The organism is Pseudenhygromyxa sp. WMMC2535 (assembly GCF_011083025.2).
The window spans coordinates 3502873-3616712 of the sequence record NZ_JABJWV010000001.1 but is presented as its reverse complement, the minus strand read 5'-3'; the positions used below and the strand labels follow the sequence as shown (position 1 = coordinate 3616712).

Annotated in this window: 99 protein-coding genes and 1 pseudogene (2 of these 100 only partly in view); 53 read left to right on the top strand and 47 right to left on the bottom strand. The window is 70.6% G+C overall.

Going from position 1 to position 113840, the window contains the following annotated elements:
• Both G6O69_RS14150 and G6O69_RS14145 read right to left on the bottom strand, forming a co-directional pair.
• A protein-coding gene (locus tag G6O69_RS14150; protein ID WP_172304028.1) for a M28 family peptidase crosses the window boundary here: on the bottom strand, positions 1-1124 show its 5' portion. Its footprint begins 610 nt before the window's first position; 1124 of the gene's 1734 nt are visible here — the first part of the coding sequence; its start codon is at positions 1122-1124; its stop codon lies beyond the left edge, outside the window.
• 69 nt (positions 1125-1193) lie between these two features.
• Positions 1194-3044, bottom strand: coding sequence for a DUF692 family multinuclear iron-containing protein (locus G6O69_RS14145; RefSeq protein ID WP_176396823.1), 1851 nt, complete (start codon positions 3042-3044; stop codon positions 1194-1196).
• Positions 3045-3293: 249 nt separating this feature from the next.
• Here G6O69_RS14145 and G6O69_RS14140 point away from each other — a divergent pair, with 249 nt between their 5' ends.
• A complete protein-coding gene (locus tag G6O69_RS14140; RefSeq protein WP_172304026.1) occupies positions 3294-3590 on the top strand; it encodes a hypothetical protein in 297 nt (98 codons plus the stop codon).
• 3 nt (positions 3591-3593) lie between these two features.
• On the opposite strand, the gene G6O69_RS14135 is transcribed toward G6O69_RS14140, so the two are convergent.
• Both G6O69_RS14135 and G6O69_RS42120 read right to left on the bottom strand, forming a co-directional pair.
• A complete protein-coding gene (locus tag G6O69_RS14135; RefSeq protein ID WP_176396822.1) occupies positions 3594-4853 on the bottom strand; it encodes a glutathione S-transferase family protein in 1260 nt (419 codons plus the stop codon).
• Positions 4854-4879: 26 nt separating this feature from the next.
• Positions 4880-6976 (bottom strand): pentapeptide repeat-containing protein, encoded by a 2097-nt coding sequence (locus G6O69_RS42120; RefSeq protein WP_346017042.1) that lies wholly within the window; start codon positions 6974-6976, stop codon positions 4880-4882.
• Positions 6977-7234: 258 nt separating this feature from the next.
• Here G6O69_RS42120 and G6O69_RS14125 point away from each other — a divergent pair, with 258 nt between their 5' ends.
• Both G6O69_RS14125 and G6O69_RS14120 read left to right on the top strand, forming a co-directional pair.
• Positions 7235-7864, top strand: coding sequence for an adenylate kinase (locus tag G6O69_RS14125; protein ID WP_172304024.1), 630 nt, complete (start codon positions 7235-7237; stop codon positions 7862-7864).
• Between the two features lie 2 nt (positions 7865-7866).
• The gene (locus tag G6O69_RS14120; RefSeq protein ID WP_172304023.1) at positions 7867-9042 is read left to right on the top strand and encodes an aspartate kinase; all 1176 of its coding nucleotides are present in this window, start codon (positions 7867-7869) and stop codon (positions 9040-9042) included.
• A gap of 113 nt (positions 9043-9155) precedes the next feature.
• Here the strand turns inward: G6O69_RS14120 and G6O69_RS14115 are convergent, their stop codons facing one another.
• Both G6O69_RS14115 and G6O69_RS14110 read right to left on the bottom strand, forming a co-directional pair.
• Positions 9156-9512, bottom strand: a complete 357-nt coding sequence (locus tag G6O69_RS14115; RefSeq protein WP_172304022.1) for a hypothetical protein — start codon at positions 9510-9512, stop codon at positions 9156-9158.
• An 8-nt stretch (positions 9513-9520) separates the two neighbouring features.
• Positions 9521-10084 carry an OmpA family protein gene (locus G6O69_RS14110; RefSeq protein ID WP_172304021.1) on the bottom strand — a complete coding sequence of 188 codons (564 nt, stop codon included), beginning with the start codon at positions 10082-10084 and terminating at the stop codon, positions 9521-9523.
• A gap of 322 nt (positions 10085-10406) precedes the next feature.
• Here G6O69_RS14110 and G6O69_RS14105 point away from each other — a divergent pair, with 322 nt between their 5' ends.
• Positions 10407-11462, top strand: a complete 1056-nt coding sequence (locus G6O69_RS14105) for a MoxR family ATPase (RefSeq protein ID WP_172304020.1) — start codon at positions 10407-10409, stop codon at positions 11460-11462.
• A 60-nt stretch (positions 11463-11522) separates the two neighbouring features.
• On the opposite strand, the gene G6O69_RS14100 is transcribed toward G6O69_RS14105, so the two are convergent.
• From G6O69_RS14100 to G6O69_RS14085, 4 genes are all read right to left on the bottom strand, one after another.
• On the bottom strand, positions 11523-11885 hold the full coding sequence (locus tag G6O69_RS14100; protein ID WP_172304019.1) for a cation transporter: 363 nt from the start codon (positions 11883-11885) through the stop codon (positions 11523-11525).
• Between the two features lie 15 nt (positions 11886-11900).
• Positions 11901-12854 (bottom strand): hypothetical protein, encoded by a 954-nt coding sequence (locus tag G6O69_RS14095; RefSeq protein ID WP_172304018.1) that lies wholly within the window; start codon positions 12852-12854, stop codon positions 11901-11903.
• 120 nt (positions 12855-12974) lie between these two features.
• Entirely contained in the window at positions 12975-13295 is a 321-nt protein-coding gene (locus tag G6O69_RS14090) for a phosphopantetheine-binding protein (protein ID WP_172304017.1), read from the bottom strand.
• Between the two features lie 158 nt (positions 13296-13453).
• On the bottom strand, positions 13454-14377 hold the full coding sequence (locus tag G6O69_RS14085) for a hydrogen peroxide-inducible genes activator (protein WP_172304016.1): 924 nt from the start codon (positions 14375-14377) through the stop codon (positions 13454-13456).
• A 164-nt stretch (positions 14378-14541) separates the two neighbouring features.
• Here G6O69_RS14085 and ahpC point away from each other — a divergent pair, with 164 nt between their 5' ends.
• Both ahpC and ahpF read left to right on the top strand, forming a co-directional pair.
• A complete protein-coding gene (gene ahpC / locus G6O69_RS14080; protein ID WP_172304015.1) occupies positions 14542-15105 on the top strand; it encodes an alkyl hydroperoxide reductase subunit C in 564 nt (187 codons plus the stop codon).
• A gap of 134 nt (positions 15106-15239) precedes the next feature.
• Complete coding sequence (gene ahpF, locus G6O69_RS14075; RefSeq protein ID WP_172304014.1) at positions 15240-16811, top strand: alkyl hydroperoxide reductase subunit F; 1572 nt, start codon at positions 15240-15242, stop codon at positions 16809-16811.
• 189 nt (positions 16812-17000) lie between these two features.
• Here the strand turns inward: ahpF and G6O69_RS14070 are convergent, their stop codons facing one another.
• The 6 genes from G6O69_RS14070 to G6O69_RS14045 form a co-directional block, all read right to left on the bottom strand.
• Positions 17001-19505 (bottom strand): serine/threonine-protein kinase, encoded by a 2505-nt coding sequence (locus tag G6O69_RS14070; RefSeq protein WP_172304013.1) that lies wholly within the window; start codon positions 19503-19505, stop codon positions 17001-17003.
• 12 nt (positions 19506-19517) lie between these two features.
• On the bottom strand, positions 19518-20006 hold the full coding sequence (locus G6O69_RS14065) for a hypothetical protein (RefSeq protein WP_172304012.1): 489 nt from the start codon (positions 20004-20006) through the stop codon (positions 19518-19520).
• Between the two features lie 170 nt (positions 20007-20176).
• On the bottom strand, positions 20177-21904 hold the full coding sequence (locus tag G6O69_RS14060; protein ID WP_172304011.1) for a sigma-54-dependent Fis family transcriptional regulator: 1728 nt from the start codon (positions 21902-21904) through the stop codon (positions 20177-20179).
• Positions 21905-22005: 101 nt separating this feature from the next.
• On the bottom strand, positions 22006-23637 hold the full coding sequence (locus G6O69_RS14055) for a YiiX/YebB-like N1pC/P60 family cysteine hydrolase (RefSeq protein ID WP_172304010.1): 1632 nt from the start codon (positions 23635-23637) through the stop codon (positions 22006-22008).
• 63 nt (positions 23638-23700) lie between these two features.
• Positions 23701-24711, bottom strand: coding sequence for a tetratricopeptide repeat protein (locus G6O69_RS14050; RefSeq protein WP_172304009.1), 1011 nt, complete (start codon positions 24709-24711; stop codon positions 23701-23703).
• 35 nt (positions 24712-24746) lie between these two features.
• On the bottom strand, positions 24747-26591 hold the full coding sequence (locus G6O69_RS14045) for a hypothetical protein (protein WP_172304008.1): 1845 nt from the start codon (positions 26589-26591) through the stop codon (positions 24747-24749).
• 67 nt (positions 26592-26658) lie between these two features.
• Between G6O69_RS14045 and G6O69_RS14040 the strand changes: the two genes are divergently transcribed.
• Both G6O69_RS14040 and G6O69_RS14035 read left to right on the top strand, forming a co-directional pair.
• Positions 26659-28248: a DUF262 domain-containing protein gene (locus G6O69_RS14040; RefSeq protein ID WP_172304007.1), complete on the top strand. Its 1590-nt coding sequence runs from the start codon at positions 26659-26661 to the stop codon at positions 28246-28248.
• A gap of 2 nt (positions 28249-28250) precedes the next feature.
• On the top strand, positions 28251-29456 hold the full coding sequence (locus tag G6O69_RS14035) for a type II toxin-antitoxin system HipA family toxin (protein ID WP_172304006.1): 1206 nt from the start codon (positions 28251-28253) through the stop codon (positions 29454-29456).
• A gap of 53 nt (positions 29457-29509) precedes the next feature.
• Here the strand turns inward: G6O69_RS14035 and G6O69_RS14030 are convergent, their stop codons facing one another.
• Entirely contained in the window at positions 29510-31027 is a 1518-nt protein-coding gene (locus G6O69_RS14030) for an NAD(P)/FAD-dependent oxidoreductase (RefSeq protein WP_346017041.1), read from the bottom strand.
• A 78-nt stretch (positions 31028-31105) separates the two neighbouring features.
• On the bottom strand, positions 31106-32146 hold the full coding sequence (locus tag G6O69_RS14025) for a sigma 54-interacting transcriptional regulator (protein WP_172308230.1): 1041 nt from the start codon (positions 32144-32146) through the stop codon (positions 31106-31108).
• Positions 32147-32515: 369 nt separating this feature from the next.
• On the opposite strand from G6O69_RS14025, the gene G6O69_RS14020 reads away from it, so the two are divergent.
• Positions 32516-34285 carry a solute carrier family 26 protein gene (locus tag G6O69_RS14020; protein ID WP_172304005.1) on the top strand — a complete coding sequence of 590 codons (1770 nt, stop codon included), beginning with the start codon at positions 32516-32518 and terminating at the stop codon, positions 34283-34285.
• 105 nt (positions 34286-34390) lie between these two features.
• On the opposite strand, the gene G6O69_RS14015 is transcribed toward G6O69_RS14020, so the two are convergent.
• Positions 34391-35104 (bottom strand): SDR family oxidoreductase, encoded by a 714-nt coding sequence (locus G6O69_RS14015; protein ID WP_172304004.1) that lies wholly within the window; start codon positions 35102-35104, stop codon positions 34391-34393.
• 33 nt (positions 35105-35137) lie between these two features.
• On the bottom strand, positions 35138-35638 hold the full coding sequence (locus G6O69_RS14010; RefSeq protein WP_172304003.1) for a 6-carboxytetrahydropterin synthase: 501 nt from the start codon (positions 35636-35638) through the stop codon (positions 35138-35140).
• Positions 35639-35936: 298 nt separating this feature from the next.
• On the opposite strand from G6O69_RS14010, the gene G6O69_RS14005 reads away from it, so the two are divergent.
• The gene (locus G6O69_RS14005) at positions 35937-37652 is read left to right on the top strand and encodes an IgGFc-binding protein (RefSeq protein ID WP_346017040.1); all 1716 of its coding nucleotides are present in this window, start codon (positions 35937-35939) and stop codon (positions 37650-37652) included.
• 130 nt (positions 37653-37782) lie between these two features.
• Here the strand turns inward: G6O69_RS14005 and G6O69_RS14000 are convergent, their stop codons facing one another.
• Positions 37783-38328: a universal stress protein gene (locus G6O69_RS14000; RefSeq protein WP_172304001.1), complete on the bottom strand. Its 546-nt coding sequence runs from the start codon at positions 38326-38328 to the stop codon at positions 37783-37785.
• 168 nt (positions 38329-38496) lie between these two features.
• Here G6O69_RS14000 and G6O69_RS13995 point away from each other — a divergent pair, with 168 nt between their 5' ends.
• Both G6O69_RS13995 and G6O69_RS13990 read left to right on the top strand, forming a co-directional pair.
• On the top strand, positions 38497-39720 hold the full coding sequence (locus G6O69_RS13995) for an SGNH/GDSL hydrolase family protein (protein WP_172304000.1): 1224 nt from the start codon (positions 38497-38499) through the stop codon (positions 39718-39720).
• A 1-nt stretch (position 39721) separates the two neighbouring features.
• Positions 39722-40879, top strand: a complete 1158-nt coding sequence (locus G6O69_RS13990; RefSeq protein WP_172303999.1) for a serine hydrolase domain-containing protein — start codon at positions 39722-39724, stop codon at positions 40877-40879.
• A 6-nt stretch (positions 40880-40885) separates the two neighbouring features.
• Here the strand turns inward: G6O69_RS13990 and G6O69_RS13985 are convergent, their stop codons facing one another.
• Complete coding sequence (locus tag G6O69_RS13985; protein ID WP_172303998.1) at positions 40886-41983, bottom strand: hypothetical protein; 1098 nt, start codon at positions 41981-41983, stop codon at positions 40886-40888.
• A 182-nt stretch (positions 41984-42165) separates the two neighbouring features.
• Here G6O69_RS13985 and G6O69_RS13980 point away from each other — a divergent pair, with 182 nt between their 5' ends.
• Positions 42166-43953 carry a HAMP domain-containing sensor histidine kinase gene (locus G6O69_RS13980; RefSeq protein ID WP_172303997.1) on the top strand — a complete coding sequence of 596 codons (1788 nt, stop codon included), beginning with the start codon at positions 42166-42168 and terminating at the stop codon, positions 43951-43953.
• 34 nt (positions 43954-43987) lie between these two features.
• A complete protein-coding gene (locus G6O69_RS13975) occupies positions 43988-44710 on the top strand; it encodes a hypothetical protein (protein WP_172303996.1) in 723 nt (240 codons plus the stop codon).
• Between the two features lie 143 nt (positions 44711-44853).
• Here the strand turns inward: G6O69_RS13975 and G6O69_RS13970 are convergent, their stop codons facing one another.
• A complete protein-coding gene (locus G6O69_RS13970) occupies positions 44854-45441 on the bottom strand; it encodes a hypothetical protein (protein ID WP_172303995.1) in 588 nt (195 codons plus the stop codon).
• Positions 45442-45704: 263 nt separating this feature from the next.
• Here G6O69_RS13970 and G6O69_RS13965 point away from each other — a divergent pair, with 263 nt between their 5' ends.
• The 4 genes from G6O69_RS13965 to G6O69_RS13950 all read left to right on the top strand — a co-directional run bounded on the left by G6O69_RS13965 (position 45705) and on the right by G6O69_RS13950 (position 50154).
• Positions 45705-46319: a 50S ribosomal protein L25 gene (locus tag G6O69_RS13965; protein ID WP_172303994.1), complete on the top strand. Its 615-nt coding sequence runs from the start codon at positions 45705-45707 to the stop codon at positions 46317-46319.
• A gap of 54 nt (positions 46320-46373) precedes the next feature.
• Complete coding sequence (gene pth / locus G6O69_RS13960; RefSeq protein WP_172303993.1) at positions 46374-47009, top strand: aminoacyl-tRNA hydrolase; 636 nt, start codon at positions 46374-46376, stop codon at positions 47007-47009.
• A 31-nt stretch (positions 47010-47040) separates the two neighbouring features.
• Positions 47041-49323 (top strand): sodium-translocating pyrophosphatase, encoded by a 2283-nt coding sequence (locus G6O69_RS13955; protein ID WP_172303992.1) that lies wholly within the window; start codon positions 47041-47043, stop codon positions 49321-49323.
• 204 nt (positions 49324-49527) lie between these two features.
• A complete protein-coding gene (locus G6O69_RS13950; RefSeq protein ID WP_346017142.1) occupies positions 49528-50154 on the top strand; it encodes a TetR family transcriptional regulator in 627 nt (208 codons plus the stop codon).
• A gap of 220 nt (positions 50155-50374) precedes the next feature.
• On the opposite strand, the gene G6O69_RS13945 is transcribed toward G6O69_RS13950, so the two are convergent.
• The 3 genes from G6O69_RS13945 to clpS all read right to left on the bottom strand — a co-directional run bounded on the left by G6O69_RS13945 (position 50375) and on the right by clpS (position 54880).
• Complete coding sequence (locus G6O69_RS13945) at positions 50375-51847, bottom strand: aspartate aminotransferase family protein (RefSeq protein WP_172303990.1); 1473 nt, start codon at positions 51845-51847, stop codon at positions 50375-50377.
• Positions 51848-51954: 107 nt separating this feature from the next.
• Positions 51955-54549: an AAA family ATPase gene (locus G6O69_RS13940; protein WP_172303989.1), complete on the bottom strand. Its 2595-nt coding sequence runs from the start codon at positions 54547-54549 to the stop codon at positions 51955-51957.
• The gene (clpS, locus tag G6O69_RS13935) at positions 54536-54880 is read right to left on the bottom strand and encodes an ATP-dependent Clp protease adapter ClpS (protein WP_172303988.1); all 345 of its coding nucleotides are present in this window, start codon (positions 54878-54880) and stop codon (positions 54536-54538) included. Before clpS ends, G6O69_RS13940 begins: the two co-directional genes overlap by 14 nt.
• Before the next feature lie 110 nt (positions 54881-54990).
• Between clpS and G6O69_RS13930 the strand changes: the two genes are divergently transcribed.
• Together G6O69_RS13930 and G6O69_RS13925 are read left to right on the top strand one after the other, a co-directional pair.
• Entirely contained in the window at positions 54991-56301 is a 1311-nt protein-coding gene (locus G6O69_RS13930) for a GNAT family N-acetyltransferase (protein WP_172308229.1), read from the top strand.
• A complete protein-coding gene (locus tag G6O69_RS13925; protein ID WP_176396821.1) occupies positions 56274-57374 on the top strand; it encodes a hypothetical protein in 1101 nt (366 codons plus the stop codon). The genes G6O69_RS13930 and G6O69_RS13925 overlap by 28 nt, the downstream gene beginning before the upstream one ends.
• Before the next feature lie 159 nt (positions 57375-57533).
• Here G6O69_RS13925 and G6O69_RS13920 read toward each other — a convergent pair whose 3' ends face one another.
• Together G6O69_RS13920 and G6O69_RS13915 are read right to left on the bottom strand one after the other, a co-directional pair.
• Positions 57534-57950 (bottom strand): CBS domain-containing protein, encoded by a 417-nt coding sequence (locus tag G6O69_RS13920; RefSeq protein ID WP_172303986.1) that lies wholly within the window; start codon positions 57948-57950, stop codon positions 57534-57536.
• A gap of 121 nt (positions 57951-58071) precedes the next feature.
• A complete protein-coding gene (locus G6O69_RS13915) occupies positions 58072-59394 on the bottom strand; it encodes a DUF5690 family protein (RefSeq protein ID WP_346017039.1) in 1323 nt (440 codons plus the stop codon).
• 154 nt (positions 59395-59548) lie between these two features.
• Between G6O69_RS13915 and G6O69_RS13910 the strand changes: the two genes are divergently transcribed.
• From G6O69_RS13910 to G6O69_RS13900, 3 genes are all read left to right on the top strand, one after another.
• A complete protein-coding gene (locus G6O69_RS13910) occupies positions 59549-60538 on the top strand; it encodes a TRAP transporter TatT component family protein (RefSeq protein WP_172303985.1) in 990 nt (329 codons plus the stop codon).
• Positions 60539-60589: 51 nt separating this feature from the next.
• Positions 60590-61654, top strand: coding sequence for a TRAP transporter substrate-binding protein (locus tag G6O69_RS13905; protein ID WP_172303984.1), 1065 nt, complete (start codon positions 60590-60592; stop codon positions 61652-61654).
• Between the two features lie 145 nt (positions 61655-61799).
• Entirely contained in the window at positions 61800-62135 is a 336-nt protein-coding gene (locus G6O69_RS13900; protein ID WP_172303983.1) for a hypothetical protein, read from the top strand.
• A gap of 96 nt (positions 62136-62231) precedes the next feature.
• Here G6O69_RS13900 and G6O69_RS13895 read toward each other — a convergent pair whose 3' ends face one another.
• The 4 genes from G6O69_RS13895 to hemH all read right to left on the bottom strand — a co-directional run bounded on the left by G6O69_RS13895 (position 62232) and on the right by hemH (position 66386).
• The gene (locus tag G6O69_RS13895) at positions 62232-63026 is read right to left on the bottom strand and encodes an arginyltransferase (RefSeq protein ID WP_172303982.1); all 795 of its coding nucleotides are present in this window, start codon (positions 63024-63026) and stop codon (positions 62232-62234) included.
• Positions 63027-63146: 120 nt separating this feature from the next.
• Positions 63147-64334, bottom strand: a complete 1188-nt coding sequence (locus G6O69_RS13890) for an FAD/NAD(P)-binding oxidoreductase (protein ID WP_172303981.1) — start codon at positions 64332-64334, stop codon at positions 63147-63149.
• Between the two features lie 56 nt (positions 64335-64390).
• Entirely contained in the window at positions 64391-65071 is a 681-nt protein-coding gene (locus tag G6O69_RS13885) for a DUF1641 domain-containing protein (RefSeq protein ID WP_172303980.1), read from the bottom strand.
• A 235-nt stretch (positions 65072-65306) separates the two neighbouring features.
• The gene (hemH, locus tag G6O69_RS13880; RefSeq protein WP_172303979.1) at positions 65307-66386 is read right to left on the bottom strand and encodes a ferrochelatase; all 1080 of its coding nucleotides are present in this window, start codon (positions 66384-66386) and stop codon (positions 65307-65309) included.
• A gap of 174 nt (positions 66387-66560) precedes the next feature.
• Between hemH and G6O69_RS13875 the strand changes: the two genes are divergently transcribed.
• From G6O69_RS13875 to lon (G6O69_RS13865), 3 genes are all read left to right on the top strand, one after another.
• Positions 66561-67382 carry an NAD(P)-dependent oxidoreductase gene (locus G6O69_RS13875; RefSeq protein ID WP_172303978.1) on the top strand — a complete coding sequence of 274 codons (822 nt, stop codon included), beginning with the start codon at positions 66561-66563 and terminating at the stop codon, positions 67380-67382.
• 241 nt (positions 67383-67623) lie between these two features.
• Positions 67624-68238, top strand: coding sequence for a hypothetical protein (locus G6O69_RS13870; RefSeq protein WP_172303977.1), 615 nt, complete (start codon positions 67624-67626; stop codon positions 68236-68238).
• A 235-nt stretch (positions 68239-68473) separates the two neighbouring features.
• Positions 68474-70861: an endopeptidase La gene (lon, locus tag G6O69_RS13865; RefSeq protein ID WP_172303976.1), complete on the top strand. Its 2388-nt coding sequence runs from the start codon at positions 68474-68476 to the stop codon at positions 70859-70861.
• A 104-nt stretch (positions 70862-70965) separates the two neighbouring features.
• On the opposite strand, the gene G6O69_RS13860 is transcribed toward lon (G6O69_RS13865), so the two are convergent.
• The 3 genes and pseudogenes from G6O69_RS13860 to G6O69_RS42115 form a co-directional block, all read right to left on the bottom strand.
• Complete coding sequence (locus G6O69_RS13860; RefSeq protein WP_172303975.1) at positions 70966-71451, bottom strand: hypothetical protein; 486 nt, start codon at positions 71449-71451, stop codon at positions 70966-70968.
• A gap of 32 nt (positions 71452-71483) precedes the next feature.
• Complete coding sequence (locus tag G6O69_RS39385) at positions 71484-71771, bottom strand: hypothetical protein (RefSeq protein WP_217909831.1); 288 nt, start codon at positions 71769-71771, stop codon at positions 71484-71486.
• A gap of 51 nt (positions 71772-71822) precedes the next feature.
• Positions 71823-72079: pseudogene (locus G6O69_RS42115) on the bottom strand (NAD-dependent epimerase/dehydratase family protein); the annotation flags it as partial.
• Between the two features lie 193 nt (positions 72080-72272).
• Here G6O69_RS42115 and G6O69_RS13850 point away from each other — a divergent pair.
• Entirely contained in the window at positions 72273-73592 is a 1320-nt protein-coding gene (locus tag G6O69_RS13850) for an Hsp70 family protein (RefSeq protein ID WP_172303974.1), read from the top strand.
• 39 nt (positions 73593-73631) lie between these two features.
• Here G6O69_RS13850 and G6O69_RS13845 read toward each other — a convergent pair whose 3' ends face one another.
• The gene (locus G6O69_RS13845; RefSeq protein WP_217909829.1) at positions 73632-74915 is read right to left on the bottom strand and encodes a hypothetical protein; all 1284 of its coding nucleotides are present in this window, start codon (positions 74913-74915) and stop codon (positions 73632-73634) included.
• Between the two features lie 237 nt (positions 74916-75152).
• On the opposite strand from G6O69_RS13845, the gene G6O69_RS13840 reads away from it, so the two are divergent.
• Positions 75153-75764 carry a hypothetical protein gene (locus G6O69_RS13840; protein WP_172303973.1) on the top strand — a complete coding sequence of 204 codons (612 nt, stop codon included), beginning with the start codon at positions 75153-75155 and terminating at the stop codon, positions 75762-75764.
• 9 nt (positions 75765-75773) lie between these two features.
• On the opposite strand, the gene G6O69_RS42110 is transcribed toward G6O69_RS13840, so the two are convergent.
• On the bottom strand, positions 75774-77309 hold the full coding sequence (locus G6O69_RS42110; RefSeq protein ID WP_172303972.1) for a hypothetical protein: 1536 nt from the start codon (positions 77307-77309) through the stop codon (positions 75774-75776).
• Between the two features lie 211 nt (positions 77310-77520).
• Here G6O69_RS42110 and G6O69_RS13830 point away from each other — a divergent pair, with 211 nt between their 5' ends.
• The 4 genes from G6O69_RS13830 (at position 77521) to G6O69_RS13815 (ending at position 80928) form a co-directional block, all read left to right on the top strand.
• Entirely contained in the window at positions 77521-78636 is a 1116-nt protein-coding gene (locus tag G6O69_RS13830) for a hypothetical protein (protein ID WP_172301252.1), read from the top strand.
• A gap of 80 nt (positions 78637-78716) precedes the next feature.
• Positions 78717-79265: a sigma-70 family RNA polymerase sigma factor gene (locus G6O69_RS13825; RefSeq protein WP_172303971.1), complete on the top strand. Its 549-nt coding sequence runs from the start codon at positions 78717-78719 to the stop codon at positions 79263-79265.
• The gene (locus G6O69_RS13820; RefSeq protein WP_172303970.1) at positions 79262-80110 is read left to right on the top strand and encodes a hypothetical protein; all 849 of its coding nucleotides are present in this window, start codon (positions 79262-79264) and stop codon (positions 80108-80110) included. The genes G6O69_RS13825 and G6O69_RS13820 overlap by 4 nt, the downstream gene beginning before the upstream one ends.
• 59 nt (positions 80111-80169) lie before the next feature.
• Positions 80170-80928, top strand: a complete 759-nt coding sequence (locus tag G6O69_RS13815; RefSeq protein WP_172303969.1) for a Dickkopf N-terminal cysteine-rich domain-containing protein — start codon at positions 80170-80172, stop codon at positions 80926-80928.
• 67 nt (positions 80929-80995) lie between these two features.
• Here G6O69_RS13815 and G6O69_RS13810 read toward each other — a convergent pair whose 3' ends face one another.
• The 3 genes from G6O69_RS13810 to G6O69_RS13800 form a co-directional block, all read right to left on the bottom strand.
• On the bottom strand, positions 80996-81481 hold the full coding sequence (locus G6O69_RS13810) for a hypothetical protein (RefSeq protein ID WP_172303968.1): 486 nt from the start codon (positions 81479-81481) through the stop codon (positions 80996-80998).
• A gap of 8 nt (positions 81482-81489) precedes the next feature.
• Positions 81490-82449: a dienelactone hydrolase family protein gene (locus G6O69_RS13805; protein ID WP_172303967.1), complete on the bottom strand. Its 960-nt coding sequence runs from the start codon at positions 82447-82449 to the stop codon at positions 81490-81492.
• A gap of 282 nt (positions 82450-82731) precedes the next feature.
• On the bottom strand, positions 82732-83109 hold the full coding sequence (locus G6O69_RS13800; protein ID WP_172303966.1) for an STAS/SEC14 domain-containing protein: 378 nt from the start codon (positions 83107-83109) through the stop codon (positions 82732-82734).
• A 107-nt stretch (positions 83110-83216) separates the two neighbouring features.
• Here G6O69_RS13800 and G6O69_RS13795 point away from each other — a divergent pair, with 107 nt between their 5' ends.
• A complete protein-coding gene (locus tag G6O69_RS13795; RefSeq protein WP_172303965.1) occupies positions 83217-83789 on the top strand; it encodes a SpoIIE family protein phosphatase in 573 nt (190 codons plus the stop codon).
• Positions 83790-83957: 168 nt separating this feature from the next.
• Here G6O69_RS13795 and G6O69_RS13790 read toward each other — a convergent pair whose 3' ends face one another.
• Together G6O69_RS13790 and G6O69_RS13785 are read right to left on the bottom strand one after the other, a co-directional pair.
• Positions 83958-84611: a 4Fe-4S single cluster domain-containing protein gene (locus G6O69_RS13790; protein ID WP_172303964.1), complete on the bottom strand. Its 654-nt coding sequence runs from the start codon at positions 84609-84611 to the stop codon at positions 83958-83960.
• A complete protein-coding gene (locus tag G6O69_RS13785) occupies positions 84608-85393 on the bottom strand; it encodes a pseudouridine synthase (protein WP_172303963.1) in 786 nt (261 codons plus the stop codon). The genes G6O69_RS13790 and G6O69_RS13785 overlap by 4 nt, the downstream gene beginning before the upstream one ends.
• A 31-nt stretch (positions 85394-85424) precedes the next feature.
• Here G6O69_RS13785 and G6O69_RS13780 point away from each other — a divergent pair, with 31 nt between their 5' ends.
• The 11 genes from G6O69_RS13780 to nspC all read left to right on the top strand — a co-directional run bounded on the left by G6O69_RS13780 (position 85425) and on the right by nspC (position 97413).
• Positions 85425-86033 (top strand): RNA polymerase sigma factor, encoded by a 609-nt coding sequence (locus G6O69_RS13780; protein ID WP_172303962.1) that lies wholly within the window; start codon positions 85425-85427, stop codon positions 86031-86033.
• Positions 86034-86184: 151 nt separating this feature from the next.
• Positions 86185-86874, top strand: a complete 690-nt coding sequence (locus G6O69_RS13775) for a hypothetical protein (RefSeq protein ID WP_172303961.1) — start codon at positions 86185-86187, stop codon at positions 86872-86874.
• On the top strand, positions 86871-87437 hold the full coding sequence (locus G6O69_RS13770) for a tetratricopeptide repeat protein (RefSeq protein ID WP_172303960.1): 567 nt from the start codon (positions 86871-86873) through the stop codon (positions 87435-87437). The genes G6O69_RS13775 and G6O69_RS13770 overlap by 4 nt, the downstream gene beginning before the upstream one ends.
• A complete protein-coding gene (locus G6O69_RS13765; RefSeq protein WP_172303959.1) occupies positions 87434-88186 on the top strand; it encodes a hypothetical protein in 753 nt (250 codons plus the stop codon). Before G6O69_RS13770 ends, G6O69_RS13765 begins: the two co-directional genes overlap by 4 nt.
• Entirely contained in the window at positions 88170-88910 is a 741-nt protein-coding gene (locus G6O69_RS13760; protein WP_172303958.1) for a hypothetical protein, read from the top strand. The genes G6O69_RS13765 and G6O69_RS13760 overlap by 17 nt, the downstream gene beginning before the upstream one ends.
• A 24-nt stretch (positions 88911-88934) precedes the next feature.
• Positions 88935-89639, top strand: coding sequence for an HAD family phosphatase (locus tag G6O69_RS13755; protein ID WP_172303957.1), 705 nt, complete (start codon positions 88935-88937; stop codon positions 89637-89639).
• Positions 89636-90907, top strand: a complete 1272-nt coding sequence (locus tag G6O69_RS13750) for a hypothetical protein (RefSeq protein WP_172303956.1) — start codon at positions 89636-89638, stop codon at positions 90905-90907. Before G6O69_RS13755 ends, G6O69_RS13750 begins: the two co-directional genes overlap by 4 nt.
• A gap of 176 nt (positions 90908-91083) precedes the next feature.
• Complete coding sequence (gene lon / locus G6O69_RS13745; RefSeq protein ID WP_172303955.1) at positions 91084-93555, top strand: endopeptidase La; 2472 nt, start codon at positions 91084-91086, stop codon at positions 93553-93555.
• Positions 93556-94086: 531 nt separating this feature from the next.
• Complete coding sequence (locus G6O69_RS13740; protein ID WP_176396818.1) at positions 94087-94935, top strand: hypothetical protein; 849 nt, start codon at positions 94087-94089, stop codon at positions 94933-94935.
• 95 nt (positions 94936-95030) lie between these two features.
• A complete protein-coding gene (locus tag G6O69_RS13735) occupies positions 95031-96248 on the top strand; it encodes a saccharopine dehydrogenase family protein (protein ID WP_172303954.1) in 1218 nt (405 codons plus the stop codon).
• Entirely contained in the window at positions 96235-97413 is a 1179-nt protein-coding gene (nspC, locus tag G6O69_RS13730; protein WP_172303953.1) for a carboxynorspermidine decarboxylase, read from the top strand. Before G6O69_RS13735 ends, nspC begins: the two co-directional genes overlap by 14 nt.
• 185 nt (positions 97414-97598) lie before the next feature.
• Here the strand turns inward: nspC and G6O69_RS39375 are convergent, their stop codons facing one another.
• Positions 97599-98075 carry a hypothetical protein gene (locus G6O69_RS39375; RefSeq protein ID WP_217909828.1) on the bottom strand — a complete coding sequence of 159 codons (477 nt, stop codon included), beginning with the start codon at positions 98073-98075 and terminating at the stop codon, positions 97599-97601.
• A 29-nt stretch (positions 98076-98104) separates the two neighbouring features.
• Between G6O69_RS39375 and G6O69_RS13720 the strand changes: the two genes are divergently transcribed.
• The 5 genes from G6O69_RS13720 (at position 98105) to G6O69_RS13700 (ending at position 103824) form a co-directional block, all read left to right on the top strand.
• Positions 98105-99862 carry a protein kinase gene (locus tag G6O69_RS13720; RefSeq protein WP_172303952.1) on the top strand — a complete coding sequence of 586 codons (1758 nt, stop codon included), beginning with the start codon at positions 98105-98107 and terminating at the stop codon, positions 99860-99862.
• Between the two features lie 92 nt (positions 99863-99954).
• Complete coding sequence (locus G6O69_RS13715; protein ID WP_172303951.1) at positions 99955-100968, top strand: DUF2169 domain-containing protein; 1014 nt, start codon at positions 99955-99957, stop codon at positions 100966-100968.
• A gap of 123 nt (positions 100969-101091) precedes the next feature.
• Positions 101092-102021, top strand: a complete 930-nt coding sequence (locus tag G6O69_RS13710) for a hypothetical protein (RefSeq protein WP_172303950.1) — start codon at positions 101092-101094, stop codon at positions 102019-102021.
• On the top strand, positions 102018-102602 hold the full coding sequence (locus tag G6O69_RS42105) for a PAAR-like domain-containing protein (protein ID WP_172303949.1): 585 nt from the start codon (positions 102018-102020) through the stop codon (positions 102600-102602). Before G6O69_RS13710 ends, G6O69_RS42105 begins: the two co-directional genes overlap by 4 nt.
• A 451-nt stretch (positions 102603-103053) precedes the next feature.
• Entirely contained in the window at positions 103054-103824 is a 771-nt protein-coding gene (locus tag G6O69_RS13700; protein ID WP_172303948.1) for an SMI1/KNR4 family protein, read from the top strand.
• Between the two features lie 7 nt (positions 103825-103831).
• Here G6O69_RS13700 and G6O69_RS13695 read toward each other — a convergent pair whose 3' ends face one another.
• Together G6O69_RS13695 and G6O69_RS13690 are read right to left on the bottom strand one after the other, a co-directional pair.
• Positions 103832-106633 (bottom strand): serine/threonine-protein kinase, encoded by a 2802-nt coding sequence (locus G6O69_RS13695; protein WP_172303947.1) that lies wholly within the window; start codon positions 106631-106633, stop codon positions 103832-103834.
• A 158-nt stretch (positions 106634-106791) separates the two neighbouring features.
• The gene (locus G6O69_RS13690) at positions 106792-107925 is read right to left on the bottom strand and encodes a UDP-N-acetylglucosamine pyrophosphorylase (RefSeq protein WP_172303946.1); all 1134 of its coding nucleotides are present in this window, start codon (positions 107923-107925) and stop codon (positions 106792-106794) included.
• A 39-nt stretch (positions 107926-107964) separates the two neighbouring features.
• On the opposite strand from G6O69_RS13690, the gene G6O69_RS13685 reads away from it, so the two are divergent.
• The 3 genes from G6O69_RS13685 to G6O69_RS13675 all read left to right on the top strand — a co-directional run bounded on the left by G6O69_RS13685 (position 107965) and on the right by G6O69_RS13675 (position 110589).
• Positions 107965-108615, top strand: a complete 651-nt coding sequence (locus tag G6O69_RS13685; RefSeq protein WP_172303945.1) for a hypothetical protein — start codon at positions 107965-107967, stop codon at positions 108613-108615.
• Positions 108616-108775: 160 nt separating this feature from the next.
• Entirely contained in the window at positions 108776-109351 is a 576-nt protein-coding gene (locus G6O69_RS13680) for a hypothetical protein (protein WP_172303944.1), read from the top strand.
• Between the two features lie 44 nt (positions 109352-109395).
• A complete protein-coding gene (locus G6O69_RS13675) occupies positions 109396-110589 on the top strand; it encodes an aminotransferase class V-fold PLP-dependent enzyme (protein WP_172303943.1) in 1194 nt (397 codons plus the stop codon).
• Here the strand turns inward: G6O69_RS13675 and G6O69_RS13670 are convergent.
• Together G6O69_RS13670 and G6O69_RS13665 are read right to left on the bottom strand one after the other, a co-directional pair.
• On the bottom strand, positions 110541-112142 hold the full coding sequence (locus G6O69_RS13670) for a hypothetical protein (RefSeq protein WP_172303942.1): 1602 nt from the start codon (positions 112140-112142) through the stop codon (positions 110541-110543). The two genes, G6O69_RS13675 and G6O69_RS13670, sit on opposite strands and share 49 nt — an antisense overlap.
• A gap of 96 nt (positions 112143-112238) precedes the next feature.
• Positions 112239-112694: a hypothetical protein gene (locus G6O69_RS13665; RefSeq protein WP_172303941.1), complete on the bottom strand. Its 456-nt coding sequence runs from the start codon at positions 112692-112694 to the stop codon at positions 112239-112241.
• Positions 112695-113094: 400 nt separating this feature from the next.
• Here G6O69_RS13665 and G6O69_RS13660 point away from each other — a divergent pair, with 400 nt between their 5' ends.
• Positions 113095-113840, top strand: partial view of a hypothetical protein gene (locus G6O69_RS13660; protein WP_172303940.1) — the 5' portion only. The gene runs 403 nt beyond the window's last position; 746 of the gene's 1149 nt are visible here — the first part of the coding sequence; the start codon lies at positions 113095-113097; the stop codon falls past the right edge of the window.

The following is a 113840-nucleotide window of genomic DNA, read 5'->3' as shown; positions in this document are numbered from 1 at the left end:
CTCGCGTTGTCCACGGCCCCGTTATAGATGCCGTCCTCGCCGGCGGCGATCTTCTCGGGGTCGCTGCCGAGGTGGTCCCAGTGCGCCGCCAGGAACACCGCGCGCTCGGGCTGCGTGGTCCCGGGCAGGCGGCCGAGGACGTTGACGTCGGCGACGCTGCGCTCGCTGGTGATCAGCGCCCCGCTGAGCTTGGCGCCGACCTGGACCGGCTGAAAGACGTTGCGCATGGCCATCTCGTGCCACTGGGCCAGGCTCTTGCCGCCGCGCTGCGCCAGGGCGTCGGCGGCCTCGGCCGAGATCCACCCGCGCAGGTTCATGGCCGCGGGCGGCTGCCCCTGGCCGTCGAGCACGTGGAAGCGCTCGCTCGAGTAGCTGGTCTGCGGCACGTTCCAGCCGTAGGAGGCCGGCTCGTCCTCGTGGATCACCAGGCAGCCCGCGGCCCCGGCCGCCAGCGCGCGCTCGTACTTGTAGGTCCAGCGCCCGTAGTAGGTCATCGCCGGCCCGCCAAAGCTCCCGTCCTCGGTCGGCGGGTCGCCCACGAAGACCACCGCGATCTTGCCCTTCACGTCGGCCCCCGCGTAGTCGTCCCACTGGTACTCCGGCGCGGTCACGCCGTAGCCCAAGAACACGAGCTCCGCGTCGACGAGGTGCTCGCCGCCCGCGGCGAAGCTGGTCCCGACCCAGTCCTCGCCGAACACGAAGCCCTCGGCCTCGCCCTTGCTCGGGCCCTTTGTCGGCACGAGCTCGAGCTTGCTCGCCTCGCGGTCGAGGGTCACCCCGCGCATGGTCACGCGCTGCGTCCAGCCGCCGTCCTCACCGGCGGGCTCGAGGCCGATGGCCGCCATCGTCGAGATCAGCTGGGCCACCGCCAGCTCGCCGCCCTCGCTGCCGGGCAGCCGACCGGCGAGCTCGTCGGCCGAGAAGGCCGCGGTGAAGTCGCGCAAGAAGGCCACGTCGAGCTTGGGCGCGTCGCTGGCCGAGGCGCGCGACTCGGGCGCGTCGTCGGCCGCGGGGGCGCGCGACTCGGCGCGGTGGCAGGCGCCCAACCCCAGGCAAGCCAGGGGGATCAGCGAGACCAGCGGGGCGATGAAGGGCGAGCGTCCAAGTGTGCGCGCGGGTGACATGGCGCCGACCAAAGCGCAAAGCGCTGGGCTGCGCAAGCCCCGACGCCCCGCGCGGACCTTCACAGACGCTCAGCAAAGACCGACGATCAGCCCGTCGTCTACCCAGCGCCGCAGCCACCCGGCGACCTGCGCCGGGCTGGCCGGCGGCTGCTCCTCGTCCGCGGGCCTCGCGACCTCGGCGCAGATCCCCTCGAAGCTCGCCCCGCCCACGAGCGCGCCCAGTGCCCGGGCCTCGAGCGCGTCCAGGTCGCGCTGGGCCACGCGATCCCCCCGGCGCCAGACCATGGTGTGGCTCGGCGTCGGCGGGTTGCGGCGGCGGGCCTCGACCAGCGCCGTGCCCTCGCGGCACATGGCGTACATCGGCTCGAAGGGCCGCGTGGTCCGGCGCAGGTGCAAGGTGGCCGTGGCCTCGAAGCGCAGCCGCGGCCACGCGTCGAGGGCGACGGTCGCGAGCGCGGCGGCGTCCACCGGCCGCTCGTCGGCCATGGTCAGCACGCGCACGCGGTCGACCTCGATGGCCGCGACCTCGACGAGCTCGGGCTGCTCCCGGCCCTCCTCGTGGTCGCGCAAGAAGGGCGTGAAGGCCTCGGAGTAGCCGCGCAGGTCCGGCTCGCGCGAGGGGCAGACGAGCACGTAGTCGGTGATCAGGTTGTGGAAGCGGACGTGTCCGAGCATCCACGCGACCATGGGCAGCTGCTCCTCGAGCACGCCGGCCAGGCGCCAGTAGTAGTCGTTGGCGTAGACCTCGAGGCGCGCGCTACGAGGGAAGCTCGGGGTCTCGGCGAAGACCTCGGCGACGCGCTCGCGGGTGTCGTCGTCCGCCGCGTCGAGGGCGTCGGCGACCCCGGTGGGGAAGGTCATCAGCCGCCAAAAGAGATCCTGGACCTCGCCCAGCTCGCCGCGCGCGGCCTCGCGCAGGGCCGCCTCGGCGAGGGCGTCGAGATCCGCGGGCGCGGGGCGCTGCGCCTCTGAGCTGGGGTTTGGATCCGGCTCGCGCTCACCGAGGAGCTCGTCGGCGAGCTGCGCCGCCTTGCGCTGCTCGTCGCGCAGCGGCTCCCACTCGGGCACGTCCTCGTCCCACTCGACCAGCGAGGACACGTGGCCGAAGCGGGCGAGGGCCTGGCGGTAGAGCGCCCAGACCTGCTCGGGCACGGCCCCGAGGTGCGAGTCGAATTTGTAGCCGTGGGGCTCGCGCTGGCTGTGGTTGGCGAGGTGGAATTGCCACACCCGCTCGGCCGGGACGCCCTCGAGGTAGGTCTGCGGATCCCAGCCGTGGTTGGCGCAGCTGACCACGATGTTGTTGAGGTCGAGGAGCAGCAGGCAGTCGGCGCGCTCGCACAGCGCGGCCATGAACTCCCACTCGGGCATGCTGCTGGCGGCGTAGCTGACGTAGCTCGACACGTTCTCGAGCAGCAGCCGGCGGCCGAGGGCGTCCTGGGCCCGGGCGACGCGCTCGGCGACCATCGCCAGGCTCTCCTCGGTGTAGGGCAGCGGCAGCAGGGCGTGGCTGCGCAGGCCGTGGTGCGTGGACCAGCACAGGTGGTCGGAGACCCAGGCCGGCTCGACGCGCTCGACCAGCGCCCGGAGCCGGCGCAGGTAGTCCGCGTCAGGGGCGTCGAGGGAGCCCACGCCCAGACCGACGCCGTGCAGGACCACCGGCAGCTGCGCCCGCGCGGCCTCGAGCACGCGCTGCGGTCGGCCGCCCGGGGCGAAAAAATTCTCGCTGACGACCTCGACCCAGTCGACATCCAGCTGCCCGGCGAGGGCGAGCTCGTAGTGACGCGTCCGCAGACCGACGCCGTGTCCGATGTAGGGTCGCTCGACCATGTCCTTGGCGCGTGACCGCGAGGTCCAGCTTACGCGAAGCGCCGACGCGCACACACTGGCCCGAGGTTGGGGCTCGACGAAGGGCGAGGCCACGACGCGCTCACCACGTCCGCTTTTCGGCGCGGCGCGAGGTGTACCGTCCCCACCGCGCACCGTGGCGACATCTCCCCAGCTGCGCCGACGGGGACCAAAGTGGCGATGCCCGCTCGGCGTGAGCGCGCTCGCTCGGGGTAAGCTCGACCCTGCCTGCGACGATCACCTCGCGCCCTCCGCGAGGTCCAATCCAGGCCGCGAGCGCGAGCCCCAAAGCGAACCACGATGTCTCCAAACTCCAAGCAAGTCATGTCCGCCTTCGCCCTGTCCGCCGCCGCCTTGTTCCTGGGCGCCTGCGACAAGACCAAGTCCGGCGAGGGCAGCCAAGCCCCCGCGGAGCAGCCCCCCGCCGCGAGCTCGCAGGCCAAGGACGCCAAGGTAAAGTGCTTCGGCGTCAACGAGTGCGCCGGCCAGAGCGTGTGCGCGGTCAACAAGCCCGAGCTCGGCATCGAGCACGCCTGCGCCGGCGAGAACGAGTGCAAGGGCAAGGGCTGGATCAAGCTGAGCAGCGCCGAGTGTGACGACCTCGGCGGCGAGATCCTCTGAGCCTCAGGACCCGCTGCAATTGAGCAGCGCGGTCAGCCCGTAGATCAGCGGGGTCAGCACGGCCCACTTGATCACCCACGCGATCAGGAAGGTCTTGAGCACCGCCGGGCCGTAGATCCGCGCGACCTCGAGGGGAGAGAGCCTGCGAATGCCCTCGCCCCAGCTCGGCCGCTCGCGCAGGCGCTGATACCAGTCGGCGACCCGCGGGTGGCGGCGCTCCGAGAGCGAGCGCGAGAAGCCGATGTGATCGAGGCGCGCGAGCACGGCCGTCCACAGCAGGTCGGCGAGGCTGTACTCGTCGCCCGCGAGCCACTCGCGCTCCTCGAGCGCCTCCTCGATCTCGTCGAGCATGTCCTCGACCTCGACGACGAGCTGATCCATCAGCGCCCGGTCGCCGATCGTCCCGCGCAGGACCTCGAGGTGCTCGAGCTTGGCGAGGTAGATCTCGCGCAGCTCGGGGTGCTTCTTCATCAGCTTGCGCAGCCGCTTGCGGCGCTGCTTGAGCGTCCAGCGCTGAAACCAGCGCGTGAGGCCCTTGCTGCGCCCATAGGTGAGCTCGGAGATCGGGAAGCTGTCCTGGCGCTCGATCCAGCGCAGCGCCTCCTCGCGGGCCTCGGGGTCCGAGGGCATGAGCTCGGGGCCGCCGAAGCTGCGGTCGACGAAGTTGACGATGTCGACGACCTCGGTGACGACGGTCCCGTCGACCTCGAGGGTGGGGACGACGAGCTTGGGGTTGAGCTTGGCGTACTCGGGCTCGAAGTGCTCGTGGGCGGGGCCGGTGTTGACGGTGACGTCTTCCCAGGCGACGCCCTTCTCGGCCAGGGCCAGGCGGACCTGCTGCGAGCACAGCGAGCTCGGGAAGTGGTGCAGGCGGATCTGCCGGTGGTCCGCGTCGAGCTCGAGCTCGGCCACCTCTTCGGCCGCGGCATCGAGCGCGGCCTCCTCGACCGTGTCGCGCTCCGCGATGTCGCGCTCGCGCTCCGCGATGTCGCGCTCGCGCTCCGCGATGTCGCGCTCGCGCTCGGCGGGGGCCTCCCCTTCGTTGACCTCGACCATCGTCCCTTCGGCCTCCCCCTCGCCCGAGCCGTCCTTCGCGTGAAGCGGCGGCGTCGAGCCGCCGGTCTCTGGCTCGGGGTCGGGCTGGAGCTGAAGGTGTACCAAGCGCCTGAACTGTAGCGCCATCGCGGCCGGCGCTGACAGGCCCTCGCGCAGGAAATCCATGCCGGCGCCGACAGCGAGGGACCAAGGCGCGAGCGCGGCCACGGGATCGACAGCAGCTGAGCCCCTGCTCAGTCGTCCTCGACCTCGACCCGCGCGAGCGTGGCCGCGGGCACACCAAGCCGCGCCAGCGCCTCGCGTTGGCGCGACCCGACCCGGGCGCCCTCGACCACCAGCGCGGCGGGCTCCCCCAGCCGCGCGCCTTCCAGACAGGCCCCGCGCAGGTCGGCGCAGCGCAGGTCGACCTGCTGCGCGCGCGCGAACTCGGCCGCCCGCAGGTCCGCGCCTCGCAGGTCCGCGCCTCGCAGATCCACCCCCTCCAGGAGCGCACCTCGCAGATCCACGCCACGCAGGTCCGCGCCCTCGAACGCGGCCGAGCGCAGCCTCGCCCCGCGAAAGCTGGCCCCCGGGAGCGAGGCCCCAGCCAGCGCGAGGCCACGCATGGTCCAGCCGTCGAAGCGCCGCCCGCCGAGGTCCGGGGTCATGGGCGAGCCCAACAAGCTCACCCTGCGCGCGCTGAGGTAGCGGGCGCAAGGCGAGGCCAGGAGCGCGGCGACGGCTCGGTAGGCCGCGTCGATCTCCACGTGGCGGGCCCAGAGATCTCCCTGGGCCGGCTTGGCGTCGAAGCGAGTCAGCCAGGCGGAGCGCAGCGTGAGCCGCGTCAGCCACGGCCCGCGCCAGCTCAGCCACAGCTGCGGCCACCATGGAGACCAGCGCTCGAGGCGGGCGCGCCCCTCGGCGCCCTCGCCCGTGAGCGCCAGGCCGCGCGCCGCCTCTCGACCGAGGCGATCGAGCTCGAAGCCGAGGCCGCCCCAGGCTTCACCCCAGATCTCTGCCCGCAGCGTCGCCGCCCGCCTCGCCAGCGCGTCGTCCTCGAGCTCGCCCTCGCCCTCGAACTCGCCCTCCCCCTCTTTGGCTCGGGCCCGAGCGAGCGCCGCGGCGAGCAGCTCGGCCTGCGCCCCCTCGCCGCGCTCGGCCAGCCAGTCCACGAGCACCGCGAAGGCCTCGGTGTCGAAGGGGTCGCGGTCGAGGCTCGCGACGAGAGCCGCCTCGACCCCCGAGAGCGGGCCGCCTGCACGCCGCGCCTCGAGCGTGCGATCGATCCAGCAGGCGGGCGGGTCGAAGCTCGCCGCGGCCGGACCGAGGGCGGCCGAGTGCTTGGCGGCGTAGAGCTCGGCGTCGACGACGGCCAGGGTCGGCGCCCGAGCGCCGGCCCAGCGCCGGGCGAGGGCGCGCTCGAAGCTGCGGGCGAGCGCCGCCGCCGAGCCCGGCCGCAGCTGGGGGATCACGACGCACAGCCCCTCGGGTCCGTCTTCTTCGCTGCGCGGCCCGAGCTCGCCAAGGGCCGCCTCCACGAAGGCCTCGCGCGCCTCGGCGCCCGCGCCTGGAGCCGGCGGGGCCTCGGCCACGCACAGCGTCCAGCTGCGATCGACCGCGCCGCCGCGGGCGAAGACCAGGGGGTGATCCGGGGCCGGGCCGACCAGCGGCAGGTCTCCTCCCGCGACGCCGCTGGTCGCACACACCAAGGTCCGCAGGCGCCTGGGCTCCCCCGCGGTCGCGGCGAGCTCTCCCGCGCGCAGCGGGCCGGGGGCCGCCGGGGGCCAGCGCGGGGGCTCGTCGCCTGGCGCCTGCCCGACCAGGGCCGCGCGCTCGTCGGCCTCGAAGCCCTCGAGGGACTCGGCGAGCTCGCGCAGCGACACCGTGGCCGCGAACAGCCGCGGGTCGGTCCCGCTGCCGAAGTAGCCGCGCTCGAAGGCCGCGAAGTAGCCGTCCCCGCCCAGGCCGACCGCCGCCAGCAGCGCGCCGAGATCCCGGCCCGAGAGCACCACCTCCCCGCCCCGAAACACCTGGCCGTCGCTCTCACAGTGGCCGCCGAAGCAGTCGGTGTGGACCCAGGCCAGGGCGATCTCCGGGAACTCGGCCGAGAAGGCCGGGAGCCCGGCGAGGACGCCCTCGTCGAGCATCTCCGCCAGCAGCCCGGCCGCCTCGGTGCGCAGCGAGGCCCCGCTCCGCTCGACGCCGCCGAGGACCGCTCGCTCGGGGTGCTGGTCGCGCTCGGCCACGGCCAGGCGCAGCTGTGGCCAGCGCCGCCGGGCCGCGCGGATCAACCCCTGCCTGCGCCGGGGATCGAGCGCGCTGCTGACTAGCGCCGAGAGCTCGAAGCCCACGCGCCATGGTACCCGAGCCGCGCGTGTCCGATCTCCACTTCGCGCGCACCCCCGCGTTCACGCCCCGATCACGCCAATTCACCCGGATACCGGTAAAAGTGCCGTTTTTGCAGGCAGCCGCCCTCGCCCCCCGCGCTTGCGGGTAGCGCCACCTACATGCGACCCTCACCGGCCGATTGACCCCGTCGGCACTCTCCGCGCGGGGCGTCCGCGCCGGCCAACGAGCCGGCTTTTCCCGAGCCAAAGCGAGCACACGACATGCGAATGATCTTGGTGGGCCCCCCCGGGGCTGGCAAGGGCACTCAGGCGGCAAGGCTGGTCGGCAGCTACCGCATCCCCCACATCTCCACCGGCGACATGCTGCGCGCCGCGGTCAAGGCCGGCACCGAGCTGGGCAAGCAGGCCGACGGCTTCATGAAGCGCGGCGCCCTCGTCCCCGACGAGCTGGTGATCGCCATGGTCCTCGAGCGCATCCAGCAAGACGACGCCAAGGGCGGCTTCATGCTCGACGGCTTCCCGCGGACCACGCCCCAGGCCCAGGCCCTCGACGTGGCCATGACCAAGGCGGGCATCACCCTCGACTCGGTCGTGCTCATCGAGGTCCCCGACGAGCTGATCGAGGAGCGCATCATCCACCGGCGCTCGGACCCCGAGACCGGGGCCATCTACCACCTCGAGTTCAACCCGCCGACCGACGAGGCCGTGGCCGCGCGCCTCGTCCAGCGCAAGGACGACACCGCCGAGGCCTGCCGGGCCCGGCTGAGCAAGTACCACGCCGAGACCGCGCCGATCGTGCCCTTCTACGAGCAAAAGGGCCTGCTGCGCCGCGTCGACGGCCAGGGGACCCCCGACGAGGTCGAGGTCCGCATCAAGGCCGCGCTGGCCTGACCATGCCCACGCCCATCGTCGTTCACAAGTACGGCGGCTCCTCGGTCGCCACCGTCGACAAGATCCGCGCCGTCGCCCGGCGGGTGATCGCCGCGCGGGAGCAAGGCCTGCGCGTGGTCGTGGTCGTCTCGGCCATGGGCAAGACCACCGACGAGCTGCTCGCCAAGGCCAAGGAGCTGTCGGGCTCGCCCTCGCGGCGCGAGCTCGACATGCTCTTGTCCTGCGGCGAGCGGGCGTCCATGGCCCTGCTCTCGATTGCGATCCAGGAGCTCGGCCACGACGCCGTCTCGCTGACCGGCTCGCAGTCGGGGATCATGACCAACAGCCGCCACTCGGGGGCGCGGATCATCGACGTCCGCCCCTACCGCGTCCAAGACGAGCTCGAGGACGGCAAGATCGTCGTCGTCGCCGGCTTCCAGGGCGTGTCCTACAAGCGCGAGGTCACCACCTTGGGCCGCGGCGGCTCCGACACCACCGCCGTCGCCCTGGCCGGGGCCCTGGGCGCCGAGTACTGCGAGATCTGCTCCGACGTCGACGGGGTCTACACCGCGGATCCGCGGGTCGTCGACGCCGCGACCTTGCTGCAGGCCATCTCCCACGACGAGCTGCTCGAGCTGACCTCCCACGGGGCCAAGGTCCTCCACGCCGAGTCCGTCGAGTTCGCCCGGCGCTCCGGCGTCGCGCTGTGGGCCCGAGCCACCGCCGGCGAGGCCGAGGGCACCCGCATCGATCGCCCCGAGCAGGTCGACAACGCCCACCCGATCACCGGCGTCAGCGGCGTGCGCGACCTCGTCCGCCTGCGCGCGCGCGTCAACAAATCCATGGACCACATGCTGTCCGTGGCCGCCGACGCGTCCTTGCCGGTGCTCCACCTCGACGCCGACCACGAGATCGCGGATCTGTGGTTCAGCCCGGCCGACGTCCCCGACTGGACCGCCGTGCGCGAGAAGCTGATCGGCCAGGTCGAGATCGAGGAGCGCTGCGGGGCCGTGTCCATCGTCGGCGACTTCTTCGGGCGCAACGCGGCCAAGCTCGCCCGGGCGCGCTCCGTGGCCGCCGGCGCCGGGATCGCGATCAAGGCCATGGCCACCTCGCCCCTGCGCGCGACATTGTTTTGCGCCCAGGACGACGTCGACGCCCTGACCCGGGCGCTGCACCGAGCCTTCCGCGAGGTCTGAGCGCCGAGCCTCGCCCGCCCAGCCCAGACTCGACGCGAGCACGAGCAGGAGCACGAAGCAAAGCCCGCCACCGGCACACCGGGGCGGGCTTTCGCGTCGCGCTCGGGCGGCGCTCAGTTGGTGAATTGCCAGGTGAAGGTCGCGTCGCCGTCGCGCATGTCGGGCTGCTCGAGGGTCAGCCCGTCGATCTTCTCGGCCACGCACGCGCCGACCTCGGCGCTCGCGCTGCTCTTGGCCGTGTCGACCTCGGGGTCGGTGATCGCCCCGGTCTTCTTGGCCACGGTGAAGTTGACGACGACCTTGCCGGACGCGTCCCCAAAGCAGGCCTCGATCTCCGACTTCTTGGTGTCGACGAGGCTGCGGGTGACCTTGCGGTAGTCCTCGGGTCCGCGCGCGATGCAGGCGCAGGTCAGCGCGGCCAGGCTCACGCAGGCGAGGGTACGAAGGACGGTGATGTTGCGCGTGTTCATGGTCGACCTCAGCTCCCACCGCCGGGGCGGCCGCGGGCAGAGCTCTCGGAGCCCTCGCCCTGCTTGATGATCTTGATCTCGACGCGGCGGTTCTTCTCCTTGTCCGCGTCGCTGCTCTCCTCGACGAGGGGCTCGCTCTCGCCCTTGCCCTCCGAGGTGATCCGCGAGGGGTCGATGCCCTGATCCGCGACGTACTTGGCCACGGCCGCGGCGCGCTCCGTGGACAGCTGCTTGTTGTGCTTGGTCGAGCCCTCGGTGCTCGTGTGCCCGATGATGTTGATCTGCTCGATGTCGGGGTTGTCCTGGAGGACCTTGACGAGGTCGTCGAGCAGCGTGAGCGACTGCGACTGGATCTCGGCGGAGTCGTAGCCGAACTGGATCTTGTCATCGAGGACGATGCTGTCACCGGTGACCTTGGCGTGGACACGCGGTGGCGGCTCGGGCTCGGGCTCGGGCTGGGCGCCGACGAAGTTGACCGTATCGTTGAACGCGATCGGCCCGCAGGCGGTCAGCAGCATGCCCACGCCGAGCGTCGCGCCGATGAGCAACGCGGGAGAGTGCTTGGCTCGCATGCCGGTATTCGCGCATAGCCAAGGGCGCTTGGCAACCGCCCCCCACGCGGGTCGCGTGAGAGACAGCTCGTGATCCAGACATCGAATCTTCTGCGCCCCTGCCAGTCGGCGGAGCAGCCGGCCTCACGGCCCGAATTTCCGCAGGAACGCGATATCGAGCGCTTCCGGGGGGCTCGGGAATTGCCACAAAAGGGCGAGAACTTTTACGTCTCGAAAACACGGACTCCAGGGTCCAAGGGGGGTTCGCTGACGAATTGCGACAGGTGAGGGTGAAGGGGTCATACTCTGTGCGCCCCGGGCCGAACGCCCCGCACCCGCGACCGTGTCTTCTCCCAGCTCCTCCCCTTCACCGGCGTCCCCCACCCCAACCTCCCCCGCGACGGACAGGGGCAGGGATCCCGGCTCCGACCTCGCCGAGCTCGAGGCCCTCGCCCGCACCCACGAGCGCCTGCTCGAGCAGATCGAGCAGCGGGTGATCGGCCAGCGCGAGGTCATCGAGCTGCTCCTCGTCGCGCTCTTCGCCGGCGGCCACGCGCTCTTCGTGGGCGTGCCCGGCCTGGCCAAGACCCTGCTGGTCTCGAGCCTGGCCGAGGCCATGGACCTCGAGTTCTCGCGCATCCAGTTCACCCCCGACCTGATGCCCAGCGACATCACCGGCTCCGAGGTGCTCGAGGAGGTCGGCGACGGCCGCCGCAGCTTCCGCTTCGTGCCCGGGCCGGTGTTCTGCAACCTGCTGCTCGCCGACGAGATCAACCGGACGCCGCCCAAGACCCAGGCCGCGCTGCTCCAGGCCATGCAGGAGTCCAAGGTCAGCGCCGGCGGCCGCACGCACCCGCTGCCCCTGCCCTTCCACGTGTTCGCCACGCAAAACCCGATCGAGCAGGAGGGCACCTACCCCCTGCCCGAGGCCCAGCTCGACCGCTTCATGCTCGAGATCCTCGTCGACTACCCCGACGAGGCCGCCGAGCGACAGATCGTGGCCATGGGCGCGAGCGAGCGCGCCCCCACGAGCCCGGTGCTCAGCCCGGCCGAGCTCACCCGCCAGCAGGACCTCGTCCGCCGCCTGCCCGTGCCGCCCTCGGTGATCGAGCACGTCGTCGCCCTGCTGCGGGCGACCCGGCCCGGCGAAGACCGCTGCCCGCCGGCCCTGCGCGAGCTCCTGCGCTGGGGCGCCGGGCCGCGCGCCGGTCAGCAGCTCGTGCTCGCGGCCCAGGCCCGGGCGGCCCTCGCCGGGCGCGAGGCCGTGACCAAGCAAGACGTCCGCGCCCTCGCCCCCGCGGTGCTCCGCCACCGCCTGGTCCCGAGCTTCGCCGCCGAGAGCCGCGGGGTCTCCCCCGACGAGCTCGTCGCGCAGGTCCTCGCCGCGGTCCCGGCCTGAGCGCCCTGGCCGAGCCGCCGAGCTCGCCGAGACCCGAACCTTGGCGGGCCGCCGCCGCGCTCAGGTCTCTGGTTCGGGCGCGGGCTCGGCCGCGCCTGGCTCGGCCTGGTAGCCGATGCCCTCGATCGCCTCTTCGAGGGCCGCGACCTCGACGGCGCCCTCTTCGTAGGTCACCACCGCGGAGCCGCGGTCGTAACTCACGTCGGCCGCGCGCACGCCCTCGAGGCGCTCGAGCTCGTGGGTGATGGCCTCGGCGCAGGAGTCACAGACCATGCCCTCGACGGCGATCTCGACCTGCATGGTCCGCGGCTCGCCCTTGCACGCGCCGACCACGAGGAGCGCGCACACGGCCAGGCACATCAGCAGCGAGCGGGCGATCTGGTCCAGGCTCTGGCGCAGGCGATTCGTCGAGGGTCGAGGCATGGCGTCGGGCCGCTGCTAGAAGCGGCCCGAGACCGATAGCCCAACTTGGTCGCGGCTGCCATGGGGTGCGACAGTCAGGTCGAAGTTGCCCTGAAAGCGCGCCTGGGCGTGGCCCGAGAGCGCCAGGCCGGCGCCGGCCGCTCCCACGAGGGCCGAGACGTCACTGACCGCGGCCGAGACCCCGGGCGAGCAGGTGTAGCGAAAGCCCGAGATCTGGGTGTAGGGCCCGGACGCGCCGTCGTAGCAGACGCTGTAGAGCGTGACGTTGGTGATCAGCCCCGCGACGCCCACGGCGAAGAGCGTCCAGCCTGCGGCGATGCGGCCGACGGGGCGAAGCTGCGGCTGACCGGCGGCCTGGCGACGCCACGCCTGGCGGCGCCCCTCGAGCCAGCCGCCGCTTCCGGCGAGGCCGATCACGCCGCCCAGAAAAAAGTGATCCGCCGCCCCCCGGTTGCCGCAGTAGAGGTCGTCGCAGATGCTCGCCGAGATCACCTGGCGTATGACCACCACGCCGAAGAGCCCTGCCGCCGGCCCGAAGAGCACCACCCCCGACACCGGCGGGCGCGGGGGCGCGGGCGGCTGCGGCTCGACCGGGGTCTCCCAGTAGCCCGGCGGCTGGCCGGCCTCGAGCTCACCCGCCGGCTGCGGCTGCTGGCCCGGCTGCGGCTGCTGGCCCGGCTGCGGCTGCTGGCCCGGCTGCGGCGCCTCCCAGCTCGGCAGCTCCCCGCTCTCGACCGGCGCCTGCTCGACCGGCGCCTGCTCGACCGGCGCCTGCTCGACCGGCGGCTCGGCGATCTCCGCGGGCTGCTGCACGGGCGCGGTGGCCCGCTCGTTGTCGACGTGCGCCGGCGCGATCGCGGGCTCCCCCGGCTGCGGCTGCGTGGGCGTGACGACCTCCTCGGGCGCCTCGCCGAGCCTCAGCGCGAGCACCAGCAAGGACGCGAGGGTCGAGGGCGGGGCCAACACCATGACCCCACTTTATCAGCCCAGCCCCACGGGCGAGCATCTTTCGCGCGCCATCAGCACCCGCGCGGCCCTGCCTCTGCGGCCCACCTGGCTCGGCGAGCCGGCTCGCTCGGGCCGGCTCGCTCAGGCCGTCTCGCTCGGGGCCAGCGTGGCGCCGCTGGCCTGCTCGCGCTCGAGGAAGTCGGTGAGGCTGCGGACGCTGGCGTAGATCTGCTGGTTGGCCTCGTCGTCGCCCTGGCTGGTCACGCCAAAGCGCCGGTGGACAGCCATGGCGAGCTCGAGCACGTCGATGGAGTCGAGGCCGATCCCCGCCGAGGCCAGCGGGGCCTCGCTGTCGATGTCCTCGGGGGTGGTCTCGTCGAGCTTCAAGGCCTCGATGATGAGCACCTTGAGCTCGCGCTCGATCTCCTCCCGGGTCAACTTGCGTGCTGCCTCGCCGGGCATGGGCGGGGACTATCCTATTCTCGCTGCGCCGTCGAGTCCAGGCGGGCCCATCCCCGCGGCCGAGGGCGCCCCCTGGGCGCTGGCGCACGTCTCTCGCCAGCGCGCTCCCATCGCCCACGCGCCGTCACCCCCGGCGCCGCCCAGCGACCCCGAAGCGCTCAGATCGGCTCGAGGACCACGGCCCGCCGCGGCCGGGCGCCCAGGGGCTGCTCGAGGCTCCCACGCACGACCTCGACGAGGGCCGCGTTGACCTGGCGGCGGTAGTCCGTGCGCGCCGTGACCAGGCCGATCTCGCGCACCGGGGTCGGGGCCACCAGCGGCCGGACCTGCGCCGCGTATTTTTGTGGCGGGAGCTCGCGCAGGGCCAGCGCCGGGACCACCGTCGCCCCGAGGCCGCCGTCGACCAGGCGCATCAAGGTCTCGAAGCTCCCGCTCTCGAAGCGGATCCGCGCGGCCTCCGGCGCCGAGCTGGCGTCGCAATAAGACAGCACCTGGCTGCGAAAGCAGTGCCCCTCGGGCATGACCCACAGCTCGCGCTCGCGCAGGTCGGCCTGGGCGACCCGCTTCTTGCGCAGCAGCGGATCCTCGGCCTGCAGGTAGGCGAAGAGCGCCTCGTAACCCAGGGCCTCCTCGTGGAGTTCGGGCAGGCCCAGGGGCGTCGCCGCGATCCCGGCGTCGAGGGTGTCCTCGCGCAGCCGGGCGATGATCTCCTCGGTCTTGAGCTCCTCGATGATCAGCTCGACTTGCGGGTAGCGCTCGATGAAGGTCTTCAAGAACAGCGGGAGCACGCTCGCCGCCAGCGTCGGGATCACCCCGAGACGGTGGGGCCCCGAAGGCTCGCCCTGCGCCGCCGCGATCTGCCCGAGGCGCTCGGTCTCGCGAAGCACCGTTCGCATCTGGCCGAGGACGACCTCGCCCTCCGGTGTCACGAGCACGGGTTTTTTGCCCCGGTCGAAGAGCGCAACCTCGAGCAATTCTTCGAGCTTGCGGATCTGCATGCTGAGCCCGGACTGGGAGATGTGACAACGCTCCGCTGCGGTCCGAAAGCTCCGCGCGTCGCCGACCGCAACGGCGTAACGCATCTGTGTGAGGGTGACCTGTGCGAGATCCATGGCGCGTGCTCAGAAGTTCACTTTTTCTGAACTCACATGAAGCATGTTCTATTTGAAAGATGTTATCAAATGGCCATGCTCTCATCGAGCGCGGCGCCACGACGCGCGCCGTCCAAACCCAAACGAGGAATTCCATGTCCCTGATCAACACCGACATCAAGCCCTTCTCCGCGACCGCCTTCCACAAGGGTGAGTTCATCCCCGTGTCCAACGAGACCATCAGCGGCAAGTGGTCCGTGTTCTTCTTCTACCCCGCCGACTTCACCTTCGTGTGCCCCACGGAGCTCGAGGACCTGGCCAACAACTACGAGGCCTTCCAGAAGCTCGGCGTGGAGATCTACGGCGTGTCGACCGACACCCACTTCACCCACAAGGCCTGGCACGACACCTCCGAGGCCGTCGGCAAGGTCAACTACCCGATGATCGGCGACCCCACGGCGACCTTGGCCCGCAACTTCGAGGTCCTGATCGAGGAAGAGGGCCTGGCCCTGCGCGGCACCTTCCTGGTCAACCCCGAGGGCAAGATCAAGCTCTACGAGATCCACGACAACGGCATCGGCCGCAACGCCCTCGAGCTGCTGCGCAAGGTCAAGGCCGCGCAGTACGTCGCCAACCACCCCGGCGAGGTCTGCCCCGCCAAGTGGGAAGAGGGCCAAAAGACCCTCAAGCCCTCGCTCGACCTCGTCGGCAAGATCTGAGCCGTGCAGCCGTGGGCGGCGGCGCGAGCGGGGCAGACATTGCCCCCCCGCGCCCCGGTCGGCGCCGCCGCCCCTTTATCCCTTCTCTCTCACCTCGGCCCGACCCCCGTCCGCGATGCGCTTTGGAGGACACCATGTTGGAAGATGATCTCAAGCAGCAGCTGAAGGCCTACCTCGGCCACCTTCGCCACCCGATCCGGCTCAGCGCCGCGCTCGACGACAGCGAGGTCGCCACCCAGATGCGCGAGCTCCTCGGCGAGCTGGCCGCGGCCTCGGAGCTCGTCGACTTCGTCGAGCTCGGCCCCGACGACACCAGCCAAGGCGAGGTCCGCAGGCCGTCATTTGCGATTCACCGCCCCGACGAGGCCCCGCGCGTGCGCTTCGCCGGCCTGCCCCTGGGCCACGAGTTCACCTCCTTGGTGCTCGCCCTGCTCCACGTCGGCGGCCACCCGCCCAAGCAGGACGCGGCGGTCCTCGACCAGGTCCGCGCCCTCGACAGCGCGCTCGAGTTCGAGACCTACTTCTCGCAGTCGTGCCAGAACTGCCCCGACGTGGTCCAGGCCCTCGACCTGCTCGCCACCTCGAACCCCAAGATCCGCCACACGGCCATCGACGGCGCGGCCTTCCCCGCCGAGGTCGAAGACCGGCAGATCATGGCGGTGCCGACGATCTTCCTCAACGGCGAGCCCTTCGGCCAGGGCCGCATGGACCTCGGCGAGATCCTCGCCAAGGTCGACACCGGCGCGGCCGCCCGCGAGGCCGAGGCGATCGCCGCCCGCGAGCCCTACGACGTGCTGATCGTCGGCGGCGGGCCGGCCGGGGCCGCGGCGGCGATCTACGCCGCGCGCAAGGGCATCCGCACCGGCATCGTCACCGAGCGCTTCGGCGGCCAGGTCCTCGACACCCTGGCGATCGAGAACTTCATCTCGGTCACCGAGACCGAGGGCCCCAAGTTCGCCGCCGCGCTCGAGGCCCACGTCGGCGCCTACGACGTCGACGTGATCAAAAACCAGCGCGCCCGCGCGCTCGTGCCGGCCACCGCCGACGCGCTCGCCCAAGTCGAGCTCGAGAGCGGCGCCACACTCAGCGCCCGGGCGATCATCTTGGCGACCGGCGCCCGCTGGCGCGACATGAACGTGCCCGGCGAGCAGGAGTACCGGACCCGCGGGGTGACCTACTGCCCCCACTGCGACGGCCCGCTGTTCAAGGGCAAGCGCGTCGCGGTGATCGGCGGCGGCAACTCGGGCATCGAGGCCGCCATCGACCTCGCCGGCGTCGTCGCCCACGTGACCGTGCTCGAGTTCCTCGACTCGCTCAAGGCCGACGAGGTCCTCCAGCGCAAGCTCGCCAGCCTCGCCAACGTCGAGGTCATCACGATGGCCAAGACCACCGAGGTGCTCGGCGACGGCAACAAGGTCACGGGCCTGCGCTATGAGGACCGCAACACCGGCGAGTCGCGCGAGCTCGAGCTCGAGGGCGTGTTCGTGCAGATCGGCCTGCTGCCCAACACCAAGTGGCTCGAGGGCAGCGTCGAGCTCAACCGCTTCGGCGAGATCGTCATCGATGACCGCGGCGCGACCTCGGTCCCTGGGGTGTTCGCCGCCGGCGACGCGACGACCGTGCCCTACAAGCAGATCATCATCGCCACCGGCGACGGCGCGAAGGCTGCCCTGGGCGCCTTCGACCACCTGATCCGCGCGGCCTGAGCCCCCCCAGCCAGCCCCTGCCCCCCTGCAAGGCCCCGCGGCGTCTCGCCCCGGGGCCTTCGTCTTGGTCGACGCTCGCCCCGACACAAAAAGAACCCCCGCGCCTACACGCAGGCGCGGGGGTCATGCCGATCGATTGACTCAGACGAAGGTGGAGGACAATCAGGAAGTCGTGGGTGAGTTGGGGGCTCAAAGCGTGCGCAGCCGCCACTTGGCCTTGTGGCTGCCGAGGCGCTCGGCCGCCTCGTAGGCCGTCCGCGCCTCGCTCTCGCGCCCGCTCTCGGCGCTCGCGTCCCCGAGCAAGAGCTGGATGTCGGCGCTCTTGGGCGAGTTCGACGCGGCCTTGCGCGCGTTTCGGTACGCGGCCTCGGTGTTGCCGGTCGCGAGGTCGACGCGAGCCATGCCCGCGAGCGCGGGGGCATGGCTGCGGTCGAGGTCGAGGGCCTGATCGAAGAGGTTGCGCGCGCGGCCGTGGCGGCCCCAGTTGAGCGCGCGCTCGCCCTCGCGGCTGAGCTCGCGGGCGCGCGAGCGGGCGACCGCCCGCGACAGCTGACCGCCGAACTCGACGTTGCTCCGAGCCGTCTGCGCGTCGTCCTCGCTGGCCGCGGGCGCCGCGTCCTCGACCTCTGCGTCCGCGTCCGCGTCCGCGTCGGCCTCACCCTGGTCCGGCGCCGGCGCGGCCTGGTCGGCGTCGGCCTCGCCCTGGTCGACGCCGACCAGGCCCGCGCCGCGCCTGGACTCGGCGCGCTCGGGCACCCCCGCGACCTCGGCGAGCTGGTCGTTGACCCGCAGCGAGGTCGGGCGCTTGATCTCGTCGGCGAGCAGCTCGGCCGCGCGCTCCGAGCGACGCTCCGTGTCCTGCTCCGCGAGCACGCCGAGCACCGCCCCGAGCTCGCGCTCGAACTCGGTGTACTCGCCCTTGACCAGGCGATTTTGCAAGTTGGCGAGCTGCGGCGTGCTCATGCCGACGCGCTCGCGGGCGTGCTCGAGATCGGGGTCGAAGAGCAGCGCCTGGGCGTAGAACTCGACGGCGAAGGGCTCGCCGTGGGGCTCGCCCCAGTAGCGATCCCCGAGGCGGACCAGGGCCTTGGAGAACTCGGCGCGCAGCTGGGCCGCGCGCAGCAGCGCCATCGGCCGCGCCGGGCCGCCGTGGCCTTCGAGCTGGTAGGTCAGCTCGAGGGCCGTGGACGCGTCGGGCTCGTTGTTCGGCGGGTAGACCCAGCGCGCCATGCTGCCGGCGGCGCGGGCGTCCTCGAACAGCTCCTCGACCACCTCGGTGTCGGGATCGATGCCCACGCTCGCGGCCACGCTCGGCGAATCGGCCGAGACCGAGGTCGACATCGCCGAGGCCACGCCGATCGCGAACGCGCCGCAGGCGATCAGCAAGCGGCGACCGAGGCGACGGCGACGACGCTGGCGCAGCCGCGGCATGTCGCGGGCCAGAGCCTCGCGGCGGGCCTCGTCGACCTCGGGCAGCGGGAGGTCGTCCCAGCCGGTGGTCAGCCCGGTCGCGATCTGGACCTCGCACAGCGCGACCTCGAGCTCGTGGACGTCGGCGTAGCGCGCCTCGGGGCGCTTGGCCAGGCACTTGTCGAGGACCGCGTCGAGCTCCCGGGGCAGCTCGGGCCGGCGATCGCTGAGCTTGGGCGGCGGCGTCTCGAGGTGCGCGCTGATCAGCCCTGGCGCGTTGCGGGCCGTGAAGGGCGGCTCCCCCGTGAGCATCTCGAAGGCCAGGCAGCCGAGGCCGTAGATGTCGAGGCGCTGATCGAACTCGGTGTCGCGCAGCTGCTCGGGGGCCATGTAGAGCAGCGTGCCCGCGAGCTGCGGGCTGCTGCCAAAGGGCGCCGCGATCCCAAAGTCGACCAGGCGCACGCAGTCCGGCCGACCACCGCACTCTTGCAAGAGCACGTTCTCGGGCTTGATGTCGCGGTGGGCCACGCCCTGGGCGTGGACGTCCGCCAGGGCCTTGCAGCACTGACGCAAGATCGCAATCACCCGGTCGAGGGGCAGCGGCTCGCCGTCGCACAGCTCCGCGTCGAGGCTCTTGGGCTGGAGCAGCTCCATGGCGTAGAAGGGTCGCCCGTCGGGGAGCTCGCCGAAGTCGAAGGCCTCGACCACATGGTTGGAGTGGATCTGCGCCAGCGTCCGCGCCTCGTTCAAGAAGCGCTCGCGGTCGCGGTCGTCGTGCCCAGTCGCGCTCGGCTTGAGGATCTTCAGCGCGACCGAGCGCCGCAGGTCGACGTGCACCGCCTCGAAGACCATGCCCATGCCGCCCTCGCCCAGCCAGCGCACGATCTCGTAGCGCGTGCCGGGCACGCGATCCCCCGAGGCCAGGCGCACGCGGGTCAGCGGACGCCAGCGCTCCTGCGGCTCACCGGTCCCCTGGGAGGCCCGCGCCAGGGTCTGGCGCAGCTGGTCGCAGGGCTGGGAGTCCTCCCCTGCGCTCGACCCCGTCCGCGCTTTGGGGGCGTCCGGATCCGGGGTGGGGATCGGCGCGCCGAGCATCGTCTGCCGCATGCCCCCGATCTCCCCCGAGCGCGCGGCGGTGGCGGCGGTGGCCTCCCCCCGCTCCCTCCCCCGCTCCCGCGCCGCCGGGCTCGAGAACGTGCGCGAGATGGTCCGATCGAGCTTCGGCGTGGCGGGCGGAAACTCGATCGAGGGGGCGGGTTGAGGGGTGCTGAGCATCGCGGACATGACGCGATGGCCCTAGACTGCAATGCCGATGCCACGACCCATCGGTCGGCGCTTCATGGTCTCGCCGAGCTCGCGCTGGCGGGTCTCGAGCAGCGACTCGAAGGTCTCGCGAACCCCTTCGAATCCCTGAGCGGGGTTAGCCATATTACGGCGAAGCTCACCATAGAGCTGCTCGAGCGCAGCGTCGCTCTCCTCCGCCGCGTCGAGGAGCTCCTCGATCGAGGCGCCATTCGACACATGAGTGGTGTCGATGAAGGGGAAGCCCCAGTCGAGGCGGACGAAGCTGTCGAGGGCGGGCATGCCCTCGGCGCGCTCCACAAAGCACCTCAGCGCGCGCAGGCTGTCCCCCTCGCGGCGGCTGAGCGTGCGAGCCAGCGTTCTTTGCGAACGCTTGCGAGCACTACGCGCGACTTTTTGGTAATCGCGACCCAGCTTTTCGAGTTCGGCGGCGATCAGCTTGAGTAGGGACCTGAGGTTTGGCGGCGTCACGCATTCGAACAATGCATCGATCGTTCCACCCCGTGTGCATGCGCATGTCGTACTCGCCCCCAACGTCCGGGCGGCACAACCGGCCGTCCAGCCCGTCGCGGGCCAAAAGAGCGGTCCATCCGGTCCGTGCCACATTGGCACAAGCGTGCCAGCGAAGCACCGGCGACACGCACACGCCGGGTCTATTCGGCCTTGTACTTCTTGAGCTTGCGAAAGAGCGTGGCCGTCCCGATGTCGAGGCGCCGCGCGGCCTCGGCCTTGTTTCCCCCGGCTGCCGCGAGCACCGCGAGGATGTGCTCGCGCTCGATCTCCGCGAGGTTCATGTCGAGGCGCCGGTGCGCCTGCGCGTGCTCTCGCGCGGCCTCGCCGTTGCTGCCCTCGTGGGTGTGCGCGAAGGGGTCGAGCGGGCGCTCGCCCCCCCCCGCCCGGCCGCGCCTGCCCAGGCGCCGGGCCTCGAACTTGGGCAGGTCCCCCGCCTCGACGGTCCGCCCCCGCGCCATCGCTACCGCGCGCTCGACGGCATTTTGTAGCTCGCGGACGTTGCCCGGCCAGGTGTGCGCGAGCAGGGCCTCGCAGGCCGCGGGCTCGAAGCCCGAGAGCGTGCGACCCATGCGATCGCCGGCCTCGGCCAGCAGCAGGCGCGCGAGCGGGAGGATGTCCTCGGGGCGCTCGCGCAGCGGCGGCATCTGGATCTCGACGACGCGCAGACGGTAGTAGAGGTCCTCTCGAAAGCGACCCTGGGCGACGTCGGCGGCGAGGTCGCGATGCGTGGCCGCCAAGATCCGCACATCCACCGGCCGGGGGTGGTTCTCGCCGAGGCGCCGGACCTCGCGCTCTTGGAGCACACGCAGCAGCCGGGTCTGGGTCGCCGCCGTGAGCTCGCCGATCTCGTCGAGCAGCAAGGTCCCGGTGTGCGCCGCCTCGAACAGGCCGACGCGCTCGCGGGTCGCCCCGGTGAACGCGCCTTTGGTGTGGCCGAAGAGCTCGCTCTCGAGCAGCTGCTCGGGCATGGCCCCGCAGTTGACCCCCACGAAGGGCCCGCCCGCGCGGCTCGAGTGCGCGTGGATGAAGCGAGCGAGGCGCTCCTTGCCCGAGCCCGTGGGGCCGGAGATCAGCACGGTCGAGTCGACCGGGGCGACGCGTCGGGCCATGTCGAGGACGGCGCGCATCAGCGGGCTGCGAGCGACGATCCCCTCGACCTCGTCCTCGTCGAGCGCCGCCGCGCGCCCCGAGCCCAGCGAGCGCCGGCGGGCCTGGAGCTTGCGCTCGAGCTCGTGGATCGTCTCGCGCACGCGGATCAGCGCGTCGTCGAGCTCGCGCTGCTCGTAGAAATCGATCGCCCGGCCGTAGCCGCGCTCGATCATCACCTCGCGCGAGTCGGCGCGCATGCGACAGACCGCGTCGCCGCGCCCGCGGCAGCTGGTCTCGACGCAAAACACCTTGGTCCCGAACGCGCGGCTGAGGTAGCCGGCCGCGAAGCCACACAACGACCAGCACACCGGCTCCTCGGCCTCGCCGAAGTGCAGCAGGTGCTGCTCGGCCTCGTAGGAGTCGCGCCAGATCGCCTCGGCGAAGGGCGGCGGCGAGGCCTGCTCGCTGTGGTGCACCGGCTCGAAGCCGACCATGCCCTGGAGCCGGTGCAGGCGCCCGCCGGCGCGCTGCCACTCGCGCGGGCTCTCCCAGGGCAGGCCGTGCTCGAGGGTCTCGGCCGTGCGCCAGCCGTGGGCGTAGCCGAAGCGGGTCATGACCCCGCGCGCCGCGGTCAGCCCGAGCAGGTCGACCAGCTCCTTGCGCAGCAGGCCGAGGGCGACCGCGTCGAAGATCAGCGCGCGCTGACCAGCGAAGCGGATCACCCCCCCGTCGCTGGCGTACTCGAGCAGCTCGTCGAGAACCAGATCCGCAGCGCGCATGGTCGCTACGGTATCACTTTCGGCTCTCGGTCAACCCCACCCCATCGGTTGTGGGTCATCGAGCCTCACCCGCGCTCGGCGGAGTCCCCGTCCCCCCTGGGTCATTGCCGGCGATAGTCCCACTTGCCGCGCTCGGGGGTCTCGAGGAAGGTCGCCTCGTCGGAGACCGCCGCGGCCTGCTGACGCTCGACCGCGTCGATGAAGTACACGAACTCGAATTGCGCATTCACGCTGCCCCGCTCCCGCACATAGAGGCGCGCGAGCTCGTTCGCTGGCAAGGTCTGGCGACCGGCGAGCTCGACCAGAGGCAGCGTCAGGCCGCGCTTGCCCTGCGCGGGCCGATAGGCGCGCCAGACCAGCTCCGTGCACACCAAGGCGTGATCCGTGGCGAAGTCGAAGTCGAAGTCGTAAGGCCGGTCCAAGAAAGCAAAAGCAGCAGCGATGGCCTGGGCCTTGTCGAGCTTGGACAGGCGCGGGCGAATGGCGGCGGCGTAATCGCCGACGCAGTGGTCCAGGGTGTTGAAAACGACTCCCTCGCTGATCGCCTCGATCACCCGGTAGGGCTCGGCGATCCGCCCCGCCCGATAGCGTCGCCAGCGGACCGGGTGGCGACGCTCGAGATAGGTCGAAAAGTCGATCGCCTCGCCCGTCTCGCGGTGCAGCCACGCGTGCACCTCGGGATCGTCGAAGTAAGCCGCGAGCTTGTCGGGGTCGCCGAGATAGAGCACCGCGTGCGGCCAAAAACCCGGTAGACCGACGTTGCTCAGGTACCAGCTCTTGCGCGTCAGCAGCACGTCGCCGGGCTCGAGGGCGTCCTCGAGACCCTCCTGCAGCCCCTCGTCGATCAGGTACCAGCCCACCCGGCGCAGCCGCGTATCTCCCATCCACTCGGCGACCCCCTTTTGCGCCGGATACCAGACCCGCCGGACCCCGCGCCTGATGACCTCGAGGTCACTGCCGGCCGTATCGACGCCGCGCTCGAGCTTGCCGTAGCCGGCGAGCACCGAGAGGTGACGCTCGATCCGATCCCAGAGCCACTCGACCCCGGCCGCCCGGGCCTCCTCTCGACCCTTCACCCCGCGCTCGAGGACCGCGAGGTAGCGGCGACCGGCGCTGATCCGCGCGGCGTCGCGGGTGCCCTGGAGCTGCTGGCGGTAGCTCGAGAAGCTGCCCACCCCGAGCTCGCGATCGTGGTGCGGAGCGTCGATGAATTTGACGACGTTGGGGTTTTGGCCGAGCAGCGCGGTCAGGCGCGTGGCCTTCTCGTAGAGCGAGAGCTCGGCCGCGTAGGTCAGCAAGAAGCTGCGCAGGTGTCGGCTGCGCTGGGCTCGCGAGGGGTCGAAGTCGGGGCGCTCGAGCTCGGTCAGCGGGCTGTCCTGGCTGACCCAGAACACCGCCAGGCGGGTGACACCCGCGGCCATGGCCAAGAACGTGGCGACCAGGACCCGCCGGCGGACCTCGCGGCCGTGGGCCGTCTTGCGAAAGGCGTCGCCTTGGAGCGCGCGCCCGCCAGCCACGAAGAGCAGGGCCAGCGCGCCGATGATCAGCAGCAGGCCGAGCATGTCCGGCAGCCACGCCAGGCCCTGGTCCGCGAGGTAGAAGCCGATCGCCGCGCCCAGACACGCGGGGACGATCCACACGCCCAGGCGGTGGAGCACGAGCCCGAGCTTGCGCTGGCGCGGATCGATACCGGGCGCGGGCGCGGTGCCTGGCGCGGGCTCGTGCGTGGGCATCTCGCGCAGGATCGCACGAGCGCCCGCACGCGTGGATCATTTGACCGTTGACCGCGGCGACGCTCAGCCGGTCGACCCGGCGGCGGCCTCGGCGACGCGGCAACCCAGCGCATAGCCCAAGGCGCACGCCCGCTCGAACTGCCGCCGGGCGTAGTCGAGGTCGACCTCGACGCCCAGGCCGTCGCGGTAGAGCGACCCGAGGTCGACGCAGCCGCGGGCCGAGTCGAGGGCGCAGCCGCGATGAAAGTGCTCCCGGGCCCGATCCAAACGCGCGGCCTCGTCCCCGGGCAGCGCCCCGTCGCGCTCGAGTCGACCGAGCAGCACGCAGCCCTCGCCATCGCGCAGCTCGCAGCCCCGCTCGGCCAGCGCAGCGGCCTGGTCGAGGTCTTCGCCCACGCCCACGCCGTCGAGGTGCAGGTGCGCCAGGCGGGTGCAGGCCAGGGCGCTGTCGGCCTCGCAGCTGCGCGCGAGCAGGGCCGCCGCGCCGGGCTGATCCGCCGGCATCCCCAGGCCGCTGAGCATCGCCGCCGCCAGGGCGACGCAGCCGTCCGCGTCCCCGGCCGCGCAAGCCCGACGCTCGAGGTCGTTGGCCTGCGCGTGCTTCGAGGCCGCCCGCAGCGGTCGCGCGGCCTCGTCACAGGCGTCGGCCTCCCCCAGCGCACAAGCCTTGGTGTAGAGCGCCTCGGCCAGGGCTTCATCTTCGCCCCGCGCTTCGACGAGGCTAGCGAGCTCAGCACAGGCGACCCCTGCGTCGAGCTCACAGCCAGCGCGCAGCGCATCCTCGGCGCGTCGCAAGTCCCGAGCGAGCCCCTCGTCCGCGAGGTAGAGCTGACCGAGGCGAGCGCAGGACTGACCGTGGCGCGCGTCGCAGCCCCGGGCCAACCATGTCCCCGCCGCCTGGAGATCTCGCTGCGCGCCCTCGGCCAGGGCCGGCTGCGCCAGCTCCCAGCACGCCTCGCCCTCGCCCTGCTCACAGCGACGCTGATGCTCGCGCTCGGACTTCGCCTCGCGCGAGCAGGCCCCCGCCGAGAGCGGCGCGAGCAAGGAAGCGAGGAGCAGCGCGCGCGTACGCATGGTCTCGATGATAGGGCCGCCTCGCGCTCGCGCGCTCATTTTTCCGGCGTCAGCGCGGCGCTCAAGCGCAGCACCCCTGGCCGCGGACGCGCGAGCGCGAGCGCGTCGAGGCGCAGCGCCAACGAGTCCGCGAGGACCTCGCGCAGCGCCAGCGTGGGCAGGCCCTCGGCCCCGGGCCGCAGCTGCGCGTCGAGGCGCGCGCGTAGATCCGCGGCCTCGAGCAGCTCCGAGAAGCAGTCCTCGAGGCGCCAGCCGCCGCCCCGAGGCTCCTCGCGCGCGCAGGTCAGCGCGAGCTCATCGAGGCTGCCGGCGAGGCCGAGCTCGCCGCGCTGGGGATCCCAGGTCGGCCGCAAGCTGCCGCGCGCGGCGACCTGGAGCTGGCCCCAGCGCGCGTCGGCGTCAGGCAGCTCCGCCGACTGATCCAGGTGCAGGTCCACGGCCAGGCCGCCCACGCCAAAGCGCCAGCCGAGCTCCTGCGCGCCCTCGCCCTGTGCCCCGGCCGGCCCCGGCGCGAGCACCAGCGGCCGCGTGGGTCGCAGGCCGTCGAGGCGCAGGGCCGTCCACTCGCGCAGGGCCACGTTGGCCTGGTCCAGCGCCTCCGCCTCCCCCAAGGTCTGCGCCAGCAGCCCGCTTTGCGTCCAGCGAAAGACCAACGCGTTGACAACGTCGACGCTCAGCTCGAGGCGCAGGTCTTCTCCGGGACCGAGCGGCTCGTCGGACAGCCTCGCCCCGGTGATCAGCGGCCCGGACACGCCAAGGTCGAAGCGCGGCTCCCCCTCGGGCACCACCGGCTCGATCCACAGCCCCGCGACCACGCCCTCGGCCTGTACCCGAGTCAGGGCGCAAAATCCCAGCGCCACGCGCGAGTCGTCCCGCTCGGGGATCAGCGCGACCTCGGGAGGGAGCAGCGCGAGGCCGGCGATGCGCTCGAGGCCCGCGTCGACCTGCTCGCGGACCAGCGCGCGCGCCTTGTTGGTGACCGCTCGATCCGCCAGCAAGAGCCCCGCGAGCGCGCCCAGAGGCGCCAGCGGTGGCGCGATCGCGCCGCCGATCAGCGCCCCTCCGCCGGCGCCCACGCCCCGGGCCTGGTTGCGCAGGCGGCCGCGAAAGTCGACCTCACCGAGGGTCACCAGCCGGGCCTGGAGGCCGCCCGCTTTGTCGATCCACACCGCGATCACCCCCGACACCGCCAGGGTGTTGACCCCGGCGATCTCGAGTTCGAAGCGCAGCGCGTCGTCGCGCAGCTCGAGCTTGGCCGTGCGCAGCTGCGTGTCCGGGCCGAGGTGCTCGACGGCGCGCAGCTCGGGCAGCAGCTCGCGCTCGAGCATGGCCACGAGCAGCGACTCGACCAGCGCCGGCGATGCGCGCAGGGCCAGATCACAGCGCGTCGCTCGCCTCGTCCGCGACTTGTCCGAGGGCGGCCGCGCGGGCGCGCCGAAGCGACCGACGAGCACCGGGTCGAGGGCCGCGCTGCGCCGACCCCCGCGGCGCTCGACGGCGGCCTCGACGAAGTGCCAGCCGGGCTCATCGAGGATCCCCCCCAGGTCGAGGGCGACCTCGCCAGCGCCCTCGTCGACGCGCAGCTGCTCCCCGACGTCGACGCCATCGAGGCGCAGCTCGAGGCGCGCGCGGTCGCTGGGCGGGCCGACCCGGGCGCGCCAGCTCGGCTGCTCGGCTGGGTCCTCTCGCGCGTCTTTGTCCTCTCCTGCGCCTGCCTCGGGCAGCGCGATCACTCGCGCCGGCGCGTCGACCCGCAGCGAGAAGGCCTCGGTGGCGGGGCTGTGTGCCCGACGCTCGAGCTGCGCTCCACCGCCCCACAGCAGCAGCCCGGCCATGGCGAGGCCGACGAGGTGAGGCAAGAGACGGCGCAGACGCTGCACGGGGGCATTGAACCATGGACCGCGGCCCGAGCCGAGGCCGGGCGCGGCGCCATGCTATCGTCTCCCCGTGGCGCTACCGAGCCTCCCGACGCGTCCTGGGGCGAGTGTCCTCAACATCGAGGACATCCTACGTCACGCGGTCCGCGGTCGCCTCCGCGTCCCCGGCTTCCAGCGCGGGCTCAAGTGGGGCCCCAGGCACGTCGAAGAGCTCTTCGACAGCATCGTCCGCGGCTTCCCAATCGGCGGCTTGCTGTTGTGGAAGCAGCCCGCCGAAGCCGCCCAGCTGAGCTTCGGGCCGCTCGTCGTCGACGCCCCCGCCATCGAAGATGCGCTGCTGATCGTCGACGGGCAGCAACGCGTGACCGCGCTGGTGGGTTGCCTCCTCCATCCAGACGAGCAGCCGATCGGGGGAACTCACGCGCTGTGGGTCAACCTCGCCACCGGCGCCTTCGAAGTCCTGCGCGAGATCCCCAGCTCTCCATCACCCTGGCTCCCCGTCAACGTGCTCGGTCAGCGTCGGCGGCTCCAGCAATGGTCTCGCAGCGCCAGCTTTGGCGAGCAGACCGAGGACTTCGTCGACCGGGCGTTTCAGATCGAAGAGTCGATCATCCGCTATGAGCTCCCCGCCTATACCGTCGAAGACGCGAGCCCCTCTGCGCTGCGACTGATCTTCAGCCGCGTCAACCATTCTGGCGTCGCGCTCAGGGAGGACGAGGTCTTTCAGGCGCTGTTTGGCGACACCGATCAGCCCAAGCCACTCGACGCCCTCGCCCAGGGCCTCCACGAGGAGACGAGCTTTGGCATGCTGCCAGTGAACTGGCTGCTGCGCTGCCTCAAAGCCATCGCCGAGCTCAGCCCCAAGCTGCAATTCGGAGAGCACAGCCCACCGCCCCCGGAGCTCCTGGCCAGCGCGCGTACGGCCATGCGCGCGGCCATCTCCTTCCTCCAGCGCGAGGTCGGTTTCTTTCACGCGTCCATCCTCCCCTACCGCTTCCCGCTGATCATCCTCGCCCGCTTCTTTCACCTCCACCCCAAGCCTCACCCTCGCAGCCGAACCTTGCTGACCCGCTGGCTGTGGCGAGGCGCGCTGGGCTTCGTCCACGGCAACAGCAGCCACGCGAGCGTCGCCTCACACCTCGGCGACATCGACATGGACGAGCACAAGAGCGTGCAGCGGCTGCTCGAACGCGTCCCCAAGCAGTCGCCCCTGCCCAGCGCACGCGAAGCCTGGTACGGCCAGGCCGCGATCACCCGTATCTACGCGACCTCGATGCTCCTCGATGAGCCGATGCAGCCCGAGGCAGAGGCGACATGGACGCGACCCGCGCTGCTCGCGGCGCTCAACGAAGAGCGGGGCCTCGCGGAGCTCTTCCCGAGCTGCCTGCGTCCCCCCACCTCCGGCTCGATAGCGATCGCCGCCCGCGCCTTTTTACCCACCGGCGTCTCCACCCAAGAGCTCGCCCAGGCCTCGGACGAAGTCTTGTCCAGCCTGGCCATTCGAGGCGAGGCGACGAAGGCCCTGCGCGCCGCAGACTTCGACGCCTTCGTGACCGCTCGAGCCGCCATCCTCGAGGAGCGACTCGAGGCCCTCGTCTCGCTGCGCGCGTCCCCAGACGAAAACGATCGCCCGCCAGTGAGCGCCCTGCTCGCAGGTTGACCATGCGCGCTGCCTCCGTCTCGATCCACGGCGTGCGTGTCGGCCAGCTCGAGCGCCTCGACGACTGGCAAAACTACTCGTTTTGCTTCGACCGCGAGTGGCTCGACATGCCCGGCCGACCTTGCCTCGGCCAGCTCTTCAGCGAGCGCATGCCCGACGAGATCCGCACCTCGGGCATGCCCTGCTGGTTCGATCACCTCCTGCCCCAGGGGCTCTCCCGTCGGCTCTTCCAGCGCATCCACGACCTGAACGAGGCCGACAACGACTCCTTCGAGCTGCTCCTCGCCATTGGCGAGGACCTCCCGGGCGCCGTCGTGATCGAGGTCGCCTCGCCGCGCCTGCTCGGGCCCCGCGACACCTCGAGTCTGGAGCGCTCGCTCCCCGAGCGGCCAGGCTTTTCGCTGCCCGGAGCCCAAAACAAGCTCTCGGTCCGCGCCGGAGAGCGCGGACTGGTCGTTCCCGCGCGAGGAGAGCTCGGCCACTGGATCGCAAAATTCGATGACCCCCAATTCCCGGGGCTCCCCACCCTCGAGTACGCGACGACCCTCTGGGCCCAAGCCGCAGGCATTCGCACGCACTCGGTCCGCCTGGCCTCGAGCGACGAGTTCGTCGAGCTCCCCGCCGCGCTCCCGCTCGGCGATCGCAAGGTCTTGCTCGCCGAGCGCTTCGATCGCGCCGAAAACCAGCGAATTCACGCCGAGGACTTCGGGCAGATCCTCGACATCCCAGCGGGCGACCCCCAGTATCGCTCGCGCTACGAAGACCTCGCCAAGGTCCTCGCCGCGCTCTCGCCACGAGACGCGCGCGAGTACGTCGAGCGCGTGGCCTTCATGGTCGTCTGTGGCAACGGGGACGCCCACATCAAGAATTGGGGCGTCGTCTACCCGGACCGCAGAACGCCTCGCCTCGGTCCAGCCTACGACCTCGTCTCGACCGTGGCGCGGATACCCTCCGACACCCTCGCGCTCACCTTGGCCGGAGACACCGAGCGGCGCTTCTCCCAAGTTGGACTCGACTCGTTTCGGCCGTTGGCTCGAGCCCTCGGGCTCGAGGAGGCAGAGGTCCTCACCTGGGTCCGCGAGGCTCGAGATCGTGCGCTCGACGCCTGGGCATCTCGAGCTGCGAATTGGCCGCTGTCCCCGCGCGAGCGCCAGAACATCGCGGATCATCTCTCGCGGGTTCCACTTTGCCGAGCCGACGGCGAGTGAGCCGCTCTCGCGCGATGGATCGCTAGCTAGTGTGCGCGCCTCTGGCGCGCACACTAGAGATCGCGCAGGACCATCTTGGCCGCGTTGTAGCCACACATCCCGTGCACCCCCGCGCCCGGGTGCGCGTAGCTCGAGCCCAGGTAGAGCGCTTTGATCGGCGTGCGGTAGCGAAACCACGGAAAGATCGGCCGAAACACGAGCTGGCGATACCAGGCATTGGAGCCGCCGCCGAGGTCGCCGCCGACCAAGTTGGCGTCCATGGCCTCGAGGTCCGCGGGGCTGACCACGCGGCGCGCCGAGATCCGCTCACGAAAGCCCGGGGCCAGGCCCTCGATGCGCGCGTCGATGGTGTCGGCGAAGCGCTCGGCGTGGGCCGCCCAGTCGCCGCCGGGGGGCACGCTGGGCACCCGCGAGTAGGCCCACAGCGCGTGCTTGCCCGCGGGGGCGCGGCTGGGATCGCTGACGCTCTGCTGGCCGATCACCAGGTAGGGGTTGTCGGGCAGCTGGCCGCCGCGGGCCTGGGCGGTGAAGCGACGCAGGTCCTCGAGGCTGTCGCCGGCGTGGACGACCGCGGCCTCGCGGCAGACGTCGACGGCCCAGGGCACGGGGCCATCGAGAGCCCAGTCGACCTTGAAGGTGCCCCAGCCGTAGGCGAAGTTCTGCATCTTGCGGACGACCCGGCCGGGGAGCAGCTTCTCGTCGACCAGGCGCCCGAGCAGGGCCGGGGCCGAGGTGTCGCTGACGATCGCCTTGGTCGCGCGGATCGACTCGCCGCCGGCCAAGGTCACGGCCTCCGCCCGACCGCCGCGGACCTCGACGGACTCGACCCGAGCGCCCACGCGCACGCGCCCGCCGTGGTGCTCGAGCAGGCCGACCAGCGCCGCGGTGATCGACCCGGCCCCGCCCGCGGGCACGCCGTAGCCGCCGCTGGTCGCCATGGCCGTGAGCATGTAGCCGATGCCCGAGCCAAAGGTGTCGTCGGGGCCGACGTCGGTGTGCAGGGCCAGGCCGGGGATCACCCGGCGCGCGGCCTCGCTGCGAAACCACGCCTTGGACAGGCGCGCGCCGCTGCGCAGGAAGATCGCCGCGACCCGCAAGATCGCGAAGGGCAGCAGGCCGAGCGCCGGGCGGATCGCCGGGAAGGTCTCGAGCATCGCCGGCAGCAGGTGCGGCTCGACGCGCCGGTGGAACTCGGCGATCTCGCGCATCTTGGCCCCGTCCTCGGGGCTGCCAAAGCAGGCCGCCATGCGATCGTGGTCGCGGGCGAGGATCGCCACGCTGCCGTCGGGGGCCGGGTGGGCGCTGTCGACCGGGGCGAAGGTCCAGCGCAGGCCGTGCTCGGCCAGGGGCAGGTCCAAGAACGCGGGGCTGATCTGCGCGAAGGGAAAGAAAGCCGCGCCCACGTCGTGGACGAAGCCGGGCAGCGTGGCCTGCTCCGAGGCCAGGGCGCCGCCGGGGCGCTCGGGGTGGGCCTCGAGCACGAGCACGTCGAGGCCCGCGCGGGCGAGCACACAGGCGGCCGTCAGCCCGTTGGGGCCTGCGCCGATGACGATGATCTCGGGGTCGCTCACGGGGAGGAGCACGCTACCCCCGCTCGCGGCCGACGGCCAGCGACCAGGCAAATGTCCCGCGGAGGACCGCCCGCGCGCCTACTCGAGCTTGAGCTCGCGCATCTTCCTCCACAGCGTGGTCCGACTGATGCCGAGCAGCTCCGCGGCCTGGCTCTTGAGCCCGCCGGCGATGCGCAGAGCCTCGAGGATCCGCGCCTTCTCGTCGTCCTCGGGGGCGAAGCCAGCGTGGTTGCGAGCGCTGCGCGGGGGCGGCTCCCCACGCAGCTCCGGGGGCAGCTCGTCGAGGGAGAGCACCGGCCCCTCGCCGATCGCGAACGCGTACTCGATCACGTTTCGCAGCTCGCGGACGTTGCCCGGCCACTGGTAGGCCAAGATCCGCGCGTGGGCGTCGGGGGCGATCGCCTCGATCCGCCGGCAGGGCAGCGCCTCGGGGTCCTCGTCCTCCTTGCGCGCGGCGTCGCGGACCTCGGCGCGCTCGTTGAACTCCTTGATGAAGTACCAGGTCAGGACCTCGACGTCGCGGTCGCGCTCGACCAGCGGCGGGAGGAAGAGCGGGACCACGCGGATCCGGTACATCAGGTCCTCGCGGAAGCGGCCGCTGTCGACCTCCTCGCGCAGGGACTTGTTGGTCGCGGCGAGCAGCCGGACGTCGACGCTGGCCGGCTCGGTCCCACCCACTGGCACGAAGGTCCGCTCCTGGAGCACGCGCAGCAGCCGAGCCTGGATGTCGGGGCTGAGCTCGGCGACCTCGTCGAGAAACACGGTGCCACCGTCGCCGAGGGCGAAGAGCCCCGGGCGCTCGCGGATCGCCCCGGTGAAGGCCCCGCGCACGTGGCCGAAGAGCTCCGAGGCCGCCAGCTCCGGGGTCAAGGTCGCGCAGTTGATGGCCTGGAAGGGCCGCTGGCGCCGACGCGAGAGCTGGTGGATCGCCGCCGCGACGAGCTCCTTGCCCGTCCCGCTCTCGCCGCGGATCAAGATCGCCGCGTCACTGCGCGCCGCCCGACGGATCAGCTCGAAGAAGGCCAACATCTGCGGGGACGCGGTGACGATGCCGTGGAAGTCGCTGACCTCGAGATCGTCTGGCAGGGGGATGGGATCGAGGTTCATCGGCGTCGTCATGGTCACCGGCCGAGGACGCAGCTGTCAAAGCTACGCAAGGGCGGGCGGGGGTGGAGAGTTGGGGATCGGCGGGGTGTCGCGAGCGACTCATCCCCTGCAACCGCGGTCGAAACTCCGCCGCGACCCGGGCCGCCCGAGTGCGCCCTCGGGCGCTCGCCTCGGCGGGCTTAGCAAGGCTCAAGCCAGCCCCCCGCAGGGCTACGAACGCCCCTCAGATCGCTCAATTCGCGCGTTCTCAGTTTCGCCTACCCCATTTTTGTTGCACCGTGGTGCAACACAGGTGCGCCGCCCACGTCCGGAGGCTCGCCCCGGGCGGGCTCCCGCGCCTTGGCCCGGTAGCTGCAAACGCCCCGAGCGGAGGACGAAGTCATGCTCGAATTCGCCAAGCGGCACCTGCCCCTGCTCGCGCTCCTCACGAGCGACGAGTACTCCCGCGACGATCTGCGCAGCGATCTCGTCGCGGGCGTGACCACGGCAGTGATGCTGATTCCCCAAGGCATGGCCTACGCCATGCTCGCCGGCCTACCCCCGATCGTCGGCCTCTACGCCTCGCTGCTCCCGCTGATCGCCTACGCGCTGATCGGGACCTCGCGCCAGCTCGCCGTCGGCCCCGTGGCCATGGACTCGCTGCTCGTCGCCGCGGGCGTGGGCGCCATCGCCGAGGTCGGCACCGAGGCCTATATCGGCTACGCGGTCGCCCTCGCGCTGATGGCCGGCGTGATGCAGGTGCTGATGGGCGTGGCCCGGCTGGGCTTTTTGGTCAACTTCCTCTCGCGCCCGGTGATCAGCGGCTTCACCTCGGCGGCGGCGCTGATCATCGGCCTGTCCCAGCTCAAGCACCTGCTCGGCGTCGACCTCGAGCGCAGCAAGCACATCCACGAGATCCTGATCCAGGCGGCCTCGCGCGTGGGTGAGATCAACCCGATCACCCTGGCGATCGGCGCGGTCTCGATCGCCTTGCTGATCGCCCTCAAGGCCCTCGCGCCCAAGATCCCCAGGGCCCTGGTCGTCGTCGGCCTGGGCACCATGGCCGTCTACCTGCTCGGCCTGCACGAGCGCGGCGTGGCGATCGTCGCCGAGGTCCCCGCGGGGCTGCCCACGCCGGCCATCCCGCGCATCGACGCCGAGACCTTCTCCCAGCTGTGGACCACGGCCCTGACCATCGCCGTGGTCGCGTTCATGGAGGCGATCTCCGTGGCCAAGAAGTGCGCGAGCGCGGAGAAGTACGAGCTCGACCCCAACCGCGAATTCGTGGCCCTCGGCGCGGCCAACATCGCCGCCGGCCTGTTCCGCGCCTACCCGGTCACCGGCGGGTTCTCGCGCACGGCCGTCAACGCCCAGGCCGGGGCCAAGTCGGGGCTCTCCGGGCTGATCACCGCGGCCCTCGTCGGCCTGACCTTGCTGTTCTTGACCCCGGTCTTCTACTACCTGCCCAAGGCCGTGCTCGCCGCGATCATCATGGTCGCCGTGTTCGGGCTGATCGACCCCAAGGAGGTCCGCCGGCTGTGGAAGGTCAACCGGGCCGACCTCGCCCTGCTCCTGCTGACCTTTGCGATCACGCTGATCCTCGGCATCCAGCAGGGCATCCTCATCGGCGTGAGCGCCTCGCTGCTGTGGTTCGTGGTCCGCACGACCCGGCCGCACACCGCGGTCCTCGGCCGGCTCCCCGGCGGCGAGGTCTACCGCAACCTCGCGCGCTACCCCGAGGCCCAGGCCGAGCCCGGCGTGCTGACCGTGCGCATCGACGCCCAGTTCTACTTCGGCAACGTGACCTTCTTGAAGCAGACCCTCGACCGCCTGCTGCGCGAGCGCGGCGAGGCCGGGGACGAGATCTTCGCCGTGGTCCTCGACGCCTCGGGGGTCAACTACCTCGACTCCTCGGCCGACGCGGCCCTCGACGAGATCCTCGAGGACCTCGACGACCGGCGCGTGCGCCTGTACACCGCCGGGCTCAAGGGCCCCGTACGCGACGCCATGCAGCGCTCCGGGCTGTGGGCCCGCCTCGAGAACAGGCGCGCCCAGACCGTGCACCAGGCCGTCGGCATGGCCCTGCGCGACCGCGACCGCGAGGGCGGACCCTTTCAGGACGCGGCCAGTGACGACGGCAGCGGTGACGACGACGCGCACGCGGCCGCCTGAGCGCAGGCCCGGCCCCAGCCCCGACTCGATTGTTCGTTCGTTCGTGCGCGCCGCCTCGGGCCGAGGCGGCGCGCCGCCTTCACCGGCCCCGCGCAGGCGCGGGCTTCAGCGCTCGACCTGGCCGAGGTTGGCGTGGAGCATCGCGCCGTTGATCACCGGGTTGTCGGCGGCGAAGTGGAGCACGGCGGCGATCTCCTCGGGCTCGACCAGCCGCGCGAAGGTCGACAGCCCAGCCAGGGAGGCGAGCACCTCGGCGTCGCCTCCGGCCCGGTCCACGAGCATCTCGGTGCGCGTGAACCCTGGGCACACGCAGGCCGTGTGCACGCCCGTGCCGGCGAGGTCCTGGCAGGTCGACTTCATCAAGCCGGCGAGGGCGTGCTTGCTCAGCACGTAGGAGGCCACGCCGGCCACGGCCTTCTCGCTGAGGGTCGAGCCCACGTAGAGCACGCTCGAGCCCGCGGCCATGCGCGGGACCAGCAAGCGGTTGAGCCGCGCCGGCGCGACGACGTTGAGCTCGAGGGTCTCGCGCAAGCTCGCGGGGTCGATGGACACGGCCGTGTCCGGGGTCAGCGTCGCGGCGTTGTGGATCAGGCACAGCTTGCCTGGCGCTGCGCCGAGCTCGGCGTCGAGCCAGGCGGCCACGCGCTCGTCGACCTGCGGGTCGAGGAGGTCGGCCTCGAGCCAGGTCACGCCCTCGACCGGGCAGCGCGAGCGCGAGAGCGCGAACACCTGCCAGCCGGCCGCGACAAAGCGCGCCGCCGCGGCCCGACCGATGCCCCGCGAGGCCCCCGTGATCAACATGCTCCGTGCTTCAGTCATGCTCTCGCTCCCTCGTCTCTCGTCACGCGTCCGTCACACATCGTCGCGCGCCCAGGTCCACGTCGCCCACTGCCCCGGGCCCGACGCACACTTGACGGTGACCGCCTCGATCCCCAGGCCGAGCAGCCCCTGCGGGTCTTCGGTCAGCCGCTCGCCAAAGAGCCGCGCGAGCTCCTCGATGGTCACGTTGGCGACCGGGATCGGCGTGACGTCGCGGGCCATGAAGCGCATCACGGTCCCGTCGTAGTGGGCCCTGAGCTCGTCCCCCTCGCGCTCGAGGCGGAGGTGGGGCGAGCGCTCGGGCAGCAGCAAGGTCTCGTTCCAGGCTGCGCACATCTGCCTGAGCTGGCGCTTGAAGGGGCCGTAGTCCGCCATCAGCCCGTCTCGACCCACGCGCCCCGTGAGCGCGGCGTAGACCGTGAAATTGTGACCGTGGAGGTTCTCTCGCTCGCTCGCGGAGAAGATCGTGAAGTGCCCCGCGGAGAACTTCATCTCCTCCTTGAACAGCTCGATGGTCGTCAGGCGTCCGTCCATGCCGTGGGTCGCGGGTCTAGCACGGGCCCCCCCAGCTGTCGTGGCCGCGCCCACCCCTCCCCACCGACGCCCCCCTACCCTGGACCCCACACCCCGGCAGAGCTCGGGGCCTGGCGCGCCCAAAGCTCCCAAAAGTGGCGCACTTTCGCGCGAACTGGGGTTCGTATGCAGGTTTTGCCTGCACGATTTTTCGTGTTCTGGAGACCAGACAGGGCGCGAGTTTTCCATCAGAATCCGGCACAAGATGCTGCGAAACCATCTTCGACTCACTGGACTTTCTTTGTTGTCGGTTGGCCTCGTGACCGCCGCTTGCTCCGACGACAGCACCGACGGCTCCGCTGACGAGGCGGCCGACTCCACCGCCGACTCCACCGCCGACACGGACACCACCATGGACTCGGGCGAAGGCTCGACCTCCATGGGGACCACCGAGACCGACTCGGACGACGACATCACGGCGGACACCACCGCCGACTCGACGACGGCGGACACCACCGCCGACTCCACCGACATGGGTGAGACCACGGCCGACACCACGGCCGACGAGACCACCGACACCACGGACACCACCGAAGAGGGCCCCTTTTGCCAGCCCGGCAGCTCCGTATGCGCCGACGCCAGCAGCGTGCAGACCTGCCTCGACGACGGCTCCGCCTACGGCGACCCCGTCCCCTGCGAGGACACCGAGGAGTGCAGCGCCGGCGCCTGCGTCCCGCAGTGTGAGCTGATCCAGGCCAACCCGAGCTCGATCGGCTGCTCCTTCTTCGCCAACCGCATGGACAACTACAGCGCCACCGAAAACGACTCGTTGGTGGTCGGCAACATCTCGTCCGACACGGCGGTCACGGCTCAGCTCTACTTCGTGCCCAACAACAGCAGCGCCGAGCAGGCCCAGGGCAGCGCCGTGGAGATCGCCCCCGAGGGCACCTACACCTTCACCCTGACCAACGCGCAGATCGAGAGCACCACGACCGTGCGCCAGGGCGGCGTCTACCGGCTCGAGACCAACCTCCCGGTCGTCGCCTATCAGCACTCGCCGATCGGCTCGGTCTACACCAACGACGCGTCGATGCTGCTCCCCGAGCACGCGCTGACCGGTAACTACGTCGTCAGCTCCTACCCGGCCACCATCGGCAGCTATCCGAGCTACTTCACCGCGATCGCCATCGCCGACGGCACCACCGTCGACTTCACCGTGCCCGAGGCCACCGCGGGCGGCGGCGGCGTCTCGGCCCTCGCCGCTGGCGAGTCGACCCAGGTCATGCTCGACCGCTACGACACCCTCAACGTCGTCGTCTCCCAGCAGACCGGCGGCGACCTCTCGGGCACGGTCATCTCCTCGGACCAGCCCCTGTGGCTCGTCGGCGCGACCGAGTGCGCCAACGTCCCGAACTCCGCCACGGCCCTCTACTGCGACCACATGGAGGAAGCGATCCTCCCGCTCGAGTACTGGGGTCAAGAGTACGTCGGTCCCCACGCCCCCTACCGCTCGGGCAACGAGGACTTCCACTGGCGCGTGTACTCCGGCGAGGACGGCGTGACCATCACCACCGACCCCGTCCAGACCGGCTTCCCGGTCCAGCTCGACAAGGGCGAGTACTACCAGTTCTCCACCGACGAGAGCTTCGTGGTCACCGGCGACGGCCCCTTCATGCCCGTGCAGTACCTCGAGGGCACCACCGGCGGCGCCAATGACGGCGACCCCTCGATGTACCAGATGGTGCCCACGGCCCAGTTCCTCGACACCTACGCCTTCGTCACCGGCGAGGACTACCCGACCCACTGGGCACAGATCATCCGCCCCGCCGGCGGCTCGGACGTCAGCATCGACGGCACCGTGGTCGGCGGCTACTACACCGTCGGCAGCTACGAGGTCGCGGACGTCTCGATCTCCGAGGGTTCGCACTTCGCGACCAGCGACCAGCCCTTCGGCATCATCTCCGTCGGCTACTCGCCGGCGACCAGCTACGCCTACCCCGGCGGCCTCAAGCTCGAGGTCATCAACCCGCAGTGAGCGGCGCTTGGCCTGGGTCCTGACCCAGCTCGAATCACCACGGCTCGAGGCTCCTTCGCGGGCCTCGAGCCGTTTAATGAACATGAACATGAACGCGAGCGCGCCAAGGCGGGCTTCAGCGGGCGCGCGCTCAGGACTCCGAGCCGCCCCCGGGCGGGATCACCATCACCGGGCAGGGCGCCTGGCGGATCACGCGATCCGCCGTGCTGCCCAGGAAAAAGCGCGCGACCCGGCTGCGGCCGCTCGCCGCGACGATGATCAGCTGCGCGTCGAAGCTCTTCGCCTGCTCGAGGATGACCGTGAGCGCGATGCCGGGGACGACGGTGAAGCTACATCGAATGCCAGGCGCAAAGTGCTCACACAGCGCCGTGAGCACCTTGAGCGAGGCCGCCTTGGCCGCGGCGTGGATCTCCTCGATGTCCTTGCCCCCGAGCACGCCCATGCTCGAGCCGCCATAGACCCGCGCGGCCTCGTAGGTCGGCGTGACGTGGATCAGGCGCAGCTCGCCGCCCTCGTCGACCACGCCAGCGGCGAGCTCGAGGGCCTTCGCGCTCGCCGGCGCCACCGCCACGGTGCCCCCCTCGGTCTCCACCTCGAAGCCCGAGTGAACCGCCGCGTCCATGTCCTCGGTGAAGTCGATGGGGACCAAGATCCGGCGAAAAGGGTTGGTGCTCATGGCCGAACTCTATCAGGCCGATGACGAAAGCCACCACGCCCTGGCCGCCATCGGTCGCACCAAAACGCTGTTTAGAGCAGTTCGCGCAGGCTCTGCGCGATCCATGCGCGACCTGTGTCCAAAGAACCGACGGCGCGCCTCGCTCTGATGTAGATTTGGCGCTCTTCGATGGCAGCTGAAATGAACCTGTTCCGCTCGACGCTCTCAAGTCCCACGCTCCTGTTTCTCCTCGCGCCCTTCATCGTTGCGGGCTGTGGTGCAGACCCCGAACCCGGCAGCAGCGACGAGGCCGAAGACACGGGGACGGACGAGTCGGGCGAGACGGGCACGGACGAGACCACGACCGACGAGTCGGGCAGCGGCGAGAGCAGCGAGGACGACGTCGGCGAGAGCACCGAAGAGAGCACCGAGACCGGGACCGAGACGGACACCGAGACCGACTCCGACACTGGAGAGACGGACACCGGCGGCGACAACCTGGCCTGCCTCGACGGCCAGTTCCTCAACGGCCCCTCCCCCGGCCCGGCCTACGGCGCCTACGACCTGACCATCGGCTCGCACTGCAACGGGACCAACAACCAGGACATCACCGACATCGAGCGCGTGGTCTTCCTCGGCGACTCGGTCACCGTGGGCACGCCGCCGACGGGGGTCAACGAGTTCTACCGCTCGCTCGTCGCCGACGAGCTCGAGATGGCCTTCGACCTCGACGCGACGAACTTCTTGTGGAAGCAGTACGACCCGGTCAACGGCACCGCCGTGGTCCAGGACGCCGGCGACTTCTCGTCTTGCGCCAAGTGGGGCGCGCGCAACGACGACTTCCTCGGCAATCAGCTCGAGGACTGCTTCCCCGAGGAGGAGCGGCTCAAGCGGACCTTGGTGATCACGACCATGGGTGGCAACGACATCGCGGCCCTCGCCAAGGACGCCGTCGAGGGCGTGACCACCGACGCGCTGCTGGCCGACGCCGACTCGATGCTCGCCGACCTGCGCATGGGCATGGAGTGGATGATGGACCCGGAGAAATTTCCCAACGGGATCTTCGTGGTCTTCGCCAACGTCTACGAGTTCACCGACGCGACCGCGGACCTGCTGTCCTGCCCGGCCGCGAGCGTGGCCGGCTTCGACGCCAACCCCGAGGACCCCGATCAGCTCATGGAGCTGATCAACTACATCAACGGCGAGTACGCGCAGGTCGCCGCCGACTTCGGCACGGACCTGGTGTTCATGTTCGAGAACTTCTGCGGCCACGGCTTCCGGGCCGACGACACCTCGGGGCTGTGCTACCGCGGGCCGAGCTCGGACACCTGGTTCGACCTGACCTGCATCCACCCCACGCCCGACGGCCACGCGGCCCTCGCCGGCCTCTTCCTCGACGTGATCCTCGAATAAGGTGCGCGCGGACCCCCTCGACCAGCGCCTGCGCGCGGCCGCGGGCGTGGTCAGCCCGGGCTGCGTGGCCCTCGGGCTGCGCGGCGGCGAGCTGCGCTACCTCGGCGTCGCCGGGACCCTGGCCAGCCACGCCGCCGCCGGGGCGCTGACGGACGTCGCCGTCGACGAGGACACGCGCTACGACCTCGCCTCGCTGACCAAGGTGCTGTCGACCACCACCTTGGTCGCGCAGAGCGTGGCCGAGGGTCGCCTCGCCCTCGACGACGCCCTGCCCGATCCGCTCGCGCCCGCCGACGGCCCCGCCCCGCGCCTGGCCGAGCTGCTCGAGCACGCCGCCGGCCTCGCGGCCCACCGCGAGTACTTCCACGCGCCCTGGTCCCTGGCCGTCAACCAGCCCGAGGCGATGCTCGCGGCCATCCGCGCGACCGCGCGAGACTGCCCGCCGCAAACGCGGGCGATCTACTCGGACCTCGGCTTCATCTTGCTCGGACGCTGGCTCGAGCTCGTCCACGAGCGCCCCCTCGACGCGCTCTTTCACGAGCGCGTCGCCGAGCCCCTCGGCCTCGCGGGCGCGATCGGCTTTCGGCGGATCTCCGCCAGCACCGAGGCGCCCGCGGACAGCTCCAAGAGGCCAATCGCACCCACGGAGGTCTACGACGCCGCGCTCCACGGGGGCGCGCGCCAGCACTGGTACGCCATCCGCGAGACCCTCGGCCAGGGCATGGCCCACGGCGTCGTCCACGACGACAACTGCCTCGTCCTCGACGGCGTCGGCGGGCACGCCGGGCTCTTCGGCACCGCCGCGGCCGTGGCCGCCATCGGCCAGGCCTGGCTCGACGGCCTGCCCCTCGTCGCGCGCGAGCGTCACCCCGAGCTGCTCGCCCGCTTCTCCCAGCCCTCGCGCGTGGCCGGCTCGACCCGGCGCCTGGGCTTCGACGGCCAGGACCCCTCGGGCGGCGGCTCGACCGGGGGGGCGCTCTCACCAGCGAGCTTTGGTCACCTGGGCTTCACGGGCACCAGCTTGTGGATCGACCCCGCGCCCTCGGCCCGGAGCGTGCACGTGCTGCTGACCAACCGCGTGCACCCCAGCCGGGGCGACGCCGGGCTCGGCATCCGCGCGCTCCGGCCCCAGGTTCATCGGCTGCTCGCGGCGCGCTGAGCCGCGCTAGAAGCGAAACGAGCCGCCGAGCATGAAGCCCTGCCCCTCGAGGGGCGCGCCGCCGATCTGCACGTCGTGCTCGATCAAGGTCGCGACCGTGGGGTCTTCCTTGTGGACGAAGAGCAACGTGGTGAACACGGCGGTGCCCACGAAGAACACACCCGTGGCGACCCAGCTCACGGTCGCCGTCGTCGCCAGAGCGTCGGCCTTGTTGCAGACCGTGGTGACGGCCCCGTTGGTCACCGCCCCAGGCTCGGGCTCGGCCCGCGCCAACACGCAGAGGTCACCGTTGGTGTGGGGGTCGATGTCGTTGCCCGGCTTGTTGTCTTCCAGCGAGGCCTCGGCCGCGGCGATCAGCTCCTTGCGCACCGGCCCGCGGACCGCGACGCCGGTGCCGATGGCCGTGCCCAGCGCGGCCACGGTCAGCCCGCCCATGACCCCAACGCCGACCTTCTTCCACCGAGGCCGCGGCTCGTAGGGCCCCCAGATCAGCGTCCCCGAGTCCTTGGGCTCGCGCCCCTCGGGCTCCGCGCTGCCCTCGGCCCCCTCGCCCTCCTCGCTCACGGAGGGCGGGATGTCGTCGGCGGTGATCTCGATCTCGTAGAGCTCGTTGATCATGTTGGCCGCGGTCTCGGCCATCTTGGTCTCGGCGAGCTCGGCCGGGGTCAGCACCCGCTCGATCTCCTTTTGGATCGAGCCGGTGTTGATGTTGAGGAGGACCAGGTTGATCTTCCAGTTGTCCCCGTACTTGGTCATGGTCGCGTAGACCAGCTCCTGGGAGCCCAGGGTCTTACCGGCCTCGGCGAAGCAGGGCACGTCGGCCTCGCCGCAGCCCATGGTCAGCTTGAGCTCGGCCAGGGTCATGGTCCGGCCGTCGTCGCGGCCGCGCTGGGTCAAGTCCCAACGCAGCGCGTCGCTGAGCGCGGACACCGGCTCGCCCTCGCCCTCGACGCCGAGGAAGGTCGTCGTCGACTCGGGCTGGGCGGCCTCGGAGACCTGAGGGACGAGGGCGCTCGCCAGACCGACACTGACGCTCGCGGCGCTGAGCGTCGCGGCGGTGAGGGTGGCGGTCAGACGGGAGACGAAGCTGCGGACGCGAGGCATGACGGGAGGTCCAGCCCGACAAAGGACGGGAGGCTGAAGTTGACATGTCCGCGCGGACCTGAAAAGGGCTTAGCCGGTGCGATCGCGCGATCGCGTACATGTTTCGCGTCCGAGCCCGCGTGACCTGAACAAACCCCGGGACCCGCCCGGGACTCGCCCGTGTCGCGGTAGCATCCCCCGCCGTGACCGACGACGACGACGACGACGAGCTCATCGGAGACGCTGGCTCGAGCGCCAGCGCCGATGGGCCGTCCGCGCGGGCGGGCGCCGCCGAGCTGCCGCCGCTGCGGATCCGCGGCAGCTTGGCCGCGCGGATCGTCGCGCTGGTCTTGTTGGTGGTCCTCGGTACCGGATCCTCCGCGCTGATCATCGTCACTCAGGTTCGTGGCCTGCGAGCCAACTTCGACCTGCTCACCGGCGTCTACATCCCCTTTCAAACCCGCCTGCTCGCCGCCCAGGCCCAAGACCAGCGCATCCACGCCCTCGCGTCGAGCCTCGGCAACCCCGAGAGCCTCGATCGCGGAGATCTGCTGACGATGAACCTCGAGGACGCCTACGAGCTGCGCGCCGCGCTGATCGCCGAGGTCCGTCAGCCCCTCGAGCAGGCCCTCTCCCACTCCGATCGCCTCGGCGGCGCGGATCAGCTCGACGCGGTCCGAGATCTCCACCTCGAGGTCACCACCCTCGAGGCCCTCGCCGAGCTGACCGAGGGCGACGATCTGCGCGAGCTGATCACCGACGCCTCCCGCCAGTCGGAGATCAGCCGGCGCTTTCGGACGCTACAAAAGCGTGCCAACGAGGTCGTGGCCGAGCAACGCGACACCGTGGCCGCGGCCGGGCGCATCGCCGAGCAGCGCGCGCTGATCGTGACCCTCGCCGCCGCCGTGCTCTCGCTGATCGCCACCTTGGCGGTGGTCCTCACCCTGCGCCCTCTGCGACGCCTGGCGATCAGCGTGCGCCGGATCGGCGCCGGTGAGTGGCGCGAGCGCCTCGAGCTCGGCGAGCGCCCCGAGCGTGACGACGAGGTCGCCAGGCTCAGCCGCGAGGTCAACCACATGGCCGAGGCCCTCGAGGAGCGCGAGCGTCGGCTGCTCCACGGTGAGCGCCTCGCCGCCATCGGCCGCCTCGCCGCGCAGATCACTCACGAGATCCGCAACCCGCTGTCGAGCGTCGCCCTCAACGCGGAGCTGCTCGAAGACGAGCTCGGGCAATTCGGCGAAGACAGCGAGGAAGCGCGGCAGCTGCTCAGCCGCATCGCCACCGAGGTCGACCGACTCACGCAGATCACCGAGGCCTACCTGGGCTTCGCCCGCCGCCCCAAGCCCCAGCTGGCGCGCCTCGAGCTCGGGCGTCAACTCACGGATCTCCTCGATTTCCTCGCCCAGGAGCACCGCCAAAATGGCGTCCTCGTCGTGCGCGAGCTGCCCAGCGAGCCGCTCTGGGTCGAGGCCGACGCCGGCCAGCTCCGCCAGGCGCTGATCAATTTGCTGCGCAACGCCCAGGAGGCGGCCCTCGAGGTCAACGAGGACGAGGACGAGCAGGCACGCCGAGACAGCGGCGTCGGGGATCTGCTCGACGATCTCGACGAGCTCGACGAGCTCGAAGGGGAGCCGGCGCGTGGCTCGGGCGCCGACCAGGGCCCCGAGCGCGGCCGCGGAGGCGCGCGGATCGTCGTCACCCTCGAGCCCGCGGGCGAGGGCGAGGAGCGCCGCGCCAACATCCGGGTCGCCGACAGCGGCCCAGGCATCCCAGGCGCCGACGAGGGCGGCCTGGAGCGCATCTTCGAGGCCTTCGTGACCAGCAAGGCCCACGGCACTGGCCTCGGGCTGCCCATGGTCCAGCAGATCGCCGTCGATCACGGCGGCGGCGTCCGCCTGCTCGAGACCGGCCCCGAGGGCACCCGCTTCGAGCTTTGGCTGCCGGCTTGCGATCCCCCCGCCCCCTCCGTATCCTCGCCAAACTTCGCGTAAGCCGCTCTGACGGCTCGCGTTCGAAACAGCTGCCATGCTCACGCGTCGCCCCTTCGCCTCCGCCCTCCTGTTGACCGCCGGCTTCGCCGTCAGCGCATGCACGGCCATCTTGGTCCCCGACGAGGGGGACGACGGCGTTGTCCGCTGCAACAACACCGAGGACTGCCCGGACATCGAGGACAACCGCTACCGCTCGCAGTGTGTGTTCGGCGACGGCCAGGACCAGGACAACTCCGACAAGGTCTGCGCCGCGGACTTCGAAGTCATCGGCTGCAACCCGCAAAATTACGACGGCGATCACCCCTTCGTGACCCTCTACGAGGACGCCGTCGATGCCAAGGCCGCCTACGTCGCCTGCACCGAGGAGAACCGGGGCAAGCGCGGCTGCCTGAACAGCGGCGGCAGCTGCGAGGCCGGCCTCGAGCTCCGCGAAGACGGGGTCTGCGACGACCCCAACGACCCTCTGCCCGCGATCTACCCGCCCGACGTCGGCGGGGCCGACATCGCTGGCCAGGACGTCATGGATCAGTTCTGCCGGTCTTACTTCTGCGACGAAGAGTTCGTCTGCGACACCAGCACCTCCAACTGGACCTGCCGGCGCTGCTCGACCAGCGACCCCTTCGCCGAGGGCGGCTGCGGCCTGCTCTACATCCAGGGCGCCCGCTCCAGCGTCTACGAGGACGCGAGCCTCGGCAACTGCGACGGCACCCTCGAGACCGAAGAGCAGGTCCTCGGCACGGCGCCCGAGGTCATCTGAGCTGATCAGGCCTGATCAGGTCTGATCAGGTCTGATCAGGCCGCGAGACGAACGAAGCCCGCGAAGCTCAACTTCGCGGGCTTTGTCGTCTCGGCGCCTCGCCAATAGACCAGTAGCGAGGCGTATTTTTCAGGGCGCAGCCCTCAGAGCGCCAGCTCGCGCGCTTCCCAGGACTCCCCATCGAGGGCCTCGAGGGCCTCGGCCGCGCCCTCGTCGAGCTCCACGAGCGCGCCCTCGCCCAGGCCGGGCACGTCGAGGGCCGCGAGCGAGCCGCCCACGTCACGAACGTCGATCTCCCAGTCCTTGCGGCTGTAGAGCGTCATGCTCCTGCCGTTGCGTGCCCTCAGCTCGAGGCACAGGTCGAAGGGCGCCGGGGCCTCGCCCTTGCACGCCCAGGTCCGCACCTCGACCGCCGAGCGCACGCGATCTTGAGGGAAGAAGAAGTGCAGCGCGTCCCCGTGCTGCTCCCACTTGAAGACCTCCACCCGGTGGCGCCAGCTCGACGACCGGCCCGTGGCCCCGAAGTGGCCCTTGGGGTGCTCGAGGACCACCAGGTGGCCGATCATGTCACGCCCGTCCTCGGGGACATGATCGATCCAGGGGCGGTTGACGAGGTGCTTGGCCGCCTGCGCGCCGTCGTCAGCGAACAGCGCGCTCCCGACCTTCCACAGCCCAAAGGTACAAAAACCCGCCAGCGCGAGCGCGATCGTCTTAGCGTGTGCCTTCGCCATCACCGGAGTGTGGCATTTGCGCGCCTGAGCGTCCATGGCGTCGCCTCCGCTACGCCAGACCCCGCGCCGAGCGGCGAGGGATCTCACAGGGCCCCGCCCCCCGTGCACTTGGACTAGCGGCCATGCGCAAGTAGACAGCGGCCAACCGTACCCAGGGCGTGCGTCGGCGGCGAGCCGGTCCGAGTGGACCAAGAAGCACCTATCCGACGGCCCCGCAACCAACCCGCGGCAGCGCTGCCGCGGGGACGAGAGAGACAGACAACATGACCGAGTCCGAAATCGGCAAGCTCAACGTCCAGATCCGCGAGAACTCCGGCAAGGGCGTCGCCCGCAAGCTCCGCGCCCAGGGCCTGATCCCCGGCGTGCTCTACGGCAAGGGCGAGGGCAACGTGATGCTCACCATCAGCCCCCGCGAGCTGCGGCGGGCCATGGACCCCCGGCGCAAGCTCAACACCTTCTTCACCTTGAACATCCAAAGTGGAGACTCGACCAGCGTCGAGCAGTGCGTGCTGACCGACTACCAGGCCGACCCGATCCGCGACGAGTTCCTGCACGTCGACTTCCTGCGTGTCGACCCGAACAACGAAGTCGTCACCAAGATCCCCGTCGAGTACTCCGGTCGCGCCGTGGGCGTGGTCGCCGGTGGCAAGCTGCGGACCTACCAGCGCACCGTCCGGGTCTCCGCCAAGCCGGCCCAGATCCCCGTCAAACTGGCCGTCGACGTCACCCCCCTCCAGGCCGGTCAGACCCTGCGCATGAAGGATCTGAGCCTCGAGAACGCGACCTTGCTCGAGCACCCCGACGTGGTCGTGGCGACCGTCGACCCGCCGCGCGCGGCCAAGGCTGCGGGCGCCGACGACAAGAAGAAGAAGAAGTAGTCGCCCCGGCGGCCCTCTCCACCCTGCCCTCCTGCTCCCCCCGCGCGTGCAACGATGTCGGACGACTCTCCTTGGCTGATCGTCGGTCTCGGGAACCCGGGGCCGAAGTACGCCGAGAACCGGCACAACGTCGGTTTCATGGTCGTGGAGCGCTGGGTGGAGCTTCATCAGACACCGGGCGCGGGCCCGGTGGCCTGGCGCTCGCAGTTCAAGGCCCAAGTCGCGAGCACGCGGCTCACGGGCCTCGGCCGCTGCCTGGTCATCGAGCCCCAGACCTACATGAATTGCTCGGGCGAGAGCGTCCGGGCGGCCATGGACTACCACGACGTCCCCCTCGATCGCGTCGTCGTCGTCCACGACGAGATCGACTTCGAGTTCGGTCGCGTCGGGCTCAAGCGCGGCGGTGGCCACGGCGGCCACAACGGCCTGCGCGACATCATCAAGCACCTCGGCAAGCCCAGCTTCCTGCGCGTCCGCGTGGGCGTGGGTCGGCCGCGCCACGGCGAGGTCGCCGACTGGGTGCTCGCCAACTTCTCGGGCGAGGACGCCATGTTCGTCGGCGAGCTCGTCGATCGGGCCGCGCAGGCCCTGACCTGTCTACTCACCGAGGGCCTGCCCTCGGCCATGAACAAGTTCCATCAACCCTCGGATTCTTCGCCCGCGACTCGAGCCCCCAAGGGGTCCTCGTGAGCGGGCGAGCCACTTTGTAAGGAAAACCATCGTGAACCCCCAACAGCTGCTTCTCGCCATCCCGGTGGCCGGCGTGCTGGCGTTGATCTACGCCGCCGTGACCTCCTTTTGGATCAAGGGGCGCGACGCCGGCAACGAGCGGATGAAGGCGATCGCCCTGCAGATCCAGCGCGGCGCCATGGCCTTCCTGCGCGCCGAGTACATCGTGCTCGCGGGCTTCGTGGCCCTCGTCGCCATCGGCCTCTACTTCCTCAACCGCACCGAGGAGACCTCGAGCCCGCTCGTCGCCCTGTCCTTCGTGCTCGGCGCGAGCGCCTCTGGCCTCGCCGGCTTCTTCGGCATGCGCGTCGCGACCCTGGCCAACGTGCGCACGGCCGCGGCCGCGCGCACCGGCCTGCCCCCGGCCCTGCAGATCGCCTTCCGCGGCGGCGCCGTCATGGGCATGAGCGTCGTCGGCCTGGCCCTGCTCGGCATGGGCTCGCTCTTTTGGCTGTACATCGGCCAGTTCGAGGTCGACATCACGGCCCTCGACTCGGTCTCGGAGAGCGTGAAGTTCTCCAAGGTCATCAACGTGCTCGCGGGCTTCTCGATGGGCGCCTCGTCCATCGCGCTGTTCGCCCGCGTCGGCGGCGGCATCTACACCAAGGCCGCTGACGTCGGCGCCGACCTCGTCGGCAAGGTCGAGGCCGGCATCCCCGAGGACCACTTCCTCAACCCCGCGACCATCGCCGACAACGTCGGCGACAACGTCGGCGACGTCGCCGGCATGGGCGCCGACCTGTTCGAGTCCTACGTCGGCTCGATCCTCGGCGCGATGATCCTCGGCGCGATCGCCATGCACGGCGCCTTCGAGGCCACCTTCTTGCCCCTGGTGCTCGCCGCCGTGGGCATCGTGGTCTCGATCGTCGGCACCTTCGTGGTCCGCACCAAGGAGGGTGGCAACCCGCAGCTCGCCCTCGACGCCGGCGCCTTCGGTGCCGCTGGCGTGATGCTGGTCTGCTCCTACTTCATCATCGACTTCTTCGTGCAGTCCGCCGGCGGCGGCATCCAGTTCGCGGAGTTCGACAGCCCCCTGGGCACCTTGCACCTGTTCTACCCGATGGTCGTCGGCCTCGTCGCCGGCGTGATCATCGGCCTGGTCACCGGCTACTACTGCTCCAAGGGCCGCAAGCCGGTCAACAGCATCGTCGAGCAGTCCAAGACCGGCCCGGCGACCAACATCATCGCCGGCATCGGCGTGGGCTTCGAGTCCACGGCGATCCCGATCCTGCTGATCGTCGCGGCGATCTACGTCGCCAACCTCTACGCCGGCCTCTACGGCGTGGCTCTCGCCGCCCTCGGCATGCTCTCGACCACCGGCATCCAGCTGGCCGTCGACGCCTACGGGCCGATCTCCGACAACGCCGGCGGCATCGCCGAGATGAGCGGCCTCCCCGGTGAGGTCCGCGAGCGCACCGACAACCTCGACGCGGTCGGCAACACCACCGCGGCCATCGGCAAGGGCTTCGCCATCGCCTCGGCCGCCCTCGCCGCCCTCTCGCTGTTCGCGGCCTACCGCAAGCTCGCCCTGGGCAACACGGACATCCTGCTCACCGATCCCGCGGTCCTCATCGGCCTGCTGCTCGGCGGCATGCTGCCCTTCTTGTTCTCGGCGATGGCCATGAAGGCCGTCGGCGACGCCGCCATGGACATGATCGAAGAGGTCCGTCGGCAGTTCCGCGAGATCCCCGTGCTCCGCAAGGCCCTCAACCTGGTCGCCAAGGCCGAGGAAGAGGACCGCGCGCTGACCGAGGAAGAGGACGCCGAGGTCCAGGCCGCGGGCAAGAAGACCGAGGTCGAGAAGTGCGTGGCGATCTCCACCCAGGCCTCGATCCGCCGCATGGTGGCCCCCGGCCTGCTGGCCGTCGCCGCCCCGCTGATCATCGGCTTTTGGTCGCCCCACGCCCTCGGCGGTCTGCTCGCCGGCACCCTCGCCTCTGGCGTGATGCTGGCGATCTTCATGTCCAACGCCGGCGGCGCTTGGGACAACGCCAAGAAGCAGGTCGAGGACCAAAAGCGCGACCACGAGAAGAACCTCGGCAAGGGTTCGGAGCGCCACAAGGCCGCCGTCATCGGCGACACCGTCGGCGACCCCTTCAAGGACACCGCCGGCCCCAGCCTCAACATCCTCATCAAGCTGATGACGATCGTGGCCGTCGTGATCGCGCCGCACATCAACCCGGCCAAGGCCGCCGCCAAGAAGCAGGCCGACCAGGTCGAGCAGGCCGACCAGGCCCAATCGGCGGATCAAAAAGCGGAAAAATCCGCGCACTGATCCAAGGCCCGGTCAGTTGGCCATTGGGCCAGTCTGGACCAGGGTTTCTATATGAGCCGCCTTCGGGCGGCTTTTTTTTATGAACTCTGTCACCACGTTGCGGACACCAATGCCCGGATGCCCGCCATGACAGAACTGAACAGCCACGCCAGCAACCTGACATCTGGTGCCTCATTTCATCAAGAGCCCTCGCAGAAGCTCTCGATGGTCGCCTTGCGCGAGCGCAAGAAGGATCAGACCCGGGATGCACTCGCGCGGGCCGCGTTCGACTTGTTCCAGACCAAGGGATACGAGGCCACGACCGTGGCCGAGATCGCGCGCGCGGCCAACGTCTCTCGCCGCACCTTCTTTCGCTACTATGCGACCAAGGACGCGCTCTTGCTGGTCAACGACAGCGAACGCCTCGAGCAGTTCAAGGCCGCCCTCGAGCGCCGCGCGATTGGCGAGACCGCCTTCGCCGCGGTCCGCCGCGCCTGCCTGGCCTCGGCCGAGCAGCTGATGCAAGACCGCGATCGCGTCATCGCTCGCGCGCAGATCATCGAGTCCTCGCCCTCCCTGAGCAAGCAGGAGCGCCAGCAGGACATGGAGTGGGAGCAGGCGATCTCCGACGCGCTGCTCGCCAGCGTGCACGAGCCCAGCGACCTCGGTCGCCGTCGCGCTCGTCAGATCGCCGGCGCGCTGTGGGGCGCCATGCGTGCCACCATGGCCGACTGGTACTCCGACGGTGGTCGCCGCGACCTCGTCTGGCTCACCCGTGAGGCCCTGTCCCTGTTCGAGGGCGCCCTGACCCTGGAGATCGAGCCGGGTCGCGCACCTCGCGCCCAGGCCTGATTTTCTCGACTCAAACCTTCAACGATCGGCAAAAGGCGAAGGGCGACCAATCATCGATTGGTCGCCCTTCGTCTATGCGCTCTCAACCATGACGCGCGGTCCGCATATGAGCGCGCCTCTTATCCTGGGTCCAATTCCTGGGTCCAATGATTCCAGACCACGCAATTGTGGCAGATTGCGCAATCTGGAAATACGCGCACCATTGGACCCATATGGCGGCTCAGACGAAGAGCTCGTTCATGAACTCGGTGAACACGCGCTCGCGCGCGGCCGGCTCGAGCATGTCGAGGACCTCGTTGATCTCGGCCCCGACCTTGGGCACCGAGCCCGAGCCCGGCGTGATCCCGACCATGGCCATCATCTGGCGCAAGGTCTCGTCGTCGATGTTGGTCAGGTCGACCTGGGCGAGGGTCTGCTCGAGGGTCTTGGTCAGCGGGCTGGGCTCGCTGTCGCGGACCTCCTCGATGCACGCGCGGATGTCCTCGAGCAGCGCGTCGAGCCAGCGCAGATTGGCCGGGTTGATGACCAGGTGGATGTTGGCCGGGGACTCGCCGCCCTGCCAGCGATAGCCGAGCTGGACCTGCACGTACCAGCCGCGCTCATTGACCGCGTCGGCGAGGCGGAAGATCGGCACACGCTTCGACGAGAAGGACACGTGGTTCATGTCCGTGGACCCGAGCTGGAAGAGGTCCGGGTGCTCGTCGACGAACTTGGTGACCTTCTCGGTCGCCTCGAGCACCTGGCGGCTGATCTCGAGGTAGCCGTCGTCGCCGACGTGCTGGAGGATCGCCCAGGCCGCGGCCACGGGCCCGCCGGACTTGCTCGACTGAACCGTGGCGTTGGTGATCGAGTAGCCGGTCCAGTTGGCGCAGGTGAAGATCTGATGGCGGCGCAGCGACTTGTGCTTGTAGAGGATCACCGACGCGCCCTTGGCCGCGAAGGCGTACTTGTGCAAGTCCATGGACATCGAGCACACGCCCTCGACGCGCAGGTCGAAGTCGGGCAGCTCGCGGCCGAGGCGACGGAAGTAGGGCAGCAAGAAGCCGCCCATGCAGCCGTCGACGTGCATCCACAGGCCCTTGGCCTTGGCCAGGGCGGCGAGCTCGGGGATCGGGTCGATCACGCAGTGGGCGTAGGACACCGCCGAGCCGACGATCATGATCGCGTGCTCGTCGATCGCCGCCTCCATGGCCGCGACGTCGGCCTTGAAGGTGTCCGGGTCGACGTCGACGAGCACGACCTCGAGGTCGAGGTAGTGGGCCGCCTTGTGGAAGGCCGCGTGGGCCGTGCTCGGGAGCACGATCTTGGGGCGCTGGGCCGAGCGCGCGAGCTCGGGGCGCTTGCTCCGGGCCCAGTCGCGGGCGGCCTTGCAGGCCAAGATGATGCTCTCGGTCCCGCCGCTGGTGAAGTTGCCGACGGTCTGCTCGTCGCCGCCGACGTGGGCCGCGGCCATCGCAATGACCTCGTTTTCGAGGCGCACGAGGCTGGGGAAGGCCGTGGGGTCGAGGCCGTTCTCGCTGAGGTAGGCCATGTAGGCGCGCTTGATCAGCGCCTCGGACTCCTCGCCGGGATCGTACATGTAGGCCCAGACCTTGCCCGAGCGCCAGTCGAGGTCCGCGGCGCGGAAGCCTTCGAGGCGCTCGAGTACGTCTTGGGCGGGGGAGCCTTTGGGAGGGATCGGCGTCCTGCTCATCTCGGGGATGGTACCCCCCTCGCCTTCGTGCGGGCGCATGCGAGCGCCCGCGCATGGCCGAGAGTGGCTATGCGCGGGCTGCTGGGGCCTCGAAGCGAGGACGGGCGCTACTCGGCGGACTCGGCCTCGGGTGCCCGGGCCGTGAACCCGAAGCTCAGCTCGTCCTTGCCGCGGTCGACGTCGACCTCGACGGCGCCGCCGCCCTCGAGCTGACCAAAGAGCAGCTCGTCGACGAGCGCCGCCTTGATGTTGTCGTCGATGACCCGGGCCATCGGGCGCGCGCCGAACTTCTTGTCGTAGCCCTTGCGCGCGATCCAGTCGCGCGCCGCCGGCGTCCAGGTCAGGCGAACGTCTCGCTCGGCGAGCTGAATCTCGAGCTCGCGCAGCATCTTGTCCGCGACCTTCTCGATCACCGGCTCGGGCAGCTGGCCGAAGGTCACGACCTTGTCGAGGCGGTTGCGGAACTCCGGGCTGAAGGTGCGCTCGAGCGCCTTGTTGGCCGTGGAGTCGATGGCGTCGTCGGCCCCGAAGCCCATCTTGCGCTGGGTCATCTCGAAGGCGCCGGCGTTGCTCGTCATGATCAAGATGACGTTGCGGAAGTCGGTCTTCTTGCCGGTCGTGTCGGTCAGCGTGGCGCTGTCCATGACCTGCAAGAGCACCGCGAAGATGTCCGGGTGGGCCTTCTCGATCTCGTCGAGGAGCACGACCGAGTGCGGGTTTTTGGTCACCGTGTCGGTCAGCTGCCCGCCCTGGTCGAAGCCGACGTAGCCGGGCGGGGCGCCGATCAGCCGGCTGACGCTGTGCTTCTCCATGTACTCCGACATGTCGAAGCGCAAGAAGGGCATGCCGAGCAGGCGCGAGAGCTGACGGGCGAGCTCGGTCTTGCCCACGCCGGTCGGCCCGGCGAACAAGAAGCAGCCGATCGGCTTGTCGGGCCGAGCCAGGCCCGCGCGCGCGCGCTTGATCGCCTTGGTGACCGCCGCGACGGCGTCGTCCTGGCCGAAGATGACCTGGCGCAGGCCCTCGTCGATGTTCTTGAGCACCTCGCGGTCGTCGCTCGACACGCTCTTGGGCGGGATCCGAGCCATGCGCGCGATGACCTCCTCGACCTGCGGGACGTCGATGACCAGCGGCTCGTCGGGGTCGGTCTCGTCCTTGGCGGCCTCGCGCTTGGCGGGCTCGCCGGTCTTGACCATGGGCCCGGGGGCGCGGCGCTCGAGGGCGGTGGTCTCACCCACGGACAGGTGCAGGCGCTCGCCAGCGGGCGCGGCGGCCTGGCTGGACTCGGCCTCGTCGCCGGACTCGGAGTCGACGTCGATGTCGACATCGACCGCCGCGATCTTGCCCGCGACGGCGCCCTCGTCTTCGGACTCGCCCTCGGACTCGTCTTCGGCGTCTTCGGACTCGCCCTCGTGGAGGAGATCCCCGCGCAGGAACTCCCCGAGGTTGAGGCGGCCCAGGCGAGCCGCCGCGCCGGTCTCGTCCATCACGTCGATGGCCGAGTCGGGCAGGTGACGATCGCGCAGGTACTTGTGAGCCAGGCGCACCGACTGCTCGATGGCCTCGGGGGTGTAGCGCACGTTGTGGTGGGCCTCGTAGGCCGACTTGAGCCCCTCGAGGATCAGGATCGTCTCGTCCTCGGTCGGCTCGACGATCTCGATCTTCTGGAAGCGCCGGGCCAGGGCCGGGTCGCGGTCGAAGCTCTTGTACTCCTTGTAGGTGGTCGCGCCGATGCAGCGGATCCGCCCGGCGTTGAGCGCCGGCTTGAGCATGTTGCTCGCGTCCATGGAGCCCCCAGAGGTCGCCCCGGCGCCGATCACCGTGTGGATCTCGTCGATGAACAAGATCGCGCCCTCTTGCTCCTCGATCGCCTCGATCACGGCCTTGAGCCGCTCTTCGAACTGACCGCGGAACTTGGTCCCGGCGAGCAGCGAGCCCATGTCGAGGGCGAAGATGTGCGCGTCGACGAGGACCTCGGGCACGCGACCTTCGTGGACCGCGAGGGCGAGGCCCTCGACCACGGCGGTCTTGCCCACGCCGGGCTCACCGACGAGCACGGGGTTGTTCTTGCGCCGGCGACACAGCACCTGGATCAGCCGCGTGACCTCTTGCTCGCGACCGACCAGGGGGTCGATGTCGCCGCGCTCGGCCCGGGCCGCGAGGTCGACGGCGTAGGCCGAGAGCGGATCTTCGGCCACGCCCTCGTCGTCGTCTTCGCCCCGCGGCGCGCCCGTGGGTCGAGCCCGCGGGGCCGCCCGCTTGCCGGCCTTGCCGATGCCGTGGGAGATGTACAAGGTCACGTCGCGGCGGCGGACCTGCTGCTGCTCGAGCAGGTAGACCGCCATGGACTCGGGCTCGGCGAAGAGCGCGACGAGCAGGTTGGCCCCGGTGACCTCGGCCTTGCCCGCGCCCTGGACGTGGAGCACGGCGCGCTGGAGCACCCGGCCGACGCCGACGGTCTGCTGGACCTCGCCGTCGGGGTTGAGCTCGGGGTCGAGCTTGGGCACGTGCTCGTCCAGGAAGGCCTCGAGCTCGACGCGCAGGGCCTCGATGTCGGCGTTGCAACCCTGGAGCACCTCGCGGGCGTTGGGGTCGTCGAGCAGCGCCAACAACAGGTGCTCGAGGGTGATGTACTCGTGGTGGCGACGCCGCGTATCTTGGATCGCGGAGTCGAGGGTCTCACGCAGCTCAGGACTCAGCATCGTCGTCGTCCTCCGGCTCCATGGAAGCCATCAAGGGGCACTCGTTTTGACGCGCGAGCATGTGGGTCTGGGCGACCTTGGTCTCGGCGATCTCGTGGGTATAGACACCGGCCACGCCCACGCCCTTGTTGTGGACGTGGAGCATGATCTCCGTCGACTTGGACTCGCTGTGACGAAAGACCGTCTGGAGCAGACGGACGACGAAGTCCATGGGGGTATAGTCGTCGTTGTGGAGCAGCACGCGGAACATGCGCGGCCGCTTGGTGCGGCGCTCCTGGCGGGTCTTGAGCGCCACGCCACGTTGGGGTTCCTCTTTGCGCTTGTCGGTCATGGATCGCAAAACCGGCCGCAGGACCAGCCCCGTCATGATAGCGCGAGCTCGGCGAAGCTTCGTGCCGGGCGATGGCGCGCTCGGGGTTTGCGCCAAGGCGAATGAAGGTAATGCTCGACCTGGTGGATCTGACCCTTCGCGAGCTCCCCAGCCTCGAGGGCGTCGACTGCGCTAGCTGGAACGCCCTGGATCACCGTCCCTCGCCATTTTTGGAGTGGGGCTTCCTCCGAGCCCTCGAGCGCTCGGGCTCGACGAGCGTCGCCTCGGGCTGGGATCCCCACTACCTCCTGGTCTATAGCGAGCTCCCAAACGCGCGCTCCTCCTCCCCCGATCAGGGGGGCAGCGAGGGCGAGGGCTCCAGCCCAGCTGGGGGGCAACTCCTCGGCGCCGTGCCGGCCTATATCAAGACCCACAGCTACGGCGAGTACATCTTCGACTGGCAGTGGGCCCGGGCGGCCATGGCCAACGGCCTGCCCTACTACCCCAAGCTCGTCGTCGCCGCCCCGGCCACGCCGGCGACGGGCAAGCGGATCTTGCTGCACCCGCAGCTCGACGAGCACCCCGCGCTGCGCGAGGCCGTGGCCCGGCGGCTGATCGCCGGCGTCCGCGAGCTCGCCGACGAGCGGCGCTGCTCGTCGATCCACTGGCTGTTTTGCACGGACGAGGAGCGCCGCCTGCTCGAGGACGAGGGCTTCGCCGCGCGGCGCAGCTACCAGTTCCACTGGCGCAACCAAGGCTACGCCGACTTCGACGCTTTTCTGGCCACGCTGACCTCGCGCAAGCGCAAGCAGATCCGCAAGGAGCGACGCCGGGCCGTGGCCGCCGTCGACGGCTGCGGCTTCGTCCCGGGGACCGAGCTCGGCCCCGGGGACCTCGCCGCCCTCGACCGCTTCTACCGGCGCACGGTCAACCTCTACGGCGGCCGCGAGTACCTGCGCCCGGGCTTCTTCCAGGCCGTGGCCGAGCTGTGCCCCGAACGCCTGCAGTTCTTCGCCGCCCGCCGCGACGGCGAGCCCCTCGCCGGGGCGATCTTCTTCGAGAGCGAGCACGGCCTCTACGGCCGCTACTGGGGCTGCGACGAGGAGATCGAGTTCATGCACTTCGAGGCGGCCTACTACGCCGGCATCGAGCGCTGCATCGAGCGCGGGCTGCCGCTCTTCGAGGCCGGGGCCCAAGGTGAGCACAAGCTCCTGCGCGGCTTCATGCCCTCGCTTTGTCACTCGGCCCACTGGATGCGCCACCCGGCCCTCGACCGCGGCGTGCGTGAATTCCTGCGCGAGGAGGCGGCGGCGATCGAGGACCACGTGCGCATGCTCGCCGAGTACGGGCCCTACAAGCAGGACGAGGGCGGGCTGCGCTTGCACGAGGCCGGCGACGAGGGCGATGCTTCGGTGTGGACACCACCCGAGACCCCAGAGTGAGCGCGCGTGTTCGTGCGGGCCTTTGTCTGATCTCCCTGTCCGGCTTTTTGAGCGCGAGCGCGTGCTCGAGCCCGGCCGAGACGAGCGAGACCGTCCCCCCCGCGGAGCAGGCCGAGCAGGCCGAGCAGGCCGAGCGCGAAGCCGACATAAACCCTGCCGGGGACAGCGACCGCGAGGGCACCGAAGGCGAGCGACAGCGCATCTTGGGGACCAGCGTCAGCCTGATCCCACCCCCTGGCTTCGAGGTCGCCGCCAACTTCGACGGCTTCACCGATCCAGTCCACGGCAGCTCGCTGATGCTCATGTCCTTCGACATCCCCTATGCCAGCCTCGCCGAGACCTTCACCATGCACGAGCGCCTCGCCGAAAACGGCATTCGCGTCGTCGAAGCACACGAGCATCCTCAGGCCGCCAAGCCCGGGACGCTCCTGCGGATCGAGCAGGCCATCCCCTCGGGCACCGTCCAAAAGTGGATGTGGTTGTTTGGCGACGACACCCGCAGCATCCAGGTCATGGGGACCTGCCTGCCGCAGTACTGCGCCACCGAGCTCCCCATCCTCGAGCGCGCGGTGACCTCCGTACAGTGGGACCCCGAGGCGACCGTCGATCCCCTCGAGGGCCTCGGCTTTCGCCTCGGTGACCTCCAGGGCCTAAAAGTCGCAAACCGCATGTCCGACACGCTGCTCCTGACCAACACCGGAATCCCCAAGCTGAGCGGACAAAACAACGTCATGTTCAGCTTCGGGCCGTCGCTCTCTCCAGCGCAGGTCGACGACGAAGCCACCAAGCAGGCCTTCTTGCGCGTGCGCATCGCCGCGCTCCCCAGCCCCGCGCCGACCCTCGACGACGCCCCCTTCACCCCCGTGAAGGTCGACGGCCTCGACGGCTACGTGGCCCTCGGCAGCAGCGTGGAGTCGATCGGCGACACCTTCGTCTACTGCGTGATCCTCTTCGAGCCATCTGGGTACTACTGGTTCGGCGTCGGCATGGCCCCCGCAAACCAGCGCGAGGCGGCCCTCGAGCGCTTCGACGCGATCACCATGAGCCTGTCTCGCGTCGACACGGGCGACTGAGGCCGCAGCCCCTCTCGCCGACGAGCGCCCGCCGAGGCGCAGTCGCAGTCGCAGTCGCGAACGAGCCCCCGACCAGCACAAAGCTGGCGGGGGCTCGCCTCGAGCGACGCTCGGCTCAGTACTGAGCGACGCTCGGCTCAGTACTGAGCGACGCTCGGCTCAGTACTGGTCGAGCAGGTACTTGATGACGTCGGTGCTGGTCACCAGGCCGACGAGCGCGTCCCCGTCGACGACCGGCAGCGAGTGGAAGGTGCCCTTGGACAGCAGCTCGGCCGCGTCGCGCACGGTGTCCTTGGCCGCGATCGTGGTCAGCTCGTTGGTCATGACCGACTCGATGGTGTGCTGGCTGTCGAGCATCGCGTCCACGGCCCGCTCGTCGACGCCGTAGATCGCCAGGCTGAGCTTGATCATGTCCGTCGCGCTGATCATGCCGATGAGCTGCTTGCCGCTGACCACCGGGACGTGGTGGTAGGGGTTGTCCGCCAGCATCTTCCGGACCTCACTGAGCTTCTGCCCCGTGTGCACGGTCTGGATATCGGTGGTCATGATCTTGGAGACGGGTTCGTTGCGCTTCATGGCTGAATCTCGGGGCGCAACCATGCCAGCCCGAGCGCCGCGCGCAAGACTGCACGGACGCAAGGCTTGCGCGCGCGTGCCATCAATCAGGCGTGTCCGTGGTCACGTTCTCGAATCCGCCTCAGGCCCTATCCCCAGCCTGGTCCCCGCTCGTGGGGTTACGCGCCCCCTTGGTCACGCGAGAGAAGTACAGCCCGCTGATCAGGAAGCCCAGCGCCCCGACGATCGCCGTGGCCCACGAGAACCCGCGGAAGAACTCGAGCCAGCTGAGCTCCGCCTGGCCAAAATTCTTGAACAGCAAGACCAGCACCGAGCCCACATAGCCAAAGGCGTCGGTCACGTAGATCATGAACACCGAGGTCGCGACCACGCCGGTCGCGGCGATCAGCCGGTCGAAGAGCACGCAGCCATAGGGCACGTAGGCCAGGTACATGCCCACGCCGTTGAGGATCATCCACGTGACCCCGCCGATCAGCCCCAGGCTCTGGGCCAAGGTCGCGGCCGCGATCAACACCACGCCCGCGGCCATCAGCGCGTGGATCCCCAGCAGCGCCCGCCGGTTGTCGCGGATCAGGAACATCGCGGCGAGCAGCGCGAGCACGCAGGCGGCGACCCAGGTCTCGGTGGTCGCGAACACCGAGGCGTCGAGGACCCCGAGCTCGTCGAAGATCTCGGCGGCGAAGTTGTCCCGAAAGTCGCGGTAGGCCGTCAGGAACACGTAGAGAAAAGTCAGCGCGAGCAGGCCCGGGGCGAAGCGACGAAAGAAGCCCCGGCGCTGCGAGCCGCTCATCGGCTCGCGCTCGGTCCGGGCCGCGATGTCCTCGCGGCTCGGCGGCGGCAGCTTGGCCAGAGCGATGACCGCGATCACGAAGGCCGGCGAGAAGATCGCCCCGGTCAGCGCGGGCATCCAGACCTCGGGGACGCCCGCGTCCATCAGCGCCAGGCCGACGCTCTTCACGATCCCGCTGGCCACGATGTACGAGGTCGACAGCCCCGCGCCGAGCAGCTCGGTGGTCCGCCGGCCCTCGAGGAAGGCGAACACCAGGCCCCAGACCGCGCCCAGGGGCAGGCCGTTGCAGAACATCGCAACCACCTGCCCCGCCGGCGGCAGCAGGCCAAAGCCGACCAGCGCGAGCTCGGCGACGCCGACCAGGCCGAGCAAGAGCAGCGCCCGGCGGTGGCGCGGCGCCTCGCTGACCACGCGGATGCCGATGAACTTCGACAGCGCGTAGCCGATCACCTGGCTGATCACGAAGGCGATCTTGAGCTGGACCTCGAGGCCCGCGAGGCTGAGGACCTCGCCTTCGAAGCGCGCCGCGGCGAAGGGCTTGCGAAAGGCGTACATACAAAAATAGGCGGTGAAGGCCGCCGTGATCGCCCACAGCGCCAGCCACCGCTGATCGACCTCTTTGCGCTCACGCTCGCGCTCACCCGTGCTCGCCACCCGCGAAGCATGCCGGCAGCCGAGCCGAGCCGAAAGCCCGCGGGTCCGACACCTGGCGCCGCCCCGAAACTCGCCGCTTTACGCGGGTCTGCTGGACCGGCTTTGGCGGGTCGTGAGAAGATCCCCCCTCGGCTTCACGTCCGATCGCTCGCCCATGACCCACCGCGAAGCCCCACGCGCCCGACCGCGCCCTGGCCTGCTCGCCCTGAGCGTGACCCTGGCCGTGGTCTGCGGCTGCAAGGGTCGAACCGCGGCCTGGGAGGAGCGACCACCCCGCGAAGGCTCGCGGCCGCCCGCTTCGGGCCCGGGTAGCCGCGGCGTCAGGGCGCAGCCGGGGGTCGTGGATCTCTCGCTGTGGTCGACCCGCGGCCAGGGCAGCGAGCAGACCCAGGCCGTCATCGCCGCCTGGGAAGTTGGCCTCGGCTGCACCCCGGGCGCCACCGCCCCCGCCGAGCGCTGTCCCGAGCTCGCGACCACCTCGGAGAACGCCGAGGCCCTGGCGATGCTCACCCGCGCCCACTACTTCCTGGCCGACGCCTACCTGCGCGACAACGCGGCCGACTATCTCGATCACCTCGACCGCGGCGTGTGGTGGGGCGAGCGGGCGCTGATGGCCGTGTCCCCCGAGTTTGCGACCGAGATGACCGCCGGCGCGAAATTTCACGAGGCGATCGTCCTCGTCGGCGCCGAAGGCCTGCCGGCGATGTACTGGTACGCCTCCGCCCTCGGCAAGTGGGCCCGCGCCCGTGGTTACGGCGTGTTGGTCCGCCAGCGCGACAACATCCAGGCGACCATGACCCACATCATGGCCCTCGATCCGAGCTACTACCACGGCGGGCCGGACCGCTACTTTGGGGCCTACTACGCCGTCGCCCCCGAGTTCACCGACGGCGACCTCGACAAGTCCAGGCAGCACTACGAGGCCTCCCTCGAGATCGCCCCTCACTTCATTGGCACCAAGGTGCTCATGGCCGAGAACCTCGCCGTCAAGCTCGGCGACGAGGCGCTCTTCGACCGCCTGCTTCAGGAGGTCCTCGACGCCGACCTCGGCACCGCGCCGCCCGAGCTCCAGCCCGAGTTCAACGTCGAGAAGATCAAGGCGCAGGAGCTGCTCAAAAAGAAGGAACGAGAAAAGTGGTTCTAGTCAGGCGCGCGCGTCCACAACGAAGTGCAAGCTGACGCTCGCGGAGGGCCCATGACGACGAAGAATCACCACGCGCTCGCTGACACCGCGCGACGCCGCTTCCTGGTCGGCGCCGCCGCGGCCACCGCCTGGCTGGCCGCGCCCTCCCAGGCCCAGGCCTGGCGAGAGCCCAAGCCCAAAGCCAAGTCCAAGGCCAAACCGCTGACCTTGAAGGTCGCGACCGCGGCGCCCCAGGGGACGCCCTGGGCCACGCAGCTCGAGAGCATCCAGCAGCGCGTCCTCGCCCTGGGCGAGGGCCGGGCCAAGCTCAAGATCTACGCCGGCGCCGTGCTCGGCGACGACTCCGCCACCCTCAGCCGCTGCCGCAAGGGCGGCATCCACATGTGGCTCGGGACCACCTCGACCCTGTCGAGCATCATCCCCGAGCTCGCCGCCCTCGAGCTCCCCTACCTCTTCCCCAACCTCGAGGTCGCCGACGAGGTCCTCGACAAGCACCTCGCCAAGACCCTCGACAAGAAGCTCGAGAAGCTCGGCCTGGCCATGCTCTTCATGACCGAAGCTGGGCAGCGCTCGATCGGCGCCAACTTCGGCTTCGTCAAGGCCGCCCCCGACCTCGCGGCCAAGAAGATGTGCTCGCTCCCCGACGAGGTCCACCTCGACACCTGGCGTGCCCTGGGCGCCTCCCCCCAGGCGCTGCCCGCCGGCGAGGTCAAGACCGCCCTGCGAGCCAGCGTCGTCGACGGCTTCGACGGCACCTTGCTGCAGACCTTCGCCTCGTCCTGGTATCAGGTCGTCACGCACCTCACCCTCACGCGGCACAGCTACCAGCCCGCCCTCGCCCTCATGCACCTCGACACCTGGCGAGGCCTGCCCGACCCCCTGCGCGCGGCCCTGGTCGGCGAGGCCCAAGACGAGTCCGAGTCGGCCCGCGGCCGCAAGCTCGTCCGCGACCTCGAAAAGCCCATGCTCGACAGCTTCGGCGCCGCCGGTGTCGCGATCTACGACCCGACTCGAGGCGAGCTCGAGGCCCTCGCCCGCGCGACCAAGCCCACCCACGAGCGCTTCATCGACAAGCACGGCGCCAGCTTTTACAAGGCGATCACCAAGCATTTGTGAGCCCCGCCACCCACGCGCCCAGCCGCCCTCAGGCTGCGAATCAGGGCTCCGTGGGCGCGCCAGCGCGCGACGGTCAGGTCAAATCTCGGTCTGAGCGACGCCCGGGGGCTGGGCAACCCGCGCCCCCTGTGCCACCTTTTCGACCATGAACAAGTCCATCGCCACGGTGCTCCTGTCCGCGACCTGCATGCTCGGGTTGACCGGCTGCGGGGGGCTCATCAAGGTCCAGCGCGCCGTCGAGGCCAAGGGCTACGACGTCGAGAAGGTCGGCGTCGTCTCGAGCAGCTCGGGCCGCGTGCTCACCGTCTACACCGAGGACGCCCTCAGCTCGTCCCAGAAGCAAGAGGTCATCCAGACCGCCGAGGAGACCTACCGCAAGAAGGCCACCGTCGTGGTCAAGAAGGGCTCCGACCGTCCCCCGCCTCCCCCGCACAACAAAGGTGGCGCCAAGCCCAACGGCGGCGCGCGCCCCAACCAGTGAGCCCGGGCGCCCAGCCCGAACCATGAGCCCAAGCCGCGCGAGCAGGCCGTCCACGGGACGCCCTCGCGCGGCTTTGTGCTGGCCTCGCTCAGACTCTCAGGTCAGCGGCACGACCAGGCCGTGCTCGTTGCGATCGAAGACCACCCAGCGCCCGTCGAGCAGGCGCTCGTGCGGCACATAGCGGGCCTTGTAGGCCATCGAGGGGCAGTTGGCGACGTAGAGCCCGAGGTAGAGCCAGCGCAGCCCTCGGCTGCGGCACAGCTCGAGCTGCTCGAGGATCGAGAACACCCCGGGGCTGAGGTGACCGACGTCCGGATCGAAATAGGTGTAGACCGCCGAGAGCGCGTCGCTGGCCTGGTCGATCACGGCCACGCCCACGAGCCGCTCCTCCCCGTCTTCGACCCCCTCGCGCAGGAAGTAGCGCATCTCGAAGCTCTCGGTGCACGAGTCGACCAAGAACGCGCCGTAGCCGGTCTCGTCGATGGGGTCGCCCTCGCCCATGAGCTCGCGGCCGATCTTGTGGCGGTTGTAGAGCTCGACCCGGGTGCTATCGAGGCGCGGGCGCCCGATCTCGACCCGGAAGAGCTTGCGGCCGCGACGGTGGACCCGGCGCTGGGTCTTGTTGGGCCGAAAGCCGTGCAGGTCGAGGCGGATGGCCTCGCAGGCTGTGCACGCCGGACAGGCCGGGCGATAGAGCACCAGCCCCTGGCGGCGATCTCCCACGCGCAGGCGCTGGCTGAACTCCGCCGGCGTCAGCGGCCGGGTCGGGAGGCGCATGGGCAGCCGCGCCGAGCGGCCCTCGAGGTAGGGACAGCTCGTGTCCTCGTCGTAGACCAGTAGCTCTGGCGGATTTCCGTCGAGCAGCCGAGGGCGTCGGGTGGCCACGCTCATGGGCAGCTCAAGCGTAGCAGCCCGCAGTGAAACTCACCACGGCCACGAACGCGCCGCGGGGTCTCGGCGCGGGCTGCCGACTAGCGCGGGGCGGCGGGCGCCCCGCTTGCTCGATTTGTTCTACATGCGCCCGCGGAGCATGCCGTGCCAGTAGATCTTCGGCAGCGCGTAGGCCTTGAGCGCGTACATGCTGTACCGCTCCTCGGCCTGGTTGAAGTCGAAGGTCTCCGTGGGCTCCCCGTCGTAGTTGAACTCGGCGAGGATGCAGGTCCCGTAGCCGGTGATCAGCGGGCACGAGGCGTAGCCGTCGTAGGAGGCGTTGGCGGCCTTGTGGGCCCGCACCGCGAGCAGGTTTTGAACCATGACCGGGGACTGCTTGCGGATCGCCGCCCCCGTCTTCGAGCAGGGCAAGCTCGAGCAGTCGCCGAGGGAGAACACGTTCTTGTAGCGCACGTGCTGCAAGCTGTGCTTGTCGACCTCGACCCAGCCGGCCTCGCTGGCCAGCTTGCTCTGCGCGATGAAGGCCGGCGCGCCCTGGGGCGGGGTCACGTGGATCATCTCGTAGTCCATGACCACCTGCTCGTCCTTGTCGAGGTCACGGAACACGGCCTGCTTCTTGTCCGCGCGGATCGCCTCGAGGTTGTGGCGGAAGGCGGTCTTGATGTCGCGGTCGGCGACGACCTTCTCGAGCGCGTCGCGGTACTTGGCGACACCAAAGATCCGCGGACCGGCGCAGCAGTAGACCAGCTCCGAGTCCGCGCGCACGCCCTGGCGACGAAAGGCGTGCTCGGCCAGGTACATGATCTTCTGCGGGGCGCCGGCGCACTTGATCGGCGTGGCCGGGAAGGTGAACAGGGCCTTGCCGCCCTTGAACCCGCGGATCGTCTCCCAGGTGCTCTCGACGGTGGCGTAGGAGTAGTTGCTGCACACCCCGTTCTTGCCCAGGGCCTCCTTCAGGCCGTCGATCTTGTCCCAGTTGAGCTGGATGCCAGCGGCGACAACCAGATAGTCGTACTGGATGACCTCGCCCTTTTTGGTGGTCAGGGCGTTTTGCTCGGGGTCGAAGCTGGCGACCGCGTCGCGGATCCAGGTCGCGCCCGCGGGGATGTAGTCGGCCTCCTCGCGCTCGGTGATCTCCCTGGGGAACACGCCCGCGCCGACCAGGGTCCACAGCGGCTGGTAGTAGTGCTTGTCCGAGGGCTCGATGATGGCGACCTCGGGCGGGTTGGGGGCGTTGCGCAGGCGGGCGGCGACGCTGAGTCCGGCGGTTCCACCACCGACGATCACGACTTCGAATTTCTTGCTCATGGGGAATTCCTTTTGGGGCCTGAGAGGCTCGAGTGGGGCTTGTTGGCCGAGTCGGGTCAGTCTTCGGCGGGTGGAAGGGCGAGGTCTTCGACGTTGGCGCCAAAGCGGCGGGCGACGTCGAGGGCGAAGCCGAGGGTTCGCTGGACCTCGGGCTCGCGCATGGCCGCGAGCACGCCGAACAGACCGGGGCGCAGCTCCGGCGCCCGGCGGGCGTGGGCCATGGCGCGCGCGGCCTGACCGAGGGCATCGAGGGCGCCCGGCAAGAGCAGGTCCGACTGCAGCAGCTCCTGGATCTGCTGGAACTGGTGGTTGCTGATCAGCCGCATCATCGCCTCGAGGAACAGGCCGATCTCGGGGAGCACTCGATCGAGCTCGAGGCCGCGCTCGGCGGCGCTGCGGGCGAGCTCGTCGAAGGTGTCGCCCGCCATCGCAACCAGCCCCGGGGCGGTCTCGACGATCTCGAGCAAGGTGTTGAGCTGAGCCAGGGTCTCGGTTCGAGTCATGCGCTCGACGAGCTTCAAGGCGGCCTTGATGCGCTCGTCGAGGTCACCGATGTCGCGGGCGAGCTCGTCGAAGGTGTCGCCCGCCATGGCGACCAGCCCGGGACCGTGGGTCTCGTAGAGTTCGAGGAGAGGATCTAGCCGGGCGAGCTTCGACTCGATGCGATCGAGCTTGGCCTCGATGCGCTCGAGTGCGCCTGGCGATCCAAGTGAAGACGGGGTGGAGGGAGAGTTCATGTCGCGTGTGCTCATTGAGGCCCTGAGCAAGTCGCGTTCCAGCTGCGATGCGCGAGTCGCTCTCGGCCGATGCGGCCAAGGATGGCCGTTCAACGCGCATCAAAGCGCGCCAACTTTGCCGGGAGCCGTGCAAGTAGACTGCAATGCCCCCGTTTCGCGTTTCAGGAGTTGAAACGCCGGACAAGCGTGCGCACCAAAACCCTCCCGCAGGCCGAGCACTTGCGTGCGGCTGCCATCAGGCGCTGGGCAGCTGTTTCGGCGTACCCAGACCCTCGCGGATCAGCAGCTCGACGGCGTCCACCCACGCTGGATGAGCGTTGAGCGAGGGCACCAGACGCAGCTGCTTGCCGTGGGCCGAGTAGTCCTCGCGCGCTCGCATGCCGATCTCCTCGATGGTCTCGAGGCAGTCGGCGACAAAGGCCGGGCAGAGCACGGCGACGCGCTCGCGACCGCGGCGGGCGAGCTCGCCGAGCTGCTCGTCGGTGTAGGGCTTGATCCACGGCGTGCGACCGAGGCGAGACTGAAAGCTCACCGACCACGACGGCCCCTCGGCCTGGTCTTCGCCCTCGCCCTCGCCGAGGCCCAGGGCCGCCGCCAGCAGCCGCGCCGTCTCGTAGCACTGCGCCCGGTAGCAGTTGCGGTTGCCTGCGCTCAGGCGTTCACAGCAGCCCGCGCTGGCCAGGCAGATCGTCGGGTCCGCGCTGCGCAGGACCTGGCGCTCGGGCACCCCGTGAAAAGAGAAGAGCACGTGGTCGGGCTCGAGCTCGGCGAGGGTCGGGCGGCTGACCGCCGCGAAGGCGTCGATGAAGGCCGGGTGATCGTAGAAGGCCGGGAGCACCGTGATGTAGGGCGTGTTCCACAGCCGCCCGGCCTCGGCGTAGACCTTCTCGATGGTCGAGCCCGTCGAGCTCGAGGCGTAGTGCGGATAGAGGGGCAAGACGACCACGCGATCGCAGCCCTCGGCGCGCAGCGACTCGAGCCCGGCGCGGATCGAGGGCGAGCCGTAGCGCATCGCCAGCGCCACCGGGTGCTCGGGGAAGCGCTCGGCCACGGCCGCGCGCAGGGCTCGACCGTGGACCAGCAGCGGCGAGCCCTCGGCCGTCCAGATCTGCCTGTAGGCCGCGGCGCTCTTGCGAGGGCGCGTGGGCAAGATGATCAGCTCGAGCAGCAGCCATCGACCCACGGGGTTGATGTCGATGACCCGGGGGTCCGAGAGAAATTCTCGTAGGTAGCGGCGGACCGGCCCGGGCTCGGGGGCGTCGGGGGTGCCGAGGTTGACGAGCAAGACGCCCGTACGGTGCAGCGCGGCGGTCAAGGCCGCCAGACTTTGGCCCGCCGCGATCCGCCTCGCAAGCGCCGCGACCGCCAACGCGTAAATTCGCCGCTTTCACGGCTGCGAGCAGCCTGCGGCCTGGCGATGCGCCGCGCCGAGGATCCCCCGCCGTGAGGGCTGGAGTGGGCGCAGTCGCCCTGCTAAACCGGCTGGGTTATGGCGACCCTCGCAGACAAGACCCTGTTCATCACTGGCGCCAGCCGAGGCATCGGCAAGGCCATCGCCCTGCGCGCGGCTCGAGACGGCGCCAAGATCGTGATCGCGGCCAAGACCGCCGAGCCCCACCCCAAGCTCGAGGGCACGATCTACACCGCCGCCGAGGAGATCGAGAAGGCCGGCGGCGAGGCCCTGCCGGTGATCGTCGACGTGCGCAGCGAGGAGCAGGTCCAGGCCGCCGTGGCCAAGGCCGTCGAGACCTTCGGCGGCCTCGACATCCTGGTCAACAACGCCAGCGCGATCATGCTCACCGGCACCTTGCACACGCCGATGAAGCGCTACGACCTGATGAACCAGGTCAACGCCCGCGGCACCTTCTTGTGCTCCCAGGCCTGCCTGCCCCAGCTGCTGAAGGCCGAAAACCCGCACATCCTCAACATCTCGCCGCCCCTCAACCTCAACCCGCGGTGGTTCAAGGACCACGTCGCCTACACCATGGCCAAGTACGGCATGAGCATGTGCGTGCTCGGCATGGCCGAGGAATTTCGCGCGAAGGGCGTGGGCGTCAACGCCCTGTGGCCGCGGACCGCGATCGCGACCGCGGCCATCAACATGATCGGCGGCGACGCGATGATGAAGCGCTCGCGCACCGTCGACATCATGTCCGACGCGGCCTACGAGGTCCTGACCCGCGACGCCAAGTCCTGCACGGGCAACTTCTTCATCGACGACGAGATCCTGCGCGAGGCTGGGGTCGAGGACTTCTCGCGCTACGCCATCGATCCCAACTTCGAGCTCGCGCCCGACTTCTTTTTGGACTGATTCCATGAGGGGGCTTTCGCAAAGCCCCCTCACTGCGGCCGGCAAGCCGCCCTCCGTTCACCCCAAACGCTCGCCTTTCGGCTCGTGGCTGGTTTCGAGGGGGCTTTCGCAAAGCCCCCTCACTGCGGCCGGCAAGCCGCCCTCCGTTCACCCCAAACGCTCGCCTTTCGGCTCGTGGCTGGTTTCGAGGGGGCTTTCGCAAAGCCCCCTCACTGCGGCCGGCAAGCCGCCGCTCGCCATCATGCTCCTCGCCCCCGCCATCGCGCTGACTGTCGCCGCCGCGCTGCTCGGGGCGGGCGCGGTTCACCTGCGCCGGCGCAAGGCTCGTTCCTTTCGCGCCATCGCCGAGCTGCGCCCGGGCTGGGCCGAGGTCCGCGGGCGCGCGCTCGTCCCCGTGCACGTCACCGCCACCACCACCGCGCCGATCTCGGGCCGCGAGGGCATCGGCTGGCGCGTGGTCATCGAGCAAGAGAGCGGCGTGCACGGCTGGCAGACAATCGTCCGCCTGTCCAACTTCATCGACTTCGAGCTCGAGGACGCGAGCGGGCGGATCACCGTGTGCGCCGCGAATTCTCCAGTCGCCCTCGAGGCCGGCGAAACGCGCGGCCGCGGCGGTCCCTTCGACCCGCTCCCGCGCGCGGTCCAGCGGCTGATCATCGACCGCGCCAGCGCCCAGGGCGTGCTCTTTCACAAGGGCTTTCGCTGGCGCGAGTGGGTGCTCGAGGCCGGCCGCGTGGTCCGGGTTCGCGGGCGCGTGATCCAGATGCCCGGCGAGATCAGCGTCAGCTATCGCGCGCTCGGCGAGCGCCTCGTCCTCGCTGGCGGCGCGCAGCACCCCGTGGAAATCTGCGAATAGCCCGACTCTGATCATTCGCAATCGAGCGGTCATTCGATCCCCGCGCGCCCACCATTGACTGGCGGTTGTCCAGCGCGGCGAGTCGGGGCGCCCTTGGCCTGCGCAGCGAGCACCCCAAGTGGGGAGGATGGCCCTAGACCACCTCGCTTGACCGCTTCGATCACCGGCTTAGCTTGTCGAGGTGGTCGCGGAGGACGCGGCCCCTGGCCGCCACCCAGGCCATTGGAGATATCGAATGACCACCAAGCCAAGCATCGAGTATCCGCTCCTTCCCCTGCGCCGGGGCGTGCTCTTCCCCGGCGCCGTGTCGACCCTCCCCGTCGGGCGCAAGCGCTCGCTGGCCCTGGTCGACGCCGTGAACGCGGGCGACATCATCGCCGTCGCCTCGCAGCGAGAGCCCGAGACCGAGACCCCGACCCTGGCCGACCTCTACCCCGTGGGTGTGCTCGCCAAGGTCCACCGCATCGGGCGGGGCAACGACGGCAGCGCGCGCCTGGTCGTCGAGACCCTCGAGCGCGTGCACTTCGAGGAGCTGCGCCAGCACGACCCGCACCTGCGCGTCGTCGCCAGCGAGGCCCCCGACGTCAACGCCGACGACACCGAGGCCAAGATCCTCGCCGAGTCCCTGCGCGAGCACGTCCGCGAGCTCGCCGGTGAGGCCGGCGGCAGCCTGGTCGAGGTCGCGGCCAAGGGCATGAGCCCGAGCCGCCTGGCCGACGCCATCGGCGCTCAGATGCCGCTCGAGCGCCACGCCGAGGCCGAGATCCTCATGACCCTCGACGTCGTCGAGCGCCTGCGCCTGGTCGCCCGCCTGGTCAACGAGGCCCGCGAGGTCCACGAGATCCGCCAGAAGATCGACGAAGAGGTCCGCAAGCGCCTCGGCAAGCAGCAGCGCGAGCACATCCTGCGCGAGCGCATGAAGGCGATCCAGAGCGAGCTCGGCGACGACGAGGACGCCAGCGACGAGCTCGGCCGGCTCGAGGCCCGCTTCGCCGAGATGAGCCTGCCCGAGGAGGTCGAGAAGGTCGTCGCCCGCGAGCTCAAGCGCCTCGCCAAGCTCAACCCCGCGCACCCCGAGTTCAACGTCGCGCGCACCTACCTCGAGACCCTGTCCGAGCTGCCCTGGGATACCCGCGCCGAGGTCGTCGACGACCTCGACGCGGTCTCGGAACAGCTCGACGCCGATCACTTCGGCCTCGAGGAGGTCAAGCAGCGCATCCTCGAGCACATGGCCGTGCTCAAGCTCAGCGGCGGCAGCAAGGGCACGATCTTGTGCCTCGCGGGCCCGCCCGGGGTCGGCAAGACCTCGCTCGGTCGCTCGATCGCCGAGGCCACCAACCGCCCCTTCGTGCGCATCGCCCTGGGCGGCGTGCGTGACGAGGCCGAGGTCCGCGGCCACCGGCGCACCTACATCGGCGCGATCCCGGGGCGGATCATCAACGCGATCCGCAAGGCCGGGGTCAAGAACCCGGTGATGCTCCTCGACGAGGTCGACAAGCTGTCCCAGCACTTTGGCGGCTCGCCCGAGGCCGCGCTGCTCGAGCTCCTCGACCCCGAGCAGAACAACAGCTTCACGGACCACTACCTCGAGCTGCCCTTCGACATGTCCGAGGTCATGTTCGTGGTCACGGCCAACGACCTCAGCCGGATGTCCGCGCCCCTGCGCGACCGCCTCGAGATCGTCGAGATCAACGGCTACACCCCCGAGGAGAAGCTGAAGATCGCCCGCGGTCACCTGATCCCGCGCAAGCTCGACGAGAACGCCCTGGGCCCCGACGCCCTCGAGCTCGACGACAACGCCCTGCGCCACATGATCACCGACTACACCCGCGAGGCCGGCGTCCGCCAGCTCGGCCGCGAGCTCGGCAAGCTCGCCCGCCACGTCGCCCTCCAGGTCGCGCGGCGCAAGCAAGACGAGCTCCCCGAGCCGATCCGCGTCGGCCCCGAGGACCTCGACGAGTACCTGGGCAAGCGCCGCTTCTTCAACGAGGTCGCCGAGCGCACGGCGGTCCCCGGCGTGGCCACGGGCCTGGCCTGGACCCCCGTCGGCGGCGACATCTTGTTCATCGAGACCTCGCGCATGCCGGGCAAGGGCGCGCTGCAGATCACCGGTCAGCTCGGCGACGTGATGAAGGAGTCGGCCCGCGCCGCGCTCACCTACGTGCGCAGCAACGCCAAGCAGCTGGGCGTCGAGCCCAACTTCCTCGACACCCTCGACATCCACATCCACGTGCCCGCGGGCGCCGTGCCCAAGGACGGGCCATCCGCCGGGGTCACGATCTTCACGGCCCTGACCTCGCTGCTCACCGGCCGGCGCGTCCGCAACGACACGGCGATGACCGGCGAGTGCACCCTCCGCGGCCGCGTGCTGCCCGTGGGCGGCATCAAGGCCAAAGTCCTCGCCGCCCACCGGGCGGGCATCCACCGGGTGATCCTGCCCCACCGCAACGAGCGCGACATCGACGAGGTCCCCGAGGAGGTCCGCTCGCAGATGGAGTTCATCGTCGCCGAGGACATGGGCCAGGTGCTCGCCGCGGCCCTCGAGGACGAGGCCGCCCCCGAGCAGTCTCAGGTCGGCCTGCCCACGGCCGAGCCCACGACGGAGGCCATGCCGCTGAGCTGAGCTGGGCATCCCAGCGCTTCGTTCAATCCGGGAGAGAGAGCACCCCGCCGAGGCCACCGCGCCTCGGTGGGGTTTTTCATGCGCACGGCCGAGAGCCCTCGGGCTCAGTCGGCGGCGTAGAGCGTCTGCCCGCCCAGGCCCTCGGGGATCGGCTCGAGCATATGCCGAACGATCTCCCCCGGCGTGATCCCCTCGGCCGCCATCTCGCCGTAGGGCGTGTAGTAGTAGCCGTCACTGAAGAACTCCCAGCAGCTGTAGAGCTGGGTGTAGACCGTGGCCAGGCATATGTCCCGCGCGTCCCCGCAGCTGCTCTCGGTGCAGCCGCGCAGGTCACCGAGCAGGTCGTCGAACTCGGCGCAGGGCTCCTCGGGGTCACTGTCGGCGATCCACGCCTCGAGCGAGGTCGCGTAGCCCTCACAGGCCTGCTTGCAGTACTTGACCTCGTTCCAGTCCTCGAGCGCCTCGGGGCACTCGCACTGCTCCTTGCAGACCTTCTCGGCGGTGCTGGCGAACTTGTGCGCGTCGCTGCAGCCGACGCTCGCCACGCTGAGGCTGAGCAGGCCGATCGAGGTTGGGATCCCGCGTGTCATGGTGCGACACTATCACGAGACGCGCGTTTCCCTCACCTCGTTTTCGGCGACCCGCCGCTGAGCGATTCGCCCACCGAGGTCACCGGTGAGACATAGGACGGGTCGTGCACGAAGGGCAGGGTCGAGCCCGCCTCGAGCGCCCGGAGCAGCGAGCCAAAGTCAGTCTCGAAGGCGAAGCCCAATTCACGCTGGATCCGGCCGCTGTCGTAGACCCTGCCGATGCTCGCCGGCAGCACCCAGCCGGCCTTGGCGTAGAGCCCCTCGGCCTCGGGGAAGTGGGCGAGGATCACGGCGCGGGCGTCGGCCTCGAGCGCCGCCACCTCGCTGGTCCGCAAGACGACGACCCCCATGCCGCTCGCCTCGTGGACCTCGCGGCAGGCCTGCTCCGCCGCCAGCTTGGTCTCTCCGTAGATGTTGCTCGGCCGCCGAGCACGTTGACCGCGACGAAGGTCTGTTCGTCGAAGCGAGCGATGTCGGGCTTGTGCAGCGCCCCGCAGTGGATGACCGCCTCCGGGCGCTCGTCACGAAAGAGCCGCTCGAGCAGGCCCCTGTCCGCGACGGAGCCAAGCTGCGTCGTGTGGCGGCCCGGCGCGACGTCGAGGCCGACGACCTCGTGCCCGGCCGCCATCGCCACCGGGGCGAGGAAGCGACCGAGCCAACCCGAAGAGCCAGTGAGGAGCAGTCGCATGAGAACGAGCACGTTATGACACCTGGGCCCATGGCTCACCAAAACTCGAAGCCCGTCTCCGAGCGCCCCCTCTTCCCACCGCGGCGCCACGCGTTGCGCTCCCCCCACGCAGGGGCTATCCCGACCCCCTCGCATGGGCGCGCAACCAGGCATCGCAGGCATCGACTTTGGCACCTCGAACAGCGTCGTCGCCCTCGCCGGCGGGGACGGGCCGACGCGCTTCGCCACCCACGCGCTGCTCGGCGACTCGACCTCGAGCTTCCGCAGCCTGCTCTTCTTCGACCTCGAGGAGCAGCGCCCGCGCCAGCCGGTGCACTACAGCGCCGGGCCCGAGGGCATCGAGGCCTACCTCGAGGCCTTCGGTGAGGGTCGGCTGATCCAGTCGTTCAAGACCCACCTGAGCTCGACCAGCCTGGGGCGCACCCGCGTCGGCCCCCACGCCCTCGACCTCGACGCCTTGCTGCGCCTGTTCCTCGAGCGCCTGCGCGAGCGGGGCGAGGCGAGCCTGGGCGCGCCGCTGACCCGGGCCGTGTTCGGGCGCCCGGTGTGCTTCGCAGGCGCCGAGGGCGAGGCCGCGAACGCCCACGCCGAGGCCCGGCTGCGCGCCGCGGCGGAGGCCGCCGGCATCGAGGAGATCCACGTCGAGCTCGAGCCCATCGCCGCCGCCTACCACTACGAGACCAAGCTCGACAAAGACGAGCTCGCGATGATCGCCGACTTCGGCGCAGGGACCACGGACTTTTGCGTGATGCACATCGGCCCGAGCCGACGCGGCGCCGCCGGCCTCGACTCGCGCGCCGCGGACGTCCTGGCCACGGGCGGCGTGGGCGTGGCCGGAGACAACCTCGACGCGGCGCTGATCCAGCACGTCGTCGCCCCGGCCCTGGGCAAGGGCAGCCGCTACCGCGAGTTCGGCAAGGCCCTCGCCATCCCGCCCTCCTACTACCACAAGCTCTCGCGCTGGCATCAGCTGTCCTTCCTCAGGACCGAGCGCACGCGCCAGGACCTCGAGCGCCTGCACAAGCTCGCCGACGAGCCCGAGGCCATCGAGGCCCTGATGATGATCATCGAGGACAACCAGGGCTTTCACCTGCACAAGTCCGTGGAGGCGACCAAGATCGCCCTCTCGCGCGGCGAGCTCGCCCAGTTTCGCTTCGAGCACGACGGCTTCGAGGTCGCCCGCGAGGTCAGCCGGGCGGACTTCGAGGGCTGGATCGCCGAGGACGTCGCCGCCATGGTCGCCTGCCTCGACCAGACCCTCGCCAAGATCGGCCTGACCCCCGCGGCCATCGATCGCGTGTTCATGACCGGCGGGACGGCCTTCGTGCCCTGCGTGCGCCGGGAGTTCGCGGCGCGCTTTGGTGCGGACAAGCTGGGCCACGGCGACGAGCTCTCGTCGATCGCCGCCGGCCTGGCCGCGTGCGGCGCCCGGCTCTCCGCCGACATCAGCTGAAGCGAGCGCGCTCGCCACAGCCGATGTCGGCGTCGCGCACTATCCGCAGCAGGCCGTCCAGCAGCAGCTCCCGTCGTCCTCGCCGCAGCTGCTCCCGCCGTTGGTCCACGCGCAGTCGCAATTGTCCATCTCCTCTTGCGAGCAGTCCGAGCCGCCCCCGCCGCCCGAGCACGACTGGACGTCGTCGAGCGGCCCGCGGTCGATGCCCGAGAGGTCGATCAGCGCCTGCGGGCACTCGACCTCCTGGTACTTCAAGTTGGGGTTGTCGGCGGTCTCGTACCAGCCGGCGTACCACTGGCAGCCGGCGAGCAGGTCCTCCATGCCCGCGTCGTTGAACACGGCCGTGCAACGATCGAGCACGCAGCTGGTCAGCAGGTCGTGGTCGTCGTAGCCGTACTGCTCCTGGCAGGCGGTCATGAACCCGCCGTAGACCGCCCCGAGCTCGCTCGAGTCCACGCCCCACTGGCTGCTGCAGGCGTCGAAGGCCCCCACCCCGCCGCCGGGGGTGAGGATGTCGAACTGCCCGCCGCCGACGTCGTAGCCAATGTTCGTGGCCTGGACGATCATCGTCTTGCCGGCCAGGGCGGCCGAGCCGACATCGTTGGCGCTGTAGTGCCCGGTGCCGTCGAACTCGAGCTGGTAGCAGCGCCCGCAGATGTCCCCGGTCGCGGGCACGGCCGCGAAGCCGTAGGCCAGCGTGTCGCTGACGGCCCAGGGGGCCATGTTGAAGCAGGTGTGGGCGGCGCTCGGCCCCGGGCTCGAGCAGGCGCTCACCACGTTGTAGTCCGTGCCCAGGCTGACGTTGGCCTGGTTGCAGCTCGACAGCGGCTCGGTCGCCGCGTTGACGTTGCCCTCCCAGCCGCAGTGGGCCTTGCAGCAGTCCCAGTAGCGCGTCGCGTAGCCCGAGCAGGCGTCCGCGCCGAGCTCGTTGACCGAGCCGCCGTCGGTGCTCTCGCCCTGCGTGTCCTCGCCGTCCGTGCCCGAGCCCTCGGTCGTGCCCTCTCCCGAGCTCTCCTCGCCGCTCTCGCCCTCGGTCGTGCCGCTGTCGGTGGTCCCGCTGTCGGTGGTCCCGCTGTCGGTTGTCCCGCTGTCGGTGGTCTCGCCCTCCGTGGTCTCGCCCTCCGTGGTTCCGCCCTCGGTCGTTTCACCCGCGCTCGTCCCCGCGGAGCCCCCCTCGGCCGAGTCGCCGCCCGTGTCGCTGGCCTCCGCGCCACCTTCGTTGCTCTCGCTGTCCTCGCTGCCGCCGCTGTTCGTGCAGGCCAGGGCCCCGAGGCCCAGGACTACGAGCGCGTACTGAATCCCATATTGACGTCGCATGATCATCTTTGAACTCCTGGTGGGTTCTTGCGACTCCCCTGTGCCTCGTGTCCCCAGCGGATGGATGAACATTTTAGTTTTAATGTACGAATAAAATTGATCGTGAGCGCAATTCCCAAGATAACACTAGCGCTCCGACACCCTGCGCCATCTCTTTATGAACATCGTTCCAGGCGCATTTATCCCCCAAGCACGGTTTTCCATTTTGGTGTAGACATGCTGAGCGCAAACGGCAAAACCGTCATGAACGTGAGCGCCATCGGTCCAACGACAACAGAGGCCACCGAGCCGCTACTCGGCGACGGACGCGTCATTGATCCTCTGGCCAGCTTGACCCACGCGATCACCATCGCGGCGGCGCCCGAGCAAGTCTGGCCGTGGCTCGCGCAGATGGGCGCGGGGCGTGGTGGTTGGTACAGCTGGGACATCGTCGACAACGGCGGCCAGGCGAGCGCGGCGACGCTCCTCCCCGCGCTCCAGCAGCTCGCCCCCGGCGACGTGATGCCCGCGCTGCCCGGGGCGCGCGACGCCTTCGTGGTCGAGGTCGTCCGACCACCGCGCGAGCTCCTGCTCGTGGTCCCCGAAGATCCAAAGGGCGAGCGGCCGCCCCGGGTGACCTGGGCCTTCGTGCTCCGGCCCTGCCCCGAGGGCACGCGTCTGCTCGTCCGGGCGACCCTCGCGGGGCTCGGCGAGCAGCCCTCTCCCTGGCGAGCGGGGCTCCAGCCCGTCGAGCGCCTCTACGCTGCCCTGGCTCGCTGCCCGCCCGCCTTGCTGCGACCCATCGCCGCCGCCGGCCACCGCTTCATGGCCGCCCGGCAGCTGCGCGGGATCAAGGCCCGGGCCGAGCGCGCGTGAGCCCGCCGCTCAGGGCTCGCAGGACTCGCCGGGGAAGAGCGCCGTGAAGCTGTCGTGGGCCGTCGAGGCGACCATGGGGTTGGCCTCGGCCGTGCGGCACAGGGCCTCGCGGATCTGCGGCGTGGCGGCGGGGCTCTTGCCCAGGGCGTCGGCGAAGCTGCGGTCCAGGTCGGGGTAGGCCCCGGAGAGCAGCAGCTCGGCCACGAAGTCGGGGCCCTCGGGATCGTGGGCGATCAGCTGGCGCCCCGCCTCTGCGCGCTGGCTGAGGTCCACGCCGCCGTCTTCGATCAGCTCGCGCAGCGCGGCCACGGCCTCCGGCCCCCCGCAGCGACCCAGGGCCGAGACCGCCGCACGACCGACGCGCACGTCCTCGTCCCCGCGCTCGCTGACTGGACCTGCGATCTCTGCCAGGCGCCGGGTCACGGTTCGATCGCAGCCCGCCTGGGCCTCGGCCACGCGATCGAGGGCCGCCATGCGGACCTCCGGCCAGGCGTGGACCTGGCTGGGCTCGAGCCAGCTCAGGTCGGCGGCGAGCGCCGCGTGGCGGTAGCCGATCGCCGCCAGGCGCGGCGCGTCGGCGTCGATCAGCTCGAGCTCCGCCGCCAGCTCGCCGGCCCGCTCCCCGGGCAGCGCCTCGACGGCCAGGCTCAACAGCACCTCGGCGGCCTGGGAGCCCGCGAGGGCCTCGCCCGCCTGCTCGCGCGCGAGCGAGGCGAGCACGTCCGCGCCCAGGCCGAGGCGACCGAGGCCGTCGATGGCCGCGACCCGGACCTGAAAGGGCGCGGCCGCGTCGGCGGCGAAACCTTCGAGGCGCGCGCCAAAGGCCTCGTCGACGGCGCAGCAGGCCGCGCGCAAGATCAGCAATTGCGCGAGCCGGGCCTCCCCGACCTCCGGCTCGTCGAGGCCCGCGTCGATGCCAGCGGCGAGCGCCTGGCTGTCCTCGGGCAGCAGCCGCGCCCGGCGGATCACGGCCCGGCGCAGGCGATCTTGGAGCTCCGCGGAGCCCTGCCCGACCATGGCCATGAGCTCGCCGAGCGCCTCGCGGGCGGTGAGCTCGACGAGCAGATCCAGCAGCTCGCCGCGCTGGGCGTTGCTCAGCTCGCGGTCGCCGACGAGGGGGATCAAGGCCGCGGCCGCGGCCTCGCCCTGGCGGCGCAGGAGCTGAAACCAAAGCGCCGTGGGCCGCTTGTGGATCATCGCCGCGCGCAGCTGCGCGGCGAACATCTCGACGTGGTCGGCGCCCTCGAGGGAGGCGAGCACGTTGAGCAGGCGATCGCGCTGATCCGGGCCCGGGGCGGGGACGGCCTCGAGGCGCGCGAGCACGCCGCGCGCCGCGGCCTCGGGGTGCTCCTCGAGGCGCGCGCGGGCCTCGAGGTAAGCCTTGCCGCGATCGACGAGGACGACCTCGATGTCGGCCACGGCCTGCTCGTCGGTGTAGCCATCCGTGGGCTGAGGTGCCTCGACCGACACCGCGTCGGCCGGCGCCGCGACGCCAAACGAGGGCGCGAGGCTCGAGAGCAAGATCAAGGCCGAAGACGCGATCACGCGGTCATCGTGCCACGAGCAAGGCGACTCTGCGAGGGTCCCAACCCACGCCCCCTTCCGCGCGTCGCCACGCCTTCCCTCCCTTCCCTCCTCGGGCGCGGGGAGCCGAGGGCGCATGTGCGCGATCCCAGCGAGCGCCCTGCGCCACGCGGACAGGAGAGGAAGGGCCCACCGCTTGCGCCCTCTGGCCGGACTAACGATGCTCCCCCCCGTGCCGCGACCGCTCCGGCTCCGGGCCCACCGCTGGGTCCTCGCTGGCCTCGCTGGCCTCGCCGCGCTCCTCGGTCGGCCCGATCGGGCGCGCGCAGAGCCGCCGACCCAGGCCGCCCTCGAGTTTCGCTGGGACGCCCCCAGCGAGGGCTGCCCCGGTGAAGACGAGGTCCTCGCCGAGGTCGAGCGCCTGCTCGGCGAGCCCCTCGACGCCCACGGCCAGCGCCGGCTCACGGCCATCGCCAGGGTCCGGCGCGAGCTCGACGGCCAGTGGGATCTGCGGCTGTGGACGATCACCGACGAGGCCACGCGCCAGCGCTCCATGGTGGGCGAAGACTGTGGCGTCCTCGCCGACGCCGCCGCGCTGCTCGCCGCCATGGCCATCGATCCCTCGGCCCTCGAGCGCGCCACGGCCAGCCCCCTGTCTCAGGCCGAGCGCGCCCAGGAGCTCGACGCGAGCGAGCTCCCCCCGGCGCCCGAGCCCGAACCCGAACCCGACCCACAACCCGAGCCCGAACCCGAGCCCGAGCCCGAGCCCGAGCCCGAGCCCGCGGCTCGGCCCCAGCCGGCTGCGCCTCCGCCCCCGCTTCGGCCGCGGCGGCGCTTCGACTTCGCCCTCGGCGGCGGCGGCGGCGTATCCCTCGGGGCCCTCCCCGGCGTCGGCCCCCTCGTCCGCCTCGGCTTCGGCATGGTCTGGCCGCGGGCGCGCTTCGAGCTCGACCTCCACTACGCCTTCGAGCGGCGCTCTCGCTTCGACGACGCCGCCGAGCTCGGCGCAGATCTCAGCATGGCCTTCGCGGCCGCCCGCGGCTGCCTGCTGCTCCGCCACGACCCCGCCAAGCTCGAGTTCCCGCTCTGCGCTGGCCTCGAGGGCGGGGCGCAGTTCGGCCGCGGCGTGGGCTTTCAGCTGGTCGACGAGGGCGCGATCCCCTGGCTGGCCCTCGACCTCTCCCCCGGGATCGCCTGGCGGCCGCTCACCAACCTCGCCCTCGGTCTGCGCGCGGAGCCCTTCCTGCCCCTGGCGCGGCCGCGCTTCGAAGCCGAGGGCTTCGGTGAGATCTGGCGGCCCGCGCTGCTCGGGTTTCGGGCGCTCCTGGCCGTGGAGGCCCGAATCTGAGAGCTGGCGAGGTTTTTTGTCGGCCGCGCCCGAGACCGCAACGGATCTCCGCGAAGCCGGCCACTCACTCAGACCCCCCCGTGCCGAGCACCGCACAGCGCAGCGCCCCAGCGCACCACCTCGCAGATGTCTACCGCGACGAATTCGAGTTCGTGTGGCGCAGCCTCCGGCGCCTCGGTGTCCCCGAGCACGCCCTCGACGATGCGACCCAAGACGTCTTCTTGGTCGTCGCCCGCCGCCTCGACGCCTTCGAGGCCCGCTCCTCCCTGCGCACCTGGCTGTTCGGCATCGCCATGCGAGTGGCGCGGACCCGCAGGCGAACCACCTGGCGCCAGCGACGAAAGCTCGAGGCCCTCGCCCGGGAGCCGCAGGCCAAGGACGACTCCCTCGCCCAGTCCGACGCCCAGCGCCTGCTCATGCGCCTGCTCGACGAGCTTGACGAGGGCAAGCGCGCGGTCTACGTGCTGATCGAGCTGGAGGGCATGACCGCGGTCGAGGTCGCCGCTGGCCTCGAGGTCAACGTCAACACCATCTACACGCGACTTCGTGCAGCCCGTCGAGAGCTGCGGGCGGCCGCTGACGAGTATTTGCGCGACGAGACGCGCGCAGGAGGGAAGCGCGAGACGTGACGACGCCACGACAACTCCTCGACCAACTCGAGCGAGCCGAGCGCGAGGCGACAGGGCCCCCGGCGCAGGTCCGCGCGCAGATCTGGGATCAGCTCGAGGCTCGACTCGACAGCGGCGCGCAGCCGCCCGAGCTCGACGACGCGCCCCTGCTCCACGCCCCAGCCAGGGGCACGAAGGCCCTCAAGCTCCTCGGCGTGCTCACCCTCGTGGGCGTCGTCACCGGGCTCGGCTGGGTCGCGTCCTCGCGGCGCTCCGCTCCCGCCGAGGACACAGGCGTGCCCGCCCTGGTCGACGTGTCGGCGTCCACACCAGCGAGCGCGGAGCCCGAGGCTCCCCGCGCGGCGCCGCCGACCCCTGGCGAGGACCTCTTCGCCAACCAGGGCGCCGCCGAGCCCACGCGCCCCGAGCCCGGCGCTGAAGCTGATGCGAACGCCGGCGCTGACCTCGACGCCGGCACCGACGAGGCCCAGCGCTCCAAGCCCGCGAACGCGAAGCCCCGGGGGGCGACCAGCGACGCGTCGCGGTCGGCGAACACGGAGGCGACCTCCGCTGCGCCGGCCAAGACCCTCGCCGATGAGCTCGCCCTCATGCAGGCGCTATCGACTGCGCTCAAGCGAGGAGATTTAACGCGCGCGCGCAGCCTCGTCGCCGAGCACGAGCGCGACTTCCCCGAGGGGCAGTTCATCGAAGAGCGCGCGGCCGCGAAGGCCCGCGCGCTGTGCCAGACGGGCGGCGCTCGGATCGAGGCTGGACGCGAGGCCGCCGAGCGCTTCGCCACGCGCTGGCCGTCGTCGATCCATCTCGCCGCGGTCGATGCGGACTGCGGCACGGAAAAAAAAGATTGAGCCTCGCCAACGGATCCGCGCTCGTCCGGCGACCCACCGCCTGACAAGCAAGGACCCCCATGCGACGAATCATCCCCATGACCTTGAGTGTGTGCCTGTTCTCCGTGCTCGGCTGCAGCGCGAGCCTCGGCAGCGAGGGCGGCGAAGACGAGACCAGCGCAGACGACGAAGCCGGCGACGACGCCAGCGAGGGCGGAGACGAAGGCGGCTACTCGCCGTGCAGCTCCAGCAACCCCTGCCCCGACGGACAATTTTGCTTCAACGGGCTGTGCGCCATCGGCTGCCTGAGCGCGGGCGACTGCGCCGAGGGCCAGTACTGCGCGACGGACACGGACATGCTCTGTCACGACAGCGAGGTCCCGACCTGCACGAGCGACAGCGAGTGCGCGAGCTCGCAGCTGTGCGTCAACGGCTACTGCTCCGCCGCCCCCGAGCCCGAGGACGCCGGCTGCAACCTCGACGACTACCTCGACGACGGCTGCCCCTCCAACGCGGTCTGCCTCGAGAGCGAGGACGACCCCGAGCTCGGCGTCTGCTACGAGATGCCCGCCTGTGGTGCCGACGGCTCGTGCCCGGTCGGCTCGATCGGGGCCGTGTGCAACAACGGCTACCTCCCCGAGAAGGACGCGATCTGCCTGGTCAACCTGTGCGAGAGCACGAGCAACTGCCCGAGCGACTGGAGCTGCGTCTACTTCGACCAGGCCACGGTCGGGGTGTGCAGCAGCGGCGCCTTTGGCACGCCTTGCTCGACGGGCGAGGACTGCGAGAGCGGCGTGTGCTCGCCCCTGCCCGGCTTTGGCGCGGGCTTGTGCACCTGAGCGCCCGAGCCAGCCGCGCGCGATCTGTGCGAGAGAGGCGGGCCGCGCTGGGTCCCACCACGGACTCCTAGGAAAACAGCACCAACAACACGATGGCGGCGACGAGGGCGAGAGCCATGAGCACCAGCCAGGTCACGTCGCGCCCTCCGACTCGATCCAGGTCCGCGCCCTCGCGCGCGGCGAGGGCCGCCTCGTTGGGGATCAGCTCGTCACCCTCGAGCGGACGATCGACCAAGGTCACGGCCAAGAAGAGATCCCCCGCCGGTCCCCCTGGCGCCGCGCTGGCCCCCTGACCGCGGAGCCGGAGCACGGCCCCCGCGGGCAGCTGCTCGGGCAGATGCACGATCACGCGCTCGGGATCCGCCGCGTCGATCACCCGCTCGACGAGGTCTCCCCCGCCCGCCAGGCGCTGGGGCACGCGCACGCGCACGCCGTGGCCGAGGGCCGCGCGCGGGACCTCGATGCTGACCCGTAGATCCACGCCACCAGCGGCCTCGTCCTCCTGCCCAAGCTCGGCTTGGGCCGCCTCGAAGATGCTCCCGAGCTCCGTCACTGAGGCTCCTAGAGCTCGGCTTCGAAGGTGGCCAGCAGCCGCGCCCACGCCCGCTCGGCCTGGACCTCGTCGTAGACGGGCGAGTCCGTGACGCACCACCCGTGCTGGGCCGGGTAGACCTCGATCTCGGCGGTCCGCCCCGCGACCTCGGCGGCCTGGTGCAGGGTCGTCTTGGCCTCTGGATCCCGCTCGTCGTCGTTCTCGGCCACGCAGATCAGCAGCGCCGCGCGCATCTCGGGGATCAGCTGGTGCGGGCTGTCGGCCTCTTGGGTGACGAGCCCGCCGCCGTGAAAGGATCCGATCGCGCCCACGCGATCCGCCCGCGCGGCGGCCGTGCGGAAGGTGAAGGGTCCGCCCATGCAGTAGCCCGTCGTCCCGATCTTCCGCCCGGTGTCGACCTGCGCCTGCTGGTCGAGCCAGGCCACGAAGGCCGCGCCGTCGCTGGCGATCCCCTCGGCGGACAGCGCCTCGATCATCGGGGCGATCTTCGCCTTGCCCTCCTCGGTCCGCCACTCGGAGAAGCTCTCGAGCACGGGCAGCTTGGACGAGCGGTAGTACTGGTTGACGGCCAGCACGGCGTAACCGGCCTCGGCCAGGCGCGTCGCCATGTCCATGAAAGACTGGCGGAGCCCGGCGATGTCCGGCCAGATCAACACCCCGGGGTGCCGGCCGCTGGTCGGGGCGACGAAGTAAGCCTCGGCGCTGCCCTCGGCCATCTCGACGCTGACCATCCGCCCCTCGACCGCCACGGCCGCGCTCGCCTCCGCGCTCGCCTCCACGCTCGCCTGTGGCTCCGCAGACCCGGCCTCCGGGGAGGGCTCGGTGGTCGAGGCCGCCGCCGAGTCTCGCTTGCAGCCGGCCAAGAGCACCGCGGCCGCCGCTCCTGCCCCGAGGGCGAGCTCGCGGCGACGCAGCCCCTGCCGCTGGAGATAGACTTCGTTCTCAGCCTCGGTCGTGTCGTCACACATGGGTGGGTCTCTGCGCGCAGTTATACCCCTCGCGAGGCTCAGGCCTCTCCGCAGATCGCCAACAGCAAGATCATCAGCAGCATCAGGATCATCGCCGCCCGCCGACGGCGATCCCTCGGGCTACGCCCCAGCAGCGGCGCGATCATGGCCGCGCTCCACAGACCCGAGACCCTGAGCGCGACTTTTGACGGTGCATCTTCGAGCGCATCGAAAAACCAGACCCCGACCCCCGGCACAGTAGCGCGCAGGGGGCGGTGTGGGCGAGCCCGCGCAGACGCTCGTTCACGCGCCCGTGGCCCAGGCCAAGGCCTCGCCCTCTTCGGCGAAGCCCTTCATGGCCTGACCGGAGGCCAGCGACATCGCGCCAATGACCACGTGATAGAGGCGATTTTGGGTGATGATCGCCACCCGGGACACCTGATGCCGCCAGAGCTTGTTCCAGTCCACGAAGGCGTGGCGGGCGTCCAGGTCGTAGCCAGCCATGTGGCGGCAGTCGAGGACCATCGGGCTGGGGCCGCTTCGCAGCTTCAGCTTCTCGGCCATGCTCGCGAGCACGCGCTCCAGCTGCTGCGCTGTCAGGTGTCCATCGAGCGCCCCCCAGACCGGCTTGGCGGCCGCTGGAAACTGGACGGGGTCGATGAGCTCGGTAGCGGCCGACATCTGCCCTCAATCATGAAGTCAGCCGCAAGTGTGAGCAAGAAGACAGCAAGTGCAACTTGATCGCCCTGTCCTTTGGATCAGTCCCTTCTGCGCGATAAGCTCGGGTGATGCACGTCGACGCACGCGTGTTTGGCCGGCCGCGGATCGGCGAGGAGCAAAGCGGCGACGCCGGCGTGGTTCGCGAGGTCGATGCGGTGACCTGGGTGCTGCTCATCGACGGCCTCGGCCATGGGCCCAAGGCCGCGGCCGCGGCCCAGCTCGCCGTCGACGAGCTCGGGCAATTCGACGCCGCGCTCGACATCGAGGCCGCCTTCATCCGCCTCAACGACGCGCTCAAAGGATCCCGCGGCGCGGCGGCCACCTTGGTCCGCTTCGAGGAGCGGCGCCTGACCATCGCGGGCGTCGGCAACGTCGAGCTGCGCCGACTCAGCGGCCCGCAGCTGCCCTTCATGGCCAGCAACGGCGTGCTCGGGCGACGGCTCCCACGCCTGCGCGTCGCCGAGGTCGAGGTCGACGAGCCCGGGCGGATGTTGCTCTTCACCGACGGCATCGATCGCCGCGCGCCCCTGCGCGAGCTCTCTCGCCTCGACGTCGACGCCATGGGCCGCCTGCTCCTCGCCCAGCACTCCCACGACAACGACGACGCGACCGCGATCCACGTCGACTACCGGCCGAGCTGAGCCCGGCTAGGAGCCCGTGGTGGAACCCAGCGCGGCTCCTGGCGCCGGGCTTTTCGTCGAGGGCGCGAAGCCAAAACGCCGCTGTACCGGGCGTACTGCAAGTTTTGGCGACAAAGCCCTCGGCGAAAAGACCAAGCCAGGTGTCGTGTTGGGTTTCACCACGGGCTCCTAGTTCGGGCTTTGCTTCGCGTCCACGGGCGCGGGCGCAGCGAGCAGGCGCAGCAGCGACCGGGCCGCGCTGGGGAAGCCGTGCACGCTGACGCTGCCGTCGGCCTCGACGCGCAGCTCCGCCGAATTCGCCCCGGCCCACACAGCCGGGTCGGCGTAGCGCGGGCTTCGGTGGTGCAGGGTCTGGTTGCGCGAGCCCACGAAGCGCCGGCCGCCCGCGCGCGCCTCGGGCTCGCGGGCGCGGGCCTCGAAGCGGCCGTCGACCAGGGTGTCGAGGCTCGCCCACAGCGCAGCGAAGCCCGGCCGGGCGCGGGCCTCTTCCAGGCGCAGACCAGTGAACACGAGCACGCCGAGGCCGAGGCCGGCCGCGCCCTCGCACAGCTCGGTCAGCGCCTCGAGCTGCTCGAGCGGCTCGCCGCCGAGGATCGTCACGCCCTCGATCTTCCGGCGCGGCGCGGCGCGACCAGGCGCGAGCTCGGCGAGCTCGGCGAGCAGGACGTCGACCTCGACGAGGGCCCCTCCCGCGGGGTCGAAGAGCTCGGGGTTGCAGCAGCCCGGGCAGCGCAGCGAGCAACCTTGCAGCCACAGCGCCCAGCGCTCGTGCGGCCCCTCGGCGCGGGTCCGCGGCACGCGATGGGCCACGCGCAGCTTCACGCCGGCTCCTCTGCCGAGGACTCGGGCCGCGCGCGCTGGGGCGAGGGCGAGGGCAGCTCCTCGAGCTCGATCCACTCGCCGGGCGCCATGGCCTCGGGCAGGCGCAGGCCGGCATGAGCGACGCGAGTCAGCGCCAGGACGTGGCTGCCGAGGGCCGCGAAGATCCGCTTGACCTCGTGGTGCGAGCCGTCGAGCAAGGTCACGCTGGCCAGGGCCTCGGTCCCCGGCGGCCGGGGCAGGGCCGGGTGACAGGCGCCCTCGAGCCCGGCCAGGGCGGTGATCCGCGGCCGCGAGCCGTCGGCGAGGATCAGGCTCACCTGACCATCGGCGTCCCGCGGCGGCGCTTCGAAGGGCCGGGCGAGGGCGACCTCGTAGACCCGCGAGACCGCCCGCCGGGGGTGGGTCAGGGCGTGGATCCGCGGCCCCTCGGTGGTCCACAGCAACAGCCCCGAGGCGTCGAGGTCGAGGCGGCCCACGGCCTTGAGCTCGGCGTGCATCGGCGCGCCCTCGAGCAGGTCCCAGGCCGTGGGGTGGCGGTTGTCCTTGCGCGAAGTCACGACCCCCACCGGCTTGTGCTGCATCAGATGCACGTGCTCGCGCAGCTGCACCTGGCGGCCGCGGACGTCGACGGTGAAAGGCAGCTGCCCGGGAGCCAGCGTCAGCCGAGGATCTCGCAGGACCTCGCCCCCCGGGCCGCGGACCGATCCAGATCGCAAGACGCGTGTGACCACGCGACGAGACAGGCCGAGGTTCCGGGCGAGGAGCTGATCGAGGCGGGGCACGCCAGGCGGATAGTAGGGTATGGTGCGCCCCGTGGGTCGCCCGGAGCCCCTAGCTGACGAGCGCGCGATCGTCGAGCGCGCCATGGAGGGCGACAAGCGAGCCTTCGAGCGGCTCTATCGTCACTACGCGCCGATCTTGTTCAGCTACGTGCTGGTCCCCATGCTCGGGAACCGGGACGACGCCCAGGACTGCCTGCGCGAGACCTTCATCTCGGCGCACCGTGCACTGCCCCGCTACGAGTGGCGCGGCTCGAGCATCTACCCCTGGCTCAAGACCCTGGCCAAGAACAAGGCCCGCGACCTCTTCCGCGCCTCAGGCCGTCGCCAGCGCCTGCGCGGCGCCTTCTCCCACCACGTCGGGGTATTCGGCGACAAGGAGCCGGCCTCGCCCATGGAGGAGCTGGTCCAGGCCCAGGCCCTGCGCAAGCGCATCGACGCGGTGCTCGACACCATGAACCCGCGCTACGCTCGGGTCCTGCGCCTGCGCCTGCTCGAAGATCGCAGCCGCGAAGACTGCGCCGAGCTCCTCGACGTCAAGATCGGGACCTTGGACGTGCTCTTGTTTCGCGCCGTCCGGGCGTTCCGCAAGGCCTGCGAGCAGCAGGGCGTGGAATTCGACATGAGCGAGGTGCGGGCGTGAACAGGACGCGAACGCGCGATCGCGCCTGCCGGGCGCAGGCCACTTTTTCAAACCCACGTAAGCTGACTTCGCGACCCGGCGTTTCCCGGCCCGCGAGCCCAGCGAGCCCGCTCGAGGCCCCAACGCGCCGAGACCCTGGAGGGTGTCCACCATGACCGACCAAAAGCAGCCGAACGGCGAGGCACGACCCGCGGGCGTGCTCGACCCCGAGTGGGAGGACGCCCTGCGCAGCGGCCAGGAGCAAGAAGGCGAGCGCGGCTCCGTCGAGCCCGAGCTCGCCCTGCTCCACCTGCTCCGCCACGCCCGCCAGCCCGAGAGCCTGGAGCCCGACGCCCTCGACGCGATCTGGTCCGACGTCGAGGCCGAGGTCGCGCCGGCCGGGCAGCCGTGGTGGCGCCGCGCCTGGGTGTGGTGGACGGCGCCCGTCGTCGCGACCGCGGCCGTCCTCGCCATCGTCGTGATCCAGCCCGGCGCCAGCGAGCCGACGCTCGCCCTCGACGAGAGCCACGCCGCCCCCCAGGCCGAGGAGGACGCCCCCTTCGCAAAGTCCGAAGAAGCGCTCGCCGAGGGCAGCGCGAGCAACAAGGACAGCGACGAGGACAGCGCCCGAGCCAGCCGCGAGCGCGCGGCCGGGGCAGCCAGCGCCACGCCCGAGATCACCCAGCTCGGGGGCATCGCCGCCGCCGACGGAGGCGCCCGCAGCCCTGGCGCCAGCGCCTTCGAATCGAGCTACATCCGCCTCGAGCCCCAGGGCCGCGCGGCCCTGGTCGCCGCCGTGGATCGCAGCCGCGACGAGCTGCGCGACCAGCTCCTGGCTCAGGCCCGGGGAGACCAACGATGACCGTGAAGCCCACCACCACCAAGTGGCACACCATCGGCCAGCTGCTCACCGGGCTCGTCCTCGGCGGCGCGCTGACCTTCGGCGGCCTGGCCCTGGCCGGCAAGCTCAAGCCCCCCGGCGAGCCCGAGGCCCTCGTCGCCCTCGCCCAGACCGTCGAGGCCAGCGACAGGAAGGTCGACGTGATGCTCGAGCGCGGCGACGTGAGCGGGGGGATCGCGGCCCTCGAGTCCCTGCGCGAGATCCCCTGGCCGTCGCGCGAGCGAGGCGGCGACGCGGCCGTGCAGCTGCGCCACGACGCCTACGGCCGCCTGCTCCGCCTGCGCCTCGATCACCCCCAGGTCGACGCCAAGACCGGCAAGCAGCTGCTCGAGCTCGCCGACGAGGGCCTCGGCCGCGAGTGGGAGCAGCTCGACCCCAACCCCTTCACCGCCCGCCTGCTCGCCCTGCGCGGCGAGGTCCTCGAGGGCCTCGGCCGTGACGACGACGCGCTGCTGCTCTACGAGCAAGCCCTCGACATGAACCGCGACCTCCTCGACGAGGTCATCCAGGAGGTCGGCCGGTGAGCGCCCCCTCGCCCTCGTCCCCCTCCCGCGCCCTGGTGCTGCGCGCGGTCGTGTTCGGGCTGGCCGCGGGCGCCCTCGCCTGCGCCGCCAGCCCCGAGCAGAGCGCCGAGGCCGAGCGCCAGTCGGCGCCCCCGCCCAGCGACATCCCCTCAGAGCCCAGCGCCGAGCCCATGGACGCCCCCGCGGAGGCAGCCGCGGCCGAAGAGAGCGCGCCGGGCCTCGATGACTTCGAGCGCCGCCTCGCCAGCAACCGCGCCGAGCTCTCTCGCCTCGGCGTGCGCTTCGCCGACCCCGACCCCGACCCCGATGCAGCCGCTGCCGCTGACGCCGAGCCCGAGTCTGAGCTCGATCTCGACGCAGCGGAAGAGCTCGAGGCCGCCCCCAGCCCCAGCGCAGGCGGGGGCAGCCCCGCCAAGCCCAGCACCAAGTCCAAGTCCAAGTCGACCTCCACCTCGAGCAAGGGCAAGGGCAAGGGCAGCAGCGGCCGCGCGTCGGCCTCCCCCGACGCCAAAGAAGCTCCCGAGCAGGCCAAGGCCGTCCAGGGTCCCCCGATCGCGACCGAGCTCGAGGACGCCGCCGGGCGCTGTGAGTCGATCTGCTCCCTCGGTCAGGTGACCTGCGAGCTCAGCGACTCGATCTGCGCCCTCGCCGAGCGCCACACCGACGAGGACGACTACCAGTCCGCCTGCGAGCGCGCCGTCGGTGATTGCCAGGTCGCCAAGGAGGCTTGTGATGGCTGTGAAGACTGAGCCCGAGCATGCGTGGCCGCGACCGAGGCCGCGGCTCCCCCTCGCCCTGGCCGTCGCCATCGGCTGCGCCCTGGCTGGCTGCGCCAAGAAGTCGGACGCCCCCGCCTCGCCCGACGAGGCCTCGAGCGCCGTCGATGCCGAGACTGAAGACGGCGCCGACGCCCGCTTCGCCGAGCCCCCGCCGGGTCCGCACGATCCCCTCGCCGAGCTCGATGACTTCGAGGCGCAGATGCAGTCCATGGGCCTGCTCTCCGCCGCGCAGCTCGAGCGTCGCCAGGCTCGCTCGGACATGCGCGACGAGGCCGCCGCGACCGAGGACGTCAGCGTCGAAGGCCTCGAGGAGGAGGCCCCGGCGCAGGACGCCGCCGAGATCTCCACGGGGAGCGCCTCCGCCGGGAGCTCGCGCCACGCCAAGCAAAAAAAGCGCGGTCGGGGCGAGCGCGGGAGCAAGGACGCGGCCAAGGCCGAGCGCCCCCACGAAGGGGGCGGCGCCCCTGGCCAGGCGCCCGCGCCCGCGGCGGAGGACGACGTGGCCATGGACGCGGCCGCCGACCGCTGCGAGTCGGTCTGCGGCCTCGCCGAGGGCATCTGCGAGCTCGAGGTGCGCATCTGCGAGCTCGGCGAGGCCCACCCCGAGGACCCCGCCTACGCCGACGCCTGCGAGCGCGCCATCGAGGACTGCGAGCTCGCCAGCGACGCCTGCGAGCGCTGCCATAGCGAGTAGCCGCCGGCGTTGTATCCTCCCGCCGTGTCGCAGCTTCCCCAGGCCGTGCTCCTCGATCTCGACGGCACCCTCGTCGACAGCGAGTCCTTCCACGCCGAGGCCATCGCCCGCTACATGGCCACCCGCGGCGTCACCCTCGACGCGCGCGAGCGCAGCTTCGTGATCGGCCACGCGTGGCAGGAGATCCACAGCGAGCTGCGCGTCGCCGAGCGCATCGGTGACGACCTGCCCGCGCTCCAGGCCGGCGCCCACGCCCTCAAGGCCGAGCTGCGCGCCGAGGGCATCGACATCCAGGTGCTCGACGGCGCCCGCGAGCTCGTCGAGACCCTCGCCGCCCTCGACATCCCCACGGTGATCGTCTCGGGCTCGAGCCGGCGCGAGATCGCCGAGGCCCTCGAGGTCCTCGGCTTCGCCGAGCGCCTGCGCTTTTACATGGGCGCCGAGGACTACCCCCGAGGCAAGCCGGCACCCGACGGCTACCTGGCCGCGGCCGCGCGCCTCGGCGTCGAGCCGGCGCGCTGCCTGGTCTTCGAGGACAGCGAGGCCGGCGTCGCCTCGGCCCTCGCCGCGGGCATGCGCGTGGTCGCTACGGCGGCCGCCAACCTCCCGGCCGACCACCCCGGCCACCAGGATCAACGCCGAGCCCACCGCGTCGTGGCCGGGCTCGAGGGCATCGACCGCGCGTTCTTGTCCGGGCTGATGCGCGAGGGGGCGAACGCGGCCCCATGACCAGCGAGTGGACCCGGTCCGAGGAGGACGAGGCGAACACCGAGCCCGCGCCACGCAGCATCGAGCGTGGGCTGCGGCTCGTCTTGCTCCCCGACCCCGAGGCCCGCGCCCGCCTCGACCGCCCGCTGCTCGGCATCCCCCTCGCCCAGCGCTCGATCAACGCCGCCCTCGAGGCCGGCTTCGTCGAGATCCTCGCCGCCCCCGGCCTCGCCTTCGCCCCGGCCCAGATCCGCGAGGTCCCGGTCGGGGACATCATCGACGGACCTGGCCTGATGATCTACGAGGGCACCTTCCTCGACCCGCAGCTCTTGCGCCTGATGGTCGAGCACCCCCTCGAGGACGACGAGCGCTACACCCTCTACGACGGCGTCGCCCGACCGGCCGGCTTCTTCGCCGGTGAGCTCGGCGCGATGCCGGCGACCATGCCGGTGTCCGAGGAGCTGCTGTGGCCCGACGATCTCGGCCCTGATGACATCGCCCGGGTCGTCTACGACGAGGACGTCGAGCGCGCCGAGTGGCTGGTCTTGCGCACCGAGGCCCGGCGCTCGCGTACCAGCGGCTGGCGGGGCACCGAGACCGAGCACGTCCGTCGCAGCCTCGCCGGCGAGTCACGCTGGCACCGGGAGATCAGCATTCGAACGCTGCGCTGGCTGGCCCGCTCCAACCTCGCCGTCGCCCAGCTCGAGCTCCTGGCTCTGGGCGTCGCCCTGGCCTCGGGCCCGGTCTGCCTCGTGCACAGCTGGCCAACGTTGATCCTCGCTGGTGTGCTGCTCCTGCTCGGGGTCCACGTCTCGCGCCTGCTCGCGCCGCTGCGCTTTTTGCGGGACGAAGCGATCAACCCCCGGGACGAACACGGCCGACCCGAGGTCTGGGTCCCAGGCGACACGCTCGCCGGCGCCACCCGCCCCCTGGCCCACGCGATCCTCACGGCCTGCCTGACTTACGTACTAGTCGCCGAGACGGATCGCTCCAACGTCGCCGCCTTGGTGCTGCTCGTCACCGGCGGCGTCGCGGCCCTGCTGTCTTTGGCCCACGCGCGATCTCGGCTGCGCGGAGACGACGCGAACGTCCTCGAACTGCCGCGCTCGGCGGCGCTCGTCAAGCGCCTCGGCGTGTCCATGCCGACCTGGCTGCAGGGGGCGCCGCTGCTGGAGATCTGTGCCGCGCTCGGCTCCCTCACCGGTGAGCCCGGGGTCCCATGGACAGTGTTGGTCACGGCCGCGCTCTCGCGTCTGTGGAAATGGTTCACCGCCCCGCCTCCGGCCTGAGCCCCGGTGACGGTGGCGCGTCCGAGCGCAGCGCGAGTTTGGCTCAAAACGGGCGTCCAGGGCGAAATTTCGCCCCCTCACTCAGGGGGGCGATGTTTGACCACCCCATGGCCGAGTGCTAGCGTTTGCTTGGCTCGGACTGCGATTTTTTCGCAACCTTTCCCGGGCACCAAGCCATGGCAACCATCAAGATTCCGCTCCTTCCGCTGCGCGAGCTGATCGTCTTCCCCCACGAGGTCGTCCCGCTCTTCGTCGGCCGCGAGAAGTCCATCAACGCCCTCGAAGAGGCGATGGCCGCAGACCGACAGATCCTGCTCTGCGCGCAGAAGAAGGCCAAGGTCAACGACCCCAAGCCCGACGGCATCCACGACTTCGGGACGATCGGCACCATCGTCCAGCTCCTGCGCCTCCCCGATGGGACGGTCAAGGTCCTGGTCGAGGGCAAGACCCGGGCGCGGATCAAGGAGTACGTCGAGAGCGAGGACAAGTACTTCCTCGTCGAGGCCGAGCTCGTCGAGACCCCGGAGATCGACCCCGAGCAGGAGCCCGAGTTCCAGGCCCTGATGCGCTCGGTCCAGGCGACCTTCGAGAACTACGTCAAGCTCAACAAGCGCGTGCCCCCGGAGCTGGCGGTCAGCGTGCAGAGCATCGACAACCCCTCGCGCCTCGCCGACACCATCGCCGCGCACGTCAACTTCAAGCTCGCCGCCAAGCAGGACCTGCTCGAGACCGAGAACGTCTGGACCCGGTTGGAGACGCTCTATGAGCTGATGCAGAACGAGATCGAGATTCTCCAGGTGGAGAAGAAGATCCGTACTCGCGTCAAGAAGCAAATGGAGAAGAACCAAAAGGAGTACTACCTCAACGAGCAGATGCAGGCGATCCAAAAGGAGCTCGGGTCGCAAGACGAATTCAAAAACGAGCTGCAAGAGCTCGAAGACAAGATCCGCCGCAAGAAGATGACCAAGGAGGCGAGCGAGCGCCTCAAGAAGGAGCTGCGCAAGCTCAAGATGATGAGCCCGATGTCGGCCGAGGCCACCGTGGTCCGCAACTACATCGACACGGTGCTCTCGCTGCCCTGGTCGGACAAGACCGGCGACAAGCTCGACCTCAGCGACGCCGAGGGCGTCCTCGACGAGGACCACTACGGGCTCGAGAAGCCCAAGGAGCGCATCGTCGAGTACCTCGCCGTTCAGGCCCTGGTGAAGAAGGTCAAGGGCCCGATCCTCTGCCTCGTCGGGCCGCCCGGCGTCGGCAAGACCTCGCTGGCCAAGAGCGTCGCCCGGGCGACCGGCCGCAAGTTCGTGCGCGTGTCCTTGGGCGGCGTGCGAGACGAGGCCGAGATCCGCGGCCACCGGCGCACCTACATCGGCGCGATGCCGGGCAAGATCATCCAGGGCCTGCGCAAGTCGGGCTCATCGAACCCGGTGTTCTTGCTCGACGAGATCGACAAGATGTCGATGGACTTCCGCGGCGATCCTTCGGCCGCGATGCTCGAGGTCCTCGACCCCGAGCAAAACCAGGCCTTCGTCGACCACTTCCTCGACCTCGACTACGACCTCAGCGACGTGCTCTTCTTGTGCACGGCCAACAGCCTGCACACGATCCCGCTGCCCTTGCAGGACCGCATGGAGATCATCGAGCTGTCGGGCTACACCGACGAGGACAAGCTCAAGATCGCCCGCCAGTACCTGCTGCCCAAGCAGCGCGAGCTCAACGGCCTCGACGAGGTCGAGGTCAACTTCAGCGATCCGGCCGTCAAGGAGCTGATCCACCACTACACCAAGGAGGCCGGCGTGCGCTCGCTCGAGCGCGAGATCGCGGCGGTGCTCCGCAAGGTCGCCCGCGACTACGTCAAGGACGGCCAAAAGAAGAAGTCGTTCAAGGTCGACACCAAGACCGTCCAAAAGTACCTCGGGCCGCGCAAGTTCCGTTACCAGCGCGGCGAAGAGGAGGATCAGGTCGGCATGACCAACGGCCTCGCGGTCACCATCTTCGGCGGTGACCTGCTCCCGGCCGAGGTCACGATCACCCCCGGCAAGGGCAAGGTCACCCTGACCGGCAAGCTCGGCGAGGTCATGCAGGAGTCTGCGCGCGCGGCCATCACCTACGTACGCTCGCGCTGCCTGACCTTCGGCCTCGACCCCGACTTCTACGAACACGTGGACTTCCACATCCACTTCCCCGAGGGCGCCGTGCCCAAGGACGGCCCGAGCGCGGGCGTCACCATGGTCACCTCGGTGGTCTCTGCCCTGCTCAACGCCCCCGTCCGCAAGGACGTCGCGATGACCGGCGAGATCAACTTGCGCGGCAAGGTCCTGCCGATCGGCGGCCTCAAGGAGAAGATCCTCGCGGCCTACCGCAGCGACATGAAGATCGTCGTCTGCCCCGCGGACAACGAGAAGGACCTCCACGACGTGCCCAAGAACGTCATCAAGTCCCTCGACATCCGCTTCGCCAAGAGCATCGACGACGTGCTGCGCTGGGCCCTGGCGCCGCTCTCGGAGGAGCACCCCAACAAGGCGCTGCGTCAGTTCCTCGGCGGGGAGGCCTCGGCGGACGCGACGGATTGGGTCGCGGCTCGGGAGTATCTCGAGGAGCGGGATCGCAAGAAGCAGATCGACAACAGCGGCCACGGCCCGCACTGATTTAGACCCCCGCGGGCGTCCTGCTTCTAGCCGCAGCGGGCCGCTGCGCGGCCCTCGAGACCGCCTCCGGCGGTCTCGGGCGGGGAGGCATGTCGTTCGCGTCGGCACGTAGTGACCCCCTAGAAGGGGGTCTTTTTTTTGCCCCTGCGGATGGTTTTGCTCCGTGCGTGGGATCGCATGTTGGCGCCCTCCAACTTCGGTTGCCTGCCCTTTCGGCACATCGCGACCTGTCGTTGCCCGCCAACTTCGGTTGCCTGCTGTGTCGACACGTGGCGACCTCTCGTTGCCCGGGCTGCTCGCGGGTCGGGGGACTTGGATTTCCCGCGTGGGTGGAGGGGGCGCTGGGGTGGGTCGTCGTGGACCTCTGTGGGTGCTCCGGGTAGGTCGGGGGGCCCGCTGGGCGAGGGGTTCGCTCGGTGGGCGCGCGGGGCGGCCCTGCGCGCGTTCCTGGTATTTGGGGCTAGGAGGAATTTGGGCTTGGAACACTGGACGCTCGACGCGGGGCGCTCGACCTCGTGCTAGGCTGCGGCCATGTCGATGCTCGGACTTGCTCTGGTCGCGACCTTGAGCGTCGCTCCCGAGGATGAGGCCTTCGTGGTCACGCCTGCGCCCGCTGCCGAGGCCGCGCCGGCTCCCGCGGCCTCCGTGGAGGTCACCGTCGCGCCGCCGGTGGCTCCGCCGCCTGCGGTCGCGCCCGCGCCGGTGGTCGTGGTCACGCCCGCGCCGGCCCCCGCACCCGCACCGCCCATGGCTCCGCCGGTCCGCTTCGAGGCGCCCCGCAAGCCCCTGGGCGGCTTCGGTTTGCTCGCGGCCTCGTCCACGATCTTCATCATCGGTCTGAGCGCGCAGATCTCCACGGCTGCGGCCCAGGCCAACTACTGCACCAACTGGGAGCGAAACGGCTTCAACACGGCGCACGGCTGCTTCTACGTGACCGAGCCGTGGCACGCCCACGCCGGCACCGGCTACGCCTTTGGCTCGGCCATGGTCATGACCAGCATCGGCGCCAGCGCGCTCGGCAAGTACGACGCCTGGCACTCCGTCTACGGCGACGGCCGCACGCGCAACGCCCGGGCTCGGGTCGGCGCTGGCGTGGCGCTGGTCGGGCTGAGCATCGGGGCCTTCGTCGCCGAGGCCTTCATGCTCCGCCGCGAGTTCGACGACTTCTGCACCACCGTGGAGTGCGAGGTCGACCGCCGCAAGCTCTACTACGGCCTCGCGGACGCCGGCGCCCTGGGCATGAGCGCGGGCTTCGGGCTGATCGCCCACGGCAACAGCTACCGCCGCCACCTCGCGCGCTACGGCAAGTTCAGCCAGTGGTCGCTCTCGCCCCAGGCATCGCCGACCTCCGTGGGCATGGGCGCGAGCCTGCGTTTTTGAGGCCTGGCCGCCCGCGCGCAAAGAGGCCGGACCCTTCGGGGTGCGGCCTCTTTCACGTTTGACTCGCCCCAGCGAAGGGCCCAACCTCCCGGCCCATGAGCACGAACAAGGTCTTGATCATCGGCGCAGGCGGCGTGGGCGGAGTCGTAGCCCACAAGTGTGCGATGAACGCGGGCACCTTCGGCCACATCACCCTGGCCAGCCGGACCAAGTCCAAGTGTGACGCGATCGCGGCCGAGGTCCGCGAGATGCACGGCGTCGAGATCGCGACCGCGTCCGTCGACGCCGACGACGTCGCCCAGATGGTGGCCCTGATCCGCGAGGTCCAGCCCAAGCTGGTCATCAACGTGGCCCTGCCCTACCAGGACCTGCCGATCATGGACGCCTGCCTCGAGACCAAGGTCCACTACCTCGACACGGCCAACTACGAGCCCAAGGACGTCGCCAAGTTCGAGTACCACTGGCAGTGGGCCTACCGCGAGCGCTTCGAGCAGGCGGGGATCATGGCGTTGCTCGGCTGCGGCTTCGACCCCGGGGTCACCGGCGTGTTCACGGCCCACGCGGCCAAGCACCACTTCGACGAGCTGCGCTACCTCGACATCGTCGACTGCAACGCCGGCGACCACGGCAAGGCCTTCGCGACCAACTTCAACCCCGAGATCAACATCCGCGAGATCACCCAGCCGGGGCGCTACTGGCTGAGGGGCGAGTGGGTCGAGATCCCGGCGATGAGCGAGCACAAGCCGATCGACTACCCCAACATCGGCCCGCGCGAGTCCTACGTGCTCTATCACGAGGAGCTCGAGTCGCTGACCAAGAACTTCCCGACCATCGAGCGCGCGCGCTTTTGGATGACCTTTGGCCAGGAGTACCTGACCCACCTGCGCGTGCTCCAAAACGTGGGCATGACCTCGATCGCGCCGGTCCACTTCCAGGGCCAGGACATCGTGCCCCTGCAATTCCTCAAGGCCGTGCTCCCGCCGCCCGAGAGCCTCGGCGAGGGCTACACCGGGCAGACCTCGATCGGCTGCCAGATCCGCGGGCTCGCGGGCGGCGAGGCCAAGAACTACTACGTCTACAACAACTGCGATCACGCGGCCTGCTACCGCGAGGTCCGCTCCCAGGCGGTCAGCTACACCACCGGCGTGCCGGCGATGATCGGCGCCAAGCTGATGCTCGAGGGCGCGTGGATGAAGCCCGGCGTCTACAACGTCGAGGAGTTCGACCCCGATCCCTTCATGGCCCAGCTCAACGTCCAGGGTCTGCCGTGGACCGAGCTCGTCGACGTCGAGCTGCCCCATGACTACGATTGATTACGCGGCCCCGCCCAGCCCCTGCTTCGTCCTCGACGAGGCCCGGCTGCGCGCCAACCTCGAGCGCCTCGCCCACGTGGCCAGCGAGAGCGGGGCCAAGATCATCTGCGCGCTCAAGGGCTTCGCGCTCTACGCCAGCTTCCCCCTGGTCCGCGCCTACCTGCCGGGGGTCACGGCCAGCTCGCTCGCCGAGGCCCTGCTCGGGCTCGAGGCCTTCGGCGGAGAGATCCACGCCTACTGCCCCGCCTACATCCCCGCGGACTTCGACGCGATCGCCCGCCTCGCCTCGCACCTGACCTTCAACTCGGTGGGCGAGTACGCCCGCTACCGCGATCGCCTGGCCGGCGCGAGCCCGGGGCTGCGCATCAACCCCGAGTACGCCGAGGTCGAGACCGCGCTCTACAACCCCTGCGTGCCCGGCTCGCGCCTGGGGGTCACCGCCGGGCAGCTCGGCGGGGAGCTGCCCGAGGGCGTCGAGGGCCTGCACATGCACACGCTGTGTGAGAAGGGCTCCGACACCCTCGCGCGCACCCTCGAGCGCGTCGAGGCCAAGTTCGGCGCGCTCCTCGACCAGGTCCGCTGGCTCAACCTCGGGGGCGGGCACGCGATCACCCGCGAGGGCTACGACACCGAGCTGCTGATCCAGCAGATCCGCCAGCTCCGCCAGCGCCACCCTCAGCTCGAGGAGATCGTGCTCGAGCCGGGCAGCGCCGTGGCCTGGGAGACCGGCGAGCTCATCGCCACGGTCCTCGACGTCGTCGAGTCCCCGGACGCCGAAGGACGACCGGTGCGCACCGCCATGCTCGACGTGTCGTTCTCGGCGCACATGCCCGACTGCCTCGAGATGCCCTACCGCCCGCGCGTGCTCGGGGCCCGCCACGACGCCAGCCCCGAAGAGCTCGCCGCCGCGCCGCACCGCTATCACCTCGGCGGGCAGACCTGCCTGGCCGGGGACTTCATGCCCGACTACCTGTTCGAGGCGCCCCTGCGACCCGGCGACCGGATCGTGTTTTGGGACATGATCCACTACACGATGGTCAAGACCACGACCTTCAACGGCGTCCAGCTGCCGTCCATCGCAATCTGGCGGGAGCAGCCCCGCGCGGGCGGTCAGCTCGAGGTCGTCAAGCGCTTCGGCTACGAGGACTACAAGCGCCGGGTCTGAGCGCGAGCCCAGCACATGGGCCCAGCACGCGGGCTCGGACTCGAGGGGCGCCGACCGGGGCCTCCGCGCAGGTACGGCTTCCCCGCGACCCGCCGCCGGCTGACCCGCCCGCTGCCCTGGCCGAGCCCTCGGCGCGGGTAAGCCGGCGGCGGGTCGCAGGTCCCGCCTCGTCCGCCCCATCTGCCTCACTTGGGCAGGAAGTCACGGTCGAGCACGGTCTTGCGCCCGTCGGCCTTGGCCCGCTCGATCGCCCGGTCACAGATGTCGCGCAGCTTGTCCGAGAGCACGTCCATGACCGCGTCCGAGGTCCGCAGGCCGCTGGCGGCGGCGACGTAGGCCTTGAGCGCCTTGGCGACCACGAGGGTGTCTCGGGGCAAACTGGGGTCGCGGCGGCGGACCGGCGCGACCACGCGCTTGCCCTTGCGCGTGGCCCCGGCTGGCTTGAGGGCGGGGTCGCCGGGTTTCGCTGGCGCGCGCCGCTCCTCTGCGCTCGCCTCCCGGTGGCCCGCGATCGGCACGTGCGCGTCCCAGCATTCCATGCTGCAAAACACCATCGGCGCGCGCGCGCGGTTGCAGGTCGAGACGCTGCACACGAGATAGCTCGCGCCGCAAGCGATCGGCTGCTTGCAACGACTACAGTGACGCCAGGTCGGCTCCGCCATGGTGGCGATGGTAGCCTCTGACCAGCCCCTTGGACCGCCGACCGACTCACTCCGACGTCGATGAGCCCGAGGACCCCGACGATCCCCTGATCGGCGAGGTCCTCGCCGATCGTTACGAGATCGTCGAGCGGGTCGGCGAGGGCGGCATGGGCACGGTCTACCTCGGCCGGCACGTGACGCTGGGCAAGCCCGTGGCCCTCAAGGTCCTGCGCTCGGACTTCCTCGATCGCCGCGACCTCGCCGAGCGCTTCTTGCGTGAGGCCCAGGCCGCGTCGCGCATCGGCCACGAGAACATCGTCGACATCATGGACTTCGGGCAGACGCCCGAGGGCGCGCCCTACTTCGTGATGGAGCACCTCGACGGCCTCGAGCTCGACGAGCTGCTCGACCGCGAGGGTCGCCTGCCCTGGCCGCGAGCGCGGGGCATCGTCTTGCAGATCGCCCGGGCGCTGAGCGCCGCGCACCGCTGCGGCGTGATCCACCGCGACCTCAAGCCCGGCAACGTGCTGCTGGTCAACCGCGACGCCAACCCCGACTACGTCAAGTTGCTCGACTTCGGCATCGCCAAGCTCGAGGACGAGGCCGCGCTCACCCACGACGGCTGCGTGTTCGGGACCGTGGCCTACATGGCGCCGGAGCAGGCCCTGGGCACCACCGTGGACGCCCGCGCCGACATCTACGCCCTCGGCTGCGTGGCCTTCGAGCTGCTCACGGGTCAGCTGCCCTTCGAGGCCCGCAACCCGCAGGCGATGCTCGACATGCACATCGAGGATCCCCCGCCCAAGCCGCGCGAGCTCGCCCCCTACGCCGACATCCCCGAGGCCGTCGAGGACGCGATCCTCCGCGCCCTGGCCAAGGACCCCGACGAGCGCTTCGAGGACATGGCCGACTTCGTCCGCGCCCTCGCGGCGGTCCCCGCCGAGACCACGGGCATGGGCGTGCTCGGCGAGGAGATCGGCCTGCGCGAGCGCGTCGAGCCGCGCCGCGCCGCCTCGGCCATCCACAAGCGCACCCCGAGCTCGCCCATGCCCGTGGCCGGCCTGCGCGTGCCCGTGCCCGTGGAGCTCCCGCTGCTCACGGTCCTCTACCTCGTGCTCGTCGACCTCGCCGAGGGCGCGGTGATCGGCGACGAGGCCGAGCTCCTGGTCGCGCGCCTGCACGAGTGGGGCCCCGAGATCCCCCGGCGCGAGATCGTCCGCCTGCTCCGCCACGCCCTCGCGGACCTCCAGAACCTGCCCAGCATCACCGCCCGCGTCGCCCGGGCGCGGACCAGCGCCCAGCAGCTGCAGGCGCTCTTGCCCCGCACCCAGCTCGCCTCGATCCTCGCCGACCTCTACGAGCTCGCGGGCACCGGCGGCGAGGTCGTCGAGCCCGCGCTGCGCTTTTTGGTCAACGTCACCGACTGGCTCGACCTGACCCCGGATCCACGCCTGCTGGCCACCGCCTACCTCTACCTGACCTTGGGCTACGCCGACGGCGTCCTCGACCTCGACGAGCAGCGCGTGCTCGCCGAGCAGCTCCAGGCCTGGGCCCCCGACTCCGCCGGCGCCGAGGTCCAGACCGTGCTGCGCTGGGCGAGCGCCGAATTCGAGCGCCGCAAGACCCGAGAAGAGCAGCTGGCCTGCGCCTTCGATGCGGCGGATCAGCTGCGCCTGAGCGCGGACGAGGACGCGCTGCGGCGGATCCTCGCGGATCTGTGGCGGATCGCGGGGGCGGACGGGCACATCGCCGAGGAAGAACAGCGATTCATCATGGATATGGTCGAGCGCTTCGGCACGGCTCGCTGAGCGCCCCCTGACTCGGGCGTCGACGCGCCAGCGCCACGCAAACGACTCGCGCCCGCGAGCGACTGAGATCTCGGACCAAGGTCTCGGCCGCGATGTGGGCGATTCGAAACAAGACAGCGCACGCGACAGACCGGACGTGGATCCGTGATCCGGACGGCCTGCACCACTGGATCGTTGCCATCAAAGCAACCTTCGACCTCGACGCCGACGGTGCTCTGACTCCCGCCGAAGACCAGCTCCCTCCCTTGCTCGAGCCCGAGTACCTCGGAGAGCCCGGGCGCTCGAGCCTGCGCTACGAGGTCGACCTGTGCGCGAGCAAGCCCGGCGTCGACCTGATCGTCAACGCCACTGCCCACGCCCCTGGCGGCCACCCGACCCCCGAGGTCCGGGTGGGGCTGCGCGCCGGCCCGATCGACAAGCAGCTACTCGTTCGCGGGCCAGCGCGCTACACCTTCGGTCCCACCGGGCTGCGCGTGACCAGGCCCGAGCCCTTCGTCACCCAGGCGATCGTCTACGAGCACGCCTGGGGAGGCAGCGACGAGCTCGCCGCGGATCCACGCCTCCACGGCTGTGACCTGCGAAACCCGATCGGCTGCGGCTTCGCCATGGATCAGGCTCACCTTCATCAGCGCGAGGCGCCGCGCGTCTACTACCCGAGCGGCGCCCCCGAGCGGGCCGGCCCCGCCGGATTTGGTGCGCTCCCCAGCCACTGGTCGCCGCGCCTCGAGCTCGCGGGGACCTACGACGAGCGCTGGGCGGCGACCAAGCGTCCGCTGCTTCCCGATGACTGGAACCCAGCCTGCCTGCACTACGCCCCCTTTGATCAGCGCCTCCCGACACCGTTGCGCTCCGGCGAAGTGATCGAGCTGACCAACCTCAGCGCCCGAGGCTCGTTGCGCTTCGAGCTCCCCGAGCTGGCCTTCATGGTCCGAACCCGCTTTGGCCGCCGAGAAGAGCGCCAACTCGCCCGCGCCAGCGCCGTGATCATCGAGCCGCAGCACGAGCCCGATCGACACAGGCTGATCCTCGTATGGCAAGCCACGCGCTTCGTCCCCGCACCCGAGGCCGACTACCTCGACGAGTCCATCGTGGAGGCCGTGCGTTGAGTGTCTCCCTCGAGGTCGTGGCGACAGGCGCCTGGACCCCCGTGGGTCTGATGGCCAGGACCGCCGCGGCTGCCGTGCGGGCGGGGATCAACCGCGCGCGTACGCAGGCCTTCGTCGGAGCCGGTGATCGCCTCGTCCGACGCCAGGCTGAGCGTCGATCTTCGCGCGCCCGCACGCATCGAGGCCATGGCTCGAAACACGCTCGCCGAGGTGCTGCACGCCCTGCGTGGTCGAGAGCGCCTCTTCGCTACTACCAGAGTCCTGCTCGCTCCCCCCGAGACCCGACCCGGCTTTGGAGAAGAGCATGTCTCGGCCATCGCCCAGCGCCTCTGCACCTGCTTGCACGCAACTGGCCTCCCCGCCTCCGTGGACCTCGCCGGCCGCGGCCACGCCGGCGTCGCACAGGCCCTGGCATGGATTCAGGCCGAGGCCTCACACGACGACTCGACGCTCTTCTTGGTCGTGGGCGCCGACAGCTACATCGATCCCCACACCTTCATGTGGCTCGAGCGCGAGCGCCTGCTCGCCTGCCTCCCCAGCGTCCGCAGCGGCTTTGTCCCCGGTGAGGCCGCCGCCTGCCTGGCGCTGACCACCACCGCGACGCGTCGACGGCTCGGCCTGCCCAGCTTGGCCGCGCTGCTCGGCGTGGGGGTGGCGAAAGAGACGCTGCTGCGCGACAGCCAGACCGGCTCCTTTGGCGCCGGCATGAGTGCCGCGCTCCACCAGGCCCTGGGCACCCTCGCGCTCCCCGAGTGCGCGCCCGATGTCGTGTACACGGACATCAACGGAGAGCGCTACCGCAGCGAGGAGCTCGGCTTCGTGGCCCTGCGCATGCCAGAGGCCTTCCCGAATCTCGACTACGAGGCGCCCGCCAGCTGCCTCGGAGACATCGGCGCCGCGAGCGGGGCCTTCGCTGCGATCATGGCGACCCACGCCTGGGCGCGCGGCTACGCCCCAGGACCGAGGGCGATGGTCATGACCGGCTCCGCCAGCGGCCTGCGCGGCGTCTTCATCCTGCAGAGGACTTCCACCCGAGGAGAGCAACGACGATGAGCGTGAGCGTGAATCCACCCAAGACCCCCGTGACCAAGGGCAGCAAGGGGGTCGCCGCCGCGACGACGCCCAACGTCTGCAAGATGCCCGGACCCCCGGCGCCCTTCGTGCCCACGCCCTTGCCGAACATCGGCAAGAGCGGGGACTCGCCGAAGAAGTATTCGAAGTCGGTGTTCGTCGAGGGCGAGGCGGTCGCTATCAAGGGCGCGAGCTTCGGCTCGACAGGGGACATCGCAAGCAAGGGGACCGGGGGCGGGATCGTGTCGGCGAATACGCACGGGCGCACGACCTTCGTCGGGCCGGGGTCCATGGACGTGAAGATCGAGGGGAAGAACGTTCAACTGTTGGGGGATCCGATGTTGAACAACTGCGGGGGGAGCGGGAGCCCGGCGAATTCGGCGACATTGATGGGGGTAGTGCAGAACACCGGGGGCGTGGTCACGGTGACCGCGGTCCCCGGGAATCGGCCATGCCCACTTTGTCAGAAAAAACATGATGCTCTTCAAGAGAGCCCCGAAACAAAAAAATCTGCGGGTTCAATCTCCAGCAAGAGAGTAAAAAATCCACTCGCAGTCGAATGATTGGAGTCGTCCACTGCCGCTGTGGGAGAGAGTACTCGAGCGTATCGGGCGGATCCCCCGAGCGCATGCGCGAGCAACTCGATGACCTCATCAATGATAGCCAAACGCTGAAGGACGGATGGCGAGCCGCAAAGCTGGCACATTCCGCCTACAGAACATCGAGGCACAAAAGAGGCCGCTCGAGGGCTCCAGTTGCCTATCCACCTGGCGTATGTGCAGCGCAGAGGGCTCTGCTCGAGTGCCGGCGAGACGGAGGGCTCCCCGCTGCGATGACCGAAGACTGGTGCTCCCCAAAGGGTCTCCCCACCGCCGAAGCAATCGTTTTCATCGATGTGAGCGACTCCAAGAGAACGAGGACGAAGCGACAGTTCAAACATGGGGAGAGCGTCCCCCCATGCAAGTCTTGTGAGATATTATTGCCCTTGCTACTGTGCGCCGAGAAGGATGACGCATGCAGCCACTGAACCGAGGCCTCGAGACACTGCTGTGTAGCCTCGTCTCCGGGGCAGACCAGAGCTGGCAAGGCGCTAGCCCCGAAGACCTCGCGCAGCTCGAGCAAGTCTCGGGCGCCAAGCTCCCCGCGGCGTACCGGGCGTTTTTGGCCCGAATGGGGCGCGACCTTGGGACATCGAGGTTCTCGAGTCTCGATTTTTCGATCGCAAAGATCATCAGCTGCTATGAGCAGGGAGTCGTCCAGCCCGACGAGCGTTTTTTGCTGATAGGCTGGGAAGAAGACGACGAAATGATGCCACATGTCTTCTACGATCTCTCCCGCCCCATTCGTCAGGATGCCCTCGTCATCAACCGTGACCTCGACGGTTCCTCGAATTCTCCAGAATTCGAGACCTTTCGAGAATTCGTGGCCTGGTCAGCAATTTACACGCTCGGAATACTGGAGCAGCCATGCCACTGCATGGGCTCACTCACCAATGAAAAAGACGTACGAGAGCACCTAGACCCCGCCATGGCCGCGATGGGCTTCAACTCCCCCATTGAGACCGGACCCTACTGCGGACTCTATCGAGAGCAACGAGCCTGGCTGACGACGCTCGCGCCCATCGAGATCGGGCCAACCCATCACGGCTTCATGCTCGGCGGCCCGAGCGAAGCCGAGCTGCGTGCAATTCTCGGCCGGATCGCAACCTCGACCCCCCTCGAGCTCGAGATCGAAACCTGGAGTAGGGACGAAGACGAAGACGAAGACGAGAGCGAGGACGACTGACCCCGTCTCACTCCCCCAGCCTCAAGACCTCGTCCACCACCAGCACCAGCTGCGGCTCGGCCAGCACATCGAGCGCCCCCCGAGCCTCGCGCAGCCGCGCGAGGCTCTCCTCCTCCGACGCCTCGGCCTCCGCCACCGCGATCACCCCGCCCCCGCGCAGCGCCAACAGCTCGCCCAACACCTGCGCCTGCAGGACCGCCCGCCAGCCAAAGCCCTCGGCCTCGAGCCCGCCGATGCGCGCGCGCTCGAGGTCCGCGGCCGCCAGCGCCGGCTGGCCCGCGCGCAGGCGCAGCGTCGCACGGGCGAGCAGAACCTGGGCCTGCGCGGCGTTGCTCGGCGCCAGCTCGTCGAGGCCAAGCTGCGCGACCCCTTCGTCCGCGCGCGCGAGGGCTGCGTCCGCCTCGCCGATGCAGCCGCGCAGCTTCGCCGCCACCGCCATGGCCAGGCGCTCGCTGCCCACGCTCTTTGCGTGCTCGAAGGCCCAGGCCACGGCCGCGTCGTAGCCCGCCTGCGCCTCGTCGCAGCGCCCGAGCAGCTCCAAGCTGCGCGCGCGCTGGAGCTGCGCCCGCAGGTGGATGTGGTGCGCGGCCGGGTAGAGCCGCGCCAGCCGAGGCGCGGTCGCGTCGAGCTCCGCCAGGGCCGCCTCGACCTCGCCCGCGCGCGTCAGCGCGTCGACATAATGCAGCTCGATGGCGACGGTCGTCGGGTGCTCTTCGCTCGAGTTGAGCGCCATCAGCCGCAGCGACTCGCGCAGCAGGGCCACCGCCTCCTCGCTGCGCGCCGGGGCCAGGACAGACAGATCTTCGGTCACGTCGCCGAGGTTGGCGAGCTCCGTGGCGGTGAAGAAGGCGTCGGGGCCGTAGGCCTCACGAGAGATCGCCAGCGCCGACTCGAAGGCCGCGCGCGCCGTCTCGAAGTCGTGGCGCACCCTGGCCAAGAAGCCGCGCGCCTTGAAGATCTCGAGGCGGCTCCAGATGTCCACGCTGTCCTCGGACAGCACCTCGGCGACGACCAGCCAGCGCTCGCTCTCCTCGACCCGCCCGCTGCGCAAGCTCGCCCGCGCGAGATAGAGCGCGGCCTGGGCGGTGTCGATGTCGACCTTTCCGCGCAGCGCAGCCGCGAAGAATTCGGCCGCCGTGCTCATCGCCTCTTCGTAGCGGCCGAGGCCGATCAACGCGATCGTCCGGCTGCTCCAGTACGCGCTGCGCAGCGCGTGCAGCTCGAGCCCATCGAGCTGAGGCTCGAGCGCTTCGAGCTCGGCGAGCGCCTCCACATAGCGGCCGGCGGAGACCAGCTGCTGACCGTGGGAGATCTGCTCGCGCAGCTTCGACGCCTTCGCGGCGAGCTCGGGGTCCTTGGGCAGGGCGTTGGCGAGCAGCTTGCGCGAGTCTTCGCAATACTCGACCTGGCCCAGGGCCGACCCCGTGACCAAGCTGACCTCGATCTGATGCGGATTGGCGCCCTGCTCGAGCAGCTCGAGGAAGGCGTCGAATTCGTCCAGCTGGCTGTCGAGGCAGCGCTCGCGGGACGCGATCAACAGCGCCGACGCGCCGATCACCTCGCCGCTGCGTAGCGCACAGCTGCGCCGCGCCGCGGCCCGCCAGCGCTCGGCCCAGGCGTCGAGGTGATCGTCGACGCGCTCGGCTCCCCGCTGCGCCCAGTTCAGCCCCGTGTCCATGAAGGCCGCCTCGATGGTCTGGGCGCGCTGCTCGTTCCAGACCTGATCCATGCGCCCTTCGGCCTCACACAGCGCCGCCGCGCCGTCCTCCTCTCGCGGTGTGCCAAAGAGCGGACCCGCGAGCAGGCCCAGGCCGAGGCTGAGCACCGAGGCCGCGAGGATCGCCAGGCGCAGGCGCCTGGACTTGGCGACCGGGACCTCGAGGGCCGCGAGCAAGCTCGTCATGTCCGGCCAGCGCGCGTCGGGGTCGCGCTCGAGCCCGCGCTCGAGCGCTCGGATCACGCGATCCGGGACCTCGCTGCGCGGGAAGTCGCGGCGCTTGCCCCCGGTGACCGACTCCATCAGCTCGAGCTGGCGTACGCCGGGGAAGGGGCGCTCGCCGGCGAGGGCCTCCCACAGCGCCACGCAGAAGCTGAATTGATCGCTGCGCGCGTCGAGGGCCGCGCCCTCGAATTGCTCGGGCGACATATAGGCCGGCGTACCCACGAGCGCGCCCGTGACCGTGAGCGAGTCGAGCGTCCCGGACTCGAGGTCGACGATCCGCGGCCCGCTGTGCTCGACCTCCTCTTCGCGCTCGTCGCTGTCGCGGGCGAGGCCAAAGTCGAGCACGCGGATCCGTCCGTCGGTCCCGACCATGACGTTGTCGGGCTTGAAGTCGCGGTGGATCAGCCCGGCCTCGTGGGCGGCCGCGAGCCCGCGACCGGCGGCCATGAAGTGGGCGAGGACCTGATCCTGGGGCCGCTCGCCCGCCCCCAACCACGCGCGCAGGGACTGGCCCTCGACGAACTGCATGGCCACGAACACCCGGCCGTCGACGACCCCGACGTCGTGGACGGTGACGACGTTGGGGTGGACGAGGCGCGCGAGGGCCTGAGCCTCGCGCAGCAGCCGGGCGTGGGCGGTGGACGGCTCGCGCCCGCGCCGGGGGTGGATGATCTTCAGGGCGAGCTTGCGATCCAGCTGGGGATCCCAGGCCGAGTAGACGACCCCCATCCCTCCCTGACCGAGCTGCTCGAGCACGACGTAGCGCCCGAGCTTGTTGCCCGCGCTCGGACCGCCCAGCTCGGACACCTCGGCGCTCTGGGCCAAGGTGTCTTCGATGTCGAGTTCGCTGTCCTCTCGGGTCTGCACGCGCTGTCTCGAACTCGAATGGACGAATCGATGCTCTGACGAGCGGGAGAACCCCGCTGGCCAAAAGAGTATCGCAACGAGCTTTGGCCGGGATACGGATAAGACGCCCCACCCCGCGGCTGTCGCCGAGGCTCCCCCACGACAGCCCAGCCCCGCGCTCAGGCAGCGCCAGCGAGCTGCGCCGAGGCGACCTCGACCACCACGTCGACGACCCTCGTCAGCCAGGCTCGCCCAGCCTCGACCTCGGCCGCGTCGAGGCCCTGAACCCACTCGAGGTGGGCGCGCGCGTCGGGGGCCAGCGCCCAGGGACAGGGCGCGAGGGCGTCGGCGGGCAGCTCGAAGCTCGGCGTCTGCGCCCCACGCTCCTCGCAGAAGCGGGCCAGCTGCTTGCGGCGCTCGGCGATCGCCCCGTCGAAGAGCGCCAGCGCGGCCGCGATCACCGGGCGCAGCTCGAGGTCGTCGGCGGGCAGGCGGGCGAGGCGAACCTGGCGATACCACTCGCGCAGGGCGATCAGCTGGGCCACGTAGCGGATGTTCTTGGTCGCCCGCGGCTGCAGGCGATCGCGGGCGCCCGGGCGGATCCGCCGTGACACCGCCCGCGGCGCGCTCAAGCTCAAGGTCTGGGCCTCGACGTCGGCGCGCAGCACCTGCCCAGCGCCTGCGATCGCGCCGTAGCCGACCTCGCAGGGGCCGACCATGCCCCCGAGGCCGCCGAGGAAGATCCGCGGCTCACGAAGAAAGACCCCCGCGACCACGTCTCCGACCAGCGAGGGCGTGGCCTTGTCCCCGCGCGCGCCCCAGGGCGTGAAATTGAAGTGGATGTAGCCCGAGCCGACCTCGGAGTGATCGCTGCGCGAGCTCCCCCCGGCCATCAGGCAGTCGCAAAAATTGATCAGGCTGCCGAGGGTGACGAAGGCGAGCAAGATGGTCTGCTTGAGGCCGACCGCGTGGGCCGTGCTCGCCTGCTCCTCGAGCAAGGTCCCCGCGCGCACGTGGGCGTTGGCGCCGAGCTTGGCCGCGGGCAGCAGCACCGCCCCCGAGACGAAGCCGCTGGCGATCTCGGCGCCCGCGGCGAGGGCCGCGTCGACCACGGTCGCCGGGCCCTCGCTGCCGATCTGGGCCCCCGCGCCCACGAAGGTCTGCGCGCCGCACAGCCGCGTCCCCGGGTGGAGCACCGCCCCGGGCCGGACGCGCTCGAGCGCGACCTCGGGCCCGATATAGGTCTGTCGGGGATCGATGATCTCCACGCCGGCATCGGCGAGGGTTGCCAGGCGCGCGTCGAGGCTGAGCACGTCGCCGCTATAGCACGGGCGTGTTACCTTGCGGCCGCGATGAGCCAACTCTCGAATCGCGAGATCGAAGAGGCCGCCCGAGAGGCCGGAATTTCACCGGCGGAGCTGCGCAGCGCGCTCGCGGAGCAAGCAGCCGGCGGCGGCGCGCTCGTCCCCCAAGCCGAGCGGGGCCTGGTCCCGCCCTCGCCCCGCGGCCGCTCCGACGTCCACAGCGAGAGCGCGCTGCCCTTCCCCCCCGAGCAGGCCGTGCGCAGCGTCAAGCATCAGCTCGAGCGCCAGCTCGGGGCCAAGGGCCACATGCAAGGCGGCAACGAGGCCGACATCTACGACGAATCCAACGGGCTGATCTACCGGATCCAGAGCCAGGGCGACGGCGGCGGCGGAGCCCTGGTCCGCGTCGACGTCGACGCCACCCCCATGCGCGGACGCAGGACGCTGGCGAGCATGGGCCTGGGCGCGACCATCGGGCTGTTTGCGATCGCCGGGCTGATCATCCCCGGGTGGATCGGCTGGGCGCTGATCGCCGGCGCCGTCGCCCTGGGTCTGCTCGGGAGCACGAGCCTGTTCGCCACGCGCTCGCGGGCGCTCGCGAACGCCAGGGCCTACGCCGCCCAGGCGCTGATCGAGGCCGAGCACGCCGCGCCCATCGGCGGCGCCCTCCCGGCCGCCGAGGCAGACCGCGACGCATGAGCCGAGCGGCGATTCGACCGGGGATTTGGCCCGCAGACACGGGTGTATCCCCAGGCGGGTGATCCGATCACCCCCGGCGTGTGCGTGGGCTTCGCTTGCGTCGCCGCGGCTGGGGGTCCAAATTCATCGCATGTCCTCGCCTTGGCGATCGCTCCCGCGTGTGGCCACGCTCTGCGTCAGCGCGGCCCTGCTCGTCGCCTGTGACCCCTCGCGCGCGCTCTATGGCGGGAGCGGCAACGACGGCAAGGACAGCGGGGGCACCAACCCCAACCCCGACGCCTACTTCACCCTCGGCCAGGGCGAGATCGGCTGGAACGAGATCGAGGAGGGCGAGTCCCTCGAGATGGTCCTCGGCGGCCAGGGCCTGCTGATGTTCCCCATGCCCATGCGCGCGGGCGGCTTCACCTTGCCCGACGACCCCAAGGACTACACCGACCCCGACATCCCGATCCTCGACATGTACGTCGACATCGAGGGCTTCAACATCGGCTTCGGCGGGCACTTCTCGCGCATCGCCAACTACCCGATCATCTTCGACATCCTCGACGACGGGACCTACGAGTTCGTCTATGTCACGATCTTCGTGCCCGACGAGCTCACCAACCCCTGCGACATCGACGAGCTCCCCGGCTTCATCCACGCCGAGCTCGAGACCGCCGACGGCGACCTGCTGACCTTCGAGCGCGACGTGGAGATCGAGGTCCCGGACTACCTCGGCACCGGCTGCACCCCCTGAGCGCCGGGCTTTGGGCCGCGCCCGCCCGGGTCTATGCTCGGCGCGTGGCGACCCCGGACCTGCGCGCGCACTGGACCCTCGATCCCGAGGTCCGCTTCCTCAACCACGGCTCCTTTGGCGCGTGCCCGCGGGCGGTCCTCGACCACCAGCAGGCCTGGCGCGATCGCATGGAGCGCGAGCCCGTGGCCTTCTTGGCCCGGGCGCTCTACGCCGAGCTCGACGCGGCCCGCGACGCGCTCGCGCGCTTTTTGGGCTGCGCGGGCGCGGGCCTGGCCTTCGTGACCAACGCGACCACCGGGGTCAACGCGGTCCTGCGCTCGCTGAAGCTCGACCCCGGCGACGAGCTCGTGATCACCAACCACGGCTACAACGCCTGCAACAACGCGGTCCGCTTCGTCTGCGAGCGCAGCGGGGCGGTCGTCCGCGAGGCCCGGATCCCCTTCCCGATCCACTCGCCGGATCAGGCGGTCGCGGCCATCGAGGCCGTGCTCGGCCCGCGCACCAAGCTGGCGGTGATCGACCACATCACCAGCCCCACCGGCCTGGTGCTGCCGATCCCCGCGATCGCCGAGGCCCTGGCCGCGCGCGGCGTCGACCTGCTCGTCGACGGCGCCCACGCCCCGGGCCAGCTCGACTTGGACCTCGACGCCCTCGGGGTCGCCTACTACACGGGCAACTGCCACAAGTGGCTGTGCACGCCCAAGGGCGCCGCGTTCTTATATGTCCGCGAGGATCGCCGCGCGCAGGTCCGCCCGCTGACGATCAGCCACGGCGCCAACATGGCCCGGCCCGGGCACACGCGCCTGCAAGACGAGTTCGACTGGCCGGGGACCCACGACCCGAGCGCGTGGCTGAGCGTGCCCTTCGCCATCGACTACCTCGCGACCCTCGTGCCCGGCGGCTGGCCGGAGCTCCGCGCCCACAACCGCGGCCTCGCCCTGGCCGCCCGCGACCGGCTGTGCGCCACTTTGGGCGTGGCGCCCCCGGCCCCCGACGAGATGATCGCCAACCTGGCCGCGCTCCCCCTGCCGCCCGCGACCGCCGGCGAGCCAGCCTCTGCCTTTGCGCCGGATCCCTTGCAGCTGCGCCTGTTCGAGGTCCACCGCATCGAGGTCCCGATCGTCAGCTGGCCGCGGCCGCCGGCTCGACTGCTGCGGATCTCCGCCCAGCTCTACAACGATCTCGCGGACTACGAGGCGCTGATCTCTGCCCTGGGCCGCGAGGGCGCCTTGGCCTGAGCCCACCACCACCAGCCCAGCGCCAAGCCTGCGGTCAGGCCCAGGCCGCAGTTGGCGAGCATCAGCCACCACAGCCCGTCGGCCTCGCTCATGCTCGCCAGCCGCCACGACCCGAAGATCAGCGCGTCGAATTGCCCGAGCGCGCGCGCCCCCGCGAGGTCGCCGTCGAGCAGCCTGGCGAGGGCCGGACGCTGGAGCCGCCAGTACTGTATCGGCGGCGCGGCCCACCAGCGCCAGTCCGCGATCTCCCAGTAGCGCTCCCGCCCCCAGGCGTGGTTGATGTTCCACATGACCTGGAAGATCGAGTGCAGCGCCAGCCAGGCCTGGAGCAGCGCGCTACCAACCAAAAAGAGCCCGACCCCCATGCGCCGGCCCAGGCTCCAGCTCGACCAGCGCGCGAGCAGCTCGGCCAGCGGCACCATCAAAAAGGGCACGATCGGGACCAGGTAGCGCGGGCCCACGCCCCAGCCGCCGTGCCAGTCGCTGCGGCAGGCCACGAAGAGCCAGCGGCTCACGGCCAGGGCGAGCACCAGGTAGGCCGTGTTCGGGTCGCGGCGACGCAGCGCGCCCCAGCCGACCAGCGCCAGGCATAGCGGCGGCGAATAGAGCAGCACGCTTCGCCCCGGGGCGACCAGCATCGTCAATGCGCCCTCGAATGGCCACACCCAGCGGCCATAGTCATCGTAGCGCCCGCTCTCCAGGGGGTCGCCAAAGCGCCACCACTGCGAGAGCCCGAGCGCGGCGAGGCCGAGGGCGCCGATCCCCAGAGCGATCAGCCACGTCCGGCGCTCGCGGCCTGCGAGTAGGTCCCGCCAGCTCGGCGCCAGGGCGTAGCCCAGCAGGCAAGGCAGCGCGATCAGGTTGAGCAGGTGGACGTGGACCGAGGCGCCGGCGAGCGCGGCCGCGATCCACAGGTGTCGCGCCTGCGCGCGCGCGCGATGCCAGCGGCTGATCTCCAAAGCCGCGCCGAGCAGCACGATCACGCTCAGCGGCTCGCTGAGGAAGGTCCCGGCGTAGACCCAGGCGGTCGTGCCCAGGGCGTAGATCAGCGCGCAGGCCATCGATACCCGCGGCCCGTGGCCGAGCTCGCGCAGCCACAGCCCGAGCAGCAGCGCGCCCAGGGCCGTCAGCAGGCAATTGCTCGAGCTGACCACCATGCGCAGCCAGTCGGCTTCGGGTCCGCGCGGGTGAAAGACGAAGAGATCCGAGCGCACGGCCCGGGTCCACAATGGAGGGATCGCTGGCGCGCTGCGCTTGGCCAGGACGTAGGCAGGGATCGCTACCAGCGAGAGCCCCTGGCCAAAGATCCCATAGCGCTGGCCGCCGCGACCCTCGGCCCAGCCAAAGCTGCCCGTTGGACGATCCGGCCGCTCCCCGGTGCGATTGGCGATCGGCTCGACCGCCAGGTCCCCGCGCTCGACCAGGCTCTGCGTGGTCCGAAAGACGATCTCGTCGTCGGGGTAGGTGATCCGCCCCGGGGCCGTGCACATGAACAGCGACGAGCAGAGCACGACCAGGGCCAGCCACGGCCACAGCTGCGCACCACCCTTCATCGCGCTCACCTCAGGTCAACCAACGCCATCGGACGCGGGCCAGGGGCTCCGCGTCCGATGAAGAGTCGAGGCAATGGAGTGGCTCGCCGCGCAGGCTCAGCCGCTGGTGCCGCCGCTGTCGCCGCTGTCGCTGGTGCAGCTGGCAGCGTCGAAGGTGCAGGTGACGGGGTCACAGGCCAGCGTGCCGCCGGAGTAGCCCAGGTCGGCGCAGGTGTAGCCGTTGAGGTTGCCGCCGTCGCACTGCTCGGTGCCGGTGATCGAGCCGTCGCCGCAGACCGTCTCGCCCGAGTCGCTCTCGCTCTCGGTGGTGGTGTCCGTGGACTCGGTGGTGTCCGTGGACTCGGTGGTGTCCGTGGACTCGGTCGACTCGCCGACGTCTTCCTCGCCCGTCTCGGTGCCGCCCGTCTCGTTCATCATGTCGGGCACGCTGCCGTCAGCCTCATCGGCGCTGGTGCCCTGAGTCTGGAAGGCGTTGGGCTCTTCGGGGTCGTCGCCGCAACCGGCGGCGAGGACCAAGACGGGGGTGATCAAAGCGATAGCAAGCCTGCGCATCACGGGCGAACCATCGCCCTTGTCAGGGTTTGCGTCAAGGAAAAAGCTAGGAGCCCGTGGTGGAACCCAGCGCGGCTCCTCGCGCTGGGATTTTCGTCGAGGGCGCGAAGCCAAAACGCCGCTGTACCGGGCGTACTGCCAGTTTTGGCGACAAAGCCCTCGGCGAAAATCCCAAGCGAGGTGTCGTGTTGGGTTTCACCACGGGCTCCTAGCCTACGCGGCGATCGCTCTGGGTCAGAATCGATGTTTGGCCAATCGGCTTCGACGCTGCATTGGGCCATCGGCGAGATGATCCGAGCTGCGCGAATTTGGACAATTTCGCGCGATGACGCGATCACCGTGCTAGATGGTGCGCATCATGCCCTTCGGAGAGAGACGCGGTGCGCAGCTTCGACACCGCATGATTTCGACGCTCGCCGCCCTCGTGGCCACTGTGGGCTGTCGCCCGCAGGAGGTCGTCACGACGGTCGAGGCCCCCGCGCAGGCGAGCCAGATTCGAACACTCGACGAAAACGAGGAGGCGACGCTCGCAACCTTGCTGGCCGATGATCCCGGCGACTATCAGGCACTGCGCGCCCGCATCTGGCGCTATGGGCCGCTTCGCTGGGTCCCGGATGGTCCAGCGGCCGCGCCCCTGCCCCTCGGTGCCGGCGACCTCCCCGAGCCCATCGACGCCATCGTCCTCGATCCCGAGGGCCCCAAGCTGCTCTTGCCCCTGGCCGAGCTCGACGAAGGTCGCGCATCCACGGAGCTCGTGAGCCGCGCCGACGAGCGCGCGCTACCCCTGCCTTGGCGCTCTTTGCGGTTGATCGCCATCCCCCGCGTCGGCGACCTGATCTCCGGCCTGCGCCGCGAGCTACGGCCGACCCCGTGGCTGACCGTCGCCGCCGGCGTGGCCGTCTCCCCCGTCGACCGCGAGACCGACAGCCTCAAGGTCCGCTGGCGCGATCCCGACTGCGGCTTTGGTCTCCAGCTGGCCATCGACCCCGAGGACTTTGGCCCGCTCTACGAACCGGGCCCCGCGGGGACGCCCTCGGATCCCGCGCCGACGACGGAGGAGCCAGTGATGCAACTCATCCCTGGCTCGCCCGTGTTTCCATCCAGCGACGCGCGCCAACCCGTGCTGACCATGGACGACGAGCCCGA

What these genes read in the sequence shown, in the direction of transcription:
- G6O69_RS14140 (WP_172304026.1), top strand. Translation starts at nt 3,294, where the DNA reads ATGTCCGCCTTCGCCCTGTCCGCCGCCGCCTTGTTCCTGGGCGCCTGC.
- G6O69_RS14125 (WP_172304024.1), top strand. Translation starts at nt 7,235, where the DNA reads ATGCGAATGATCTTGGTGGGCCCCCCCGGGGCTGGCAAGGGCACTCAG.
- G6O69_RS14120 (WP_172304023.1), top strand. Translation starts at nt 7,867, where the DNA reads ATGCCCACGCCCATCGTCGTTCACAAGTACGGCGGCTCCTCGGTCGCC.
- G6O69_RS14115 (WP_172304022.1), bottom strand. Translation starts at nt 9,512, where the DNA reads ATGAACACGCGCAACATCACCGTCCTTCGTACCCTCGCCTGCGTGAGC.
- G6O69_RS14110 (WP_172304021.1), bottom strand. Translation starts at nt 10,084, where the DNA reads ATGCGAGCCAAGCACTCTCCCGCGTTGCTCATCGGCGCGACGCTCGGC.
- G6O69_RS14100 (WP_172304019.1), bottom strand. Translation starts at nt 11,885, where the DNA reads ATGCCTCGACCCTCGACGAATCGCCTGCGCCAGAGCCTGGACCAGATC.
- G6O69_RS14095 (WP_172304018.1), bottom strand. Translation starts at nt 12,854, where the DNA reads ATGGTGTTGGCCCCGCCCTCGACCCTCGCGTCCTTGCTGGTGCTCGCG.
- G6O69_RS14090 (WP_172304017.1), bottom strand. Translation starts at nt 13,295, where the DNA reads ATGCCCGGCGAGGCAGCACGCAAGTTGACCCGGGAGGAGATCGAGCGC.
- G6O69_RS14085 (WP_172304016.1), bottom strand. Translation starts at nt 14,377, where the DNA reads ATGCGTTACGCCGTTGCGGTCGGCGACGCGCGGAGCTTTCGGACCGCA.
- ahpC (WP_172304015.1), top strand. Translation starts at nt 14,542, where the DNA reads ATGTCCCTGATCAACACCGACATCAAGCCCTTCTCCGCGACCGCCTTC.
- ahpF (WP_172304014.1), top strand. Translation starts at nt 15,240, where the DNA reads ATGTTGGAAGATGATCTCAAGCAGCAGCTGAAGGCCTACCTCGGCCAC.
- G6O69_RS14070 (WP_172304013.1), bottom strand. Translation starts at nt 19,505, where the DNA reads ATGTCCGCGATGCTCAGCACCCCTCAACCCGCCCCCTCGATCGAGTTT.
- G6O69_RS14060 (WP_172304011.1), bottom strand. Translation starts at nt 21,904, where the DNA reads ATGCGCGCTGCGGATCTGGTTCTCGACGAGCTGCTCGAGTACGCCAGC.
- G6O69_RS14055 (WP_172304010.1), bottom strand. Translation starts at nt 23,637, where the DNA reads ATGCCCACGCACGAGCCCGCGCCAGGCACCGCGCCCGCGCCCGGTATC.
- G6O69_RS14050 (WP_172304009.1), bottom strand. Translation starts at nt 24,711, where the DNA reads ATGCGTACGCGCGCGCTGCTCCTCGCTTCCTTGCTCGCGCCGCTCTCG.
- G6O69_RS14035 (WP_172304006.1), top strand. Translation starts at nt 28,251, where the DNA reads ATGCGCGCTGCCTCCGTCTCGATCCACGGCGTGCGTGTCGGCCAGCTC.
- G6O69_RS14025 (WP_172308230.1), bottom strand. Translation starts at nt 32,146, where the DNA reads ATGACGACGCCGATGAACCTCGATCCCATCCCCCTGCCAGACGATCTC.
- G6O69_RS14020 (WP_172304005.1), top strand. Translation starts at nt 32,516, where the DNA reads ATGCTCGAATTCGCCAAGCGGCACCTGCCCCTGCTCGCGCTCCTCACG.
- G6O69_RS14015 (WP_172304004.1), bottom strand. Translation starts at nt 35,104, where the DNA reads ATGACTGAAGCACGGAGCATGTTGATCACGGGGGCCTCGCGGGGCATC.
- G6O69_RS14010 (WP_172304003.1), bottom strand. Translation starts at nt 35,638, where the DNA reads ATGGACGGACGCCTGACGACCATCGAGCTGTTCAAGGAGGAGATGAAG.
- G6O69_RS14000 (WP_172304001.1), bottom strand. Translation starts at nt 38,328, where the DNA reads ATGAGCACCAACCCTTTTCGCCGGATCTTGGTCCCCATCGACTTCACC.
- G6O69_RS13995 (WP_172304000.1), top strand. Translation starts at nt 38,497, where the DNA reads ATGGCAGCTGAAATGAACCTGTTCCGCTCGACGCTCTCAAGTCCCACG.
- G6O69_RS13985 (WP_172303998.1), bottom strand. Translation starts at nt 41,983, where the DNA reads ATGCCTCGCGTCCGCAGCTTCGTCTCCCGTCTGACCGCCACCCTCACC.
- G6O69_RS13975 (WP_172303996.1), top strand. Translation starts at nt 43,988, where the DNA reads ATGCTCACGCGTCGCCCCTTCGCCTCCGCCCTCCTGTTGACCGCCGGC.
- G6O69_RS13970 (WP_172303995.1), bottom strand. Translation starts at nt 45,441, where the DNA reads ATGGCGAAGGCACACGCTAAGACGATCGCGCTCGCGCTGGCGGGTTTT.
- G6O69_RS13965 (WP_172303994.1), top strand. Translation starts at nt 45,705, where the DNA reads ATGACCGAGTCCGAAATCGGCAAGCTCAACGTCCAGATCCGCGAGAAC.
- pth (WP_172303993.1), top strand. Translation starts at nt 46,374, where the DNA reads ATGTCGGACGACTCTCCTTGGCTGATCGTCGGTCTCGGGAACCCGGGG.
- G6O69_RS13950 (WP_346017142.1), top strand. Translation starts at nt 49,528, where the DNA reads ATGGTCGCCTTGCGCGAGCGCAAGAAGGATCAGACCCGGGATGCACTC.
- G6O69_RS13945 (WP_172303990.1), bottom strand. Translation starts at nt 51,847, where the DNA reads ATGAGCAGGACGCCGATCCCTCCCAAAGGCTCCCCCGCCCAAGACGTA.
- G6O69_RS13940 (WP_172303989.1), bottom strand. Translation starts at nt 54,549, where the DNA reads ATGCTGAGTCCTGAGCTGCGTGAGACCCTCGACTCCGCGATCCAAGAT.
- clpS (WP_172303988.1), bottom strand. Translation starts at nt 54,880, where the DNA reads ATGACCGACAAGCGCAAAGAGGAACCCCAACGTGGCGTGGCGCTCAAG.
- G6O69_RS13930 (WP_172308229.1), top strand. Translation starts at nt 54,991, where the DNA reads ATGCTCGACCTGGTGGATCTGACCCTTCGCGAGCTCCCCAGCCTCGAG.
- G6O69_RS13920 (WP_172303986.1), bottom strand. Translation starts at nt 57,950, where the DNA reads ATGAAGCGCAACGAACCCGTCTCCAAGATCATGACCACCGATATCCAG.
- G6O69_RS13910 (WP_172303985.1), top strand. Translation starts at nt 59,549, where the DNA reads ATGACCCACCGCGAAGCCCCACGCGCCCGACCGCGCCCTGGCCTGCTC.
- G6O69_RS13905 (WP_172303984.1), top strand. Translation starts at nt 60,590, where the DNA reads ATGACGACGAAGAATCACCACGCGCTCGCTGACACCGCGCGACGCCGC.
- G6O69_RS13900 (WP_172303983.1), top strand. Translation starts at nt 61,800, where the DNA reads ATGAACAAGTCCATCGCCACGGTGCTCCTGTCCGCGACCTGCATGCTC.
- G6O69_RS13895 (WP_172303982.1), bottom strand. Translation starts at nt 63,026, where the DNA reads ATGAGCGTGGCCACCCGACGCCCTCGGCTGCTCGACGGAAATCCGCCA.
- G6O69_RS13890 (WP_172303981.1), bottom strand. Translation starts at nt 64,334, where the DNA reads ATGAGCAAGAAATTCGAAGTCGTGATCGTCGGTGGTGGAACCGCCGGA.
- G6O69_RS13885 (WP_172303980.1), bottom strand. Translation starts at nt 65,071, where the DNA reads ATGAACTCTCCCTCCACCCCGTCTTCACTTGGATCGCCAGGCGCACTC.
- G6O69_RS13875 (WP_172303978.1), top strand. Translation starts at nt 66,561, where the DNA reads ATGGCGACCCTCGCAGACAAGACCCTGTTCATCACTGGCGCCAGCCGA.
- G6O69_RS13870 (WP_172303977.1), top strand. Translation starts at nt 67,624, where the DNA reads ATGCTCCTCGCCCCCGCCATCGCGCTGACTGTCGCCGCCGCGCTGCTC.
- lon (WP_172303976.1), top strand. Translation starts at nt 68,474, where the DNA reads ATGACCACCAAGCCAAGCATCGAGTATCCGCTCCTTCCCCTGCGCCGG.
- G6O69_RS13860 (WP_172303975.1), bottom strand. Translation starts at nt 71,451, where the DNA reads ATGACACGCGGGATCCCAACCTCGATCGGCCTGCTCAGCCTCAGCGTG.
- G6O69_RS13850 (WP_172303974.1), top strand. Translation starts at nt 72,273, where the DNA reads ATGGGCGCGCAACCAGGCATCGCAGGCATCGACTTTGGCACCTCGAAC.
- G6O69_RS13845 (WP_217909829.1), bottom strand. Translation starts at nt 74,915, where the DNA reads ATGATCATGCGACGTCAATATGGGATTCAGTACGCGCTCGTAGTCCTG.
- G6O69_RS13840 (WP_172303973.1), top strand. Translation starts at nt 75,153, where the DNA reads ATGAACGTGAGCGCCATCGGTCCAACGACAACAGAGGCCACCGAGCCG.
- G6O69_RS13815 (WP_172303969.1), top strand. Translation starts at nt 80,170, where the DNA reads ATGCGACGAATCATCCCCATGACCTTGAGTGTGTGCCTGTTCTCCGTG.
- G6O69_RS13805 (WP_172303967.1), bottom strand. Translation starts at nt 82,449, where the DNA reads ATGTGTGACGACACGACCGAGGCTGAGAACGAAGTCTATCTCCAGCGG.
- G6O69_RS13800 (WP_172303966.1), bottom strand. Translation starts at nt 83,109, where the DNA reads ATGTCGGCCGCTACCGAGCTCATCGACCCCGTCCAGTTTCCAGCGGCC.
- G6O69_RS13795 (WP_172303965.1), top strand. Translation starts at nt 83,217, where the DNA reads ATGCACGTCGACGCACGCGTGTTTGGCCGGCCGCGGATCGGCGAGGAG.
- G6O69_RS13775 (WP_172303961.1), top strand. Translation starts at nt 86,185, where the DNA reads ATGACCGACCAAAAGCAGCCGAACGGCGAGGCACGACCCGCGGGCGTG.
- G6O69_RS13770 (WP_172303960.1), top strand. Translation starts at nt 86,871, where the DNA reads ATGACCGTGAAGCCCACCACCACCAAGTGGCACACCATCGGCCAGCTG.
- G6O69_RS13760 (WP_172303958.1), top strand. Translation starts at nt 88,170, where the DNA reads ATGGCTGTGAAGACTGAGCCCGAGCATGCGTGGCCGCGACCGAGGCCG.
- G6O69_RS13750 (WP_172303956.1), top strand. Translation starts at nt 89,636, where the DNA reads ATGACCAGCGAGTGGACCCGGTCCGAGGAGGACGAGGCGAACACCGAG.
- lon (WP_172303955.1), top strand. Translation starts at nt 91,084, where the DNA reads ATGGCAACCATCAAGATTCCGCTCCTTCCGCTGCGCGAGCTGATCGTC.
- G6O69_RS13740 (WP_176396818.1), top strand. Translation starts at nt 94,087, where the DNA reads ATGTCGATGCTCGGACTTGCTCTGGTCGCGACCTTGAGCGTCGCTCCC.
- G6O69_RS13735 (WP_172303954.1), top strand. Translation starts at nt 95,031, where the DNA reads ATGAGCACGAACAAGGTCTTGATCATCGGCGCAGGCGGCGTGGGCGGA.
- nspC (WP_172303953.1), top strand. Translation starts at nt 96,235, where the DNA reads ATGACTACGATTGATTACGCGGCCCCGCCCAGCCCCTGCTTCGTCCTC.
- G6O69_RS39375 (WP_217909828.1), bottom strand. Translation starts at nt 98,075, where the DNA reads ATGGCGGAGCCGACCTGGCGTCACTGTAGTCGTTGCAAGCAGCCGATC.
- G6O69_RS13715 (WP_172303951.1), top strand. Translation starts at nt 99,955, where the DNA reads ATGTGGGCGATTCGAAACAAGACAGCGCACGCGACAGACCGGACGTGG.
- G6O69_RS42105 (WP_172303949.1), top strand. Translation starts at nt 102,018, where the DNA reads ATGAGCGTGAGCGTGAATCCACCCAAGACCCCCGTGACCAAGGGCAGC.
- G6O69_RS13700 (WP_172303948.1), top strand. Translation starts at nt 103,054, where the DNA reads ATGCAGCCACTGAACCGAGGCCTCGAGACACTGCTGTGTAGCCTCGTC.
- G6O69_RS13685 (WP_172303945.1), top strand. Translation starts at nt 107,965, where the DNA reads ATGAGCCAACTCTCGAATCGCGAGATCGAAGAGGCCGCCCGAGAGGCC.
- G6O69_RS13670 (WP_172303942.1), bottom strand. Translation starts at nt 112,142, where the DNA reads ATGAAGGGTGGTGCGCAGCTGTGGCCGTGGCTGGCCCTGGTCGTGCTC.
- G6O69_RS13665 (WP_172303941.1), bottom strand. Translation starts at nt 112,694, where the DNA reads ATGCGCAGGCTTGCTATCGCTTTGATCACCCCCGTCTTGGTCCTCGCC.